This is a genomic window from Actinomycetospora sp. ABD4_176 (assembly GCF_056311855.1).
This window is the reverse complement of sequence record NZ_CM149974.1, coordinates 2544781-2656535: the sequence shown is the minus strand read 5'-3', so window position 1 is coordinate 2656535 and position 111755 is coordinate 2544781. Positions and strand designations below refer to the sequence as shown.

At 75.0% G+C, this 111755-nt stretch carries 106 protein-coding genes, 2 tRNA genes and 3 pseudogenes (2 of these 111 only partly in view); 60 read left to right on the top strand and 51 right to left on the bottom strand.

Annotated features, from left to right (window positions below; all coding sequences use genetic code 11):
- The 5 genes in view from ACYX4T_RS12850 to ACYX4T_RS12830 are tightly spaced (at most 47 nt apart) and all read right to left on the bottom strand, a layout consistent with a single transcriptional unit that may run on beyond the window.
- On the bottom strand, window positions 1-149 hold the beginning of the coding sequence (locus ACYX4T_RS12850) for a TetR/AcrR family transcriptional regulator (RefSeq protein WP_476014879.1). 502 nt of this gene lie to the left of the window's left edge; the window shows 149 of its 651 coding nt (coding positions 1-149); it begins with the start codon at window positions 147-149; its stop codon lies off the left edge, out of view.
- Window positions 150-158: 9 nt separating this feature from the next.
- On the bottom strand, window positions 159-407 hold the full coding sequence (locus ACYX4T_RS12845; protein WP_476014878.1) for a hypothetical protein: 249 nt from the start codon (window positions 405-407) through the stop codon (window positions 159-161).
- The gene (locus ACYX4T_RS12840; RefSeq protein ID WP_476014877.1) at window positions 407-913 is read right to left on the bottom strand and encodes an aromatic-ring-hydroxylating dioxygenase subunit beta; all 507 of its coding nucleotides are present in this window, start codon (window positions 911-913) and stop codon (window positions 407-409) included. The genes ACYX4T_RS12845 and ACYX4T_RS12840 overlap by 1 nt, the downstream gene beginning before the upstream one ends.
- On the bottom strand, window positions 910-2178 hold the full coding sequence (locus ACYX4T_RS12835; RefSeq protein WP_476014876.1) for an aromatic ring-hydroxylating oxygenase subunit alpha: 1269 nt from the start codon (window positions 2176-2178) through the stop codon (window positions 910-912). Before ACYX4T_RS12835 ends, ACYX4T_RS12840 begins: the two co-directional genes overlap by 4 nt.
- 47 nt (window positions 2179-2225) lie before the next feature.
- On the bottom strand, window positions 2226-2855 hold the full coding sequence (locus ACYX4T_RS12830) for a TetR/AcrR family transcriptional regulator (protein ID WP_476014875.1): 630 nt from the start codon (window positions 2853-2855) through the stop codon (window positions 2226-2228).
- 74 nt (window positions 2856-2929) lie between these two features.
- Here ACYX4T_RS12830 and ACYX4T_RS12825 point away from each other — a divergent pair, with 74 nt between their 5' ends.
- The 3 genes from ACYX4T_RS12825 to ACYX4T_RS12815 are packed head-to-tail and all read left to right on the top strand — an operon-like array spanning window position 2930 to window position 5563.
- The gene (locus ACYX4T_RS12825; protein WP_476014874.1) at window positions 2930-3439 is read left to right on the top strand and encodes an ester cyclase; all 510 of its coding nucleotides are present in this window, start codon (window positions 2930-2932) and stop codon (window positions 3437-3439) included.
- Complete coding sequence (locus ACYX4T_RS12820; protein WP_476014873.1) at window positions 3436-4998, top strand: AMP-binding protein; 1563 nt, start codon at window positions 3436-3438, stop codon at window positions 4996-4998. The genes ACYX4T_RS12825 and ACYX4T_RS12820 overlap by 4 nt, the downstream gene beginning before the upstream one ends.
- Complete coding sequence (locus ACYX4T_RS12815) at window positions 4979-5563, top strand: TetR/AcrR family transcriptional regulator (RefSeq protein ID WP_476014872.1); 585 nt, start codon at window positions 4979-4981, stop codon at window positions 5561-5563. The genes ACYX4T_RS12820 and ACYX4T_RS12815 overlap by 20 nt, the downstream gene beginning before the upstream one ends.
- Here ACYX4T_RS12815 and ACYX4T_RS12810 read toward each other — a convergent pair.
- Window positions 5560-6762 carry an enoyl-CoA hydratase-related protein gene (locus tag ACYX4T_RS12810; protein ID WP_476014871.1) on the bottom strand — a complete coding sequence of 401 codons (1203 nt, stop codon included), beginning with the start codon at window positions 6760-6762 and terminating at the stop codon, window positions 5560-5562. The two genes, ACYX4T_RS12815 and ACYX4T_RS12810, sit on opposite strands and share 4 nt — an antisense overlap.
- Window positions 6763-6819: 57 nt before the next feature.
- Here ACYX4T_RS12810 and ACYX4T_RS12805 point away from each other — a divergent pair, with 57 nt between their 5' ends.
- Together ACYX4T_RS12805 and ACYX4T_RS12800 are read left to right on the top strand one after the other, a co-directional pair.
- Complete coding sequence (locus ACYX4T_RS12805) at window positions 6820-7590, top strand: enoyl-CoA hydratase/isomerase family protein (RefSeq protein ID WP_476014870.1); 771 nt, start codon at window positions 6820-6822, stop codon at window positions 7588-7590.
- 125 nt (window positions 7591-7715) lie between these two features.
- Entirely contained in the window at window positions 7716-9479 is a 1764-nt protein-coding gene (locus ACYX4T_RS12800; protein WP_476015267.1) for a class I adenylate-forming enzyme family protein, read from the top strand.
- Here ACYX4T_RS12800 and ACYX4T_RS12795 read toward each other — a convergent pair.
- On the bottom strand, window positions 9476-10786 hold the full coding sequence (locus tag ACYX4T_RS12795; RefSeq protein WP_476014869.1) for a phytoene desaturase family protein: 1311 nt from the start codon (window positions 10784-10786) through the stop codon (window positions 9476-9478). The two genes, ACYX4T_RS12800 and ACYX4T_RS12795, sit on opposite strands and share 4 nt — an antisense overlap.
- A gap of 69 nt (window positions 10787-10855) precedes the next feature.
- On the opposite strand from ACYX4T_RS12795, the gene ACYX4T_RS12790 reads away from it, so the two are divergent.
- Window positions 10856-11980, top strand: coding sequence for an LLM class flavin-dependent oxidoreductase (locus tag ACYX4T_RS12790; RefSeq protein ID WP_476014868.1), 1125 nt, complete (start codon window positions 10856-10858; stop codon window positions 11978-11980).
- Here ACYX4T_RS12790 and ACYX4T_RS12785 read toward each other — a convergent pair.
- Window positions 11944-12696 carry an SDR family NAD(P)-dependent oxidoreductase gene (locus ACYX4T_RS12785; RefSeq protein ID WP_476014867.1) on the bottom strand — a complete coding sequence of 251 codons (753 nt, stop codon included), beginning with the start codon at window positions 12694-12696 and terminating at the stop codon, window positions 11944-11946. The genes ACYX4T_RS12790 and ACYX4T_RS12785 overlap by 37 nt on opposite strands.
- Before the next feature lie 9 nt (window positions 12697-12705).
- Window positions 12706-13080, bottom strand: a complete 375-nt coding sequence (locus tag ACYX4T_RS12780; RefSeq protein ID WP_476014866.1) for a hypothetical protein — start codon at window positions 13078-13080, stop codon at window positions 12706-12708.
- A 282-nt stretch (window positions 13081-13362) separates the two neighbouring features.
- On the opposite strand from ACYX4T_RS12780, the gene ACYX4T_RS12775 reads away from it, so the two are divergent.
- A complete protein-coding gene (locus tag ACYX4T_RS12775) occupies window positions 13363-14010 on the top strand; it encodes a TetR/AcrR family transcriptional regulator (RefSeq protein WP_476014865.1) in 648 nt (215 codons plus the stop codon).
- Window positions 14011-14077: 67 nt separating this feature from the next.
- A complete protein-coding gene (locus tag ACYX4T_RS12770; RefSeq protein WP_476014864.1) occupies window positions 14078-14323 on the top strand; it encodes a hypothetical protein in 246 nt (81 codons plus the stop codon).
- A gap of 35 nt (window positions 14324-14358) precedes the next feature.
- On the opposite strand, the gene ACYX4T_RS12765 is transcribed toward ACYX4T_RS12770, so the two are convergent.
- Entirely contained in the window at window positions 14359-16737 is a 2379-nt protein-coding gene (locus ACYX4T_RS12765; protein WP_476014863.1) for a xanthine dehydrogenase family protein molybdopterin-binding subunit, read from the bottom strand.
- Window positions 16738-16812: 75 nt separating this feature from the next.
- On the opposite strand from ACYX4T_RS12765, the gene ACYX4T_RS12760 reads away from it, so the two are divergent.
- The 11 genes from ACYX4T_RS12760 to ACYX4T_RS12710 all read left to right on the top strand — a co-directional run bounded on the left by ACYX4T_RS12760 (window position 16813) and on the right by ACYX4T_RS12710 (window position 30251).
- Complete coding sequence (locus ACYX4T_RS12760; RefSeq protein ID WP_476014862.1) at window positions 16813-17619, top strand: SDR family NAD(P)-dependent oxidoreductase; 807 nt, start codon at window positions 16813-16815, stop codon at window positions 17617-17619.
- Window positions 17620-17709: 90 nt separating this feature from the next.
- On the top strand, window positions 17710-18504 hold the full coding sequence (locus ACYX4T_RS12755; protein WP_476014861.1) for an alpha/beta fold hydrolase: 795 nt from the start codon (window positions 17710-17712) through the stop codon (window positions 18502-18504).
- Between the two features lie 283 nt (window positions 18505-18787).
- A complete protein-coding gene (locus tag ACYX4T_RS12750; protein ID WP_476014860.1) occupies window positions 18788-20887 on the top strand; it encodes a hydantoinase/oxoprolinase family protein in 2100 nt (699 codons plus the stop codon).
- A gap of 5 nt (window positions 20888-20892) precedes the next feature.
- On the top strand, window positions 20893-23214 hold the full coding sequence (locus ACYX4T_RS12745; RefSeq protein WP_476014859.1) for a hydantoinase B/oxoprolinase family protein: 2322 nt from the start codon (window positions 20893-20895) through the stop codon (window positions 23212-23214).
- Window positions 23211-24785, top strand: a complete 1575-nt coding sequence (locus ACYX4T_RS12740) for an FAD-dependent monooxygenase (RefSeq protein WP_476014858.1) — start codon at window positions 23211-23213, stop codon at window positions 24783-24785. The genes ACYX4T_RS12745 and ACYX4T_RS12740 overlap by 4 nt, the downstream gene beginning before the upstream one ends.
- Window positions 24782-26524: a (2,3-dihydroxybenzoyl)adenylate synthase gene (locus tag ACYX4T_RS12735; RefSeq protein ID WP_476014857.1), complete on the top strand. Its 1743-nt coding sequence runs from the start codon at window positions 24782-24784 to the stop codon at window positions 26522-26524. Before ACYX4T_RS12740 ends, ACYX4T_RS12735 begins: the two co-directional genes overlap by 4 nt.
- Entirely contained in the window at window positions 26521-27282 is a 762-nt protein-coding gene (locus ACYX4T_RS12730; RefSeq protein ID WP_476014856.1) for a maleate cis-trans isomerase family protein, read from the top strand. Before ACYX4T_RS12735 ends, ACYX4T_RS12730 begins: the two co-directional genes overlap by 4 nt.
- 28 nt (window positions 27283-27310) lie before the next feature.
- The gene (locus tag ACYX4T_RS12725; protein ID WP_476014855.1) at window positions 27311-28048 is read left to right on the top strand and encodes a TetR/AcrR family transcriptional regulator; all 738 of its coding nucleotides are present in this window, start codon (window positions 27311-27313) and stop codon (window positions 28046-28048) included.
- Window positions 28049-28081: 33 nt separating this feature from the next.
- Window positions 28082-28750, top strand: coding sequence for a VOC family protein (locus ACYX4T_RS12720; protein WP_476014854.1), 669 nt, complete (start codon window positions 28082-28084; stop codon window positions 28748-28750).
- Window positions 28747-28992 (top strand): hypothetical protein, encoded by a 246-nt coding sequence (locus ACYX4T_RS12715; protein ID WP_476014853.1) that lies wholly within the window; start codon window positions 28747-28749, stop codon window positions 28990-28992. The genes ACYX4T_RS12720 and ACYX4T_RS12715 overlap by 4 nt, the downstream gene beginning before the upstream one ends.
- The gene (locus ACYX4T_RS12710) at window positions 28989-30251 is read left to right on the top strand and encodes an alpha/beta hydrolase (protein WP_476014852.1); all 1263 of its coding nucleotides are present in this window, start codon (window positions 28989-28991) and stop codon (window positions 30249-30251) included. The genes ACYX4T_RS12715 and ACYX4T_RS12710 overlap by 4 nt, the downstream gene beginning before the upstream one ends.
- A 19-nt stretch (window positions 30252-30270) precedes the next feature.
- On the opposite strand, the gene ACYX4T_RS12705 is transcribed toward ACYX4T_RS12710, so the two are convergent.
- Window positions 30271-30648, bottom strand: coding sequence for a hypothetical protein (locus ACYX4T_RS12705; RefSeq protein WP_476014851.1), 378 nt, complete (start codon window positions 30646-30648; stop codon window positions 30271-30273).
- A 210-nt stretch (window positions 30649-30858) separates the two neighbouring features.
- Entirely contained in the window at window positions 30859-31851 is a 993-nt protein-coding gene (locus tag ACYX4T_RS12700; protein WP_476014850.1) for a mechanosensitive ion channel family protein, read from the bottom strand.
- Window positions 31852-32041: 190 nt separating this feature from the next.
- Here ACYX4T_RS12700 and ACYX4T_RS12695 point away from each other — a divergent pair, with 190 nt between their 5' ends.
- Together ACYX4T_RS12695 and ACYX4T_RS12690 are read left to right on the top strand one after the other, a co-directional pair.
- Window positions 32042-32203, top strand: coding sequence for a hypothetical protein (locus ACYX4T_RS12695; RefSeq protein WP_476014849.1), 162 nt, complete (start codon window positions 32042-32044; stop codon window positions 32201-32203).
- Window positions 32204-32230: 27 nt separating this feature from the next.
- Window positions 32231-33100: a YihY/virulence factor BrkB family protein gene (locus ACYX4T_RS12690; protein WP_476014848.1), complete on the top strand. Its 870-nt coding sequence runs from the start codon at window positions 32231-32233 to the stop codon at window positions 33098-33100.
- Between the two features lie 6 nt (window positions 33101-33106).
- On the opposite strand, the gene ACYX4T_RS12685 is transcribed toward ACYX4T_RS12690, so the two are convergent.
- The gene (locus ACYX4T_RS12685; protein WP_476014847.1) at window positions 33107-33271 is read right to left on the bottom strand and encodes a hypothetical protein; all 165 of its coding nucleotides are present in this window, start codon (window positions 33269-33271) and stop codon (window positions 33107-33109) included.
- Entirely contained in the window at window positions 33268-33639 is a 372-nt protein-coding gene (locus ACYX4T_RS12680) for a VOC family protein (protein WP_476014846.1), read from the bottom strand. The genes ACYX4T_RS12685 and ACYX4T_RS12680 overlap by 4 nt, the downstream gene beginning before the upstream one ends.
- A 174-nt stretch (window positions 33640-33813) precedes the next feature.
- On the opposite strand from ACYX4T_RS12680, the gene ACYX4T_RS12675 reads away from it, so the two are divergent.
- Complete coding sequence (locus tag ACYX4T_RS12675; protein ID WP_476014845.1) at window positions 33814-34575, top strand: DUF4190 domain-containing protein; 762 nt, start codon at window positions 33814-33816, stop codon at window positions 34573-34575.
- Window positions 34576-34581: 6 nt separating this feature from the next.
- Here ACYX4T_RS12675 and ACYX4T_RS12670 read toward each other — a convergent pair whose 3' ends face one another.
- The gene (locus ACYX4T_RS12670; protein ID WP_476014844.1) at window positions 34582-36081 is read right to left on the bottom strand and encodes a flavin-containing monooxygenase; all 1500 of its coding nucleotides are present in this window, start codon (window positions 36079-36081) and stop codon (window positions 34582-34584) included.
- A gap of 38 nt (window positions 36082-36119) precedes the next feature.
- Window positions 36120-36674 carry a P-loop nucleotide/nucleoside kinase family protein gene (locus tag ACYX4T_RS12665; RefSeq protein WP_476014843.1) on the bottom strand — a complete coding sequence of 185 codons (555 nt, stop codon included), beginning with the start codon at window positions 36672-36674 and terminating at the stop codon, window positions 36120-36122.
- Window positions 36675-36819: 145 nt separating this feature from the next.
- On the opposite strand from ACYX4T_RS12665, the pseudogene ACYX4T_RS12660 reads away from it, so the two are divergent.
- The 3 genes and pseudogenes from ACYX4T_RS12660 to ACYX4T_RS12650 all read left to right on the top strand — a co-directional run.
- Window positions 36820-37014: pseudogene (locus ACYX4T_RS12660) on the top strand (neutral zinc metallopeptidase); the annotation flags it as partial.
- A 257-nt stretch (window positions 37015-37271) separates the two neighbouring features.
- The gene (locus ACYX4T_RS12655) at window positions 37272-37508 is read left to right on the top strand and encodes a hypothetical protein (protein WP_476014842.1); all 237 of its coding nucleotides are present in this window, start codon (window positions 37272-37274) and stop codon (window positions 37506-37508) included.
- A 43-nt stretch (window positions 37509-37551) separates the two neighbouring features.
- Entirely contained in the window at window positions 37552-38100 is a 549-nt protein-coding gene (locus ACYX4T_RS12650; RefSeq protein WP_476014841.1) for a DUF6790 family protein, read from the top strand.
- Here ACYX4T_RS12650 and ACYX4T_RS12645 read toward each other — a convergent pair.
- The gene (locus ACYX4T_RS12645; protein WP_476014840.1) at window positions 38085-39038 is read right to left on the bottom strand and encodes a Dyp-type peroxidase; all 954 of its coding nucleotides are present in this window, start codon (window positions 39036-39038) and stop codon (window positions 38085-38087) included. The genes ACYX4T_RS12650 and ACYX4T_RS12645 overlap by 16 nt on opposite strands.
- 109 nt (window positions 39039-39147) lie before the next feature.
- On the opposite strand from ACYX4T_RS12645, the gene ACYX4T_RS12640 reads away from it, so the two are divergent.
- Window positions 39148-39492 carry a DUF6247 family protein gene (locus ACYX4T_RS12640; protein WP_476014839.1) on the top strand — a complete coding sequence of 115 codons (345 nt, stop codon included), beginning with the start codon at window positions 39148-39150 and terminating at the stop codon, window positions 39490-39492.
- Entirely contained in the window at window positions 39493-39747 is a 255-nt protein-coding gene (locus tag ACYX4T_RS12635) for a hypothetical protein (RefSeq protein WP_476014838.1), read from the top strand.
- Window positions 39748-40289: 542 nt separating this feature from the next.
- Here ACYX4T_RS12635 and ACYX4T_RS12630 read toward each other — a convergent pair.
- The 3 genes from ACYX4T_RS12630 to ACYX4T_RS12620 form a co-directional block, all read right to left on the bottom strand.
- Window positions 40290-41573, bottom strand: a complete 1284-nt coding sequence (locus tag ACYX4T_RS12630) for an aspartate aminotransferase family protein (RefSeq protein ID WP_476014837.1) — start codon at window positions 41571-41573, stop codon at window positions 40290-40292.
- A 31-nt stretch (window positions 41574-41604) separates the two neighbouring features.
- On the bottom strand, window positions 41605-42525 hold the full coding sequence (locus ACYX4T_RS12625; protein WP_476014836.1) for a GntR family transcriptional regulator: 921 nt from the start codon (window positions 42523-42525) through the stop codon (window positions 41605-41607).
- Between the two features lie 101 nt (window positions 42526-42626).
- Window positions 42627-44000, bottom strand: a complete 1374-nt coding sequence (locus ACYX4T_RS12620) for an HNH endonuclease signature motif containing protein (RefSeq protein WP_476014835.1) — start codon at window positions 43998-44000, stop codon at window positions 42627-42629.
- 144 nt (window positions 44001-44144) lie between these two features.
- Between ACYX4T_RS12620 and ACYX4T_RS12615 the strand changes: the two genes are divergently transcribed.
- Entirely contained in the window at window positions 44145-44786 is a 642-nt protein-coding gene (locus ACYX4T_RS12615) for a maleylpyruvate isomerase family mycothiol-dependent enzyme (protein WP_476014834.1), read from the top strand.
- 18 nt (window positions 44787-44804) lie between these two features.
- Here ACYX4T_RS12615 and ACYX4T_RS12610 read toward each other — a convergent pair whose 3' ends face one another.
- On the bottom strand, window positions 44805-45089 hold the full coding sequence (locus tag ACYX4T_RS12610) for a hypothetical protein (protein WP_476014833.1): 285 nt from the start codon (window positions 45087-45089) through the stop codon (window positions 44805-44807).
- Between the two features lie 27 nt (window positions 45090-45116).
- Window positions 45117-46271 (bottom strand): sodium:calcium antiporter, encoded by a 1155-nt coding sequence (locus tag ACYX4T_RS12605; protein WP_476014832.1) that lies wholly within the window; start codon window positions 46269-46271, stop codon window positions 45117-45119.
- A gap of 231 nt (window positions 46272-46502) precedes the next feature.
- On the opposite strand from ACYX4T_RS12605, the gene ACYX4T_RS12600 reads away from it, so the two are divergent.
- The 8 genes from ACYX4T_RS12600 (at window position 46503) to ACYX4T_RS12565 (ending at window position 57282) form a co-directional block, all read left to right on the top strand.
- On the top strand, window positions 46503-47921 hold the full coding sequence (locus ACYX4T_RS12600) for a dihydrolipoyl dehydrogenase family protein (protein ID WP_476014831.1): 1419 nt from the start codon (window positions 46503-46505) through the stop codon (window positions 47919-47921).
- A 5-nt stretch (window positions 47922-47926) separates the two neighbouring features.
- Entirely contained in the window at window positions 47927-48964 is a 1038-nt protein-coding gene (locus ACYX4T_RS12595) for a Kelch repeat-containing protein (protein WP_476014830.1), read from the top strand.
- A gap of 55 nt (window positions 48965-49019) precedes the next feature.
- Window positions 49020-50108 carry a glycosyltransferase gene (locus tag ACYX4T_RS12590; protein WP_476014829.1) on the top strand — a complete coding sequence of 363 codons (1089 nt, stop codon included), beginning with the start codon at window positions 49020-49022 and terminating at the stop codon, window positions 50106-50108.
- A gap of 18 nt (window positions 50109-50126) precedes the next feature.
- Window positions 50127-51218 (top strand): M28 family peptidase, encoded by a 1092-nt coding sequence (locus ACYX4T_RS12585; RefSeq protein ID WP_476014828.1) that lies wholly within the window; start codon window positions 50127-50129, stop codon window positions 51216-51218.
- A 129-nt stretch (window positions 51219-51347) separates the two neighbouring features.
- On the top strand, window positions 51348-52349 hold the full coding sequence (gene dhaK, locus ACYX4T_RS12580; RefSeq protein ID WP_476014827.1) for a dihydroxyacetone kinase subunit DhaK: 1002 nt from the start codon (window positions 51348-51350) through the stop codon (window positions 52347-52349).
- Window positions 52349-52996 (top strand): dihydroxyacetone kinase subunit DhaL, encoded by a 648-nt coding sequence (gene dhaL, locus ACYX4T_RS12575; RefSeq protein WP_476014826.1) that lies wholly within the window; start codon window positions 52349-52351, stop codon window positions 52994-52996. Before dhaK ends, dhaL begins: the two co-directional genes overlap by 1 nt.
- On the top strand, window positions 52993-55434 hold the full coding sequence (gene ptsP, locus ACYX4T_RS12570) for a phosphoenolpyruvate--protein phosphotransferase (RefSeq protein WP_476014825.1): 2442 nt from the start codon (window positions 52993-52995) through the stop codon (window positions 55432-55434). The genes dhaL and ptsP overlap by 4 nt, the downstream gene beginning before the upstream one ends.
- Before the next feature lie 564 nt (window positions 55435-55998).
- Window positions 55999-57282: a hypothetical protein gene (locus ACYX4T_RS12565; RefSeq protein WP_476014824.1), complete on the top strand. Its 1284-nt coding sequence runs from the start codon at window positions 55999-56001 to the stop codon at window positions 57280-57282.
- Window positions 57283-57339: 57 nt separating this feature from the next.
- Here ACYX4T_RS12565 and ACYX4T_RS12560 read toward each other — a convergent pair whose 3' ends face one another.
- From ACYX4T_RS12560 to ACYX4T_RS12550, 3 genes are all read right to left on the bottom strand, one after another.
- Entirely contained in the window at window positions 57340-59220 is a 1881-nt protein-coding gene (locus ACYX4T_RS12560) for a serine/threonine-protein kinase (RefSeq protein ID WP_476014823.1), read from the bottom strand.
- 49 nt (window positions 59221-59269) lie between these two features.
- A complete protein-coding gene (locus tag ACYX4T_RS12555) occupies window positions 59270-60934 on the bottom strand; it encodes a flavin-containing monooxygenase (RefSeq protein WP_476014822.1) in 1665 nt (554 codons plus the stop codon).
- Between the two features lie 172 nt (window positions 60935-61106).
- Entirely contained in the window at window positions 61107-61310 is a 204-nt protein-coding gene (locus ACYX4T_RS12550; protein WP_476014821.1) for a hypothetical protein, read from the bottom strand.
- Window positions 61311-61535: 225 nt separating this feature from the next.
- On the opposite strand from ACYX4T_RS12550, the gene ACYX4T_RS12545 reads away from it, so the two are divergent.
- Window positions 61536-62093 carry a dihydrofolate reductase family protein gene (locus tag ACYX4T_RS12545; RefSeq protein ID WP_476014820.1) on the top strand — a complete coding sequence of 186 codons (558 nt, stop codon included), beginning with the start codon at window positions 61536-61538 and terminating at the stop codon, window positions 62091-62093.
- A gap of 24 nt (window positions 62094-62117) precedes the next feature.
- Here ACYX4T_RS12545 and ACYX4T_RS12540 read toward each other — a convergent pair whose 3' ends face one another.
- From ACYX4T_RS12540 to ACYX4T_RS12530, 3 genes are all read right to left on the bottom strand, one after another.
- Window positions 62118-63137, bottom strand: coding sequence for an RNA polymerase subunit sigma-70 (locus tag ACYX4T_RS12540; protein ID WP_476014819.1), 1020 nt, complete (start codon window positions 63135-63137; stop codon window positions 62118-62120).
- Window positions 63138-63269: 132 nt separating this feature from the next.
- A tRNA-Arg gene (locus tag ACYX4T_RS12535) sits at window positions 63270-63342 on the bottom strand.
- A 174-nt stretch (window positions 63343-63516) separates the two neighbouring features.
- Window positions 63517-64008, bottom strand: a complete 492-nt coding sequence (locus ACYX4T_RS12530) for a hypothetical protein (RefSeq protein ID WP_476014818.1) — start codon at window positions 64006-64008, stop codon at window positions 63517-63519.
- Window positions 64009-64177: 169 nt separating this feature from the next.
- Between ACYX4T_RS12530 and ACYX4T_RS12525 the strand changes: the two genes are divergently transcribed.
- The 7 genes from ACYX4T_RS12525 (at window position 64178) to ACYX4T_RS12495 (ending at window position 69906) form a co-directional block, all read left to right on the top strand.
- On the top strand, window positions 64178-64981 hold the full coding sequence (locus ACYX4T_RS12525) for an SIR2 family NAD-dependent protein deacylase (protein WP_476014817.1): 804 nt from the start codon (window positions 64178-64180) through the stop codon (window positions 64979-64981).
- Window positions 64982-65062: 81 nt separating this feature from the next.
- The gene (locus tag ACYX4T_RS12520) at window positions 65063-65581 is read left to right on the top strand and encodes a hypothetical protein (protein WP_476014816.1); all 519 of its coding nucleotides are present in this window, start codon (window positions 65063-65065) and stop codon (window positions 65579-65581) included.
- A 46-nt stretch (window positions 65582-65627) separates the two neighbouring features.
- Window positions 65628-66452, top strand: coding sequence for an oxygenase MpaB family protein (locus tag ACYX4T_RS12515; RefSeq protein ID WP_476014815.1), 825 nt, complete (start codon window positions 65628-65630; stop codon window positions 66450-66452).
- Window positions 66453-66549: 97 nt separating this feature from the next.
- A complete protein-coding gene (locus ACYX4T_RS12510) occupies window positions 66550-67692 on the top strand; it encodes an acetyl-CoA C-acyltransferase (RefSeq protein ID WP_476015266.1) in 1143 nt (380 codons plus the stop codon).
- A gap of 12 nt (window positions 67693-67704) precedes the next feature.
- Window positions 67705-68490 carry an SDR family oxidoreductase gene (locus ACYX4T_RS12505; RefSeq protein WP_476014814.1) on the top strand — a complete coding sequence of 262 codons (786 nt, stop codon included), beginning with the start codon at window positions 67705-67707 and terminating at the stop codon, window positions 68488-68490.
- A gap of 45 nt (window positions 68491-68535) precedes the next feature.
- Window positions 68536-69162, top strand: coding sequence for a maleylpyruvate isomerase family mycothiol-dependent enzyme (locus ACYX4T_RS12500; protein WP_476014813.1), 627 nt, complete (start codon window positions 68536-68538; stop codon window positions 69160-69162).
- A 24-nt stretch (window positions 69163-69186) separates the two neighbouring features.
- A complete protein-coding gene (locus tag ACYX4T_RS12495) occupies window positions 69187-69906 on the top strand; it encodes a mycothiol-dependent nitroreductase Rv2466c family protein (RefSeq protein ID WP_476014812.1) in 720 nt (239 codons plus the stop codon).
- A 38-nt stretch (window positions 69907-69944) separates the two neighbouring features.
- On the opposite strand, the gene ACYX4T_RS12490 is transcribed toward ACYX4T_RS12495, so the two are convergent.
- A complete protein-coding gene (locus tag ACYX4T_RS12490; RefSeq protein WP_476014811.1) occupies window positions 69945-71042 on the bottom strand; it encodes an NYN domain-containing protein in 1098 nt (365 codons plus the stop codon).
- Window positions 71043-71153: 111 nt separating this feature from the next.
- On the opposite strand from ACYX4T_RS12490, the gene ACYX4T_RS12485 reads away from it, so the two are divergent.
- The gene (locus ACYX4T_RS12485; protein WP_476014810.1) at window positions 71154-72200 is read left to right on the top strand and encodes a 2,5-dihydroxypyridine 5,6-dioxygenase NicX family protein; all 1047 of its coding nucleotides are present in this window, start codon (window positions 71154-71156) and stop codon (window positions 72198-72200) included.
- Window positions 72197-72979, top strand: coding sequence for a maleate cis-trans isomerase family protein (locus ACYX4T_RS12480; RefSeq protein ID WP_476014809.1), 783 nt, complete (start codon window positions 72197-72199; stop codon window positions 72977-72979). The genes ACYX4T_RS12485 and ACYX4T_RS12480 overlap by 4 nt, the downstream gene beginning before the upstream one ends.
- Window positions 72980-73049: 70 nt before the next feature.
- Here the strand turns inward: ACYX4T_RS12480 and ACYX4T_RS12475 are convergent, their stop codons facing one another.
- The 10 genes from ACYX4T_RS12475 to ACYX4T_RS12430 all read right to left on the bottom strand — a co-directional run bounded on the left by ACYX4T_RS12475 (window position 73050) and on the right by ACYX4T_RS12430 (window position 83443).
- Window positions 73050-73910: an alpha/beta fold hydrolase gene (locus ACYX4T_RS12475; protein WP_476014808.1), complete on the bottom strand. Its 861-nt coding sequence runs from the start codon at window positions 73908-73910 to the stop codon at window positions 73050-73052.
- The gene (locus ACYX4T_RS12470; protein ID WP_476014807.1) at window positions 73907-74563 is read right to left on the bottom strand and encodes an isochorismatase family protein; all 657 of its coding nucleotides are present in this window, start codon (window positions 74561-74563) and stop codon (window positions 73907-73909) included. The genes ACYX4T_RS12475 and ACYX4T_RS12470 overlap by 4 nt, the downstream gene beginning before the upstream one ends.
- Window positions 74553-75248 (bottom strand): SRPBCC family protein, encoded by a 696-nt coding sequence (locus tag ACYX4T_RS12465; protein WP_476014806.1) that lies wholly within the window; start codon window positions 75246-75248, stop codon window positions 74553-74555. Before ACYX4T_RS12465 ends, ACYX4T_RS12470 begins: the two co-directional genes overlap by 11 nt.
- Window positions 75245-75730 carry a (2Fe-2S)-binding protein gene (locus ACYX4T_RS12460; protein ID WP_476015265.1) on the bottom strand — a complete coding sequence of 162 codons (486 nt, stop codon included), beginning with the start codon at window positions 75728-75730 and terminating at the stop codon, window positions 75245-75247. Before ACYX4T_RS12460 ends, ACYX4T_RS12465 begins: the two co-directional genes overlap by 4 nt.
- An 8-nt stretch (window positions 75731-75738) precedes the next feature.
- Entirely contained in the window at window positions 75739-78252 is a 2514-nt protein-coding gene (locus ACYX4T_RS12455; protein ID WP_476014805.1) for a xanthine dehydrogenase family protein molybdopterin-binding subunit, read from the bottom strand.
- A complete protein-coding gene (locus ACYX4T_RS12450; protein ID WP_476014804.1) occupies window positions 78249-79139 on the bottom strand; it encodes an FAD binding domain-containing protein in 891 nt (296 codons plus the stop codon). The genes ACYX4T_RS12455 and ACYX4T_RS12450 overlap by 4 nt, the downstream gene beginning before the upstream one ends.
- A 114-nt stretch (window positions 79140-79253) precedes the next feature.
- Window positions 79254-80666, bottom strand: a complete 1413-nt coding sequence (locus tag ACYX4T_RS12445) for an MFS transporter (protein WP_476014803.1) — start codon at window positions 80664-80666, stop codon at window positions 79254-79256.
- Window positions 80667-80713: 47 nt separating this feature from the next.
- Window positions 80714-81982, bottom strand: coding sequence for an FAD-dependent monooxygenase (locus ACYX4T_RS12440; RefSeq protein ID WP_476014802.1), 1269 nt, complete (start codon window positions 81980-81982; stop codon window positions 80714-80716).
- Window positions 81983-82132: 150 nt separating this feature from the next.
- Entirely contained in the window at window positions 82133-82687 is a 555-nt protein-coding gene (locus ACYX4T_RS12435; protein ID WP_476014801.1) for a MarR family winged helix-turn-helix transcriptional regulator, read from the bottom strand.
- Between the two features lie 129 nt (window positions 82688-82816).
- Window positions 82817-83443 carry a TIGR03086 family metal-binding protein gene (locus tag ACYX4T_RS12430; protein ID WP_476014800.1) on the bottom strand — a complete coding sequence of 209 codons (627 nt, stop codon included), beginning with the start codon at window positions 83441-83443 and terminating at the stop codon, window positions 82817-82819.
- Between the two features lie 89 nt (window positions 83444-83532).
- Between ACYX4T_RS12430 and ACYX4T_RS12425 the strand changes: the two genes are divergently transcribed.
- Together ACYX4T_RS12425 and ACYX4T_RS12420 are read left to right on the top strand one after the other, a co-directional pair.
- A complete protein-coding gene (locus tag ACYX4T_RS12425; RefSeq protein ID WP_476014799.1) occupies window positions 83533-84531 on the top strand; it encodes a helix-turn-helix transcriptional regulator in 999 nt (332 codons plus the stop codon).
- 11 nt (window positions 84532-84542) lie between these two features.
- A complete protein-coding gene (locus tag ACYX4T_RS12420; RefSeq protein ID WP_476014798.1) occupies window positions 84543-85121 on the top strand; it encodes a hypothetical protein in 579 nt (192 codons plus the stop codon).
- Between the two features lie 70 nt (window positions 85122-85191).
- On the opposite strand, the gene ACYX4T_RS12415 is transcribed toward ACYX4T_RS12420, so the two are convergent.
- Window positions 85192-86418, bottom strand: a complete 1227-nt coding sequence (locus ACYX4T_RS12415; RefSeq protein ID WP_476014797.1) for a L,D-transpeptidase — start codon at window positions 86416-86418, stop codon at window positions 85192-85194.
- Window positions 86419-86593: 175 nt separating this feature from the next.
- Between ACYX4T_RS12415 and ACYX4T_RS12410 the strand changes: the two genes are divergently transcribed.
- The gene (locus tag ACYX4T_RS12410) at window positions 86594-87280 is read left to right on the top strand and encodes a response regulator transcription factor (protein ID WP_476015264.1); all 687 of its coding nucleotides are present in this window, start codon (window positions 86594-86596) and stop codon (window positions 87278-87280) included.
- A gap of 51 nt (window positions 87281-87331) precedes the next feature.
- On the opposite strand, the gene ACYX4T_RS12405 is transcribed toward ACYX4T_RS12410, so the two are convergent.
- On the bottom strand, window positions 87332-88522 hold the full coding sequence (locus tag ACYX4T_RS12405) for an LLM class flavin-dependent oxidoreductase (RefSeq protein WP_476014796.1): 1191 nt from the start codon (window positions 88520-88522) through the stop codon (window positions 87332-87334).
- Window positions 88523-88622: 100 nt separating this feature from the next.
- Window positions 88623-90212, bottom strand: coding sequence for a HAMP domain-containing sensor histidine kinase (locus ACYX4T_RS12400; protein WP_476014795.1), 1590 nt, complete (start codon window positions 90210-90212; stop codon window positions 88623-88625).
- An 83-nt stretch (window positions 90213-90295) separates the two neighbouring features.
- Here ACYX4T_RS12400 and ACYX4T_RS12395 point away from each other — a divergent pair, with 83 nt between their 5' ends.
- Together ACYX4T_RS12395 and ACYX4T_RS12390 are read left to right on the top strand one after the other, a co-directional pair.
- Complete coding sequence (locus ACYX4T_RS12395; RefSeq protein ID WP_476014794.1) at window positions 90296-92107, top strand: S1C family serine protease; 1812 nt, start codon at window positions 90296-90298, stop codon at window positions 92105-92107.
- A 65-nt stretch (window positions 92108-92172) separates the two neighbouring features.
- Window positions 92173-92685, top strand: a complete 513-nt coding sequence (locus ACYX4T_RS12390) for a MogA/MoaB family molybdenum cofactor biosynthesis protein (RefSeq protein ID WP_476014793.1) — start codon at window positions 92173-92175, stop codon at window positions 92683-92685.
- A 224-nt stretch (window positions 92686-92909) separates the two neighbouring features.
- On the opposite strand, the gene ACYX4T_RS12385 is transcribed toward ACYX4T_RS12390, so the two are convergent.
- Window positions 92910-93641: an SAF domain-containing protein gene (locus ACYX4T_RS12385; protein ID WP_476014792.1), complete on the bottom strand. Its 732-nt coding sequence runs from the start codon at window positions 93639-93641 to the stop codon at window positions 92910-92912.
- Between the two features lie 222 nt (window positions 93642-93863).
- On the opposite strand from ACYX4T_RS12385, the gene ACYX4T_RS12380 reads away from it, so the two are divergent.
- Both ACYX4T_RS12380 and ACYX4T_RS12375 read left to right on the top strand, forming a co-directional pair.
- Complete coding sequence (locus tag ACYX4T_RS12380) at window positions 93864-94775, top strand: DMT family transporter (protein WP_476014791.1); 912 nt, start codon at window positions 93864-93866, stop codon at window positions 94773-94775.
- Between the two features lie 229 nt (window positions 94776-95004).
- Window positions 95005-95205 carry a hypothetical protein gene (locus ACYX4T_RS12375; RefSeq protein WP_476015392.1) on the top strand — a complete coding sequence of 67 codons (201 nt, stop codon included), beginning with the start codon at window positions 95005-95007 and terminating at the stop codon, window positions 95203-95205.
- 62 nt (window positions 95206-95267) lie between these two features.
- On the opposite strand, the pseudogene ACYX4T_RS12370 reads toward ACYX4T_RS12375, so the two are convergent.
- From ACYX4T_RS12370 to ACYX4T_RS12360, 3 genes and pseudogenes are all read right to left on the bottom strand, one after another.
- Window positions 95268-95510, bottom strand: a pseudogene (locus ACYX4T_RS12370) (FmdB family zinc ribbon protein); the annotation flags it as partial.
- Between the two features lie 52 nt (window positions 95511-95562).
- Window positions 95563-96165 (bottom strand): 5-formyltetrahydrofolate cyclo-ligase, encoded by a 603-nt coding sequence (locus ACYX4T_RS12365; RefSeq protein ID WP_476014790.1) that lies wholly within the window; start codon window positions 96163-96165, stop codon window positions 95563-95565.
- Window positions 96162-97535 carry a UTP--glucose-1-phosphate uridylyltransferase gene (locus tag ACYX4T_RS12360; protein ID WP_476014789.1) on the bottom strand — a complete coding sequence of 458 codons (1374 nt, stop codon included), beginning with the start codon at window positions 97533-97535 and terminating at the stop codon, window positions 96162-96164. The genes ACYX4T_RS12365 and ACYX4T_RS12360 overlap by 4 nt, the downstream gene beginning before the upstream one ends.
- A gap of 127 nt (window positions 97536-97662) precedes the next feature.
- On the opposite strand from ACYX4T_RS12360, the gene glp reads away from it, so the two are divergent.
- The 4 genes from glp (at window position 97663) to ACYX4T_RS12340 (ending at window position 101307) form a co-directional block, all read left to right on the top strand.
- Window positions 97663-98916, top strand: a complete 1254-nt coding sequence (gene glp, locus ACYX4T_RS12355; protein WP_476014788.1) for a molybdotransferase-like divisome protein Glp — start codon at window positions 97663-97665, stop codon at window positions 98914-98916.
- A 5-nt stretch (window positions 98917-98921) separates the two neighbouring features.
- Window positions 98922-99593, top strand: coding sequence for a GNAT family N-acetyltransferase (locus ACYX4T_RS12350; protein ID WP_476014787.1), 672 nt, complete (start codon window positions 98922-98924; stop codon window positions 99591-99593).
- 249 nt (window positions 99594-99842) lie between these two features.
- Window positions 99843-101174 carry a divisome protein SepX/GlpR gene (sepX, locus tag ACYX4T_RS12345; RefSeq protein ID WP_476014786.1) on the top strand — a complete coding sequence of 444 codons (1332 nt, stop codon included), beginning with the start codon at window positions 99843-99845 and terminating at the stop codon, window positions 101172-101174.
- Window positions 101175-101234: 60 nt separating this feature from the next.
- Window positions 101235-101307 (top strand) — tRNA-Ala (locus tag ACYX4T_RS12340).
- 242 nt (window positions 101308-101549) lie between these two features.
- Here ACYX4T_RS12340 and ACYX4T_RS12335 read toward each other — a convergent pair.
- On the bottom strand, window positions 101550-103019 hold the full coding sequence (locus ACYX4T_RS12335) for a dolichyl-phosphate-mannose--protein mannosyltransferase (protein ID WP_476015263.1): 1470 nt from the start codon (window positions 103017-103019) through the stop codon (window positions 101550-101552).
- A gap of 130 nt (window positions 103020-103149) precedes the next feature.
- Between ACYX4T_RS12335 and rsmI the strand changes: the two genes are divergently transcribed.
- Window positions 103150-103995 carry a 16S rRNA (cytidine(1402)-2'-O)-methyltransferase gene (gene rsmI / locus ACYX4T_RS12330; protein WP_476014785.1) on the top strand — a complete coding sequence of 282 codons (846 nt, stop codon included), beginning with the start codon at window positions 103150-103152 and terminating at the stop codon, window positions 103993-103995.
- 13 nt (window positions 103996-104008) lie between these two features.
- Here the strand turns inward: rsmI and ACYX4T_RS12325 are convergent, their stop codons facing one another.
- The 4 genes from ACYX4T_RS12325 to ACYX4T_RS12310 form a co-directional block, all read right to left on the bottom strand.
- Window positions 104009-104944 (bottom strand): NADP-dependent oxidoreductase, encoded by a 936-nt coding sequence (locus ACYX4T_RS12325; RefSeq protein ID WP_476014784.1) that lies wholly within the window; start codon window positions 104942-104944, stop codon window positions 104009-104011.
- A gap of 77 nt (window positions 104945-105021) precedes the next feature.
- Window positions 105022-105498, bottom strand: a complete 477-nt coding sequence (locus ACYX4T_RS12320) for a flavodoxin family protein (protein WP_476014783.1) — start codon at window positions 105496-105498, stop codon at window positions 105022-105024.
- Window positions 105495-106334 carry a purine-nucleoside phosphorylase gene (locus ACYX4T_RS12315; RefSeq protein WP_476014782.1) on the bottom strand — a complete coding sequence of 280 codons (840 nt, stop codon included), beginning with the start codon at window positions 106332-106334 and terminating at the stop codon, window positions 105495-105497. The genes ACYX4T_RS12320 and ACYX4T_RS12315 overlap by 4 nt, the downstream gene beginning before the upstream one ends.
- Window positions 106331-109543 carry a serine/threonine-protein kinase gene (locus ACYX4T_RS12310; protein WP_476014781.1) on the bottom strand — a complete coding sequence of 1071 codons (3213 nt, stop codon included), beginning with the start codon at window positions 109541-109543 and terminating at the stop codon, window positions 106331-106333. The genes ACYX4T_RS12315 and ACYX4T_RS12310 overlap by 4 nt, the downstream gene beginning before the upstream one ends.
- Before the next feature lie 288 nt (window positions 109544-109831).
- Between ACYX4T_RS12310 and ACYX4T_RS12305 the strand changes: the two genes are divergently transcribed.
- Window positions 109832-111052 carry an amidohydrolase gene (locus ACYX4T_RS12305; RefSeq protein WP_476014780.1) on the top strand — a complete coding sequence of 407 codons (1221 nt, stop codon included), beginning with the start codon at window positions 109832-109834 and terminating at the stop codon, window positions 111050-111052.
- 58 nt (window positions 111053-111110) lie between these two features.
- A pseudogene (locus ACYX4T_RS12300) lies at window positions 111111-111755 on the top strand (Tex family protein); its annotated part runs 1764 nt beyond the window's last position; the annotation flags it as partial.

The window sequence follows — 111755 nt, the reverse complement described above, 5'->3', positions numbered from 1 at the left end:
GCGACGTCGACCAGCCGCGTGCCCGCCCAGCCCTTCCGGGACAGCACCTGCGCGGCCGCGCCCAGGATGCGCTCGCGCGTGCGGGCGGACTTCCGTCCCGACGTGGGGCGGCCGTCGGCCGACGGCCGCGCGGTCCGCTCCCGGGGCACGGCGCGATCCTAGGACTCGTCGAGCGACTCCCGGACCGGTCCGCGCCCGGCGTCGCGCCACCGGTGCGCCGACGGGTCGAGCAGCGCGCGCATCCAGCTCTCCGGCGCCCACACGATCGACTCCAGCTCGAGCGCGTCGAGGTGGCGCACGGTGCCGGTGCGCAGGTCCTCCAGGCGCAGGCGGGTGCCGTTGCCGCGGTCGTCGATCGAGACCGCGACGGTCGCGAACTCGTTGGCGACGACGTCTCGCTCGTCCATCAGAGGAGGAACGACATCGTCGGGAGCGAGCGGTCGGAGTCGACCAGCACCACGGTCTTCGCGGCCATCCGCAGCTCGCCGTCGACGCGGCGCAGGCGGTGCGTCACGCGCCCGACCCACCACGTCGTCCCGCGGTCGCGCGACTCGAGGACCTGCACGACGGAGCCGACGACGGTGTCCGTGCCGTCGGGACCGCCCTCGTGACCGAGCACCTCGACGTTCGTCACCGACCGGCACAGCCGCGAGGGCGGGCGCTGCGAGTGCCGGCGCCCGGTCTGCAGCTGCTTGATGCGCGTCGCGATGCGCCCGCGGTTGTCGAAGACGATCGACATGTGGGTGCGCGGGTCGGCGTCGGGGTCGACGGGCACGTGGTAGACCGCGTCGTCGGTCCAGAGCGCCTCCCACTCCTCGAGCGCGAACGCGTCGGCCAGCCGCGCCTCGCGGTAGAGGAACTGCTCGGCCTCGCGGAGGGCGACGGTGGTGCCGGTGCCGGCCACGGTCGTCACGTCATCAGCTCCCGGTAGTGCCGCCACATCGCGCGCATCGACGTCTCGTCGGTGGCGGTGCCGATCGTGTGGCCGTCGTCGTCGACGCGCTCGCGGTGCAGCCCGCGGGTGAGGTCGAGCCACGCGGGCTGCCGCTGCGCGACGCCGCGCTGGTTGCGCTCGTACATCTCCGCGTCGTCGGCCAGCAGCATCCCGGCCGGTCCGACGGATCCGACGCACTGGGTGACCAGGCGGCGGTTGAGGTCCGGCGCGCCCTTGAATTGGATCGCGGTGACGTGCTGGACGGTGCGGTCGACGGCGAGCGGCTGGATCTGGAAGAGCTGGATCTCCGCGATGAACAGGTTCGGGAAGATCATGACGTGCGGCGAGCCGTTGATCATGATCTCGTCGGCGGCGGCCGCGCCGTGGGCGGCGCGCATGGCGGCGACGTAGTCCGGGATCTTCGCCTCCGGCGTGCCGGCCCAGCCCATCGGGACGCCGAGGCGCCGGAACTCGGGGCTGAGGTCGTTCTCGGTGTGCCCGCCGCCGAGCGCGCGCGTCACGGCCGTCGACTTGTCGCTGTAGAGCGCGCCGATGCCGCTGCCGGAGATCGAGAAGATCGAGGAGTGGACGAACTGCGGGTGGTAGCCGTCGGTCTCGTTCTCGACGAGCATCTTCCAGTTCGCGGTGACCTCGTGGCGGACCCAGCCGGCGGTCAGCTCGACCTCGCCCTCGGGGGAGAGCCGACACAGGCGGTCGAGCCGCTCGGCGGCGGCGCCGAGGTGCTCGCGCAGCGTCGGACCGTCGGGGGCCAGGCTCGCGAACACGAAGCCGCGGTACGACTCGACGCGCGGCACCACGCCCAAACCCGGCAGCTCGGCCCGGGCGCGGGAGCCGCCGTAACCCTGGTTGAACGGGAAGCCGAGCAGGTCGCCCGTGTTCGCGAACGTCCACCCGTGGTACGGGCAGCGGAACGACCCGGCGTTGCCGCGGTCGGCGTCGCAGACGAGGTTGCCGCGGTGCGAGCAGCGGTTGTGCAGGACGTGGATCGCGCCGGTCTTGTCGCGGGTCATGACGACCTGCTGCGGGCCGATCGTCTTGCGCACGTAGTCGTTCGGCTCGGGCACCTCGCTCGCGTGCCCGACGTAGACCCACGTCGCGTACCAGATGCGCTCGAGCTCGCGGGCGTAGACGTCCGGGTCGGTGTAGATCGAGCCGTGCACGCGGTCGTCGAGGACCAGCGCGCGAATGCGGTCGGCGGCGGGGTCGACGTCGACGGTGGTCATGGGCTCTCCGCGGATCGGGACACCGTGTCTGGACACAGTGTCCAGGTTCAGGGCGCGTCGCGGTAGAGGGTGTTCCAGACGATCGCGGTGAACGCCTCGACGGCGTCGTGCGCCGTGTCGTCGTCGGCGCCGCGCAGCATGCGGTCGAGGCCCCGCTCGGCCATCGCCGTCAGCATCTGCGCGGTCGGTCCGGGCGGGACGTCGCGGCGCACGGTGCCGGCGGCCTGTCCCGCGCGGATGTGCGCGGCGATCTCGCTGACGTAGCGCCCCGTGAGGTCGCGGAACACCTCGCGGACCGCGGGGTCGTGGCTCGACGAGTCGATCACCGCGCGCATGAGCTCCGCGCGCGGTCGGTAGGTGGCGACGATCGTCGCCGCCCGCGCGCGCATCTCCTCGCGGGTGGCGGGCGGGTCGCTCGCCCACCACGCGCGCCCGGCGGTGAGCAGCTGCTCGACGACGTCGGCGGTCAGCTCGCTGAGCAACTGGCCCTTGTCCGCGAAGTGCACGTAGAACGTCGACCGCGAGACGCCGGCGCGCGCGGCGAGGCGCTCGACGCTCACCTCGGTGAACGACTCGCCCTCGGCGAGCAGGTCCTCGAGCGCGACCAGGAGCTTGGTGAGGTTCTCCTGTCGCCGCTGGGCACGGGAGCCGTGCGCTCGACGGGTCACCGACGCCACGGCGCACAACGTACTTCTTGTCGTCGAATCTGGATGCCGTTAGATTCTAACCAGCGTTAGATCGAGGAGGCGGCATGACGGCTGTGGTGGTCCCGGCGTGCGACACCGGACCGGTCGCGGTGCCCGAGCGCGCGGTCGCGGAGCGCTGGTACGAGGGCTGGATCCGGGCGTGGAACGAGAACCGGCCCGAGCTCTGCCGCGAGCTGCTGACCGACGACTTCGTGCTCGACAGCCCGACCACCCGGCACACCGGCTGGCACGTGCAGGGGCCGGCGGCCGCGGAGGGCTACATCGCCTACGTCCTCGGCGCGTACCCCGACCTGCAGTGGGAGGTGACGGCGCCGCCGCTGTTCGCCGACGACCGCGCGCGCGTCGCGTTCCACTGGCGCGGCACCGGGCACTTCACCGGCCGCCTCGATCCGCCCGGCATCGACGGGACCGGGCGGCCCTTCGCGTTCGCGGGCCTGGAGGTCTTCGACTTCCGGGGCGGGCGTGCCTGCTACCTGAACGCCACCTACGACCTGCTCGGGCTGATGAAGCAGATCGGGGTCCACGGTCGTCCCGGCGGCGGTGGGTCGCGGTGACCACCCTGCGCGCCCTGCTCGACGACCGGTGCGCGGCGGCACCCGACGCGATCGCCGTCGAGGCCGCGGGCAGGCCGGGCACGGGGGCGACGTGGACGGTGCTGCGCGAGCAGGCGCGCGCCGTGGCCGCCGCGCTGGTCCGCGACGGTGTGGCGCCGGGTGAGCGAGTGGTGCTGGTCGCGCGCAACGACCCGGGCTACTTCCCGATCCTCTTCGGTGCCGCGCTCGCCGCGGCCGTGCTGACGCCGCTGAACTGGCGACTCGCCACCGACGAGATCGTGGCGATGGTCGACGACTCCGGGGCGACGGTCGTGCTCGTGGACGAGCCTGTCGCCGCGGTGCTCGCGGACGCGCTGGCGGCGCGACCGGGCGTGCAGCACGTGGTGGTCCTCGGGGACGGCGGCACGCGCTCCTTCGGCGACTGGGTCGGACCGCCCGAGGACCCGCAGCGCGCGGTGGCTCCTCAGGACGTCGCGTTCCAGCTCTACACGTCGGGCACCACCGGCCGCCCCAAGGGCGCGATGTTCGCCGGCACCAACCTCGCCGTGCTCGTCGACGACATCGCGCGGGCGTGGGACTTCCGGGACGGCGACGTCAGCCTCGTCGCCATGCCGTTGTTCCACATGGGCGGGCTGGCGTGGGCGCTCGCCGGGATGGCCCGCGGCGCGCGCGCCGTCGTGGTGCGCGACTTCGTCCCCGGCGACGTGCTCGACGCGATCGAGGCGCACGGCGTCACCACGGCGTTCTGCGTCCCCACGATGCTGGCCGCCCTGTGCGCGGTGCCGGGCATCGACTCTCGACCGCTCGGGCTGCGGCAGATGATCTACTCCGGCTCGCCGATCGGCGAGGACGCGCTGAAACGGGCGATGGTGGCGCTGCGCTGCGACTTCGTGCAGATCTACGGGTTGACCGAGGCGACGGGCGCCTTTGCGCAGCTCTCCGCCGAGGAGCACCGCGAGGGCGGGCCGGCGCTGGCGTCGGCGGGGCGTCCCTACCCGTGGACCGAGCTCCGCGTCGTCGACCCGGAGAGCGGCGACGACGTGGCACCGGGTGCGGTCGGCGAGATCCGGACGCGCTCGGCGCAGAACATGGTCGGCTACTGGCGGCGCCCCGAGGAGACGGCCGCGACGCTGACGCCAGCAGACGACCACGCCGATAGGGGGTGGCTGCGCACCGGCGACCTCGGCCGCCTCGACGACGCCGGGCGCATCCACCTCGTCGACCGCGCCAAGGACCGCATCGTCACCGGCGGCGAGAACGTCTACCCCGCCGAGGTCGAGCGGGTGCTCGCCCAGCACCCCGAGGTCGCCGAGGTCGCGGTCATCGGGGTGCCCGACGATCGCTGGGGCGAGGCCGTCAAGGCCGTCGTCGTGCCGCCGGCGGGTTCCACCCCCGACCCGGCCGGGATCATCGCGTTCGCCCGCGCGCGGCTCGCCGGGTTCCAGAGCCCGAAGTCGGTCGACCTCGTCGAGACCCTGCCGCGCACCGCGACCGGGAAGGTCATCAAGCCGACCCTGCGGGAGCCATACTGGCGCGGTCATGACAGGCGCATCCACTGAGCTGCCCGGCAAGGGCGATCTCACGCGCCGCCGGATCCTCGACGCGGCCGCGGCCGAGATCGCGCGGCACGGACCGGCGGGTGCCTCGCTGGGGGCGATCGCCGCGGCGGCTGACCTGCAGACGGGCAGCATCTACTTCCACTTCGCGTCCAAGCAGCGGCTCGTGGAGGCCGTGCTCGAGGAAGGGATCAGCGCGTCGCTGCGGCGCCTCGACCAGGCGATGGCGCTGCTGCGCGGTGACACGCCCGCCGACCGCCTGCGCGCCGGCGTCCACGCACACCTGCGCGCGCTCGCGGAGCTGTCGGACTACGCGGTGGTCGTGCTCGCCCCGCAGTTCGCCGCCCGCCAGCCCCCGGGGTTCCGCGCGCTGCGCCGCGAGTACCTGCGGCGCTGGTCGGAGCTGATCGCCGACGCCCAGGCCGACGGCACGCTCGCCCCCGGGCCGGAGCCGGGCGAGGTGCGCGATCTCCTGCTCGGCGCGCTCAACGCCGCCGGCCTGGCCGGGCAACCGCCGGCGCGGACCGCGGAGGCCGTGTTCGCCCTGTTGCGGCTGCCCGGGGACTAACGACCGCGGAAGTGCGGACGCCGGCGCTCCACGAACGCGGTGATCCCCTCGCGGGCGTCGTCGGTCGCGCCCGTGGCGGTGATGCGGCGGGTCTCCTCGGCGAGCTGGGCGGCGAGGTCGTTGTCCTGGCTCGCGAGCAGGAGACGCTTCATGTGCCCGAAGGCCTGGGTCGGCCCGGCGGCGAGGGTCGTGGCGATCTCGTGGGCCCGCGCGGCGAGCCCGTCGGCCGGCACGACCTCGGTGACGAGCCCGGCGTCGAGCGCCTCGGGGGCGGTCAGCGGGCGGTTGAGCAGGAACATCTCCTGGGCGCGCCGCATCCCGACCAGGCGCGGCAGGTACCAGGTGTTCGCCCCGTCCGACGCCAGCCCGATCGCGCCGTAGCCGACGGCGAAGCGGCTGTCGTCGGCGGCGACGACGATGTCGCTGACGTGCGCCAGGCCCAGCCCGCCGCCCGCGAGCGCGCCGTGGACCGCGCACACCACCGGCGCCTCGAGCGTGGCGAGCCGGTCGAGCGTCACGTGGTAGCGGTCGATGATCCACCGCAGCCGCTCGGGGATCGCGTCGGCGGCGTCGGCGAAGAATGCGAGGTCGCCGCCGACCGAGAGGGTCCGGCCGGTGCCGCGGAGCAGGACCGCGCGGACCTCCGGGTCGTGCACGACGCGGAAGGTGGCCTCGTCGAGGTCCTCGACCATCGTCGGGTCGATCGCCCCGCCGGCCTCGGGGCGGTCGAGCTCGATGGTCGCGAGGCCGTCGGTGACGTCGTAGCGGACGACGCGCAGCGCGCGCTGCCCGGCCGGCGTGCCGCGCGTGGCACCGGCCCAGCGCGCGCTGTCGGTGTACTGGCGCAGCGAGGCGATCCGCCCGTCGTCGGTGAACGTCAGGACGTGCGCGAACGCGGCGTCGAGCTCGCGGCCGCCGTCGCGCGCGGTGCCGACGTAGCGGCCGAGGACGACGAGCCCGCCGTCGGCGAGCGCCAGGAACTCGGCGGGCTCGGCGCGGGCGCGGTAGTGCCGGCCGATCGCCCACCAGAAGTCGCGGACCATCGCCTCGGCGCCGTCGTGCGACCCGCCCAGCCCGAACGGCAGGCCCTCGGTGGCCTCGCCCGTGAACGCCGGGTCCAGGATCGCGTCGAGCGCCCTGCGATCGCCCGTGGCCAGCGCGTCGTAGAGCAACCGGGCGTTCTTCACGTGCGACTCCATCCGGGCCTCCTCGTTCTTCTAATGTAGATTCAAACATGCGCCGACCGAGGAGTCACCGTGTCCGAGGACCCCGTGCTGGCCCGGGTGGACGGGCCCCCCGACCGCGCTGTCGGGCACGTCGTCCTGAACCGCCCGCACGCCCGCAACGCGATCACCGTCGCGCTCGCCGACGGGCTGCACGACGCGCTCGTCGACCTCGCCGACCGTGCCCGCGTCGTCGTCGTGCGCGGCGCCGGCGGGCACTTCTGCGCGGGCGGCGACGTCGACGAGGTGACGCGGCTGCGCGCCAGGGGGAGCGACGCGCTGCGCCGCCTGTTCGACGCGTTCCACCGCGCGTGCTCGGTCGTGGCGACGCTCCCGGTGCCCGTCGTCGCGGCCGTCGAGGGGTCGGCGACGGCGGGCGGGTTCGAGTTCGTGCAGGCCGCCGACGTGGTGGTCGTGCGCGACGACGCCGTGCTCGCGGACAACCACGCGCGCCTCGGCCAGGTGCCCGCGGGCGGCGGCTCGCAGCGACTGCCGCGGCTGCTCGGGTCGCAGCGCGCTCTGACCCACATCCTGCTCGGCGAGCGGCTCTCCGGCGCCGAGGCGGTGGCGCTCGGCCTGGCGTGGCGCAGCGCGCCGGCGGCGGGGTTCGAGGCGCTGGTGGACGAGGTCGTCGCGCGGCTGCGGCGCGCCGACCCCGGAGCGACCGCGCGGACGAAGCGGCTGGTGCACGAGGGGCTGCGGCTCCCGCTCGAGGACGGGCTGGCGCGCGAGACCGAGGTGGTGCTCGAGCACCTGGCCGACCCGGCGGTCAGCGAGCGCCTGGCCCGGTTCCGCGCCCGGTGAGCCGTTTCGTCGTGTACGCCCGGTAGCCGCTCGACCACGGAACTGGCGGTGGTCGGGGTCACGGCTGCTCCGTATTCTTCTCGCGACTAAAAAAACGGGGGATGCGGCCCGGGGAGTGGTGCGTGATGGGTGCGAGCCTCGAGGAACGGCGGGACGCGCTGCGGCAGCGGTTCGCGACGTGGACGCCGATGACGCTGCACGAGCGGCTCGAGCGGTGCGCCGAGGAGTTCGGCGACCGCCCGATGGTGATCACCGACGAGCGCACGGTGACCTACGCCGACGTCGCCGCGTGGACCGGGCGCCTGGCCGACGGCCTCGTCGCGCTGGGCGTGCGCCCGGGCGACCGGGTCGGGCTGGTGATGGCGAACTACGTCGAGTTCGTGCCGCTGAAGTTCGCGATCTCGCGCGCCGGGGCGGTCGCGATCCCGTTCAACTACCTCTACCGCACCGAGGAGCTGCACTACGTCCTCGAGCAGTCGCAGTGCAACCTGCTCATCACCATGACCGGGTTCGCCGGGCTCGACCACCTCGGCATGCTCGACGAGATCGCCCCCGGGTGGGACTCGGGTGGGATCGAGGGCGGCGAGCAGGACGCGCTGCCGGAGCTGCGCGGGGTGGTGACGCTGTCGACCGACGGCCGGGTCCGCGAGGGCGTCGGCTCGGTCGAGGACCTCGAGGCGCTGGGCCGCGAGCACCCCGGCGGCTGCGCCGACCGGGGTGCGGCACCGGACGACGTCGCCGACATCCTCTACACGTCGGGCACCACCGGCTCGCCCAAGGGCGTGCTCATCACCCACGACGCGAGCCAGCGCACCGGCTACGCGTCGGCGCTGACCCGGGCGTTCGAGGACGGCCGGCGCATCCTGTTCTCGCTGCCCTGCTACCACATGTTCGGCTACGTCGAGGGCCTCATGGCGGCGATGATGGTCGGCGGCGCGATCGTCCCGCAGACCGCGTTCGACCCCGGCCGCTACCTCGAGGGCATCGAGCGCCACCGCGCCACCGACATCCTCTGCGTGCCCACGATGACCGTCGCGATCCTCGAGCACCCCGACCTCGCCACCCGCGACCTCTCCAGCCTGCGCGCGATCCTCTCGGGGGCCGCGCCGGCGCCGGTGTGGCTGTGGGAGAAGGTCCGCGACACCCTCGGCGTCGACGAGATCGTCACCGGCTACGGCATGACCGAGCAGGGCGGCGCGATGACGCTCACGCTGCCCGAGGACCCGTTCGAGCGGCTCTCGGGGACCGTCGGGCGGGTCAAGCTCGCGGGTGCCGCCGGGCTCCCGGACAGTGGCGACCTCACCGAGTACCGGACGATCGACGTCCTGACCGGCGAGCCGCTGCCGCCGGGCGCCGAGGGCGAGCTCGCCGCACGCGGGCCGACGAACATGCTCGGCTTCTGGGGCAAGCCCGAGGAGACCGCGAAGGCCCTCGACGAGGAGGGCTGGGTGCGCTCGGGCGACCTCGGCTACCTCACCGAGGACCGCTACGTCGTGCTCACCGGGCGCAGCAAGGAGCTCTATAAGTCCGGCGGCGAGCTCGTCATGCCCAAGGAGGTCGAGGAGGTCCTCTCGCGCCACCCGGGCGTCAGCCAGGCCTTCGCGGTCGGCGTCGCCGACGACCGGTGGGGCGAGATCGGGGTCGCGTGCGTGGTGCCGAAGGCCGGCGCTGCCGTGACGGCCGACGACCTCGTCGCGCTGTGCCGCGAGCAGCTCGCGCGGTTCAAGGTGCCCCGGCGCGTGGTGTTCCTCGAGGCCGGAGACCTGCCGACCACGCCGACGGGCAAGGTGCAGAAGTTCCGGCTCGCGCGGATGGTGGCCGAGCAGCCCGAGACCGAGTCCGAGCCCGAGTCCGAGTCCGAGTCCGAGACCGCGCCCGCCCCGGCCTAACGCAGCGCCGCCACCGGGAACCGTGCCGCGATCTCGTCGACCACGAGCGCGGCGGTCTCGGCGCACGCCGTCGTGCCGCCGTTGGCGTACTGCTTCACCGCGTCGCCGACGTTCCAGAGGTTCGCGATCGGCGTGGTGTGCGGTAGGTCGTGGCCGGCCACGGCGCGCTGCGGCGGCCAGGCGTCGCGCCACACGGTCGTGGACAGGACGCGCGCGCCGTCGACGCCGGGGATCTGGTCACGCAGGTCGGCGTGCAGCAGGTCGAGCTCGCGGTCGGCGTCGAAGTCGCCGGTCGCGGGCTCGGGCACCGACGTGCCGTTGTAGAGGTGCCAGCCCTCGGGGGCCATCTCCGGGCAGGTCGCGGTGAAGTTGGCGACGTAGCACAGGCGCCGGGTGGTGGCGAAGCTCAGCAGCCCGGGGGCGTCCACGAGGGGCTCCCGGCTCGCGAAGTTCACGACGAGCATGGCGCACGGCGTGGTGTCGACGCTGGCGGTGTGGTCGGCGGGCAGGCGGTCGCGCCCGACGAGGTCCGCGGTCGCGGCGGGCCCGGCGTCGCTGACCGCGACCCGGCAGGACACCGACACGGGCCGGCCACCACGGACCACGGTCGCTGCGGCCACCGTCCCGTCGGGACCCAGGTCGAGCGAGGTCACCTCGCTGTCCAGCCACACCTCGCCCCGCCCGGTGCCCTCGACGGCGTCGGCGAGCGCGCGCCAGACGCCGATCGTGCCCTCGGGGCAGAAGCCGAACTTCTTGAACGCGCTGCGCCGGGTGAAGTAGGTCAGGAAGACCGCGGCCGGCAGGTCCTCCGACGACACGGCGAAGATCGACGCGCACATGTTGCGGAAGATCCCGTGGACCTTCTCGTTGCTCGTGTACCGCCGCACCCAGTCGGCCGTCGACAGCTCGCCGTCGGGCAGTCCGTCGTCGGTCCGGGCCGCGCCGAGACCGTCGAGCAGCTTCGCGCCCTGCCGCGTCAGCTTGCCCAGCAGGAACCCCCAGCCGCCGCCGGTGACGTCGACGTCCTTGCCGCCGAGGCGGTAGAGGATCGGCGGCCGGGCCGGCCGCACGTCGAAGCGCGCGCCGACCTCGGCGAACGTCTGCTCGGTGATCCCGCCGGTCTCGATGACGATCGCGCCGTTGTTCACCGTGAAGCCGTCGATGACCTCGCTCGACGCGCGGCCGCCGACGCGGTCGAGGCGTTCGACCACCAGCGTGCGGTAGCCGCGGTGGGCCAGGCGGGCCGCGGTGAACAGCCCGCCCGCACCCGCGCCGATCACCAGGACGTCGACCTCGTGGCGCTCCATGGGTCCGGATCGTTGCCCACGCGACCGAGTTTTTCTAGTCTGTATTCAGAAATCGTCGAGGGGGCAGCCGTGCACGTCGGGATGGGACTGTTCTTCCAGGGCCTGGAGGACGGGCGCGACGACCACGACGTCGTCCGCGGCGGGCTCGCGCTGGCCGACCAGGCCGAGCCACGCGGCTTCGGCTCGATCTGGACCGCCGAGCACCACTTCACGCGGTACCACATGATGCCGAACCCGGCGCAGCTGTTGACCTACCTCGCCGGCCGCACGACGACCGCGCGCCTGGGGACGATGGTCGTGGTGCTGCCGTGGCACGACCCGGTGCGGGTGGCCGAGGAGATCGCGTGGCTGGACTCGGTGTCCGGCGGGCGCGTGGTGCTCGGGCTGGGGCGCGGGCTCGGCTCGATCGAGTTCGACGGGTTCCGGCTCGAGATGGGGGAGTCGCGGCAGCGGTTCGTCGAGTACGCGAGCGCGATCTCGGGAGCGCTCGAGACCGGGGTGATCGAGGCCGACGGCCCGCTCTACCGCCAGCCGCGCGCCGAGCTGCACCCGCCGGCGTTCACCTCGTTCCGCGCGCGGACCTACGCCTCGGCGGTGTCACCGGAGTCCGCGAAGATCATGGCGACGCTGGGCTACGGGCTGATGCTCATCGCGCAGAAACCGTGGGCGGTCACCGTCCGCGAGACCACGGAGTACCGCGAGCTGTTCCGCGCGCTCCACGGCGTCGACCCGCCCGCGCCCGTGCTCGTCAACTTCACGACCGTCGACCCCGACCCTGTCCGCGCCCGCGAGCTGCACGACGAGTACGCCACGGCCTACGCGCGATCGACGATCGACCACTACGAGTTCACCGACGCCCGCCTCGAGCACGTCCCGGGCTACGAGTACTACGCGGGGCTGCGGCGCAACATCGACAGGCACGGGCTGCCGGCGTTCAGCCGCTTCCTCGCCGACCTGCAGATGGGCGGCACCCCCGACGAGCTCGTCGAGCAGACCGTCGAGCGGGTGCGCGCCCTCGACGCCGGCGGTGTGGTCAACCTCTTCGCCTTCGGCGGCATGCCCCAGCACGTCGCGCAGCGGTCGTTCGACGTCTACAGCGAGCAGGTGCTGCCGCGCCTGGCCGCGGTCGACACCCACCGCGACATCGGCTCACCGGCTCACAGCGCGTACCCGCCGTCGACGTCCACGGTCTGACCCGTGATCCAGCCGGCCCGCGACGAGACGAGGAACGCGACGAGCTCGGCCACGTCGTCGACCGAGCCGAACCGGCGCAGCGCGAGGTTGCGGCGCGCGGTGGCGAGCAGCTCGTCGGTGTAGTCGCCGCGCGCCACGAGCTCGCGCCACATCCCCTCGCCCTCGATCAGCCCGACGCCGACGCAGTTGGCGCGCACCCCGTAGCGGCCCTCCTCGGCCGCGATTCCGCGCACGGTCGCGGCGACGCCCGCCTTCGGCGCCGACGAGAGCGCGTCCTTCTTCGCGTAGCGCTCGACGGCGGGCGTGGTGAGGGCGACGATGCTGCCGCGGGTCTCGCGCAGGACGGCGAGCGACGGGTGGAACAGGTTGTAGGCGGCGACGGTGTCGCCGAGGATCTGCTCCCGGTAGCGCTCCGGGGTGATGTCCGAGAGGTAGCGCATCGGGATGTGGGGGCCGGACGCGTAGACCACCGCCGACGGCGGCTCGGGGGTGACGGTGCGCACGACCTCGGCCGTCGCGGCGGCATCGGTGAGGTCGAGGGCGACGGTGACCGCCCGGCGCCCGGCGTCCTCGACCTCGCGGGCGGCATCGGCCGCCGCGTCCGGGCGCGACCGGTAGGTCAGCGCCACGTCCCAGCCGTCGGCGGCGAGGCGGCGACCGATCGCCCGCCCGATGCCGCCGGACCCGCCCGCCACCAGCGCCCACGGTCCGCCCACCCCGTGAGGCTAGATCGCGGGTGCCCTCTCCGCGGGCAGCGTCGTCGCCCCGACCGGCCGGCGGGCGACGAAGTGCGGGGTGTCGTCACGGAGGTCGACGGGGTGGACCTGGTTCCACCCGCTGACGAACACGCCCTGCTCGGTGAGCACGCGCACGGCGACGGCCTGGGCCACGGCCGGGCGGACGCGCGGGGCGGCGCCCCGCGGGGCCAGGGGCATCGACCACGTGACGCGGCCGCCGCGGCGGCAGAGCAGTACCCAGCCGTCGCGGTAGGGGGCCGCCTCGCGCACGAGCTCGAACACCGCCGCGTCGTCGTCGCGCGGTGGTGCGGGCGCGGGCAGGGTCGGCAGGCCGATGACGTCCAGATCCCGATTGGTGATCATCTCGTGTCGTCCTCCCCGCCGCTGTCCCGTTGCTCGCGCCGCCCGGCGATACACAGCAGCCATGTATCGAATCGGGACAAACGTTATCTGTGCCACAGCGGTGAAGCAACACGTTCTGTGTCAGTGCGGAGGGTCCCGGGTCGGTTCGCGGCCACAGCTGCCACTCGAACGGTCCAATAAGCTGTTGCCGGGGGTGAGATCGCTTGGTCGTCGTCGGCATGGTGACCGAGCGCAGCGATACGACACGTTTGTGTATCGGTGCGCCGGGGCCACCTTCAGAGCATGCCTCGCGCCGAGCAGGACCTCGAGCGGCCGTCACCGATCCTCGGTGACGGTGCGGGCCACACGAGCGGGCGGCCCCGCAACGCCGAGATCGACCGCCTCGTCCTGCAGGTGGCCCTGCGCCACCTGCGCAGCGACGGTCTCGCCGGCCTGTCGGTCGCGGCGATCGCCGAGGAGGCCGGCACGACGCGCGCCGCGGTGTACCGCCGCTGGTCGGGCCGGGTCGAGCTCGCTCTCGCGGCGCTCGCCACGGTCGACGACGGCGGGCCCGTGCCCGCCTCCGGCGATCCGTTCGCCGACCTCGTGACCGAGCTCGCCCGCCTCCGACGCTTCGTGGTGGAGCACGACGCCACCGCACTCGTCGCGATCGCGCTCGTCGGGGACACCGACGCGCGGGTGCGCGCGCAGATCCGTCACCGCCTCGTCGACCCGTGGCGCGAGCGCCTGCGCGCGTGCCTGCGCGCCGGGACCGAGGCCGGTGCCCTGCGCGCCGCGGCCGACCACGCGACCGCCGAGGATCTGCTCACCGGCTCGTGGCTCGCGCACGCCGTGCGCGGCGAGGCGCTCGCCGAGGACTGGGCGCCCCGCACGGCCGCGATGGTGTGGGCCGGGTGCGGCGGCGTCCCGGGCGAGCAGCGGGAGCGGTGAGGTCGAGCCGGCACGCCGCCCCGATCGAGTGATCGAGTCGGGGTCGCGTCGTGCCGATGTCCGTTCCATGACCGTTTCCCACCATCTCGCCCCGCTCGACGCCGCCCGCGTCCGCGCCGGCGTGGAGCAGGTGCGCGCCGCGATCGCCGACGGCTCCCTGCACCACCACGCCCCCGAGGAGATCCCCGCCGGGCGCCGGTCGCGCGCGGTCGAGGTCGTGCGGGCGTGGGCGGCCGGCGAGGACGCCGAGGCGCAGCGCCGGCACTGCGGGGTGTGCGCGACCTGGCCGGTCGCGCCCCGCAGCGCCGGCTGAGCAGCCGCAGGCCGAGCAGCGCCGCCCGGCGCCGCTCACACGTCGACCGACGCCGCCTCCGGGTCCGCCGACGCGCCCCGCACGGGCAGGTCGGCGAAGAACGACGGCGGGTCGGTCCACGGGTCGGCGGGGGAGCCGGCCTCGGCGTCGCGGATCGCGCGCCACACCCGGCCGGGGGTGAGCGGCATGTCGACGTGGCGCACCCCGAGCGGGGCGAGGGCGTCGACGACGGCGTTCTGCACCGCCGGCGTGGACCCGATCGTCGCGGCCTCGCCGATGCCCTTGGCGCCCAGCGGGTTGTAGGGCGTCGGGGTCTCGGTCGACGACGCCTCGTAGCTCGGCACCTCGGCCGCGGTGGGCAGCAGGTAGGCCGCGAACGTGCCCGAGGTCGGGTTGCCGTCGGCGTCGTAGGAGAAGCCCTCCCACAGCGCCTGCGAGATGCCCTGCGCGAGCCCGCCGTGCTGCTGCCCGGCGACGAGGGTCGGGTTGAGGACGGTGCCGCAGTCGTCGACCGCGACGTGGCGCACGGGCGTGACCCGGCCCGTGTCGAGGTCGACCTCGACGACCGAGACGTGCGCGCCGAACGGGTAGGTCGCGCCGGGCTGCGCCTCGTCGCGGACCTCCGACAGCGACACCCCCTGCTCGCCGGCCGCGACGGCCACCTCGCGCCACGACAGCGCGCGGTCCGGGACGCCCGCGACGCCGAGGCCGCCCTGACCGTCGACCCCGTCGACCGCGGTGATGTCGTCGGCGTCGGCCTCCAGCGCGGCGGCGACCACCTCGCGCGCCCGCTCGAGCACGGTGTCCGCGGCGACGAGCACGCTCGACCCGGCGAGCTGCAGCGAGCGCGAGCCGCCCGTGCCGCCCCCGCGCGGGACCGCCGCGGTGTCCGACTGCACGAACCGCACCTGCTCCATCGGGATGCCGAGCCGGTCGGCGACGATCATCGCGAACGACGTCGCGTGCCCCTGGCCGTGCGCCGAGGTGCCCACCGACACCGTCGCGCCGCCGTCGTCGTCGACGCTGACCGACCCGTACTCGGACCCGCCGCCGCCCGCGGTGACCTCGACGTACACCGCGAGCCCGATGCCCAGAGCCACGCGGTCGCCGCGGTCGCGCCGCTGTGCCTGCTCGCGGCGCAGCGCCTCGTACCCGGACGCGCGCAGCGCCTCGTCGAGGGCGTGGGCGTAGTCGCCGGAGTCGTAGAGCGAGCCGGTCTGCGTGGTGAGCGGGAACTCGTCGGGCTGCAGGAAGTTCCTCCGCCGCAGCTCGGCGGGGTCCTGTCCGAGCTCGTGGGCGGCCATGTCCACCAGGCGCTCGAGCATCGCCGCGGCCTCCGGGCGGCCGGCCCCGCGGAACGCACCCATCGGCGTCGTCGTGGTCAGCACGGCGGCGCCGTCGTAGGCGACGGTCGGGATGCGGTAGACGCCCTGGGCCATGTTGCGCGTCGGCCCGAGGGTCAGCGCGCCGCCGAACCCGGCGTAGGCGCCGGCGTCGCCGACGACCCGCGCGCGCAGCCCGACGATCGTGCCGTCGCGGCGCAGGCCGAGCTCGCCGTACTGCACCTGGCCGCGGCCGTGCGGCATGGCGGTGAGGTTCTCCGAGCGCGTCTCGGTCCACGTGACGGGCCGGCCCAGCTGCCGCGCCGCCTCGACGACCACCGCGTGCTCCGGCGCGAGGCCCGCCTTCCCGCCGAACCCGCCGCCGACGTGCGGCGCGATCACCCGCACCCGCTCGGTCTCCCAGCCCCACTGCGCGGCGACCTGGTCGCGCAGGCCGTGGGGCATCTGGGTCGAGACGTGGACGGTCATGTCGTAGGCCTGGTCCGCGCCGCCGGGCGTCGCGGTGACCGCGTTGCCCTCCATCGGCGCGACGGCCAGGCGCTGGTTGACGATCCGCGCGCGCACCACGACGTCGGCGCCCTCGAACGGCCGGACGTCGTCGGGGTCGCGGAACCCGGCGGCGAGGTTGCTGCCGAGCTCCTCGAACTGGAGCGGGGCGCCGTCGGCGAGCGCGGCCTCCGGGTCGACGACGGGCTCGAGCGGGTCGTAGTCGATCTCGACGAGCTCGGCGGCGTCGACGGCCTCGGCGCGGGTCGTCGCGATCACCGCGGCCACCATGTCGCCGACGAAGCGCACCTTCCCGCGGGCCAGCAGCGGCCGCGCGCAGGCGTCGTTGAGCACCATGAACGGGCGGTGGTCGGGGATCGCGGTCATGTCCTCGCCCGTGAGGACCGCGACCACGCCGGACGCCTCCCGGGCCTTCGCGACCTCGACCGACCCGAGGCGCGCGTGCGCCAGCGGCGAGCGGACGAAGACGCAGTGCAGCGCCCCGGAGGGCACGATGTTGTCGACGTACGTGGCGCGGCCGCGGATCAGCTCCGGGTCCTCGACACGGCGGACGGCCGTTCCCATGATCGAACCAGGCACCCCTCGGACGTTAGGCCTTCGAGTGCGCTCGAACGCAAGCCCGGCGGGTACTCGGAGATCATGCCGCTGCCGCCGCCCGGTCCCGACACACGCGTCCTCGTCACCGGGGCGTCCTCCGGCATCGGCGCCGCCGTCGCGCGCGCCCTCGCCGCGCGCGGCTACCCGACCCTGCTCGTGGCCCGGCGCGAGGACGCGCTCACCGAGCTCGCGGGGGAGCTGGGACCCGAGCACGAGGTGCACGCCGCGGACCTGGGCACGGACGCGGGACTGGACGCCGCCCGCGGGCTGCTGGACGACGAGCGCGTCGTCGGCCTCGTCAACGCCGCGGGCTTCGGCGTCACCGGCCGCGTGGCCGAGCTCGCCGACGACGCCGAGCAGCGGGCCGCGCTCGACGGCCTCGTACGCCTCAACGTGCTCGCGCTGCACGACCTGACCGTCGCCGCGGTCGGGGCCCTGGTCCGCCGCGGGCGGCCGGGCGCCCTGCTCAACGTATCGTCGATCACCGCGTTCCAGCCGCTGCCCGGCGCCGCGTCCTACGCCGCGAGCAAAGCTTTCGTGCAGTCGTTCTCCGAGGCCGTGCACGCCGAGCTGTCCGGCAGCGGGGTCACCCTGACCACCGTGAGCCCCGGCCTCACGCGCACCGGCTTCGCCGACGCCGCCGGGACCGACGCCTTCGACCGCGTGCCCGACCTCCTCGTCGGCGAGGCCGCCGACGTCGCCGAGGTGGGCGTCGAGGCCATGGTGCGGGGGGACCGCAGCGTCACCCCGGGCCTGCTCAACCAGCTCGGCGCGCTCGGCGGCCGCCTCGCCCCCCGGTCCCTGCTGCTCCCGGCCCTCGACGCGGGGATGGATCTCTTCGACGCCTGACGGACGATTTCTCAGGGGGCGTGTCGAAGGCGTGCGGGGTCGTTCGACGCGGGGGCGAGACCCTCACCGACCGCGTGGACGGAGACCCCGATGAGCACCCCCACCAGCACTGGTCACGCCCCGCTCGGCGATCTGCGGATGTACTACGAGGTCCACGGCGACGAGCACGCCGAGGGCACCCCCCTGCTCCTGCTGCACGGCGGGCTGTTCGACATCGACCAGCAGTTCGGCGCGCTGCTCCCCGGGCTGGCGGCGGGCCGACGAGTGATCGCCGCCGACTTCCAGGGCCACGGGCGCACCAACGACCTCGACCGCCCGCTCTCGAGCGCCGCCCTGGCCCGTGACGTCGTCGCGCTCCTGGCGCACCTGGGCGTCCCGCGCGTGGACGTGTGCGGCTTCTCGATCGGCGGCGCGGTCACCCTGCAGCTCGCCGTGCACCACCCCGAGCTGGTGCGGCGGATCGTCGTGTCGTCGGCGTCCGTCACGTCCGACGGCATGCGCCCCGAGAACGCCGAGGCGGTCGGCGCGATGACCGTCGACATGATCGAGGGCACGCCGATGGCGGAGGCCTACCGCGCGAAGTCGCCGCACCCCGAGGGCCTGCAGGGCCTGCTCGACAAGCTCGGGGCGTTCGCCGACGACGGCTGGGACGACGAGCAGATCGCCGGCATCGCGGCCCCGACGCTGATCACCGTCGGGGACTGCGACGCGGTGCGTCTCGAGCACGCGGTGCGCTTCCTGCGCCTGCGCGGCGGTGACGTCAACGGCGACTTCGTCGGCGTTCCGGCGTCCCAGCTGGCGGTCCTGCCCGGGACCACGCACTTCTTCGGCCTCGCCCGCACCGCGCTCGTGCTGGAGGTCGTGACGTCGTTCCTGGACGCGTGAGGCGGGCGCGCGGGAGATCACGAGCACCTGGTGCACGTCCGGCGCGTCGGTGAGGTGCGTGAGGTGCGTGAGGTGCTCGTGATCTCCCCGAGCCGTCGACGGTGGCGCGGCTCGCCTGCACCCCGTTCCGACGAAGGGCGCCCCTCGCCGATCTAGTCGACCGAAGGTGCCCTTCGCTCAGAATCGGTCGCCCCTTGACGAGCCCACGCCAGTGTCAGATAGTCGACGACACCGTCAAACGCGTGGCTCGGGTCACGCCCCTGGCTCGATGAGGAGTGTGGCCATGACGTACGTGATCGGCGTCGACGTGGGGGGCACGTTCACCGACGCGGTGCTCGACGACGACTCCGGCTCGGTCATCGCGGCGAAGGCGCCGTCGACGCCGCCGGACTACTCGCAGGGCGTGCTCGACGTGCTCGAGCTGCTCGCCGAGCAGCTCGGGCGCCCCGTCGAGGAGATGCTCGCCGAGACCCACCACATCGCGCACGGCACCACGTCGAGCCTCAACGCCCTGGTCCAGCGCAAGGTCCCCGACGTCGGGTTCCTGACCACCAAGGGCCACCGCGACTCGATCTTCATCATGAACGTCGAGGGCCGCTACCTGGGCCGGAGCCCGCACGAGCTGCAGCACGTCCTCGCCCAGGACAAGGACCACCACCTGCTGGGAAAGCGGCACGCCCTCGAGGTCACCGAGCGGATCGACCGCGACGGCGACGTGATCGTCGCGCTCGACGAGGACGAGGTCCGGGCGCAGGTCCGCAAGCTCCGGGCCGACGGCGTCCGCGCCATCGCGGTCTCCCTGCTCTGGGCGTTCCGCAACCCGGCGCACGAGCGCCGCATCCGCGAGCTCGTCGCGGAGATCGACCCCGACGTCTACGTCGCGCTCTCCAGCGAGGTCAGCCCGCGCATCCGGGAGTTCGCCCGCAACTCCACGACGATCATGAGCACGCAGGTCGGGCCCGGGCTGCGCGACTACCTCGCCACCCTCGAGGCCGGGCTGAAGGAGCGCGGTCTCGCCGGCCCGCTGCTGGTCATGCAGTCCAACGGGGGCGCGGTCGCGGCGTCCGAGGCCCCCGCGCAGGCCATCTCCACGGTGGGCTCCGTGCTCACCGGCGGGGTCGTCGGGTCGAGCCAGCTCGGCCGGCGGCTCGGCCACCGCAACATCATCTCCACCGACGTCGGCGGCACGACGTTCCTCGTCGGGCTGATCGTCGACGGCGAACCCGAGCGCGACACCACCACCGTCATCAACCACCACCCGATCAACGTCCCGACGTTGCGGGTGCACGCCATCGGTTCCGGCGGCGGCGCGATCGCGTGGGTCGACCCCGGCGGCAACCTGCGCATCGGGCCGCACTCGGCACAGGCCGTGCCCGGCCCCGCCTGCTACGACCAGGGCGGCACCGAGCCCACCAACACCGACGCCAACCTCGTCCTCGGCATCCTCCCGGCCACCGGCCTGCTCGGCGGCCGCAAGGCGCTGGACGTCGACAAGGCCCGCGAGGCCATCCGCACCCGGGTCGCCGAGCCGCTGGGCCTCTCCGTCGAGGACGCCGCTGCGGCCATCCACGCCGCGCAGAACGCCCAGACCGGCGACCTGCTGCGCAAGAGCGTCGTCGAGGCCGGCCACGACCCGCGCGACTTCGTCCTCTACGCCTTCGGCGGCTCCGGCCCGGCGTTCTGCGCCAAGTACGCGACGCACCTCGGGGTCGCCGAGGTCGTCGTGCCGCTCGGCCCGGTCGCGTCGGCGTTCTCCGCCTACGGCCTCGCCGCGTCCGACATCGCGCTCGCCCAGGAGCTCTCCGATCCCGCCCAGCTCCCCGTCGACCCGGTGCGCGCGGAGAAGAACTTCGCCCAGCTCGAGGACCAGGTCCGCCACGGCCTCGACCGGCAGGGCCTGACGTTCGACCGCGTCGAGATCGTCCGCGAGGTCGACATGCGCTACGCCATGCAGCTCGCCGAGGTCACCGTGCCCGTCGGGGAGGGCCCGCTCGACGAGAACGCGATGCAGGCCGCGGCCGACCGGTTCGAGGCGAGGTACGCCGAGCTCTACGGCCAGGGCTCCGGCTTCAGCGCCGCCGGCATCCAGGCCATCACCTACCGCGTCCGCGGCCGCGGCGTCCTGCCGTTCAGCCCGGAGCTCCCGCCGCTCGAGCAGGCGTCGGGGGAGCCGGAGCCCTCGGGACGGCGCCCCGTCCACCTCGAGATCGGCCAGGGCTTCGTCGACACCCCGATCTACGACTACGCCGCCCTGCGCGCCGGTCACGTGATCACCGGACCGGCCGTCGTCGAGGTCCCGACGACCACCGTCGTCGTCCCCGACGGCCGCACCGGCACCGTCGACGAGCTCGGCAACCTCCACATCACGAAGACGGAGCACTGACCACCATGACGATGGCCGTCCCCGGCTCCGAGAGGTTCTCGAGCCGCCCGATCGACCCCGCCACCCTCGCCGCCGCGCTCCCGGCGAGCCTGCCGGTCCACACCGTCACCCAGGAGCAGATCGACGCGCTCGACCCGCTGACCTACGAGGTCGTGCGGCACCGCCTGTGGTCGGTCACCGACGAGATGGGCGAGGCGCTCAAGCGCATGTCCGGCTCACCGATCGTCACCGACGCCAACGACTTCGACTTCGCCGTCTCCGACGAGCTCGGCCAGGAGGTGCAGGTCGGGCTCTACAACACGATGCTCGTCGGCGCCGTCGACCTCGCCATCTACTGGACCCTGCAGCACCGCGCGACCAACCCCGGCATCGCCGAGGGCGACATGTTCCTCACCAACGACCCGTGGGTCGGCGGCGGGCTGCACCAGAACGACGCGATGGTCTACCAGCCGGTGTTCTGGGACGGGAAGCTCTTCGGCTGGACCTCCGCGATCGCCCACCAGCCCGACCTCGGCGGCGTCGGGCTCGGCTCGTTCTCGCCGGCCGCGCAGGACGTCTTCTCCGAGTCGCTGCCCACCCCGCCGATCAAGGTCGTGCGCGACGGCGTGCTGCAGGACGACGTCGCCGACGTCTGGGTACGCCGCTCGCGGGTGCCGATGATGATCGGGCTGGACCTGCGCGCGAAGGTCGGCGCCAACACCGTCGGGCGCGACCGCCTCCTCGCCGTCATCGAGCAGTACGGCGCCGACACGGTCAAGGCCGTGATGAAGCGGATGATGGCCGACGCCGAGTCGCGCCTGCGCGGCAAGCTCGCCGATCTGCCCGACGGCACCTGGCACGCCACCGGCTACCAGGACCAGTCGCACACCGGCGACCGCGGTCTGCACAGGATCACGGTGGCGATGACGAAGTCCGCCGACCACCTGACCTTCGACTTCACCGGCACCGACCCGCAGTCCGGCGTCGTCAACTGCACCTACGCGGGCATGCGCGGCGGCGTCATGCTCGCGCTGCTGCCGATCCTCGCGGGCGACATCCCGTGGTCGGCCGGCGGGCTGATGCGCTGCTTCGACCTCGTCGCCGAGGAAGGCACCATCAACAACGCCAGCTTCCCTGCGGCGGTCGGGCGCGGGCCGATCGGGCCGGCGTGGCTGACCGGCAACCTCGTCGCCGAGTGCCTCTCGCAGATGCTCGACCAGGCGCCGGACCTGGACGCGCACGTCCAGTCCGCCTGCTGCGGCACGTGGGACACCGCCGTCATCGCCGGACTCGACCAGCGCGGCGCCGTGCCGACGCCGTTCCTGTCGATCCTCATGGACCCCATGGCCGGCGGGTACGGCGCCCAGCCGCAGGCCGACGGCATGGACACCGGCGGGCTGTTCTGCATCCCGCTCGGGCGCGTCCCGGACGTCGAGATGACCGAGTTCCTCTACCCGGTGCTCGCCCTGTGGCGCCGCGAGGAACCGGACTCGGGCGGTCCGGGCCGCCGACGGGGCGGGGTCGGGGCGTCGCTGGCGATCACCCCGCACGGCACGAGCTTCCCGATCGGTCTCGTCCTCGCCTCCAACGGCAAGGCCGTGAGCCAGAACAACGGGCTCGCCGGCGGCTACCCCGGCAACACCGGGGTCGAGTACATCGCCCGCGGCAGCGACGTCTCCACCGCACTCGGTGCGGGCCGGCTGCCGGCCGACCTCGACGAGGTGGGCGGCACGCCCGAGCTCCAGCCCTGCTACGGCGAGACGTACGTCGCTCCCGGCGAGGTGTTCACCATGTTCTGGCAGGGCGGCGGGGGCTACGGCGACCCGCTGGTCCGCGACCCCGCCGACGTCGCCCGCGACGTCCGCGAGGAGAAGGTCACCGCCCCGACCGCGCGGGAGGCGTACGGCGTCGTCCTCGACGGCACCGGCGCCGTCGACACGGACGCCACCGAGGCCCGGCGCCGGGAACTGCGCGATGCCCGACGCGACCGCGTCGCCGCGGGCGGGCGGAGCCGGAGCACGGTGGACCTCACCGACGCCCGCCGTCTCGACGACAACCTCGTCGGCGTGACCCACGAGGGGGTCGAGCAGGTGGCGTGCCGCCACTGCGCGACGGTGCTGGGCACCGGCGCGGTCGGTGAGCTCGACCTCGTGCGCTACGAGGGCCCGGTCAGCGACGCGGGTCCGCAGGTCGTGGACGGTGCGGGGTCCTACGTCGACGGCGCGGTGCACTTCCGGCAGTACTGCTGCCCGGGGTGCGCCACGGCGATCTCGACGGCGGTGGTGCCCGTCGACCACGTCGACGACGTGACCCGCACCAGCCGCGTGCTCGCGGACGCTCGGGCATGACACTCCACCGCGTGGCCGTGCTCGGCGGGGGACCGGGCGGTCTCTACGCCGCACGGCTGCTGAAGCTCGCGCGGCCCGGGTGCGAGGTCGTGGTCCACGAGCAGGGCGTGCCGGACCAGACGTTCGGGTTCGGGGTCGGGCTCGCCGCGCGGACGCAAGCCCGGCTCGCCGAGGCCGACCCCGCCACGCTCGACGACATCCTCGCCACCGCCTGGTCGCACGACATGCGGATGCGCGTCGGCGACCACGAGGCCGGGATGAACGTGTCCAGCCTGGTGGCGGTGGGGCGGGCCGACCTGCTGCAGGTCCTGGCGCGCCACGCCGAGGACGCCGGGGTGAAGCTCGAGTTCGGGACGCGGCGCGCCGCCGACGAGCTCGACGCGGACCTGGTGATCGCCGCGGACGGGGTCGGTAGCGCCACGCGCGCCGCCGGCGACTTCGGCGAGGACGTCGAGGTCGGCACCGGCTGGTACCTCTGGGCCGGCGTCGACGTCGCGCTGCCGCACGCGCTGTTCGCGCCCGAGCGCACCGAGCACGGCGTGTACGTCACGCACGCCTACCCCTACGCGCCCGACCGCAGCACGTTCCTCGTCGAGACCGACGAGGCGACGTGGCGGGCGGCCGGGTTCGACCGGACGACCGCGGCGCTGCCGCCCGACGCGTCCGACGACGTCGCGCTCGACCACCTGTCCGACGTGTTCGCCCGCCACCTCGACGGCCACCGGCTGATCGGGAACCGCACCCGCTGGCTGCGGTTCCGGACGGTGCGGTGCGCGCGCTGGCACGACGGGCGGACCGTGCTGCTCGGCGACGCCGCGCACACCGCGCACTACTCCTTGGGTTCCGGGACGAAGCTCGCGATGGAGGACGCGATCGCGCTGGTGTCGTCCCTCTCCGCGGCCGACGAGCGGGGGAAGGCCCTGAGCGCCTACGAGGCGGCCCGCCGGCCCGCCGTCACGCGGCTGCAGGACATCGCCGAGCGGTCGCGGCGCTGGTGGGAGTCGTTCCCGGAGCGCCTCGACTCGCCGGTCGAGCAGCTGCTGGTCGCGTACATGACGCGGGCCGGCAACGTCGCGCTCGACCGCTTCGCCGCCGGCACGCCGGCGGTGGTGGCCGGGGCGCTCGCGCACTGGTCGGACGACCCCGCGCTCGCCGACGCCGTCGAGCACCCGGAGACCATCCCCGACGAGGTCCTCGCGCAGCCCCTGCAGGCCGCCGGGCGGACGTTCACCTCCCGGCTGGTCCCCGACGACCCCGCGGCCCTCGGCGCGGGCGTGTCCGTCGTCGACCTCGGCGCCGACGTCCGCCCCGCTGGACGGGAGTCCGACGTCGAGGCCGCGCTGGAGCGCGCGCTCACGGCGGCCGCGGCCGCCGACGTCGTGTGGTTCACCGGGGCCGACGACCGTTCCAGCGTGCTCACCCGGCTCGAGGTCGCCGAGCGGCTGCGGCGGCGCGCGCCCGCGCTCGTCGTCGTCGCCGCGCCCACGACGTGCCGCGGCGACGTCGTCGACGGGCTCGTCAGCGACCGCCTGCACCTGGCCGCCCTGCGTGACCCGGAGGGGGACACGTGAGCACCACCCACCCAGCACCCACCGACCCTGGACCCACCCACCGGGCCCGACCCACCGCGCGCTTCGACGACCGGCGGGTGCCGTTCCCGCCGGAGGCCGTCGCGGCCTACCGCGGGGCCGGCCTGTGGGGCACGCGGACGCTCGCCGACGAGTTCCGGGCGGCCGCGGAGCGCCACCCCGAGCGCGACGCCGTCGTGGCCGCCGAGGGCCGGCTGACCTACGCCGAGCTCGACGCCGCCACCGACCGGATCGGCACGGGCCTCGCCGACCTCGGGCTCGTGCCGGGCGACCCGGTGCTCGTGCAGGTCACCAACCGGCTCGAGACCGTCCTCGCCTGGTACGCGCTGCTCAAGGCCGGCCTGGTGCCGGTCGCGACGCTCGCCGCCCACCGCGGCCACGAGATCGCGCACATCAGTCGGGCGGTCGGGGCACGCGGGCACCTCGTCGAGCACGGCACGCGGGGGATCGACCTCGTCGCGTTCGCCGTCGAGCAGGCCGACGGGCACCCGACGCTCGACCACGTCCTCGTGCTGGGGGCGCCGGCGGACGCGGAGCTGCCGACCCACGCCGTGCGCCTCGAGGGCCTCGGCGCCGGCCTCGACGCGGCGACGGCCCGGGCGCGGGTGGCGGCCATCCAGGAGGGCATCGACGCCGACGACGTCGCGGTCTTCCAGCTCTCCGGCGGCACCACCGGGGTGCCGAAGCTGATCCCGCGGCAGCACGCCGAGTACTGGTACAACGCCCGCGCCTACGCCGAGGCGCTCGGCTGGACCGCCGAGGACCGCGTCGGTCACCTCATCCCGGTCGTCCACAACGCGGGCATCTCGTGCGGGGTGCACGCCGCGGCGACCGTCGGGGCGTGCCTGGTGCTGACGAGCCACGACCTCGACACCGCACTGCCCCTGCTCGCGGCCGAGCGCACGACGTCGGTGCTGTTCGGGCACGTGCACTACCGCGCACCCGAGCACCCCGCCTACCCGGCGCTCGCGGAGCACCTGCGCATCGTCGTGCTGTCGGGGGCCAAGGTGTCCGAGGAGCTCTTCGCCGCGGTCGCCGCCGACGGCGCGTGGGTGGGCCAGCTGTTCGGGATGGCCGAGGGGCTCTTTCTCGTCACCCCGCGGGGCGGGTCGGCCGAGCTGCGGCGCACCACCGTCGGCGTGCCGGTCTCGCCCGCCGACGAGGTGGTGGTGCTCGCGCCGGGCACCGAGGACGAGGTCCCCGACGGCGAGGTCGGCGAGCTCTGCGCCCGCGGCCCCTACACGCTGCCGGGCTACTACGCGGCCGAGGACCGCAACCCCGGTGGCGCGCAGTCGGCGTTCACCTCCGCCGGCGCGTACCGCACCGGCGACCTCGCCGCGATCCGCGTGATCGACGGGCACCGCGCGGTGTCGATCGAGGGCCGGATCAAGGACCTCATCAACCGGGGCGGCGAGAAGATCAACGCCGAGGAGGTCGAGCTGCTCCTGCTCGCGCACCCGCACGTCGTCGAGGCGGCGCTGGTCGCGATGCCGGACCCGCGGCTCGGAGAGCGGGGGTGCGCGTACCTCGTCACCGACGGCGTGCCGGTGACGCTCGAGGACGTCCGCGAGCACCTGCGCGGGCTCGGGGTGGCGACGTTCAAGTGGCCCGAGCGGGTCGAGTCCGTCGCCGCCCTGGCGCGCACGCGCGTCGGGAAGCTCGACAAGAAGGCGATGGCGGCGGAGATCGCCGAGAAGCTGCGAGGAGAGGGCGCCCAGTGAGCCACCACCGGATCGGGCTGGTCGTGCCCAGCTCCAACGTCACCGTCGAGACCGAGATCCCGGCGCTGCTCGCGCGGCACCGCGACGCGACGTTCTCGTTCCACGGCAGCCGGATGCGCATGCACACGGTCTCGCCCGAGGAGCTCGCCGCGATGAACGACCAGCGCGGCCGCTGCGTCGACGAGCTCGCCGACGCGCGGGTCGACGCGCTGCTCTACGCCTGCCTCGTCGCGATCATGGCGCAGGGCCCGGGGGAGCACCGGCGCGTCGAGTCCGCCGTCGCCGACCAGCTGCTCGGCCGCGACGTCGAGGCCGCGCTGATCTCCAGCGCCGGCGCCCTGGTCGACGCCCTCGCGGCCCTCGGGGCGCGCCGGATCGCGCTGGTCACGCCGTACGTGCGGCCGCTGGCCGAGCGGGTCGTGGGCTACCTCGAGGCCGAGGAGCTCGAGGTCGCCGACTGGGTCGCGCTCGAGGTCGCCGACAACGCCGAGGTGGGCGCCATCCCGGGCGACCGGGTCATGGCCGCCGCCCGGGGCCTCGACCTCACCGGCGTCGACGCGCTCGTCATCTCGGCCTGCGTGCAGATGCCGTCGCTACCGCTCGTCGAGCGCGCGGAGCAGGAGCTCGGGCTGCCCGTGCTCTCCGCCGCCACCGCCGGCGCCTTCTGCCTGCTGCGCGCCCTCGGCCTGCCGCCCGAGCTCCCCGACGCCGGGTCGCTTACGCGCGCCGGCGCCACCGCCGCGTCGCCGCTCGTGTGAACGCGCCGCCGCCGTATCGTCGCCGCTCATGAGCGCGACCGGACCCGCGGCCCAGGGCCGGGCGTCGACCCGCCGCGAGCTGGTGGAGTCGCAGATCTACGAGCAGGCCACGCGGCTGTTCGCCGAGCGGGGCTTCGCGGGCACGAGCCTGCAGGACATCGCGGACGCCATGGGCATGACCCGCCCGGCGCTCTACTACTACGTGCGGAACAAGGACGAGCTGCTCGCCCGGCTGGTCACCGAGATCACCGAGGGCCCGGCCGACATGGTCGAGGAGATCGCCGCGCAGGACCTCGACGCCACCGCGAAGATCCGGGGATTGGTGCGGCACCTCGCGGCGCGCCAGGCCGGACACGCGGCGCGGTTCCGGCTCGTCATCCGCTCGGAGTCCGAGCTGCCCGGCGACCTCGCGCACGCGCACGAGGTGGCGAAGCGCCGGGTGCTCGACGGCGTCGTGCGCGTCGTCGACCAGGGCGTGCGCAGCGGGGAGTTCCGGCCCGGCGACGTGCGGACCACCGCGCTCGCGCTGATCGGCATGTGCAACTGGATCGCGTGGTGGTTCCACCCCGGGGGTGCGCGCACGGTCGACGAGGTCGCCGAGCAGATGGCCGAGATGGCGGTGGCGCTCGTCGCGCAGACCGCGGACCGCCGTCCGGCGAGCCCGCGGCCCGACGACCCCGCCGCCGCGGTGGCCCTGCTGCGTCAGGACCTCGACTACCTCGAGCACGTCCTGGGCGGCACCTCGTCGCCACCGTCGAAAGATTGACACAGAAGTCGACGGCGTCGTACCGTCGACGCCATGACGGACGCACCGCTCGAGCACAAGGTGCGCGGCGTGGACCACGCGGCGTTCCCCACCTTCGATCCCGCCGCCACGGTGCGCTTCTACCGTGACGTCCTCGGCTTCCCGGTCGTGCACTCGATCTGTGCCGCCGGCTGGGGTCCGGAGGACCACCCGGACTTCATCCACTTCTTCTTCGACATCGGCAACGACGACCGGATCGCGTTCTTCTACTACTTCGGCCTCGAGCGTCAGCACGAGCAGGGCCGCGGCGACGTCTACGCCGGGTTCGGGCCCGAGGTGCCGGAGTTCTTCGTCCGGTCGCGCCACCTCGCCATCCACGTCGACGGCGAGGACGACCTGCTGGAGTACCGCCGCCGTCTCGACGCCTCGACGTGGCCGGTGGAGATGCAGATCCAGCACGAGACCATCGAGTCGATCTACACCCACGACCCGAACGGCTACATGGTCGAGTTCACCCGCGCGATGCGTCCGGTGACGCCGCAGGAGGACCTCGACGCCAACCTGACGATCGACGCGCTGCTCGACGTCGTCGGCGCGCCGGAGCCGTCGTTCGGCAAGCTGCTCGCGCGCAAGGCCGAGCTCATCGTCGAGCGGGCCGCCGACTGGGAGCTCGCCCAGGAGCGCACCCGCCGGCAGGAGCAGGCGCAGGGGGTGACGTCGTGACCGCCCTCTACGTCCTCGACGTCCCCGAGAACACCACGGTCGCCAAGGTCGCGGGACAGGACCCGGAGGTCACCGTCGGCCGGGTCGGGCCCTACTTCGAGATCACCGCGGACGGGGCGATCGTCGTCGACCGGCGCGCGACGGGCTGCCGGCACGCGGTCTGGTACTCCTGCGTCGCCGGTGTGGCCGGCGGGGAGATCGTCCAGCACGACAAGGACGCGCTGCGCGTCGAGCCCGCATGAGCGCGCCGACGGCGGCGACCGAGGGGCTCGGTGCCGGGCGCTACGTCGCGGCCGACGAGCGCCCGGCCGCCACGACCACGAGCGTCCACGAGCTGACGACCTCCGACGGCGCCACGGTGCGAGGGGTGCTCGCGACGGTGCCGGGCGCGCGCACCGTCGTGTGCCTCATGCACCCGCGCCAGGACCTCACCCACCACGCGCTCGTGCCGCACCTGCTGCGCGCCGGCGCGGCGGTGTGGACCCAGCACACGCGCTCGGTGAACAACGACCTCACGCTCGTGCACGAGCAGGCGCTGCTCGACGTCGCGGCGGGCATGGTGTTCCTGCGCGAGCGGGGGTTCGACGCGATCGTCCCGCTCGGGCACTCCGGGGGCGGCACGCTTTACGCGTTCTACCTCGAGCAGGCCGGCCTGGCGCCCGACGACCGGCTCGCCACCACCCCGGCGGGACGGCCCACGAAGCTCGCCGCCGCGACCATGCCGACCGCCGACGGCGTCGTGTTCCTCGCCCCGCACCCCGGCCAGGGCCGGCTGCTGCTGGGCTGCATCGACCCGTCGGTCGCCGACGAGCGGGACCCGCTGTCCGTCGTGCCCGAACTCGATCCGTTCCGGGGCGAGAACGGGTTCGTCGAGCCGCCGCGCAGCGCGTCGTACAGCCCGGCGTTCCTCGAGCGTTATCGCGCGGCCCAGCGCGACCGCGTCGCGCGCATCGACGCCGTGGCCCGCGAGCACGTCGCACGGACCGCGGAGGCCCGCGCCTCGCACCAGGCGTCGGGTGACCCCGCCGACCGGCGCCGCGCGCTCGCCCCGCACGTCATCACGGTGTTCCGCACCGACGCCGACCCCCGCACGGTCGACCTCTCGCTCGACCCCAGCGAGCGGCCGTATGGCTCGCTGTTCGGCGCGCGTCCGGACCTCATCAACTACGGGCAGGTCGGGTTCGGACGGCTCACGACGCCCGAGGCGTGGCTCTCGACGTGGTCGGGACTCTCGACGAACGCCGACTTCGTCCGCTGCGCCCCCGGCGTCACCGCGCCGACCCTGTTCGTCGAGCTCACGGGCGACCAGGCGGCGTTCCCGTCGGACACCCGCGCGATGGTCGGCGCGCTCGGCGCCGCGGACCGCACCCACGTCACCGTGCGCGGAACCCATTTCGGCGGTGCCATCGCCGCGGGCGAGCCGACGGGCAACGAGCTGGCCGCGGAGCGGATCGCGGCGTGGCTGCGGGAGCGCCACGAACTGGCGCCGCCGGTGTGCTGAGGCGCTCGGTCCGACGAGCTCAGTCTCCCCGGCAGGGGTCGTCGCGCAGCGACTGCAGCGCCTGGGTGAAGCGCACCGCGGCGCCCTCCACGTCGGCGCTGTAGCGGCCGATCGCGGCGTGGCCGGAGAGCGCGGCGAGCTGCACGAGGGCGGCGAGCTCGTCGACGACCTCGTGCGTCTCGGCGGGCGCCGGGAGGTCGCCGGTGAGCAGCGCCTTCAGCTCGACCGCCGCGGCTCGGACCCGCTCGACGGCCGAGCCGCCATCGGCGTCCGGCGGTCCGCCCGGCGATCGGCCTTCCGGTCGGCTTTCCGCAGGTAGGCGGACAGCAGCGGTCCCATCACGCCGGCCATCAGCCGTGTGGTGGGGCGCGAACCGGTGGTCTCCTGTCGCATCCATGACCCTCCCGCTCGACGGGCGATCGCGGGCTGGACAGGTCAACCGGCGTCGAGGTCGGTTACCCGGACCCCGGCGAAGTGACGCGCCGGACTGGATTGCGGTGACGGTCCGGGGCGCCCGAGGAGCCAGCAGAGCCGGCGGAGCCGGACACACGACAGCCCCGGCGCGTGTCGCGCGCCGGGGCTGTCGTGTGTTCTTCGGTGACGAGGGTCAGCGCCGGGGCGTGCCCCCGGGCGGCGTGCCGGGCGGCGTGCTGGGCGCGACGGGCTCGGTCGCGCCGGGCCCGTAGGCGTCACCGGGCCCGTAGGGGTCGCCAGGACGGGTGGCCGGGCCGGCGCCGGGGGTCCCGGGCTGGGTCGCGTAGGGGTCGTTGCCCGGGACCGGGGTGCCGTTGGGCGGGGTCGGGGCGCCGGCCGGGGCGCCCTGGCCGTCGTTCTGCAGCCCGCTCGGGGCGTGCGCCCGCGCGTCGGCCTCGGCCCGCTGGCGACCGACCGCCATGTCCTGACGGACCTGGTCGGACTGCTCCTGGGCGCGACGGTAGCCGGAGTTGATGAGGTCGGCGGCCGCGTCGCGACCACCGAGCCCGAAGGCCAGCGCAGAACCGAGTGCCACCGCCCCGATGAGCGCGATGTAGGTCGCGGTCACGATCGTCTCCGCGATGCCGAGCTGGTTGAGGATCATGAAGACGGCGATCGCCATGACGAGCGTCGGCGCGGCGCTGCGCGCCACCCGCCCGGTGGGGGTGTCGCCCATCGTGCGGTGCACCAGACCGCCGACGGCGGCGGCGATCGCGGCGGCGACCAGGAAGATCAGCACCGCGGCGAGCACGTTCGGCAGGTACGACAGGACCAGGTCCACGAACCCGGTGACCGCGGGGATGTTCAGCGTCCCGACGGCCGAGACGATCACGAAGACGAGCAGGACCCACTGCACGACCAGGCCGACGAGCTTCGAGGGGCTGCCGTCGGGGGCGAAGCGGGCGACGTACTCGCCGCCGCGCCCGTGGGTGAGGCGCTCGTCGAGGCGCACGCGGCGCAGGAGCTTGGTGATCCCGGCCCGGATGAGGCGGGCGATGATGTAGCCGATGAGCAGGACCAGCAGGGCCCCGATCACGTTCGGCACGTAGTTGAGCAGCGTGGTGAACGCGTTCTGCAGGCTCTGCAGCACGTTGAACCCACCCCCGCTCGGCGGCGCTGGCGTCATGACGGTTCCTCCCCCGGTCGGCGTCCGTCGCCGACTCACTCCGTGGCGCGGCCGTGGTGCCCGATCGGTGACGCAGGGAATCGCGCCGGCACCCGATCGGACCTCGCGTGCAGGGCGCCCACCGGACCGGTGGTTCCGGCGACGACGCTCCGGGTACCAGCGGCGCCTGTCGTCGACGAGGAGGTCCGCCGTGGGGTTCGTCGCCCGCTTGCTGTCCGCGGTGCTGGTCGCCCGCACCGTGCTGCAGGGTCCCGACGAGACCCGGCCGCGCAGCCGGCCCCGCCGCGCCGGCCCGTCGTCGACGCGGACGCCCCCCGGTGTCCCCGGCGGCCGGGCGTCCTCGCCGCAGTAGGTGCCTCCGCGCGGATGGTGGCAGATCGTGCGTCGCGCGTTCACCGAGAGCAGCGCCGACAACGTGAGCATGCTCGCGGGCGGCGTCGCGTTCTTCGGGTTCCTGGCGATCATCCCGGCCCTCATCGCCCTCGTGTCGCTCTACGGCCTCGTGGCCGACCCGGCGCAGGTCGCCGCCACCATCGAGAGCCTGTCGCAGGCGCTGCCGGCCAGCGCCCAGACCCTCGTCAGCGACCAGATCGGCGCGGTCGTCGGCGCCGGGACCGGCAGCCTGACCACCGGTCTCGTCGTCTCGATCCTCGCCGCGCTGTTCAGCGCCTCGAGCGGGACGCAGAACCTCATGGCCGCGATCAACATCGCCTACGACGAGACCGAGGGCCGCGGCGCGGTGAAGCTGCGCGCGATCGCCCTCGCCCTCACCCTCGGCGCGATCGTGTTCGTCGTCGTCGCGGTCGCCCTCGTGGCCGTGGCGCCGGTGCTGCTCGACGCCCTCGGCACGGCGGGGCGCGTCCTCGCGCAGGTCGTGCGCTGGGGCCTGCTGGTCGCGCTCGTCGTCGTGGGCCTCGCCGTGGCCTACCGGATCGCGCCCGACCGCGACGCGCCCCGCTTCCGCTGGGTGACGCCCGGCTCGCTCTTCGCGACCCTGCTGTGGGTCGTCGGTAGCGTCGCCTTCAGCTTCTACGTCGACAACTTCGGCAGCTACAACAAGACCTACGGCACCCTCGCCGGCATCGTCGTGTTCCTGCTGTGGCTCTACCTGACCGCGTACATCGTGCTGCTCGGCGCGGAGATCAACTCCGAGGCGGAGTACCAGACCGAGCGGGACACGACCACGGGCGCGCCGCGGCCGATGGGCACGCGGGGCGCGGCGAAGGCCGACGACGCGGTGGACGCCTGACGGCCGTCACCGCCGCTCACCCCCGGTGATCGTGGTGAGCACCGCGGTGCGCGCGGTCCACCAGCCCCGGCTGACCCACCACCCGGCGCCGACGGTGCGCCACAGCAGACCGGCGAGCAGGCGGGGCACGTGGCGTGCCGGAACGGGGCGGCGCGCGACGAGCCGGGTCACGACGCCCGCGCCGGCAGCACGCAGAACTCGTTGCCCTCGGGGTCGGCGAGCACGATCCAGGGGTGGTCCAGCGCCTCGTCGAGCACCCGCGCCCCGAGGCCCACGAGCCGCTCGACCTCGGCGCGCTGGTCGCCGGGCGCGGTGACGTCGAGGTGCAGCCGGTTCTTGCCCGGCGTCGGCGCCGCGACGGCCTGGAAGAGCAGCACGACGTCGTCGACGAGGCCGACCTCGACGTAGGCGGTGCCGTGGGCGTCGTGCCACCGGCGCACGACCGACGACCCGAGCACCCCGCACCAGAACCACGCGAGCACCTCGGGGTCACGGGCGTCGACGGCCACGGCGATCGGCTGGGCACGGCGAGGTGTCATGGCGCGGCCAGGCTAGCCGGGTCCGGTCGGGGCGCGGCGCCCGGCGGGCCCCGTCGACGGGCAGCGTCACGTGCGGCGCGCTGGCGCGGTCGTCGGCTCGGTGACGGTCCGTAATACCCCGTCCGTGGTCGACGAGACACCGGCGACCAGGTGATCCGTCGGGGGAGACCAGTGATGAGCCAGCCGTACCCGCCGCCGTACCGGCCCGAGCAGCCCTTCGGGCAGCAGCCGTACGGGCAACAGCCCTTCGCCCCACAGGGCCAGCCGGCCTACGGCCACTCCGGGTACCCGGCGCCGTCGCAGAGCGGGCCGTACGGGCCGTCCGGGTACTACGGGCCCCCGCCCTTCGTGCCGCAGCCGACGAACGGGCTCGCCACGGGCGGCTTCGTGGTCGCGCTCGTCGGCGCGGTGCTGGCGCTCGTGCCCTTCGTCGGGATCGTCGCGTGGGTGATCAGCCCGATCGGGCTGGTCCTGTCGATCGTCGGCCAGTCGGTCGCGATCCGCCGCGGCGGCGTCGGACGCGGGCTCGCGAACGCCGGGATCGTGCTCGGCGCGGTCGGCGTGCTCATCTGCGTGCTCTGGGTGTCCGCCCTCTCCTCCGCCAGCAGCACCTCGTCCACCGACGACACGACCACACCGACGTACTCGGCGCCCTCCTCGGCGAACGGCCAGGAGCCTGCCGCGGAGCCCGCCGTCCCGGCGGGCAGCTTCGGCCAGGGCACCTACACCGTCGGCGCCGAGATCGCCCCCGGCCGCTACCGCACCGCCGGCGCGCCCGCCGGCAGCCTCTTCCGTTACTGCTCGGCCTCGCGGCAAACCGCCGACGGCACCCCGATCGGCAGCGAGAGCACCGACGGGGGCCCCGCCTTCATCACCGTCCGTCCGGCCGACGGCCTCGTCGAGTTCAGCGGTGACTGCGTCTGGTCGCCCGCGTGATCCCCATCAGCGTCGACGGAACCACGGGTAGCCCGCCGCGGCCTCCGCCGCCAGCCGCGCCAGGTAGTCGCCGACCCCGTCGACCCCTGCCGGACCGGTCCCGACCGCCTCGAGCGTCGTGCACCCCGCCGCGTCGAGGTCGCGGACCGCGCGGGCGATCCACGCGGCCTGGTGCTCGCGGACCGTCGTCATCACCGCGTGCCGTGACGTGGGCGCGGGTGGGGCGGCGGTGGTGAGGAGGTTCGGGAACCCCGGCGTCGCGAGCCCCAGGAGCGAGGCCGACTCGCCGAGCGCGCGCCCGCCCCGGCCGCGCACGTCGATCCCGCCCAGCGCGGGCGGGCCGGCGTCGGGTTCCTCGGCCAGCACGAGGACGTCGAGCGCGTGGACGGTCCCGGAGGCGAGCACGACCCCCTCGGGGCGCACCGCCGCGACCGGGTCCCGGCGCAGGTCGACGACGTCGACGTCCGGGCGCGCGCACGCCTCGAGCCAGCCGTCGTCGAGGGCGACCGGGCCGGTCGCGACGCCGTGGTCGGCGGGCACGAGCGCGTCGACGAGCTCGGGGTCGACGATCTGGGGGTCGCCGAGGCGGGCGACCATCGCGGCGCGGACCACGGCGGTCACCTCCGCGTCCACCGCGGGGTCGGTGCCCAGCCCGGTGAGGCCGTCGAGCCACAGGCGCCGCGAGCCGTCGCGCAGCAGGTCCTCGAGCAGCGCTCGCCGCGCGGCCGGGTCGAGGTCGGCGAAGCGGTGCCGGGGCTCGTACCGGTCGCCGGTCGCGGTGGACGCCACGGCCGTGCGCAGCTCGGCGAACCGCGCGCGGTAGGCGTCCCGCTCGCTCCAGCCGTAGACCGGGTTCGACCGCGCCACCACCCACACCGGCGCGCTCGAGAACACGGTCAGGTGGGCGGTGTCGCGGGCGACCCACGGCACGAGCTGCACGCCCGCCGTGCCCGGACCGACGACGCCGACCCGCCGGCCGGCGAGGTCGTGGCGTCCCTCCGGCCAGTCCGAGGTGCGCAGGACGGCGCCGGCGAAGTCGTCGGTGACGAGGTCGGTGGTGAGGTCCGCGGCCGGACCCGGGAGCAGGCCGGTGCACGCGACGACGAACCGCGTATCGATGGTCTCGCCGCGGTCGGTGCGCACGCTCCAGCGCCCGCGCGCCTCGTCGAGGTGGGCGCTCACGATCCGGGTGCGCAGCGCCAGGTCGCGGCGCAGGTCGAGCCGGTCGGCGACGAAGCGCAGCCAGCGCTGCACCTCGTAGCCGGCCGGGTGGCGCTCGCTCCACCCCCAGTCGCGGTAGAGCTCCGCGGAGAAGGAGTACTGGTAGACGGGGCCCTCGGTATCGAGGTGCGAGCCGGGGTGGCCGTGCCACCACCAGACGCCCCCGACGTCCCCGGCCGCGTCGTAGGCCCGCACGCGCAGGCCCTGCGCGCGCAGCAGGTGCAGCGCGGCGAGCCCGCCGACGCCTGCCCCGATCACGAGGGCGTCGAGCTCCCGGTCGGCCATGCCTCTCCTCAGCGCCCTTCCTCGAGCGCGCGCGTCGATCAGGGATTCTGCGCGTGCGGGAGCTGGTCGTCGATCGACGCCGTCGTGTCCACCGGCAGGTGCGGCACGGGCGGCGGGGTGTCCGGGCGCATGCGGGCGACGAAGGCGTCGAACGCGGCGAGCTTCCCCGCGTCGTGCGCGCGGCCGCGGGCCTCGAGGCGCCGCCACAGCGTCGGCGGGTCGCACGACACCCAGATCAGGTGCACGGGCTCGCCGCCGAGCTCCTCGACCCAGGCCCGCCACCGCGCGGGGTCCCGGATCTGGCCGGTGAACGGCGCGCACAGCACCGCCGGGCACCCCCGTGCGCGGACCTCCCGGGCCACCGCGGTCATGCCCGCGTACTCGTGGGCCTTGACGTGCTCGTCGTACCAGGGACCCTCGCGCTCGTCGTCCGGGCGCCCCGCGGCCGCGAGCGTCGCCGCGACGAAGTCGCCGTACATCGTGTCCTTGTCGAGCAGGGCCGGGGGCGGCGTGAGCAGCGCGATCAGCCGGTCGGCGACCGTGCTCTTGCCCGCTCCCGGGGCGCCCGCGACGACGTACACCTCGGCCAGCACCGGCACACCGTCGCACGAGGCGACGCGCAGGGTCCGGCTGCGCCAGGATCGACCCCGACACGACGTCCCTCCACCCGCCCGGGGGGCGGTGGCCGGGACGTCGGAGCTCGCCGGCGAGTGCCGCACCGGGGCGGACGCCAACACCGACCCCGACGGCGCGATCGACGCCGCCCAGCGCATCGGCGACGACGACATCCAGGGGCGTCTCGGCGGCGGCACCGTCGACCCGGACTCGTTCACCCACGGCACGTCCGCGCAGCGCAAGAAGTGGCTGACCACCGGCTACACCACCGGCGACCCCACCCGCTACGACACCTTCCGCTCCAACGACCTGGGCTGATCCTCCCCGGCGCTCGCCCGAGCGCGAGCACGGTCGTTGCCCGGTGCGCCGTCGCTCGTTCTCCGGGGTGATGGCGGGCACGCTGCGCGCCGGCGCGGGGGGAGTGGTCGGCGATGGGGCACCACAGGAAGACCCGGACCGGCAGGCGCCGCGAGGCGGACCCCGCCCCCCACGGCTCGCGCGCGTCGCACCGCGCCGACGCTGGGCTCCGTCCCGACCCGGCTCTCGAGCCCACGCCGGCGCCCCGCGCAGGCGGGGTGAGCGGCCGCGACCTCGCCCAGCTCGCCGACGCCGCCCGCGCGGCGCGGCGCACTGGGTGGCCGTTCGGGGCGGAGGTGCTCGCGACCGTCGACACCCGGGGCGTACCGGCCTCTCCCACGCCTCTGCCCCCGCGCGACGGCCGTCCCCGCCGCTACGCGACGCACCAGCCGACCGCGCCGCTGGCGGTCCTCGATCCGGGCACCGCTCCCGGGACGGGTCGGACCACCACCTGAGCGGGTGGTGCCTCCGGGCCCCAGCCGCTGTGACGATGGTCGGGTGACCACCGAGGAGCCGCCGGTGCGGGCCGAGGCGGGCCCGACGGCGCCGGCGTCCGCACACGGCGGCCCGCCGCCATGGGTGCTGCGGCTGCTGAGCCTGACGACCTACGTCGGCATCGTCGGTTTCGTCGTTGCCGAGGTGGTGCAGCTCGCCCAGCACGGCACCGCGGGCCTGCTCCCGGCGACACTGGCCAACGCGCTGGCGTGGATTGTCGGCGTCAACGCGCTCATGATCGGCTCCGGGCACCTCCTCATGCCCGACCCGATCGCCGACGCCATCGGGTGGCCGCGCGGGAGCCCGTTCCAGTGGGAGGTCGGGCTCGCGGGCGTGCTGATCGGCGTGCTCGGCGTGCTGGCACCCGGCTTCGACCGGGGCTTCCAGCTCGCGACCGTCATCGCCTTCTCGATCTTCTACCTCGGCGCGGCCGTCGGGCACGTGGTGCAGCGGCTGCGTGCGGGCAACACGTCGCCGGGCAACACCGGGTTCATCTTCTGGTTCGACGTCGTCGCGCCGCTGGTCGTCATCGGCCTCTACGTCGCGACCTGATCCCCCGCGTCAGGAGCCGGCGGATCGTCGAGGAAGTCGGCGGTGGGGACGAACCAGAGGTTGCCGGTGATCGCGGTGGAGAAGTCGAGGATGCGGTCGTGGTGGCCCTCGGGGGTCCCGACGAACATGTTCTGCAGCATCTGCTCGATCACCGCGGGCTCGCGGGTGTAGCCGACGAAGTACGTCCCGAACTCACCGGTGCCGACGTGCCCGAACGGCATGTTGAACCGCAGGATCTGCGCCTCGGTGCCGTGCTCGTCGGTGATGACGTTGAGGGCGACGTGGGAGTTCGGGGGCTTGCGGTCGTCGGGGAGCTCGACGTCCTGGAGCTTCGTGCGCCCGATCGCGCGTTCCTGCTCCTCGGTCGACAGCGCGTCCCAGCCGTCGAGGTCGTGGAGGTACTTCTGCGTGACGGCGTAGCTCCCGCCCGCGAAGCGCGGGTCCTCGTCGCCGACGAGCACCGCGGCGCGGGCGGCGCCGCCCTCGGGGTTCTCGGTGCCGTCGACGAAGCCGAGCAGGTCGCGCTCGTCGAAGAACCGGAACCCGTGCACCTCGTCGACGACCCGCGCGTGCCCGCGCAGGCGCTGGGTGATCAGGTGCGCGAGCTCGAAGCACATGTCGAGCCGGTGCGCCCGCAGGTGCACGAGCAGGTCGCCGGGCGTCGCCGGGGCGTGGTGGGCGCCGTGCAGCTCGCGGAAAGGGTGCAGGCCCCGCGGCCGCGGCCCGCCGAACAGCCGCCCCCACACCGCGGCGCCGACGCCGACGACGCAGGTCAGCTCGCCCTCGGGCATACGGAACCCGACCGAGCGCCGCAGGCCGGCGACGTCGCCGAGCACGTCGCGCACGCCGTCCTCGCCGCCGGGCTCGACGACGAGCGTGAGGAAGATCGACGCCTCGGTGAGCGGCGTCAGGACGGCTTGGGGCTCGGGCGAGCTCATGGGTGAACCCATGGGCCTCACCCTGCCCGAGAGCCGGCGGCGAGCCCAGATCGTCGCGCGGCTTCGCGGGGAGGCCCCGTCCGTCGGGGTGGGTCGCTACCGTGCCGGTATGAGCGCCGCGTCCGAGCCCGTGGTGGCCTCGCCGATCCCGGCCCTGCCGTGTGACGCGACGCCCGCCGCCATCAGGGACGGGCTCGTCGAGAGGGAGCGGGTCCAGTTCGAGGACGCGTACCGCGCCGCCCTGGCCCGCGCAGCCGAGTCGCTCGACCTCGGCGAGGTGCTCGACGTGTTGCGGAACTACCACCGCATCGCGGGGATGACCGCGCAGCAGGGGCGCGACGCCCACGAGCGGATGCTCGAGAAGGCCGACGCGATCCTCGCGGCCGGTGGCGACCCCGAGGGCGTGCCGCTCGCGGAGGTTCGCGACCGGATCCGCAGCCGCCTCGGCGAGTAGATGTACCGGGTCGTCCTGGACACATCGGTCCCCGACCAGCTCGACGCGTTGCCGGACGAGGCCATCCGGGTCCTCGCCGACGTGTTCACCGTCCTCGAACAGGCGCCCGAGACCGGCCGCCCGTACAACGACGACAACCCCGGAGGTCCGATGCGGCAGGTCGTGTTCGGCACCGACGGGCGAGGCTCTGTGACCTACCTCGTGCTGGACCGCGACCGCGAGGTCCATGTCCTGGTGGTCCAGTGGGTGGCCTGACCCCGCGCCAGGTCGCCCAGCGGGCCGTCAGGTGCGCAAGGAAGGACCCTGGTCGCCGACGGTGACCCCCGGCGGGCTCCGCCGCCAGCAGCGCCAGGCAGTGCGGCACGTCGTGGGCCGGCCCGGCGAGGACGGGGAGGTCGCCGGGGTAGGAGGCGAGCGCGCGGTGCAGCTCGGCGAGGGGGGCCGGCGAGGTCGCGCTCGGTGACCTCGACGCCGGCGGCCCTCACGTGCCGCCAGAACGTGGTCGTCAGCCCGTCGCGCACCTGCGGGCCCGGCGGCAGCTCGTCGCTGAGCGGGACGACGGCCGCCCCCACCGACTGCAGGTGTCGGACGACCTCGACCTCTCGCCCCCGCCATGCCGTGCCCGGACGCAGTGCGCGGTAGAAGGTCGGCACGCGGGCCACCACCTGGCTCGGGCGCAGGTGGACCACGGCGCTGTAGCCGTCGGCGAGGACGACCGGGTCGTCGCACCGGACGCCGTGGCGCCCGCGATCGTGCGGTCGGTGAGGTCCACAACGGCGATCATGCCGTGGCCCGCGTCAGCTCCCGGCCGTGGCCTCGAGCGCGTCGCGCAGGATGTCGAGCCCGAGGTGCAGGTCGTCGTCGCTGATCGTCAGCGGCGGCGCCATGCGGATGACGCCGCCGAGCCCGGGCAGCTGGACGATGTTGACGTGCAGGCCGCGGCGCAGGCACTCGGCGGTGAGCTCGTGGTTGAGCGCGAGGTTCGGCGTCCGGCTGGCCTTGTCCGCGACGAGCTCGACGCCCTGGAGCAGCCCGCGCCCGCGGACGTCGCCGACCTGCTCGTGGCGGTCGCGCAGCTCCCCGAGCCGCGCGCTCATGACCTCGCCCAGCCCGCGGGCGCGCTCGGCGAGCCCGTCGCGCGTCACGACCCGCAGCACGGTGTGCGCGACCGACGCGGCGAGCGGGTCGGAGACGTGGGTCGTGTAGAAGAGGAAGCCGCGCTCGTGGCAGAGCTGCTCGATCTCCGGCGACGTGACGACGGCGGCCACGGGCAGCCCCGCTCCGAGCGTCTTCGACAGCGTCAGCAGGTCGGGGGCGACGCCGTCGCGCTCGAAGGCGTACATCGTGCCGGTCCGCCCGACGCCGGTCTGGGCCTCGTCGAGGACGAGCAGCATGCCGCGCTCGTCGCACTTCGCCCGCAGCCGCGCGAGGTAGCCGGGCGGGAGCTCGATGATGCCGCCCGACGACAGGATCGGTTCGACGAGGCAGGCGGCGAGGCTGCCCGCGGACTGCCGGTCGACGAGCTCGAAGCCGAAGTCCAGCTCGGCCTCCCAGTCGTGGCGGCCGTCGGCGTGGCGGAAGGGGGAGCGGTAGGCGTCGGGCGTCGGCAGCGCGAGGTTGCCGGGCACCGGCGGGCCGTAGCCGCGGCGCCCCGCCGAGAAGGTCGCGGCGCCGGCGCCGTGGGTCATGCCGTGCCACGAGCGGTCGAACGACACGACCTCGTACCGGCCCGTCGCGAGCTTGGCCATCTTCAGCGCGGCCTCGTTGGACTCCGCGCCGGTGCTGACGAGCAGCACCTTCGACAGCGGCTCCGGCAGCGTGTCGGCGAGGGCCGCGGCGAGGTCGAGCAGCGGCGGGCTGAGCATCCCGCTGTGCAGGTGGTCCAGCGTCGCGACCGCCTGCGTGACCGTCTCGACCACCTCGGGGTGGCTGTGCCCCAGCACGGAGCTCATCTGCCCGGAGGTGAAGTCGAGGAGCTCGGTGCCGTCGACGGTCACCACCCGCGAGCCGTGGGCCCGCGCGACGAGATCCGGCGCGAACGGGACGCCGTAGCGGACGAGGTGCTCGGTGCGGTCGGACACGCCCCGAGGGTGGGGCGCAGATTGTCCTAGGTCAAGAGGTGCGCGTCGGGAGGACCCGGTCCCGGACCTCGCCGACCATGCGGATCGAGCCCTCGTCGAGAACGTTGCCGAACTCGATGACCTCGGTGCCCGGCGAGGCGCCCGCGGCGAGCCCGGGGTCCTCGCTGGGGACGACGAGCACGGCGAGATCGGCCGGGACGTCCCCGTCGTGCGGCACGACGACGACGTCGGCGAGCCCCGCGGTGCGGAACCAGTCGCGGACCTGCTCGGCCTGGTGCGGCGTCGAGTAGCGCACGCCGATGCGCGCCCCGGCCGGCAGGTCGGCGACCCGCGCCAGCGTGCGGACGTGCGGCGCCACCACCACGGCGACGATCTCGACGTCGCGCCGCGCGTGGTGCGCCCACCGGCGGACCTCGGTGAGGTGGAAGAACGTCGTGACGACGAGGTCGCCGTCGGCGACCGTCGTGTCGACCTCGTCGATAAGGCTCGCGCGGACCTCGGTGTGTAGGCGGTCGCCGAGCTCCTTCGCGAAGGCCTGCGCGCGCTCGTGGTTGCACTCGACGAACACGGTCGAGATCTCGGTCGCGGCCCGCTGCGCGAGGACGAAGGCGAGGTCACGGACCTGGTCGGGAGACATCCCCGAGCGCAGCGCGTCGCGCACCCCCTCGACGAGGGTGCCGGGCGGGGCCAGGGCGGGCGCCGTGCGCGCGGCCGGGGCCGTCACCGCCGTCCCGCCGCCGGCCCGGGTCTCGACGACGCCGAGCTCGCGCAACGTCGCGTAGGCCCGGGACACGGTGTTGCGGTTGACCCCGAGGCTGTCGGCGAGCCGGCGCACGGTCGGCAGGCGCTCCCCGGCGGGCAGGCCGCCGTCCTCGACCAGCGCGCGGATCTGCTCCACGATCTGCCGGTACACGGGCGTGCCCGACGTCGTGTCGAGGTCCAGGTCGGGCACGACGTCAGCGTGCCATCGGCCGGGGGCGAGTTCGAGCGCGCGCCTGCTCAGCGGCGCGGGGGTCTCCTGCGGTCGCGCCCCCATCCCGGGCGTCCTCGATCTCAGGTGGGCACGCGGGGGCGTCCGCCGGGTCGGGGTCTTCGGTCGGTGTCGACGTACCAGGGTGGGGTGAACCAGGGTCGGCCGTCGATCATCTCGATCTGCCAGTGCCCGTGGTGGATGAGTTGGTGGTGGTAGCGGCAGAGCAGGCACATGTTGTGCAGGGCGGTGTCGCCGTGGTCGACCCACGAGCGGAGGTGGTGGGCGTGGCAGCGGCGGGGTCGGCGGGTGCAGCCGGGGAAGGCGCAGCCGCGGTCGCGCTGGTTCAGGGCGTCGGGGGCGGTGCGTTGGGTGCGGCCGACGTCGAGGGGTTCGGAGCGGGTGCCGAGGATCATGGGGATGATCTCGGCGTCGCAGGCCCAGCGGCGCACGGTGGCGGGGTCGACGTGGTGTCCGGAGTCGAGGGTGCCGTAGCCGCCGCGCTGGTCGAGGGCGGCACGGAGCCAGCGGTGGTCGATGGTGATCGTGAGCAGGGCCCGGCCGGGCCGCTCGGTCCAGCCACCCGACACCGGGGCGGGGTGGGGGCGGCGCGGCGCGGGGATCAGCGCGAGCGAAGGCTGGCTCTCGGCGTCCTCGGGCTCGGTGTCGGTGACCGGCTCGTCCTCGGGTGCGGGCGGGTTGGGGTCGGTCTCGTGGCGGGTGTCGGTGGCCAGGCCGCGGGGGCCGCGTGCGTCCTGGATGAGGTCCTTGAACGCGTCGGCGTTGCGCTTGACCAGGCCGCGCTCGTCGTCGGCGCCCGCGGGGGCGGCCAGCACCCCGAACACCTCGATGACCATCTCGGCGTCGAGGGGGTCACCGAGGCGGCCCTTGAACACCAGTGATCCGTCCGGGCGGCGGTGCAGCCGTAGTTCGTCGTACTCGTCGGCGCCGTCGCGGGGGGCGGCGCCGTCGGGGTCGTAGAGATCGACGAACTTCTTGGCCAGCACCCGCAGCATCCGCGGCGGCAGCTCGCGTGCCTTGTCGGCCAGCACCGCCTCCACCCCGGACCACTCCTCGGGTGGCGGCGGGGCCATCAGGGCGTCGAGCCGGCGCATCGTCTCGCGGATGATCTTCACGTGGGCCGGGTCGATCGCGCCGGCGGCCAGGGCGTCGGCGGTGGCGGGCAGGCGGGCGGGCAGCGGTTGGCCCTGCATCGTGGAGCGGGGGCACAGGTCGGCGGCCTCGGCCACGAGGCGTGTCGCGTCGGCGCGGTCGAGGTTGTCGCGGTCGGCGAGCAGCGCCTCGGTCGATCGGTAGCCGGTGGCCACCGCCGTCCCGAGCTCGGCGAGGGCCGCGATGGCCTGCAGGCGGCGGTGGTAGCCAGAGCGCTGGGCGACGACGTCCGCGCGGGCGCGCGCGAGCGCCTCCCGCTCGGCCGCACCCACTCCTTCGCTCATGTGTTCGAACCTAGCCGAGGCCCCCGACAACGACGCCGGAGATCCTGAGACCGCCCTCAGGAAGCCAGTGCCTCGTGCGATGAGTCCCTGCTCCGGGGCCCGTCCACCTCTCGACGCATCCGCGAGGAAGGGACCCTCATGACCGTGACCGACCCGGCCGACACCCCGACCCTGCTCGCCACCACCCGCACCGAGCGGGCCGCGCTGGCCGACGATCTCGCCGGCCTCACCGCCGCGCAGTGGGCGACGCCGTCGCTCTGCGACCGCTGGTCGGTGGAGGACACTGTCGCCCACCTCACCGCCGCGGCCAGCATCGGGCCGTGGCGGTGGCTGCGCAGCGTGCTGGGCGCGCGCTTCGACTTCGACCTCCACAACGACCGGCGCCTCGCCGAGCACCGCGGCGCGACGCCGGCCGAGACCCTCGCGCGGTTCCGGGCGGTCGTCGACAGCACGACGTCGACGTGGGGCCCGAAGGCGGCGTGGCTCGGCGAGGTCGTCGTGCACGGCGAGGACGTCCGCAGGCCCCTCGGGCTCGGGCGCACGCCGCCGGTCACGACGACGACACCGGTCGCGGACTTCTTCGCCTCCCGCGACTTCACGGTCAGCGGGGGGACGGTGTCCGCGGGCCTGCACCTGCGCGCCACCGACGGCCCGTTCGAGGCCGGGGAGGGACCGGACGTCACCGGCCCGACCCTCGCGCTCGTCATGGTCATGGCCGGGCGTGCGGCGCACCTCGACGACCTCGACGGCCCCGGGGTGACGACGCTGCGGGAGCGCCTCGGCTAGGGCGACGCCCCGAGACCGTCAGCCGTCGTCGTCATCGTCGTCGGCGTCGGTGTCGCCGGGCTCCTCCTGGCCGGGGGCGGGCTGCTCGACCTGGCCGCCCGGCGCGGGCTGCTGCACCTGGCCGGGCGGCGCCGGCGCGCCGGGAACCGGTGCGGGCTCTCCGGGCTCGACCTGGCTGGACTCGGCGGCACCCTCGCCGTCGTCGTCGCCCTCGGCCTCCTGCTGCGGGAACTGGAACACCAGCACCAGGCCGATGATCGCGGCGAGGACCGCGAGACCGGCTCCGACTCGATCCTTGGTCACGTCGTCACCTTTCCGGTGGGTCGCAGGTCAGTCGTCGACCGGGACCTCGCCGAAGACCAGCAGGCTCACGACGAAGTAGGCGACGTAGAGGACGAGCAGGACGATCCCGTGCCAGCGGCGCAGGCGTCCCGTGGCGAGGAAGATCGCTGCGAGCACGGTGAACACCAGCAGCACCGGCATGTGCCAGGCGAGCGTGTCGTCGTCGACGAGGATCGCGCCGCCGATGAGCAGGATGATCCCGAGCTTGCCGGTCACCGAGAACACGACGCTGCCGATGACGTTGGCGATGCCGATCTCCGGCGCGCCGCGGCGGGACGGCTCGACCGACAGCAGAATGTCCTCGAGCGTGAGGGCCAGCGTGGCGATGGTGACGCCGAAGACGGTGCCCTCGATCTCGAAGTTCTCGAGGATGCCCTCGGTGCCCTGGCCGGCGATGAGCGCGCCGACGACCAGCCCGATCAGCGCGATCAGCGCGAGCACGATGGTGCCCGCCGGCGAGGTCTGCCGGGCCTTGAGGAAGCCCTGGTCGACGTGCAGGTCGGGCGGGAGGTTGAAGCCGCCGCCGCCCTTGCCGTTCGGGCCGTCGGAGCCGTCGGGGCCGGCACCGGTGCCCGTCGTGCTGCCGGTGTCGCCGTCGCCCGGGCCCTCGCGGGTCAGGGTGGCCGTGCCGCCCCCACCGGAGCCGACGCCCGCCTTCTCGAGCTGCTCGTAGAGCTCGGCGTTGCGGAACACCGGACGGCGCGCGGTGTACTCGCGGTAGGCGATCCAACCGACGAACGCGACGAAGAGCAGCAGCAGGACGACCCCGATGCCCACCGACAGCGCCCCGGTCAGTGCCAGCGCGTACATGACGACGGGCGCGGCGACGAACAGCGCGAGGTAGCTCTTCGGCACGTCGACCGGGCACGGCGCCACGATCGCCATGAGCGCGAGCACGATGCCGGTCATCGCGATCGTCGTGCCGATGACCGTGCCGAGCGCGACCTCGCTGAGGTCCTCGAGGTTCAGCGCGATCCCGAACGCGAGGTCGTCGAACTCGATGCCGGTGAAGACGACGGCGATGAGGAACAGCGAGACCGTCCAGCGGCTGGCGACGCCGACCAGGTAGCCGATCAGTTTCTCGGCGCTGTACACGAGCACCGCGATGCCCAGGACGAACTCGATGATGGGTATCGCGGCCATGCGTCAGCTCCTCGAGTACGCCGATGTCGACAGAGATCGCGTCGGGGGAGATGGTGATCGGGATCATCCGTCGGTGCAACGGGTTGACGTGGACCGCCGAGAGGCGTAGTGGCGAACGGCGCAGCGGCGGCCCGACCGGGCGGGTGACACCGTCGGCACGGGTGGCGCCCACGGGCGCGGGGCCCGGAGGATGCCCCCGACGCGCCCAGCCCGCGAGGAGGAGTCGGACGGATGAGCGACCTCGAGGTCGACGTCGTGGTGATCGGCGCCGGTCCGGTCGGCGAGAACGTGGCCGACCGCGCGCACCAGCAGGGCCTGTCGGCCGCGATCGTCGAGTCGCGCCTGGTCGGAGGCGAGTGCTCGTACTACGCGTGCATCCCGTCGAAGGCGCTGCTGCGCCCGGTGGATTTGTACGCGGCGACGCAGCGCATGCCGGGGGTCGCCGAGGCGGTGTCGGGGGGAGTGGACGTCGCGGCGGTGCTCGCGCGGCGTGACGCGTTCGCCGCCGAGGACGACTCCTCCCAGGCCGAGTGGCTCTCCGGCGCCGGCGTCACCCTGCTGCGCGGTCACGGCCGGCTGACCGGGGAGCGCGTGGTGCAGGTGACCCACCACGACGGCACGACGACCTCGGTCGCGGCCCGCTACGTCGTGGTCGCCACGGGCTCGACGCCGGCGCGACCGCCGATCGACGGGCTGGACACGGTCAACGCCTGGACGAACCAGGAGGCGACGCAGGTCAAGGAGGTGCCGACGTCGCTGCTGATCCTCGGCGGGGGCGTGGTCGGGGTGGAGATGGCGACGGCGTTCCGGCGCCTCGGCGCGCAGGTCACGCTCGTCCAGCACGGGGAGCGCCTCATCCCGGGCACCGAGCCCGAGGCCGGCCGACGCCTGCACGCCGCGCTCGAGGCCGACGGCGTCGACGTCCGGCTCTCGACGTCCATCACAGCGGTCCGGCGCGACGGCGGCTCGACCCGGGACGAGGTCGTGGCGACGCTGGACGACGGGTCCGAAGTCCGCGCCGCCGAGCTGCTCGTGGCCGCGGGCCGGCGGCCCGCCACCGCCGACCTCGGCGTCGACACCGTCGGGCTGGAGCCGGGCCGCCCGCTCGAGGCCGACGAGCACACCACGGTGCTGGGTGGCTGGCTCTACGCGGTCGGCGACGCCAGCACCGGCGCGAAGCTGACGCACATGGGCAAGTACCAGGCGCGCATCTGTGGGGACGTGGTCGTCGCCCGCTCGCGGGGCCAGGAGCTGGGCGGGCGCTACTCCCACCACGCCGCGACCGCGGAGCACACCGCGGTCCCGCAGGTGATCTTCACCGACCCGCAGGTCGCGGCCGTCGGGTACACCGAGGCCGGGGCCCGCGAGGCCGGGCTGGCGGTGCGCGCGGTGTCCTACGAGATCGGCAGCGTGGCGGGCGGGTCGCTGCACCTCGACGGGTACGACGGGTTCGCCTCGATCGTGGTCGACACCGACCGGGGCGTGATCGTCGGGGCGACCTTCGTCGGGCAGGACGTCGCGGACATGGTCCACGCAGCCACGATTGCGATCGTCGGCGAGGTCCCGCTCGAGCGGCTCTGGCACGCCGTGCCGTCGTTCCCGACGATGAGCGAGGTCTGGCTGCGCCTGCTCGAGACCTACGGCCTGTAGCCCGCGTGGCCGGATTCCTCCCGACGGGCGCCCTGCGGACCCCGCGCTCGGCCTTCGCGGCGACGCGGCTCGACGACGGGCGGGTCCTCGTCGCGGGCGGCACCGCACCCGGCGGGGCGGGCGTGCGCGAGGCCGAGGTGTACGACCCGGACACCGGTGCCTGGAGCGCCGCCGGCACCCTGACCGGCGTCCACGTCGCGCCACAGCTCGTCGCCACCGACCGGGGCGCCGCGGTGGTGGGCGGCGACCCGGGCGGCGCCGACGTCCTGCTCGAGACGTGGGACGCGGCGACGAACGTGTGGAGCGCCCACGTCGTCGAGCCCTCGCTGGCCGCGGCGGACGGCGTGCGGCGGGCGTCGGACCACCTCGACGTGCTGTGCGGCACCCGCGGACAGCCGGACCCGTTCGGTGCCGCTCGCCTCGTCGAGGTCACCCTGGCCGACGGCAGGGTCCGGTCGCGCCCGACTCCCGGGTACAGCCGGTCCCACGCGTTCGTCACCACCCTGGCCGACGGCACGCTCCTCGCCTGCGCGGGCATCGGGCTCGCCGTGGGCGCCGGCGGGCGGCCGGTCGAGTACGTCGCGCGGACCTCGGAGAGCCAGGACCCGGTGACGGGGGCGTGGACCCCGACCGGGCGCCTCGCCGTGCCCCACCTCACCGTCGACCGCTCCGGCGCGTACCTCGTCGCGCTCGGTGCCGACGCCCTCCTCGTGGCGGGCGGCGACCCGGTCGACGGCCTCACCGACGTCGTCGAGCACTACTCCGCCGCGACCGGGCGGTGGATGCAGCGTGCGCCCCTGCCCGACGCCCGCGACGGCCACGCCGTGGTCGCGCTCGACGAGGGGGCGGTGCTCGTCATCGGCGGGGAGACCGCCGCGGGGGTGCGGGCGGAGGGCTACGCCTACGACGTCGCCACCGACGTCTGGAGCGTGACCGACGCCCTGACGCGCCCCCGCACCGGCCACGCGGCGGTGGTCCTCACCGACGGCTCGGTGCTCGTGGTCGGCGGCGCCGACGACGGGAGCTGCGAGCGCCTGGGCTGACGGAGCCTGAGCCCCCGGCAGGGATGACCGCGGCGGGTAACGGGAACCAGCCCCGGTGCAGTCGCTGCGGATCGTGCCGGACCTGCGGAGCTCGGTCGTCGAGGAGATGCCCGCGACGCAGGCGCTGCTGTTCACGTCGCGCCGCGCCGACGCCGACCCCGCCCTGCTCGCCGACCCGCGGGTGTCGCCGTTCACCCCGCGCCGGCTGGTCGCGGCTCTGCGCGACCCGGAGCTCGCGGTGCTCGAGGTCGCCGAGCCGCTCTGGACGGGGGAGTGGGTGCGGGCGGTGCGCTGGATCGCGCTCGCGAAGCTGCTCCGGCCGCGGATCACGGTCGCCACCTACGCCATCGAGAACCTCGACGCCCACGCGCGCCTGGCCCCCCGCGCGCTCGCGCACCGGCCCGTCCTCGGGGCCGTGGGGACGCGCCTGGCCGTCGCCGCCATGGGGGTCTCGCTGCTGCTGGGGCTCGACGCCGTGGTGTACGGGACGAGCGGCGCCGCCGAGAACTACCGGCGCGCGTTCGGGTGGGCGCTGCGCCGCACCCGCCAGACCGTGCTCACCCCGCGGCTGAGCGCGTGCAGCGTCTGCGGCCCGCAGGTCGGCCCCGGGGACGACCGCACCCGCGAGCCGACGGTGCTCTTCCTCGGCACGCCCAGCGAGCGCAAGGGGTTCGCGGTGCTGACCGCGGCCTGGGAGGAGACCGGCGCGGCCGAGCGCGGATGGCGGCTGGTGGTGGCCGACCCGAGCGGGGCGACCGACCGACCCGTGCCCGCCGGGGTGTCCGTCGTCGCCGACCCGCCGCGCGCCACCGTCCACGCCCTCCTGCGCACCGCCGCCGTCGTCGCCATGCCGTCGGTGCGGCGGCCGGGCTGGCGTGAGCAGATCGGGCTGCCGCTGGTCGAGGGCCTGACGCACGGCTGCCGCGTCGTCACCACCACCGAGACCGGCCTCGCCGACGACCTGCGCGACCACCCCCGCGTCGTGCTCACCGCCCCCGGCGACGTCGCGGGCCTCGCCGCCGGGCTGCGCCGCGCGATGGACACCGACGGCCGCCCGGTGGCGGCCGGCCCGCGGGGCGCCACCAAGACCGACGTCGTGGCGTGGTGGCTCGATCCCCTTGACACGACCCCGGATCGGCGCTGACCTCCTCGGTGAGGGGGGATGAGCGTGACCGGGTGGCGACGTCGTCTCGGCGCGGTGCTGGCGGGCGCCGCGCTGCTGGCGACGGGGTGCTCGGGCGGTCCCGGCCGGTCCGTGCCGCCGCCCGCCTCGTCCTCCGACCCGCCGACCGATACCCGCCTCGCCGAGCAGCTGGCCGCGACGACCGGCGGTGACGCGGCGTTCGTCCACCTCCGGGCCCTGCAGGACGTCGCCGACCGGAACGGCGGGCAGCGCGCCACGGGCTCGCCGGGCTACGACGCGAGCGTCGACTACGTCGCCGGGGTCCTGCGCGACGCCGGGTTCCGCGTGGAGACGCCGGTGGTGACCGTCGAGTCCGACGAGGCCGACGAGGGGAGCCCGCCGGTCACGACGCGCAACATCGTCGCGCAGACCACCACCGGGCGCACCGACGAGGTGGTGCTCGTCGGCGCCCACCTCGACAGCGTCCCCGAGGGCCCGGGCATCAACGACAACGCCAGCGGGTCGGCGGCGCACCTCGACGTCGCGCTGGCGCTCGGCCCCGCGCCGCCGGTGCGCAACGCCGTGCGGTTCGTGTGGTTCGGAGCCGAGGAGGACGGGCTGCTCGGCGCCCAGGCCTACGTCGACGGGCTCACCGAGGAGCAGCGCCGCGACATCGCCCTGATGCTCAACTCGGACATGATCGGCTCGCCCAACGCCGCCTACCTCACCTACGACGGCGACGACGCCGACGGCACGGCGGACGAGCCCCCGCCGCCGGGCTCCGCCGTGATCGAACGCCGCCTGAAGGCGCGGCTCGCGGCGATCGGCGTGCAAGCCGGGGACGTCGACCTCTCCGACGACTCCGACTACGGCCCGTTCGTCGACGCGGGCATCCCCGCCGGCGGGGTGAACACCGGCGACTCGGGGATCAAGACCCCGGAGCAGGCGGCGCTGTGGGGCGGCGAGCCCGGCGTGCCCTACGACCGCTGCTACCACCGGGCCTGCGACACCCTGGCCACCATCGACCGCGTCGCGTTCGACCGGATGGTCGACACCGTCGCCTACGGCGTCGGCCTGTTGGCGGTCGATCTCGGTGGCGTCCCGGAGCGCGAGGCCCGTGACCGGGAGTGACCGCGTCGACGCGCGCCGTACGGGGTGCCGCTACCTCTGGTCTCTCCCCGCCCCGACGGAGTGGAATCACGTCTCGCCGCGCTCGTCCGTGAGCCCACCGTCGGGCTCTTCAGTCCCAGGAGTCGAACCGTGAAGAAGCTTCTCAACGACCCGGCCGACCTCGTCGCGGAATCGCTGCGCGGGGTGGAGCGAGCGCACCCGGAGCTGCGCATCGACCACGAGAACCGGATCCTCTACCGCGCCGACGCGCCCGTGTCGGGCAAGGTCGGGCTGCTCTCCGGCGGGGGCAGCGGCCACGAGCCCGCGCACGCCGGGTTCATCGGGCCGGGCATGCTCGACGCGGTCTGCGCCGGCGAGGTCTTCACGTCGCCCGTGCCCGACCAGATGGCCGAGGCCACCAAGAACATCGACGGCGGGGCGGGCGTCCTGCACCTCGTCTGGAACTACACCGGCGACGTCATGAACTTCGACATGGCCGCCGAGCTCGCCGCCGCGGAGACCGACACCGAGGTGCAGGCGGTCGTCATGAACGACGACGTCGCCGTCGAGGACAGCCTGTTCACCGCCGGCCGCCGCGGGACCGGCGCCGCGATCGCCGTCGAGAAGATCGTCGGCGCCGCCGCGGAGCAGGGACGCAGCCTGTCCGAACTGGCCGACCTGGCCCGCCGCGTCAACGACGCCTCCCGCAGCATGGGCATGGCGCTGACGTCCTGCACCGTCCCCGCGAAGGGCAGCCCGACGTTCGACCTCCCCGAGGACGAGATCGAGATCGGGATCGGCATCCACGGCGAGCCCGGCCGTCGGCGCGTCCCGCTCACGTCCGCGCACGAGATCGCCCAGATGCTCGTCGACCCGATCCTCGCCGACCGCGACTTCACCGGCGGCGAGGGCGTCTTCGTGTTCGTCAACGGCATGGGCGCCACCCCGCAGCTCGAGCTGTACCTGATGTACAACGAGATCGCCGCCCTCCTCGACAAGGCCGGCATCGTCCCGGTCCGCTCGCTCGTGGGCCCCTACGTCACCAGCCTCGACATGGCGGGCTGCCTCGTGTCGATCACCCGCCTCGACGACGACATGCTCCGGCTCTGGGACGCCCCGGTCGCCACCGCCGGCCTGCGCTGGGGCATGTGATGGCGGGGGTCGACACCGACACCCTCCAGCGCTGGCTGCGGGCGTTCGCCGCATCGGTGGCCGAGCAGAAGGACGCGTTGACCGCCCTCGACGCCGCGATCGGCGACGCCGACCACGGCGCCAACATGGACCGGGGCATGGCCGCGGTGGTCGCCTTCCTGGACGCGACGCCGCCGGCGGACCCGGCGGCGCTGTTCAAGCAGACCGGGATGACGCTGGTCAAGTCGGTCGGCGGTGCGAGCGGCCCGCTCTACGGCACCCTGTTCCTGCGCATGGCGCCCGCCACCGGAGGCGCCACGGCGATGGAGCCCGACGTGTTCGCGAAGGCGCTGCGGGCCGGGCTCGACGGGGTCGTCGCCCGCGGGAAGGCCGAGCCCGGGGACAAGACGATGGTCGACGCCCTCGCCCCGGCCCTCGACGCGCTCGACGGCGCGCTGGCCGCGGGCGAGCCCCTCGCGGCGGCGCTGCGGGCGGCCGCGGACGCCGCCGAGCGGGGCCGCGACGAGACGACGCCGATGCTCGCGCGCAAGGGACGCGCGAGCTACCTCGGCGAGCGCAGCATCGGCCACCAGGACCCGGGCGCCACCTCCGCGGCGCTGCTCGTCGCCGCGGCGGCCTCGACCGTCGCCGACCAGGAGGCCGCGTGACGGTCGGGATCGTCGTGATCTCCCACAGCCGGGCCCTCGCCGACGCGGCGGTGGCCCTGGCCGGGGAGATGAACGCCGGCGGCGGCGTGCCGGTCGAGGTCGCCGCCGGCGCCGACGACGGGGGCTTCGGCACCGACGCCGTCGCCATCTCGGAGGCGCTCACGGACGCCGACCAGGGCGACGGCGTGGTCGTCCTCATGGACATGGGCAGCGCCGTCCTCTCCGCGGAGCTCGCGCTCGAGCTCGTCGACGACGAGGTCCGCGAGCGGGTGGTGCTGTGCCCGGCGCCACTGGTCGAGGGCCTGGTCGTCGCGGTGGTCAGCGCGGCCGGCGGGGCGTCGGCGGCCGAGGTCGCGGCCGAGGCGGGCGACGCGCTGGCGGCGAAGTCGGGTCACCTCGGCGACGCCGCACCCGCACCCGCTCCCGAGGTCGCGCCGGCCGGCGAGGGGGAGGAGACCGGCACCTTCACCGTCCGTATGCCGCACGGGCTGCACGCGCGCCCGGCGGCGGCGCTGGTGGCGGCGGTGCGAGGGCTCGACGCCGACGTGCGCCTGCGCAACGTCACCGTCGAGGGCCCCGAGGTGTCGGCGGCGAGCATGTCGAAGGTGGCGACCCTCGGCGCGCTGCAGGGCCACGAGGTCGCCGTCCGCGCGTCGGGGCCCGACGCCCGCCAAGCGGTGCGCCGGCTGCAGGAGCTCGCCGAGGACTCGTTCGGGGAGAGGGCGACCGCGGCGTCCGGGCCGGCTCCCGCGCCGGCTCCGGTGCCCCGGGGGACGGGGCGCCCGATCCCCGCCTCGCCCGGCGTCGGGATCGGCCCGGTCCGGGTGGCGGCGCCCGCCGGGATCACGCTCCCGGCGCCCGTGGCCGGCACCCCGACCGAGCAGCGCGCCCGTCTCGACGAGGCCCGGGCGAGCGGCCGCGAGCACCTCCGGGCCGTCCGCGACCGCGCGGCCCGCGAGATCGGCGAGGCCGAGGCGACGATCTTCGACGCCCAGCTGCTGCTGCTCGACGACCCCGACGTGCTCGCCGACGCCGACGCCCGCATCGAGGACGGGGCGGACGCCGCGCCCGCGTGGGCGGACGCCATGGACGCCGTCGAGGCGGCGCTCGCGGCGGGCACCGACGAGTACCTGCGGGGGAGGGCCCGCGACGTGCGCGACGTGCGCGACCAGGTGCTCGGCGCCCTGGGCGGTCACGCCGGGACCGCCGCGGCGTCCGACGGCGTCCTCGTCGCCGACGACCTCACCCCCGCCGACGCCGCGCTGATCGATCCGGGGCGCACGCCCGCGGTGGTCCTCGCCGGCAGCAGCCCCACCGCGCACGCGGCGATCCTGCTGCGCGCCCGGGGCGTGCCGGCGGTGGTCGGGGTGGGCGCCGCGCTGGCGGCCCGCGCGCGGCAGGCCGGCGTGCTCGCCGTCGACGGCACCACCGGCGAGCTGGCCGTCGACCCCGACGAGACGGTCCTCGCCGACTTCCGCGCCCGCTCCGCCGCGCACACCCGCCGCCGCGATGACGCGCTGCGGCGGGCCCACGAGCCGGCGGTCACCCGGGACGGCACCACCGTGCTCGTGGGCGCCAACGTCGGCTCCGTCGACGACGCCGCGGCGGCGGTCGGGGCGGACCTCGCGGGCCTCGTCCGCACCGAGTTCTCCTTCCTCGACCGGCACGACGCGCCCGACGTCGACGAGCAGGAGGCCGCCTACCGCGCGATCGCCGAGGCGATGGGGAGCCGGCGCCTCACCCTGCGCACCCTGGACGTCGGCGGCGACAAGCCGCTGGACTACCTGCCGATGCCGGCCGAGGCGAACCCCTTCCTCGGAGTCCGCGGGCTGCGGCTCGCGCTCGCCCGGCCGCAGCTGCTCGCCGACCAGCTCGAGGCGATCGTGCGGGTCGCCCACGACCACCCGGTCGACGTCATGTTCCCGATGGTCAGCACCGTCGACGAGCTCGACGCCGCCCGCCGGGCGCTCGACGGCGCGGTCGAGGCCGTCGGGCGAGGCCGTCCCGACCTGCGCGTCGGGATCATGGTCGAGGTGCCGGGGGCGGCCCTCAAGGCCGCGTCGTTCGCGTCGTCGGTCGACTTCCTCTCGATCGGCACCAACGACCTCACCCAGTACGCCCTGGCCGCCGAGCGCGGCAACGAGGACCTCGCCGCCCTCGCCGACGCCCTCGACCCCGGGGTGCTGGCGCTGATCGCGGCGACGGTCGCCGGGGCGGGCGACGACGTGCTCGTGGCGGTGTGCGGGGAGGCCGCCGCGGACGAGCAGGCCGTCCCGCTGCTGCTCGGGCTGGGGGTGCGCGAGCTGTCCGTCGCCCCCGCCGCCGTCGGCGTCGTCAAGCAGGCGGTGCGGGAGGTGGACCTGGGCGCGGCGCGGGAGCTGGCGCAGGCCGCCCTGCGGTGTCCGGACGCGCGAACGGTGCGGGGGCTGCTGGCGTGACGGCAGGTCGTATCGGATCCCATCCGTTCTTCGGCGCGTCATCGGGTGCTCTGTGGGCTGAACGGGTGCTTCTGGCACATGCCAGGTAGCGATACCTCGCTCTCGCGCGACTCGTGACGCAGGACGTCGGAGAGCGGTGGGATGAACCAAGAGATCGTCCGCGTGGTTGTCACGGCAGTGGTGGCACCTCTCGGCATTGCCCTATCCATTATGGTAGTACACATTCTCGCCTCGGTATGGCGGGCAACCGCATGGCGCCGTGCACTACCGATCGTGGTCCACTCGCTTCTCTTCGAACACGCAAAGACTGAGTTCGTCGCCGGACAACCAGAGACGCTCCTTGAGCTCCCTTCTCGGTTGCGTAGTTACCTTGGCGGAGACGTGGGCTCGCAAGTTGAGCTTGCGCCTGGACCTGCCGGTTCATTGACGAACCAATTCGTTGCCGCAGCGCCACAGCGGAATGACTCCACTTGGGCTGGCCACCTGACACGAGCTCTGCTCTCGCGGCACCGACCAACGCTCAACATCCGACTCGTCCCCGAAGTTCCGAAGAGGGGCTTGTCGGTGGGAGTTCAGATTGTCCGTGAGCCGCACGGGGAGATCGTCGCTGCTCGGAGCATCGCCGCACCCACACTGCTCGAGCTCTACCACGTCGTCGGCGGATTCTGCGCCGAGGCGGTCCTGGAGCAGCCGCGGCTCCTCGGACGAACGCCGCGATGGGGGCACTGGAAGAACAATGCGTACACACAATGGAGGATCGGGCTCTACCGCGAGCGTGAGGGTGACGCCGCGGCGAAACGGGGTAACGCCACCGAGGCAGCCAGGGCCTACGCCGAGGCCCACGACAAGTACTCCGAGGCGGCGAGAAGATGCCCCGGCAATTCACGCATCGCTTTGGCTCACGGAAATCTTCACGAGAAGCGCCGCGAGTTCGACGCAGCGGCGGTGGTCTACCACGCTGCAGCTTGCCTCTGGCCCCAGAACATCGACCTCAGCTACAGGCTTGCGGCAGCGTCAGTGAATCACGCCGTGACCGTTGAAACGAGCACCGCCGAGAAGCTCGAGCGCCTGCGGTCCGCAAACCGTAGCCTCAAGTACGCTCATGATCGCCTCGAAATCCCGAACGTGCTGATCGCATTTCTGCGTACATACGTGCCGTGGCGACGCGACAAGGGAGAACGAGCGTACTGGCGGTCCTGGTTCCGGCCCGACCGCTATCGCCGGTCGCTCCGCCTACTGCGCAAGAGTCGCCGATACGAATACCGGTGCGCCTTGAAGGTCGCCATCGAAGGGAACGACATCCTGCTCCGGCGTCTCGACCATGAAGCCGGCAACAATGAGCCTGGCTCAGCCGACGCGGTGCTGGAGTCCTGGCGCAATGTCGTCCACATCGCGTCCGGCAAACGGATCGGATGGCTTGCGCACTGGACGGCGGCTTGCTATTTCTCCCGCCTGACGATACTGCCCGCCGAGTGGCAACCGTCGGAGGCGGAGTGGCGTCGAGACCGTGTCAAGCTGACGTCGCCGGGGTCTTCGACCGGGCTGGGAATCACTGAAGACGGGCGGGAGGTGCACTGGAAGGACTACTGCGAGGAGCGTGCCGTCGGCGAGCTTGGCCGTGTCATCAGGAACCCCTGCTCGCAATTCGACGCTCGACTCCTGCAGACGGACCCGGACATGCAGCCACTGCACGAGGCTCTGAAAGGGCAAGCGGTAGCTGTCCTGGCCGGTGTCGTACCGAGCTCTGCAGGGGGCGATCTCCGCGTCCCCTTCCAACGGAGTGCGATCAACCGAGCCTCAGTCGTCGCGGGCCCCCTACCGAGGACGCCCGGTCGCCATGATGACTGACCTACCTATAATCGGATGCCCCACACCAGTCGGCGCGGCGCCTGCACCTCATGACCACTAGGCCGGTGGGCGGGAGACGTCGTCGATGGTCAGCGTCCCCAGGTCGGTGTTGGCGATCCAGACCTCGCTGCCGTCGGGCGACGCGGCGAGGGCGACGTCGTCGGCGTACTCCTCCACGAACCAACCGCTGGTGACCGCGAGCGTCGTGGTGTCGACGGCGGCGAGCACCGGCGGGTCGGTGGCCAGCGTGGCGAACACGCGGGCACCGTCCCGGGTCACCGCCAGCCCCGACACCGGCCCGGGCAGCGCCACCTCGTCGACCGGGCCGGCGCGACGGGGGTCGACGACGGTCAGGGCGTGGCGCGGGTCGGTGCTGCCGAGGTAGACCACGTCGCCGTCCGGTGCGGCGACGGCGAGGTGGGCGGGCGCGCCGAGGCTGATCGACGTCGCGGGGGCGCCCGTCCGGACGTCGACGACCTCCGCGGTGGACCGGCGGTCGTCGACGGTCAGGAGCCGGGTGCCGTCGGTGCCCGCCGCGAGGTCGGTGGCCCGGCGGTCGAGCCGGCCCGCCACCCGCCCGGTCGCCAGGTCGACGACCACGACACCGCTGCGCACCGGCACGAATACGGTCGTGCGGCGGGCGTCGACCACCGGCGCCCCGACCGTCGGCTCCGGCAGCGGGACGGTGGCCGCGACGGCGGACCGTCGCAGGTCGACCACCACGAGCTCGTCACCCGCCCGTCGGGTGGTGGCCACGAACAGGCGCTCCCCGGCCGCGTCGGCCACGGCGCCGACGGTGCGGCCCTCGCCGAGCAGGATCTCCGTGATGACCGTGCGCCCGCGGACGTCGAGCACCGTGACCGTCCGGCTGCCCGCGTTGGCGATGACCGCCTCGGCGCCACTCGCGGTGAAGGCGACGGCGACCGGACCGACGCCGATGGACATGCCGGTCCCGGTGTAGCGGCGGACGGCCGAGACGCCCGCGACGAGCAGGACGGCGACGACGGCGACGACCAGGGCGCGGCGGAACCACGGCGGCCAGGGCCAGGGCGTCCCGGACGACCACCATCGATGCGGCGCGACGACGCGGTCGGGCGGGTCCGGCTCCGGTGGGGGCAGCAGGGGCTCGGTCGGACGGCGTCGCAGGGCGGCCGCCGCGTCGGCCGCGAGGGCGCCGGCCCGCGCGTACCTGGCCCCGGGGTCCTTGGCCATGCCGCGCGCGACCACCTCGCCCAGCGCGGCGGGGACCTCGTCGGGCAGGACGGGCGGTGAGCGGTAGAGGTGCGCCCCGACCAGCGCCGGCGAGTCCCCGTCACCGAACGGCGCCGTCCCCGTGAGGCACTCGTGGAGGACGCACGCCAGCGCGTACACGTCGGACCGGGCGTCCGCGGGCTCAGCGCGCAGCCGCTCGGGCGCCATGTAGGCGAGCGTGCCGATCACCACGCCGTCCTCGGCGGCGAGGCTCACCGACCCCGCGGAGCGGGCGATGCCGAAGTCCGTGAGGTGGGCGAAGTCGTCGGGACCGACGAGGATGTTCGACGGCTTGACGTCCCGGTGCACGAGCCCGCCGTCGTGGGCGGCGTCGAGCGCGGCCGCGACCTGCGTGATCAGCGCGACCGCGCGCCGGGGCTCGATCGGCCCGGACCGGAGCAGCGTGCCGAGGTCGGTGCCGTCGATGAGGCGCATGTCGAGGTAGAGCTGGCCGTCGATCTCGCCGTAGTCGTGCACGGGCACGACGTGCGGCTCCCGCAGCTCGGCCGCCGCCTCGGCCTCACGGCGGAACCGCTGACGGTAGGCCTCGTCGGCGCCGAACCGGGGGTGCAGGAGCTTGAGGGCGACCCATCGCGAGCGGCGGGTGTCCCACGCGCGGAACACCTCGCCCATCCCGCCGCTGCCCAGCGGCCGGCCCAGTCGGTAGGGACCCAGCTCGGCGGCCACGCGGCCCAGCGTCCCCGAGCGGCGACGCGCTCACCAGCGTCCGTCGGCGTCAGACGGGCGCGCCCGCCCCGGCACGGCTGAGCTCGAAGCCCTCGTAGCCCTTCGCGGCGACGTCGTCACAGATGCCGCGGTAGACGCCGACCCCGCCGACGTAGGGGTAGAGGCTGCGGTGCTTGCCGGGGATGTTGGCCCCGACCCACCACGAGTTCGCGCGGGGCAGGAGCGTGCCCGCGGTGACCTCGTCGTGGTGGGCGACCCAGGCGTCCTCGGCCTCGACGGTCGGCTCGATCCGCTCCACGCCCTGCTCGCGCAGGTGGCGCAGGCAGTCGGCGACCCAGTCGACGTGCTGCTCGATCGAGACCGGCATGTTCGACAGCACCGACGGGCTCTGCGGGCCGGTGATCACGAAGAGGTTCGGGAAGTCGTGGGTGGCGATCCCGAGGTAGGTCCGCGGGCCCTGCGCCCACTTGTCGGCGAGGGAGAGCCCGCCGCGCCCGGTGATGCCGAGCTTGTAGAGCGTGCCGGTCATGGCGTCGAAGCCGGTCGCGTAGACGATGCTGTCGACCTGGTACTCGCCGTCCGTGGTGCGCACCCCTGTCGGCGTGATGGCCTCGATGGGGGAGCGCCGGACGTCGACCAGCGTCACGTTCTCGCGGTTGTAGGTCTCGTAGTAGCCGTTCTCCAGCGGCGGGCGCTTGGTGAAGAACGGGTGGTCCTGGGGCGCGAGCATCTCGGCGATCTCGGGGTCGTGCACCCGCTCCCGGATCTTGTTGCGGAGGAACTCGGCGGCGGTCTCGTTGGCGTCCTCGTCGAGGAGCAGGTCGTTGAACGTGGTGCCGAGCCGGAAGCCGCCCTGCGCCCATGCCTCCTCGAAGATCACCTGGCGCTCGTCGTCGGGGACGGACAGGGCCGTGCGCTCGGCGACGTCGTACGGGAAGCCGAAGGCCGTCTCGCGGGTCCGCGCCCAGATCCGCGGGTAGTCGTCCTTGATCTTCCGGTCGAAGTCCTCGGTGACCGGATGGTTGCCGCCGGCGATGTCGTAGTTCGGCGTGCGCTGGAAGACGGTGACGTGCGCGGCCTCCTCGGCGACCTCGGGAATGAGCTGTACGCCCGTGGCCCCGGTGCCGATGACCGCGACGCGGCGGCCGGTGAAGTCCACGCCCTCGTGGGGCCAGAGCCCGGTGTGGTACCAGTCGCCCTCGAAGCTGTCGCGGCCCGGGAAGTCGGGCAGGTTCGTCGTCGACAGGCAGCCGACCGCGGTGATGAGGAAGCGCGCCGTGAAGCGTTCGCCGCCGGCGGTCTCCACCGTCCAGTGCCCCGCGTCGTCGTCCCACGATGCGCCCGTCACGGTGGTGCCGAAGCGGATGTCGCGGCGCAGGTCGAAGCGCTCGGCGACGGTCTGCAGGTAGCGCAGGATCTCCGGCTGGCCCGCGAAGCGCTCGCTCCACGTCCACTCCTCGAGGAGGTCGGGGGAGAGCCGGTCGGAGAAGCTGTAGAAATAGCTCTCCGAGTCGCACCGCGCGCCCGGGTACCGGTTCCAGTACCAGGTGCCGCCCACGTCGTCGGCGGCCTCGAGCACCAGCGCCGACAGCCCGAGGGAGTCGCGCAGGCGGTGGAGCATGTAGAGGCCGGAGAACCCGGCCCCGACCACCAGGGCGTCGAGGTGGTTGCGGTCGGTGAGGTCGCTGCGGTCGGTGGACACGGCTTCCGACATGGGTCTCCTCCTCGTCCGGCGTCCCGCTGTGTGGCGAGCGTCACCAGATGGTGACGGAGAGGCGTCGGATCCTCGACCGCCGGACGGCCGAGCTGCATCGGTCCACCCGGGCCGATGCGTGTCGGTCCGCGCGCGGGTCGCTCCGTCCTGCGCGCCGAGGCCGGGCGCCCGATCAGGAGTCGGAGAACGCCTCGCGGCCGAGGACGCTCGCGGCGCCGTCGAGGTAGGCCTGGCGGTAGGCCGGCGGGATCCACTCGGCGGTCCGGAAGACGGTGAGCGCCGGGTCGTCGTACGTGGCCTCGAGGTGCAGCGCCGCCCGAGCGGCACCGGCATCGGGCTCGCCCGGGGCGTGGGTGTCGTCCGGGGTCGTGGTCATGACGTCACAGGATGCCCGCCGCGCGCACCGCGAACCACCTCACATCGGTCGAGATGCGCGACGCGGATGAGGGCGTAAGCGGTTCCGTCAGCGGGTCCTGCCTGCGCGAAGCGTGCGGAGGGTCGGGCGGACCTACCTTCCTCCGAGGTCGGCGAGCCGACCGATCAGCTCCTCGGGCCGGGCCCGTCTGTCCGTGTGGGATCGACCCACACAGGAGGCGGCACGATGCGGAACCTGATCTTCGGCATGAACGTGAGCGTGGACGGCTACGTCGCCGCGCCCGGCGACGACCTCGGCTGGAGCGCGCCGAGCGACGAGCTGTTCGGGTGGTGGCTCGAGCGGGAGCAGACGATCGGGACGTTCCTGTACGGGCGCCGACTGTGGGAGACCATGTCCTTCTGGTCGACCGCCGACCAGCAGCCGGGGGCCACCCCGGCGCACATCGCGTTCGCGCGGAACTGGCGGGAGACGCCGAAGGTGGTGTTCTCCTCGACGCTCGACGAGGTGGACGGGAACGCGCGCCTGGTCACCGGCGACGCGGTCGCGGAGGTCACCCGGCTCAAGGGCGAGGACGGCGCGCCGATGAGGGTCGGGGGCAGGACGCTCGCCGCCGCGGTGCTGCGGGCCGGCCTGGTCGACGAGTACGAGGTCGTCATCCACCCGGTCCTGCTCGGCGGCGGCACGCCGCTCTTCGGCCCACTGGACCAGTGGGTGGAGCTGGACCTGGTGGAGACGCGGACGTTCCCGGGTGGTGTGGTGCTCACCCGCTACGCGAGACGGTGAGCCCGGTCGGGCCACAGCGTCGCGTCACCGCGTCGCGGGGAGACTCAGCCAGGGCTTGCCGGCTGCGTCGAACCCGGTGAGCTCGGCGATCTGCCCGTCGACGACGTGCAGGACCGCGAGGGTGAACAGCCGGTACTCCGGGTCGCCGGGGGCGCGGCGGTACAGCGCGGCGGCGGGCATGCGGTTGAGCGTCGTGGCGGTGCAGCGCCAGTCGTCGTAGCCCTCCCCGAAGAGCCCCGCGGACACCCAGCCGTCCACCGCCTCCCGGGCCGTCCTGCTCACGGTGCCCGGGTCGGGCAGCATCGCGAAGCGCAGGTCCGCGCGCAGCAGGGAGGCCAGCCCGTCGAGGTCGTTGCGCTCGTGGGCGTCGATGTAGGCCGCCACCACGCCGCGCTCGTCGCTCGACAGCTCGTGGGTGGCGGGACTCCGCCAGTCGAGGCGACGGTCGGGCAGTTGCGCGCGCACCGTCACGCGCGCCCGCTGCAGGGCGTTGGTCACCGACCCGACGGTCACCTCGAGGGCCTCCGCCGTCGTCGACGCCGGCCAGCCGAGGACGTCGCGCAGGACGAACACCGCGCGCTGCCGCGGCGGCAGGTGCGCCACGGCGACGACGAACGCCAGCTCGATGGTCTCCCGCGCCACCACCGCCTCCTGCGGGTCCTCGGGCAGCATCCGGTCGGGGTACGGCTGCAGGTAGGGCACCTCGACCTCGACCTCGACCTCGAGGCCCGGCAGCCCGGACGGCACGGGTGTGCGGTCGGCGCGCTTCTCCAGGAAGTCGAGGCAGGCGTTCGTCGCGATCCGGTAGAGCCAGGTCCGTACCGTGGCGTGGCCCCGGAACGACTCCCGCTTGTTCCACGCCCGCAGGAACGTCTCCTGCGTCAGGTCCTGGGCGTCGTCGACGTTGGCGAGCATCCGGTAGCAGTGGACCTGCAGCTCACGGCGGTGGGGCTCCGTGACGAGGGCGAACCGCGCCGCGTCGCCCGCGCGGGCCGCGGCGATGAACGCGGCCTCGTCGGCGCCCGGCAGGCCGGTGTCGGTCATGGTCGGCGATCCTTCCAGCGTCGCGAGGGGACGCCAGGACCGACGACGGGGCGCGGGATTCCTGATCGGTGGCGCCGCCAGCTCGTGTCCCGCTCGGGCCGGCGGGGGCGGCGAGGGCCGGTGCGACCTGGGCGCCCCCGGCAGGATTCGAACCTGCGACACCGGCTTTAGGAGAGCCGTGCTCTATCCCCTGAGCTACGGGGGCCCGGGACCAGGGTAGCGGTCGCCCCGATCATCCCCTCCCGCCGTTTCGCACCGGCACCGATTCGGGAAACGCATCGTCACCGCTGGCTGAAGGCCGGCGGTCGGGACGGCTCCGCCGGCCGTTGAGCCAGCAGCACCGGCGGGGTCGTTACCGCTCGCACGCGGTGCGTGCGCGCTAGGACACCTCGGACGGCGCGGGCATCGCCTCGGCCGGCATCCGCGAGGACGGCACGTCGACCTGCCGCGAGCGCGCCGCGGCGTCGGCGAGGGCGCGGTGGAAGCGATCGGTCTCGGGGCCGCCGTCGGTGACGACCACCCGTGAGCCGCGCTCGGTGGCCCCGACGGGCGTGGACAGCAGGCCGATACCCGGCTCGGGCCCCTCGACGCGGGTGATCTCGAGCTGCGAGAGCCGGTGGAACGCGACCTGCGCGTCCGGGTCGGGCCCGTCGCGGTCGGGATCGCGGTCGGTGACCACGAGGACGTCGGGCGTGAGGAGCAGCTCGGTGGTCCGGCGGCGCGGACGACCGCGCCCGAACCACCCCGAGGTCCGGACGACCACGTCGGTGCGCACGGCGTGCGTCACCTCGGGCAGCGGGTCGCGGCCCAGCCCGCGGACCTCGGCCTGCTCCTGGATGAGCGAGATGGCGGCGGTCGGCAGGCTGTGCACGCCGATGACACGCGATGACGGCTGACGGTGGGTCCCCACGACACCCCTCCCCGGTGGGCGCCCGAGCCGGGGATCCGACACCCGGAGGTGCTCGCGACGCCGCACGGGTGAGTTCGGGGTGAATCAGGGGGGCGTTACACAGGACACCCGAGTGGGGGACGGTGGGGGCATGAGCGACCACGACGACGAGGCCGCCGACGACGTTGCCCGCGACCCGGACGTGGCGCGGGCCGCGGATCTCCTCGCGCGCGCCGAGCGGGTCACCGTGCTCACCGGCGCGGGGGTCTCCACCGACTCCGGCATCCCCGACTTTCGGGGGCCGCAGGGCGTCTGGACCCGCGACCCCTCGGCCGAGCGGCTCTCCACACTGCAGGCCTACGTCGCCGACCCCGAGGTGCGGCGCGAGTCGTGGCGCCAACGTGCCGTGCACCCGGTGTGGCGCGCGCGTCCCGGTCCCGCCCACACCGCGCTCGTCGACCTCGAGCGCTCCGGGCGGCTGCTCGCGCTGCTGACCCAGAACATCGACGAGCTGCACCAGGCGGCCGGGTCGTCGCCGGACCTCGTCGTCGAGCTGCACGGCACGGTGCACCACACGCAGTGCCTGTCGTGCGGCGCCCGGGCACCGATGCCCGAGACGCTCGCCCGCGTCGCGGCCGGCGAGGAGGACCCGCCGTGCGCGCTGTGCGGCGGCGTCCTCAAGTCCGCGACGATCTCGTTCGGCCAGGAGCTCGACGCGGGCGTGGTCATGCGCGCCCGCCGGGCCGCGGTGGAGGCCGACGTCCTGCTCGCCGCCGGGACGTCGCTGGGCGTCCACCCGGCGGCGGGCGTCGTCGACCTCGCGGCGGCGGCCGGTGCGGCGGTGGTCATCGTCAACGGCGAGCCGACGCCGTACGACGACCTCGCGACGGTCGTCCTCCGCGGCGGGACCGGCGAGCTCCTCCCGCGGCTCGTAACGGGCCTGCCCGCCGGTTAGCGCGGGCGGCGTCGTGGCTCGGCGACGTGCACCGGGAGACCGGGCTGTGCGGGCACACGGCGACGGGAGCACGATGCGCCCATGCCTTCCGTCGACCTCGCCCAGGTGCCGCAGCGTCTCGCGACCGGCGCCTTCATCCTCAACTCCGGCCTGCAGAAGTGGAGCGGCGACGAGGAGACCGCGTCCGGACTGCACGGCTTCGCGTCGGGCGCGTACCCGTTCCTCAAGGACATGGACCCGCCGACCTTCCTCAAGGCCCTCTCGGTGGGGGAGATGGCCGTCGGCGCCACGCTTCTCGCGCCGTTCGTCTCCGGCCGCGTCGCCGGCGCCGCGCTGACCGGCTTCTCGTCGGGCATGCTCGGCCTCTACCTGCGCGTGCCGGGGATGCACGACGGCAACCTCCGCCCGACCCAGCAGGGCACGCCCATCGCCAAGGACGTCTGGATGCTCGGCATCGGTGTGGCGCTCCTGCTCGGCACCGGGCGCCGGCGCGCGGAGAAGAAGGCCGAGAAGCGGGTGTGGAAGGCCGAGCGGCGGGCGGCACTGGCGGAGGCGAAGGTGTCGCAGACCGCGGCCCGGCTCGCAGAGGAGCGCGGTTGACACGCCCCGGATCGGTGACCCCGTCCCCATGACGGACGTGGCGGGCGTGACCGATGACGACCTCGGCGACCTCGGCCTCTTCGGTCCGACGTCGGTGACCTGGCGGGTGCAGCTGGAGCCGGTGCTGTGGGTGGCCGGGATGCGGGCGCTGCTGCTGCAGTCGCTGCACCCGCAGGTCATGCGGGCGACGTTCCAGAACTCGGCGCTGTTCGACCCGAAGAAGGCGTGGCCGCGCTTCCAGCGGACGGTCGGGTTCGTCGGCACCCGCACGTTCGGCTCGCGCGCCGACGTGGAGGAGGCGGGCTCGCGCGTCCGCCGCCTGCACTCCACCCTGCGCGGCCGCGACCCGGACGGCACCGAGATCGCCCTCGACGACCCGGAGAACCTGCTCTGGGTGCACAACGCCGAGATCGACTCGTACGTCGATGTGGCCCGTCGCGCCGGGGTCGTCGACGACGCCGAGGCCGACGCCTACGTCGCCGAGAGCGTGCGGGCCGCCGAGGTCGTGGGCCTCGACCCGGCCATCGTGCCGGCGTCGCGGACCGAGCTCGCCGCGTACTTCGAGCGCCTGCGCCCGCGGCTGGGGCTGACCGACGAGGCCCGCCGCGGCGTCGGGGGCCTGCTCACCCCGCAGCCCAGCGCGCCCACCGGGCTCGCGCTGACGCTGTCCTCGGTCGCCGCGATCTCGTTCTCGACGCTGCCGCGGTGGGCGCGGCGGATGTACGGGCTGCCGGGCCTGCCGACCACCGACCTGGGCGTCACCCTCGCCCTGCGCGCGCTCTACACGGCGACGACGCTGCTGCCCGACATCCCCGCGCCGCCGGATGTCGCCCGGGCCCGCCGGCTCGTCCGCGAGGCCCGCGCGGGCTGAGGTGACGGAGTCGCCCTGGTGTCGGCCCGGCGGCCATGCTGACATTCATGGTCAGGGGATCCCCCACGATCACCGCAGCGAGGAGGCACCCGTGGCCGTGACCGAGGCCTACATCGTCGACGCCGTCCGCACGCCGGTCGGCACCCGCAAGGGCGTGCTGGCCGACGTGCACCCCGCCGACCTGGGCGCGCACGCGCTGACGGCCCTGGTGGAGCGCACCGGCATCGACCCCGGCGCCGTCGAGGACGTCCTCATGGGCTGCGTCTCGCAGCTGGGCCCGCAGGCCGGCGTCATCGGGCGCACCGCGTGGCTCTCGGCCGGCTTCCCCGAGCACGTCCCCGGCACGACGATCAACCGCGCCTGCGGCTCCTCGCAGCAGGCCCTGCACTTCGCCGCGCAGGCGGTGCTGTCGGGCACCCAGGACATGGTGATCGCCGCGGGCGTGGAGAACATGGCGATCGTCCCCATCGACGCCAACGCCGCGGTGCTCGAGCGCATGGGCACCCGCCGCGAGGGCCCGGGCTGGATCGAGCGCTACGGCGAGCAGGAGATCAGCCAGTTCCGCGGTGCCCAGCTCATCGCCGAGAAGTGGGGCCTGCGCCGCCCGCAGCTCGAGGAGTTCGCGGTCGAGAGCCACCGCCGCGCCGCCCGCGCCACCGACGAGGGCCGCTTCACCGGCCAGATCGCGCCCCTGAACGGCCTCGACCGCGACGAGGGCATCCGCCCGGACGCGAACGTCGAGAAGATGTCGACGCTGCCGCCGTTGCGCGAGGGCTACGAGATCACCGCGGCGGTGTCCAGCCAGGTCTCGGTGGGCGCCGCGGCGCTGCTCGTCGTCTCCGAGGACGCGCTGCGCACCCACGGGCTGACGCCGATCGCCAAGGTCACGACGCTGTCGGTGGTCGGCGAGGACCCGGTGTTCATGCTGACGGGCCCGATCCCCGCCACGCGCGACGTCCTGCGGCGCGCGAAGCTCGCGATCGACGACATCGACCTGTTCGAGTGCAACGAGGCGTTCGCGCCCGTCGTGCTGGCGTGGGCGCAGGAGACCGGCGCGCCGCTGGAGCGCACCAACGTCAACGGCGGCGCCATCGCCATGGGCCACCCGCTCGGCGCCACCGGCGCGGTTCTCGCGACCAAGCTGATCCACGAGCTGCACCGCACCGGCGGCACCCGCGGCCTGCAGACGATGTGCGAGGGCGGCGGCCAGTCCAACGCGACGATCATCGAGCGGGTCTGACACCGTCGGCGCATGGAGCTGACTGATCGCGTCGCCGTCGTCACCGGGGCCGGCGGCGGTATCGGGCGGGCGCTGGTGGCCGCGCTGCGCGGGGCGGGCGCGCGGGTCGCGGCCACCGACCGGGACGGGGCGCTCGACGGCATGCGCGAGGGGGTCGACGCCGACCTCGTGCGTCCCCTCGACGTCACCGACGCGGACGCCACGGCGGCGATGCTCGCCGAGGTGGCGGGCGCGCTCGGGCCCGTCGACCTGTTCTTCGCCAACGCCGGCGTCGCCGCGGGTACCGACCCCGTCGAGACGCCCGACGACGTCTGGGACACGGTCCTCGACGTCAACGTCCGCGCGCACATCACCGCCGCGCGCCTGCTGCTGCCCGGCTGGCTCGAGCGCGGCGAGGGCTACTTCGTCGCGACCGCGTCGGCGGCGGGCCTGCTGACCCAGATCGGGTCGGCGCCCTACGCGGTGAGCAAGCACGCGGCGGTGGCGTTCGCCGAGTGGCTCTCGGTGACCTACGGCGCGCGCGGCGTCCGGGTCAGCACCGTCTGCCCCATGGGCGTGGCGACGCCGATGCTCGAGGTCGACCCGGGCGGCATGGGCTCGCGGGCCACCGGCGCGGTCCGGGCGGCCGGGGAGGTGCTGACCCCCGAGACGGTGGCCGACGCCGTCGTCGAGGGCGTGCGCCGCGAGGAGTTCCTCGTCCTGCCCCACCCGGAGGTCCTGACCTTCTTCCGACGCAAGGGCGACGACTACGAGCGGTGGCTCGCGGGGATGCGCCGGCTGCAGGACTCGCTGGGCTGACCGGCGACTCGTGCGCGGGCGCGCCCGGCTGCCAGGATGCCGCGCATGGCCGACGTGCTCGCCCTGGCTCGCGACGAGCGCGGCGACCTCGCCGACTTCCTCGCGACGCTCACCCCGGAGCAGTGGGACGCGCCGACGCTGTGCACGGGGTGGTCGGTGCGCGAGGTCGTCGCCCACGTCGTCAGCTACGACGTGCAGGGCATGTCGGGATTCCTGCGCATCCTGGCGCAGTCGGGCTTCTCCCCGGACCGCGCCAACCGCCGGGCCCTCGACGCCCTGCACGAGCTCGACCCCTGGAACCTCGTCGACCTGGTGCGCCGCTACCGCACGCCCGAGGGGCTCACGGCCCGGTTCGGCTACCGGATCGCGCTGACCGACGGCACCATCCACCACCAGGACATCCGCCGCCCGCTCGGCCTGCCGCGCACGATCCCGCCCGAGCGGCTGCGCGCGGTCCTCGCCTTCGCGGTCGTCGCCCCGCCCGTCCACGCGGCGCCCCGCATCCGCGGGCTGCGGCTGGTGGCCACCGACGTCGACTGGACCTGGGGGAAGGGCCCCGAGGTGACCGGTCCGGGCGAGGCGGTGCTGATGGCCGCGGCCGGCCGGGCCGACGCCCTCGACGAGCTCGACGGCCCGGGCGTGGGCACCCTGGCCGGCCGCGTGCGGACGTGATCGGCCCGACCTAGGGTCTCCGACGTGGACGTCCGCTTCTGGTTCGACCCGATCTGCCCCTTCTGCTGGATGACGAGCAAGTGGCTGCGCCTCGTCGCCGGCCAGCGCGACCTCGACATCGAGTGGCGCTTCATCTCGCTGCGCCTGGTCAACGCGGGGGTGGACTACGCCGCGCAGTTCCCAGCGGAGTACGAGGCGGGCCACACCGCCGGGCTGCGCGGGCTGCGGGTGGCGGCGCGGACGCGCAAGGAGCACGGCGCCGAGGCCCTCGACCGCCTGCAGGAGGCGTTCGGCCGCCACGTCTTCGAGCAGGAGCCGGTGCCCGACACCGCCGCTGCCCGCGAGGAGCAGGGCACCGACACCTTCCTCGCCGGCGTGCTCACCACCGCCGGCCTGCCCACGAGCCTCGCCGAGGCGGCCGACGACGACGCGTGGGACGAGGTCGTGCAGGCCGAGACCGACGAGGCGCTCGCCCTGACCGGCCGGGACGTCGGCACCCCGATCATCCAGGTCGACCCGCCGGACGGGCTCGCGTTCTTCGGCCCGGTGATCAGCCGCATGCCGACCGCGGAGCAGGCGGGCGAGCTGTGGGACCACGCCGTCGGGCTCGCCCGGTTCCCCGGCTTCGCCGAGCTCAAGCGCTCCCTGCGCGAGCAGCCGCAGCTGCCGTCGTTCGGCGTCTCGACCGACGAGGTGGGCGTGGTGGAGGACTGGCACGGCGGGAGCCGCCGCCAGCACCGGTGAGCGGGCTCAGTACACCGAGGGCTCAGTACACAGAGGGCTCAGTACACCGAGAGCTGGTAGTCCCCGCGCCCGTCGTCCCAGTCCATCGTGACGAGGTCACGGGCGCGGGCGGCGCGGGCGAAGGCCAGGAAGTTCGAGAACCCGTATCGCTTCTCCGAGAACCCCGGCTCCCGCTTGCGCATCTGGTCCTTGAGGCCCGAGAGCTGGGGCGGGGCGCCCGCGGCCTCCTCGAGGTCGCGCACCGTGGTGGCGAAGAGGGCGAAGGCCTCGTCCTCGGCCGAGGCGTCCTCGGGGAACGCGACCTCGGGGTCGCCGGCCGCCGTGCCCGGGGCGAGGGCGAGGACGCCGCGGTGCTCGAGGTGGCGCAGGAGCTCACCGAAGCCGCGGAAGCCGTGGTCGCCCTCGTCGAACGTGGGGTCCTTGCGCAGGATCGCGCGCTTGAGCGTCGACGCGCGCACCGGCCCGTCGGTGGCCCGCGCCAGCCCCGCGAGGGTGCTGGTGACGACGGCGGCGAGGTCGGGGTCGGACGTCGGGGGAGTGGCCTCCTCGACCGGCTCGGGGACCTCCGCTCCGGGGGCCTCCGGCTCGACGGGTTCCGGAGCGGCGGCCGGTGTGGTCGGGCGGCGCCGGGACGGGCGCGCCGGGACCGGGCGGGCCTCGACACCGGGCAGCCGGTCGTAGAAGAGGAACTCGTCGCACGCCGCGGGCAGCAGCTTCGAGGTGGACGACTGCACGCCGATGCCGATGACGCGCTTGTCCATCTCGCGCAGCTTGTGCATGAGCGGGGTGAAGTCGGAGTCGCCGGTGCCGATCGCGAAGGTGGTGACGAACCCGCGCTCGTAGGCGAGCTCGATCGCGTCGACGGCCATCTTGATGTCCGCGGCGTTCTTCCGTGACCCGCCGATCCGCTGCGGGATCTCGATCAGCTCGACCTGGGCGCGCGCGAGCAGGCGCCGGTCCTCGTCGAACGCCGACCAGTCGCCGTAGGCGCGGCGCGTGACGACCCGCCCGCGCTCGGCCAGCGCGTCGGCGACCGGGCCGAAGTCGAACGGGGACACCCCCAGCCCGTCCCGCGCCCCGATGGCGAGGTTCTCGTAGTCGAGGAACAGGGCGATGCGTTCGTCCTCGGGTGCCACCGGGGCAGCGTAGGCCCCTGGTCCGGACAGCGGTCCGGGCGTGACGATTGGGTTGCAAGCCTTGCGTGCTCGGATAGTACGTGCTCGGATTGACGCGGAGGTGGTCGACCGATGGACCAGAACCTGTTCAACGACATCTGCCTGCAGCAGCTGCGGCTCTCCGGGGTGCACGAGGGCGAGACCGTCGCCGTGCTGACCCGCGGCGCCGAGCGCGGGGAGTACGCCGACGCGTTCCTGTGGGCGGCGCAGCAGCTCGGCGCGGCGACCTTCCACCTGCGCCTGCCCCCGCCCGCCAGCGCGTCGGGCGCGTGGGCCGTCGGCGACTCCGGCCTCGGGGACATCCCGCTGGCCGTCGAGGCGCTGAAGTCGGTCGACATGCTCGTCGACTGCACGTTCCTGCTCTTCTCGCCCGAGCAGTTCGCGATCCAGGACGCCGGCACCCGCATCCTCACTGCCGTCGAGCCGCCCGAGCTGCTGGCCCGCCTCATGCCGACCACCGAGCTGCGCGAGCGCGTCGAGTACGGCGCCGACCTGCTGGCCAAGGCGCAGACGATGCGCATCACCAGCCCCGCGGGCACCGACGTCACCTACCGCCTCGGCGTCTACCCGACGATGAGCGAGTACGGCTACACCGACACCCCCGGGCGCTGGGACCACTGGCCCGCCGCGTTCGTGTTCACCGGCGGCGCCGACGACGGCGTCGACGGGCAGATCGTGCTCTCGCCGGGCGACGTGCTGCTGCCGTTCAACACCTACGTGCAGACGCCGGTGACGCTGACGATCGAGCAGGGGTTCATCCGGGACATCCGCGGCCAGGACGGTGGATTCAGCCTGGACGCCGAACTGCTCTCGTCCTACATCCAGAGCTTCGACGACCCGCGCGGCTACGGCATGTCGCACGTCGGCTGGGGTCTCGACGAGCGCGCCCACTGGCACGGCCTGACGCAGTTTCCCGGTGGCATGGGCATGGAACTGCGCAGCTTCTACGGCAACGTCATGTTCTCCATCGGACCGAACAACGAGCTCGGCGGCCCGAACGACACCCCGTGCCACTTCGACATCCCGATGCGCGGCAACTCGCTCTACCTGGACGACGAGCTCGTCGTCGACGCCGGCGAGCTGACGATCCCCGAGATGCGTCCTACCGTGAAGCGATGACGGACCACCACATCGGGATGATCGTCCCGAGCTCCAACCTGACGATGGAGACCGAGCTCCCGCGCATGCTCGCTGCGCGGGAGCGGGTGCTGCCCGACGACCGGTTCGTCTTCCACGCCGCCCGGGCGCGCATGCAGCACGTGACGCCCGAGCAGCTCAAGGCGATGAACACCCAGGCGGCCCGCGCGGCCACCGAGCTCGCCGACGCCCGCCCCGACGTCGTCGCCACCGCGTGCCTGGTCGCGATCATGGCTCAGGGACCCGGGTTCCACTGCACCGCCGAGGACGACATCACCGCGGCACTGCGGGCCGAGGGATCGTCGGCCCCGGTCGTCTCGAGCGCGGGGGCCCTGCTCTCGGGCATCGCGGCGCTCGGGGCGAAGCGCGTGGCGATCGTGACGCCCTACATGGAGCCGCTGACCCAGGCCGTCGTGGCGTACCTGGAGGACGCGGGAGTCGAGGTCGCCGACTCGCTGTCGCTGCAGGTGCCCGACAACCTCGCCGTCGCCCGGCTCGACCCGCAGGACCTGCGGGAGCACCACAAGAAGGTCGACCTCACCGGCGCCGACGCCCTGGTGCTCTCGGCATGCGTGCAGATGCCCTCGCTGCCGGTGATCGAGGCGGTGCAGGACGAGGTGGGCCTGCCGGTGCTCTCCGCGGCCACGGCGACGACCTTCCGCATCCTGTCCTCGCTGGGCCTCTCCACGCGCGTGCCGGACGCCGGCGCGCTGCTGAGCGGGTCGGTCACCGACCCGGGGGACGTGACGCGGGCGGCGTGACCCGTCGCGGTCGGTGGTGGTGATCGGAGGGCACCTCCGCTCGGGTGGATCGAGCGGAGGTGCCCTCCGATCAGATCAGGGCGCGCAGGGCGTCGCGCACGACCTGCAGCGCGGCGGCGGGGTCGTCCCAGAACACCATGTGCCCCGTGCCCGGGACCTCGACGACCGAGGCCTCCGGGTTGGCCTTCGCGGCCTCCTCGGCGCCGGCGGCGGTGACCACCGGGCTGTCCCCGCCGTACACGAGCACGGTCGGGGCGGGCACCGAGGGCCAGATCGCGAAGAAGTCCTCGGACTCGAAGCCCGCATGGGTGGCGACGATCGCGTCCCGCGAGATCGACCCCATCCACCGGGCGCGCAGCTCCTGCTCGCGGCGGGGCCAGCGGGGCCAGGACCGCGCGACCTCGTCGGCGTCGGTGCCACGGCGGGCCTGGTCGAGCTGGCCGAGGAACGCCTCGAGCGTCGTCGGGTAGGGGCCACGGCCGGGCCCGCTCATCGGGGGGTCGACGAGGACCGAGCCGTGCACGCCGACCCGGCCGGCAGCCGCGGTGGCCGCGACGATGCGGGCGCCCATCGAGTGCCCGAGCAGGATCGGGCGCTCCAGGCGCAGCCCGCGCACGACGGCCTCGACGTCACGGGCGTAGGTGTCGAGGTCGTACGCGTCCCCGTTGTCCGACAGGCCGCGGCCGCGGACGTCGAGGACGATCGGGCGCACGAGGTCGGTGAGCCCGCGCACGACGAAGTCCATGCTGATCGCCGGGCTCGTGATGCCCGGGACGACGACGAGCGGCGGGCGCCCCTCGGGGCCGTAGTCGAGCAGGTGCAGCAGCGGGCCGCGCGAGCGGATCCAGCGGCTGTCGGCCGGGAGCTCGCCGAGGTCGGCGAGCGCCGGCTGGGACAGGACGCGGCGGTCGGCGGGCTCGGGCTGGGTCACGTGTCGGCCTTCCGGAAGGGGTCGTCGAGGTACGACACGGCGTCGTCGAGGCCGACGACGTCGGCGTACTTCGCCTGCAGGTCGAACAGTGCCGCATCGTGCGGGGCCCGCGCGCGGTCGCCGCAGGCGTCGGCGACGACGAGGGTGTCGAAGCCGGACTGGACGGCGTCCACCGCGCTCGCGCGCACGCAGCCCGAGGTGGTGGCGCCGCAGATCACGGCCGTGTCGACGTGCAGGCCGGTGAGCAGGGACGCCAGCCCCGAGCCGTGGAAGGCCGAGGCGCCCTTCTTGACGATCAGCGGGTCGTGCTCCCGGCGGTCGAGGCGCGGGTCGAGGGCGACGGCCTCGCTGCCCTCGCGCAGGGTGCGCATGCCGGGAGCCTTGCGCAGCCAGGCGACGGCGTCGCCGTCGGCCTCGGCGGGCGTGTAGCTGATGACGGTCCAGACGACCGGCGCGCCGCCCCGGCGGGCGGCCTCGACGAGGCGGTCGGTGGCCTCCACCTCGGCGGTCAGGTCGGAGCCCGACGGGAACGCGGCCTCGGTGAAGCCGCGGGTGAGGTCGACGACGACCAGCGCCGGGCGCGGTCCCCGGAGCACGGCGGCGCCGAAGCCGGCGCGGGCGTAGACGGCGTCGACGGTGTGCTCAGCGGCCACGGCGCAGCTCCTCGATCAGGTCCTTCTGCCCGCGCAGGCGCCCGAGCAGGTAGCCCTGGACGACGCCGAACGCCGCGGCGCCGGCCAGCGCGGCCCAGCGGCCGGCGTTCGGGGGGAGGAGCATCGCCAGGCCGTCGAGGGCCTGACCGTCGTCGGTCGGCGGCGTCCCTCGGCTCGGCGTGTCGCCCGGCGAGGTTGTGGCGATCCTGGCTTCAGACGCCAGCGATGCCGCATCGCTCGTACTCCCGGACAGCTCGCCGGCGAGGTTGCGGGCGAACTGGTCGAGCAGGCGGCTGGAGACCGTGGTGATCGCGCCCTTGCCGAACTGCGCGATCTTGCCCCGGACGAGCAGGTCGGTGTGCAGGTCGAGGATCGAGCCGCCGGCGGCCTCGGCCACCGACAGCACGACGTCGGCCTCGGCGTCGCCGGCGCCGTGGGCGTCCGACGCCCGGGCCGACAGGCGCAGCGTGCGCTGCTCGGGCAGGATCTCGGTGAACCGCAGCGTGCCCGCGTAGGCGGCGCTGATCGGCCCGACCTTGACCTTCACCCGGCCCCGGTAGGCCTCGCCGTCGCGGCCCTCGAGCGTCGCGCCCGGCAGGCAGCCCGCGACCCGCTCCACGTCGTTCAGCAGCGCGAACACCGCGTCCGGCGCGGCCGGCACGTCGAGGTGGTTGTCCAGGATCACGCGCTCGTCTCCCGTCGGGAACAGGCCGTCGCGTGGACCGCGTCGACGATGGTCTGGTAGCCCGTGCAGCGGCACAGGTTCGCCGAGAGCGCCTCGCGGATGTCCTCCCGCGTGGCGTCCGGCTGCTCGGCCAGCACGCCCTCGGCGAGCATGAGGAAGCCGGGGGTGCAGAAGCCGCACTGCAGGGCGTGGTGGTCGCCGAAGGCCTGCTGCAGGTCGGAGAGCTCGCCGTCCCGGGCGAGCGACTCGACCGTGCGCACGTCGGCGCCCTCGGCCTGCACCGCGAACACCAGGCACGCCCGCGTGGGGGCGCCGTCGACGAGCACGGTGCACGCCCCGCACACCCCGTGCTCGCAGCCGACGTGGGTGCCGGTGAGGCGCAGGTCGTGGCGCAGGACGTCGGCGAGCGTGCGCCGCGGTTCGACGACGACCTCGTGCTCGGCGCCGTTGACCGCGAGCGTCAGCAGGTGCGGGTCGTTCACGGTGCGGCTCACGGCGTGCCCTCCAGCGCGTCCAGGACCGTTCCGGGGTGGATCGGGGTGGTGTCGAGCTCGACGCCGGTGTGGCGCAGGGCGTCGTTGACGGCGTTGAGCACCGCCGCGGGCGCGCCGATCGTGCCGCCCTCGCCGGCGCCCTTCGCCCCGTTGGCGGTGAACGCGCACGGCGTCTCCAGGTGCGCGATCGAGACGTCGGGGATCTCGGTGGCGGTGGGCACGAGGTAGTCGATGAACGACGCGGCCGACGGCTCGCCGTGGCTGTCGTAGGTGACCTCCTCGAACAGCGCGCCCGCGATGCCCTGCGCGATGCCGCCGCGGCACTGCCCCTCGACGACCTGCGGATGGACGACGACGCCGCAGTCCTCGACGCAGACGTAGCGCAGGATGCGCACCTGCCCGGTGCCCGGGTCGGCCTCGACCACCACGGCGTGCGTGGCGTTCGAGAACGTGCCGTCGCCGGGGACGTCGAAGCTCGCGGTGGCCGTCAGCGTCGGGTCGACGTCCTTGGGCAGCAGGTGCGCGCGCAGGTGGGCGACGTCGGCGATGTCGGCGAACGACAGCCGCCGCGAAGGGTCGTCGAGCGCGACCACGCCGCCGTCGCCGTCGAGCGCGACGTTCTCGGGTCGGGTCTCGAGCAGGTGCGCGGCGATGCGGCAGAGCAGCTCGCCGAGCCGCTCGGAGGCCAGCGCGACCGCCGAGCCGCCGATCGTCACCGACCGCGACGCGAACGTGCCCCACCCGTAGGAGATGCGCTCGGTGTCGCCCTGGCGCAGCTTGACGTGCTCGGGGTGCAGGCCCAGCCGGTCGGCGACGATCTGCGCGAACGTCGTCTCGTGCGACTGCCCGTGGTTCATCGTGCCGCTGGTGACGACCACCGAGCCGGTGGTGTCCATGCGGATCTCGGAGATGTCGAAGCCGGGCACCACGGTCATCTTGCGCTTGGCGAACGCCTCGGAGCCGTAGCCGGTGCGCTCGGAGAAGCAGCAGAAGCCGATGCCGAGGTGGCGGTCACCCCGCTCCCGCGCCTCGTACCAGCCCTCCTCGCGGATCGTGGCCTCGGCGAGGTCGAGCGACTCGCGGTAGGTGCCCGGGTCGTAGGTGACGCCGTTGATCCCCGTGTACGGGAACTCGGTGATGACGTTGCGGCGCCGCACCTCCACCGGGTCCAGGCCCAGCTCGCGGGCGGCGCGCTCCATGACCCGCTCGATGGCCGTCACGTACTGCGGACGGCTCACCCCGCGGTAGGGCGCAGTCGGGGCCTTGGTGCTGGTGATCGCCCGGCCGCGCACGCGGTAGGCGGGCACCCGGTAGACGCTGGGCATCTCTGCGGAGGCCATGAGCGGCTCGATACCGGCGGTGAAGGGGTAGCAGGAGTAGGCGCCCATGTCGCAGACGACGTCGACGTCGAGCGCGGTGATGTGCCCGTCGGCGTCGAACGCCGCGCGCGTGCGGTAGGTCTGCTCGCGGGCGAGGAAGCCCGCCGTCAGGGCCTCGCGCCGGTCCTCGACCCACTTCACGGGACGGTCCAGACGCCGCGCCGCCGCGGCCACCGCGATCTCCTCGCGGCCGACGACGCACTTCTGCCCGAAGCCGCCGCCCATGTCCGGGACCGTGACGCGCACGGTGCGCTCGGGGATCCCGAGCGAGCGGGCGAGCACGGTGCGGACCTGGTGGGGCACCTGGGTGCACGTCTGCACGAGCAGCTGGTCGTCGCGGGCGTCCCACGCCGCCACCGCGCCGCGGGTCTCCAGCGGCAGCGCGTTCTGCCGGCCGCTGCGCGTCGTCACCTCGACCGTGCAGCCTCGATGGGTCGAGCTCCGCTCCGCTTCGTCTCCCTCGGCGTCGGTGAACGCCTCGTCGACGCCCGGTGTGTCGAACATCGACACGTCGAGCAGGACGTTGTCCGGCGCCTCCTCGTGCACCACCGCCGCACCCGGGGCCAGCGCGCCCTCGGCGGACGTGACGGCGTCGAGGACGTCGTAGGACACCTGCGCGGCCTCGATCCCGTCCTCCACCGCGTAGGGGTCGGACGCGACGACCAGCGCCAGCGGCTCGCCGACGAATCGGACCTTGCCCTTCGCGAGCACCGGCATCGCGGTCGGCGTGAACTCCTCGGCCGGGCGGTCGAGGATCGCGACGATGTCGCCGAGCCCGAGGTCGGCGGCGTCGAACGCGGCGACGACGCCGGGCACCGCGCGGGTGGCGTCGAGGTCGAGGGCGGTGAGGTGGGCGTGCGCGACGGTCGCGCGCACGAAGCCCGCGTGCAGCATCCCGGGCAGCGCGATGTCGTCGACGAAGCGGCCGCGGCCGGTGAGCAGGCGCGGGTCCTCGCGCCGCGGCACCGACGCGCCCACCCAGCGGCCCCGCCGGCCGTCGAAGCGCGGCTCGTCGGGGACGTGCTCGTGACCGGCGGACAGGGGGTGGACCGGGCGGTCGGGGTCGGCGGCCTCGTGGGGGGCGAGGTGGTCGGGCACGCCGGGCAGGCCAGTGGTGGTCAGGTCCGTCATCGCTGCGCCTCCTGCGGTTCCCTCGCGGCCTGCCGGCAGGCGTCCGCGACGAGGGTGCGGGTGAGCCGGCGGCGGTAGGTGGCGGTGGTCTGCGGGTCGTCCGGCGGGTCGATCGCCGCGGCGGCGGCGTCGGCGACCGCCGCGACCAGCGCGTCGTCCCCGGCGTCGCCCCCGGCCGCGAGCACCGCCTCGGCCTCGGGCACGCGAACCGGGGCGGGCGCCACGCCGCCGAGGACGACGCGCCCGCCGGTGACGCGCTCGCCGTCGAGGTCCAGGGCGACGGCGGCGTCGACGATCGCGAAGTCGCCGTGGCGGCGGGCGAACTCCGTGAGCGCGGCGTGCGGGGCGGGGCGGGTGAAGCGGACCTCGACGACGACCTCGTCGGGCTCGACGGCCGTGGCGTAGAAGCCGTGGAAGAGCTCGTCGGCGGGGATCTCGCGGCGCCCGCCCGGGCCCTCGGCGACGACGACCGCGTCGAGCAGCAGCGCGAGCAGGCACCACTCGGCGGTGGCGTCGCCGTGCACGAGGCTCCCGGCGACGGTGCCGCGGCTGCGGATCGGCAGGTGACCGACCCAGCGCATGGCGCGGGCGAGCACGGCGAAGCCCGGGGGCAGCGCCGCGGTCTCGACGGCGTGGTGGGTGACCAGCGCGCCGAGGGTGAGCGCACCGGCCTCCTCGCGGATCGCGGTCATCGCCGGCACCCGGCGCAGCGGGCCGAGGTCGACCAGCGCCGAGGGCCGGGCGAGACGGAAGGTCATCATCGGCATGAGGCTCTGCCCGCCGGCGATGATCTTCGGGTCCTCGCCCGCGGCGGCGAGGCCGGTGAGCAGGCCGACGGCGTCCGCGACGTCGTGCGCGCGGTGGTAGCTGAACGCGGCGGGCTTCACGGCCGCGGGCCTCCTCGGGGCACTCGGGCGGGCTCTCGGGTGGTCTTCAGGGATTTGGCGAAGGGCGCCCCTCGCCCGTCTATGCGAGCGAGGGGGCCCTTCGCCCGGAACACCTCAGGCGCGGGTGCGCTCGGTGCCGGTCGGGGTGGTCGTGTCCTGCGGGGCGGCGGGCACGTCGGTGGTGATGCGGTCGAGCTCGCGGCCCGCGGTCTCCGGCGCGCCGACCCACATGAAGATCACGGCACCGACGACGAGCACCCCGAGCAGCGTGAACGTCAGCGGCAGCCCGAGCACCGGCCAGAGCACGCTGCCGAACAGCAGCGGGGCGAAGCCGGTGATCGCGCGGCTCGACGACGACGCCCAGCCGAAGCCCGAGGCGCGCAGCTCGGTGGGGTAGAGCTCGGAGACGTAGGCGTACATGACCGGGATGACCACGAGCGCGAACAGCCCGAACGCGCCGATGGCGATCACCGCGAGGGTGGGCGTGCCCAGCAGCAGCGAGAACGCGACGAGCGTGGCGGCCGCGATCGGCCCGGCGAGCGCGATGACCTTCTTGCGCCCCCAGCGGTCGACGACGAGCACCGAGAGCGCGACACCGACGATGCCGAGAGCGTTCATCAGGGTCGTGGAGGCGAACGCCGCGATCTGGCCGAAGCCCTCGGCGCGCAGGATCGAGGGCATCCAGCTCAGGGCGGCGTAGTAGACGAGCATGACGGCGATGAACAGCGACCACGCGACGCCGGTGATGCGCGGGTTGAACGCCCAGACGCGGCGCAGCTGGTCGACCGCGGCGGCCCAGGCGCCGCCGCGCTTGTCCTCGTCGACCGGCGCGGGGATCGCGTAGGGCTCGGGGGTGGCGCCGGTGCGGGTCACCATGTCGTCGATGACCGCGCGGGCCTCGTCCTCCCGGCCCATGCGGGACAGGTAGAGCGGCGACTCGGGCACCCCGCGGCGGATCCAGAACAGCAGCAGGGCCGGCAGGATCATGAGCACGAGCATCCAGCGCCAGTTGCCGTCGACGGGCACGAGCAGCGTCGCCGAGACGCCGGCGAGCGTGGCGCCGATCGGCCACCAGCCGTCCATCGCGGCGAGCACCCGGCCGCGCTGCTTCTTCGGGGAGAACTCGCTGACGATCGCGTAGTCGACCGGGATGCAGCCGCCGAGGCCGACGCCGGCGAGGAAGCGAAGGAGCAGGAAGACCTCGATGTTGGGCGAGAGGGCGCCGAGCACCGAGAAGATCGCGAAGATCAGCAGGGTGATGCTGAAGGCCTTCTTCCGGCCGATGCGGTCGGCCACCGTGCCCCAGGCGACGGCGCCGACGGCCATGCCGATGAGGTTGGCGGTGGCGACGAGGCCGCGCTGGGCGGGGGAGAGGCCGAACTCGGTGCCGATCAGCGGGGTGAGGAACCCGTTGAGCGCGACGTCCCAGGCGTCGAACATGTAGCCGAGGCCGCCGATGAGGAAGATCTTGCCTTGGACGCCCCAGCGCCAGGGCAGGTCCTGGACGATCTGGTCTCCGGTGCGCATGGGTTCGCTCCCGTCGCGGAGGGGTGGGGGTTCGGTCGGTCCGCGCGTCAGCGGGCGAACTGGTAGTGGATGGACTCGGTGTCGTGGTCGTGCAGCGGGCTGCCGTGCCACAACCAGTCGTAGGAGACGTCGGACTCCCCGTCGAAGCGGCGCAGCTTCTCGTCGCGCTCGCGCTGCTCGGGGCCGTCGGGCAGGTGGTAGAACGCCATGTTCTGCAGCGACGCGTCCTGCACCATCCCGGCGTGCTTGGCCCGGCGGTCGACGTAGCGCACGAGCGCGCCGTCGATGTCCGCGCGCGTCACCCGCCCGAGCTCCTCGGCGAGCACCGCGGCGTCCTCCATCGACTGCGAGGCGCCCTGGGCCTGGTAGGGGAGCATGGCGTGGCACGCGTCGCCGAGCAGGGCGACCCGGCCGTCGACCCACACCGGGTCGCGGCGGCGGCGGTACATCGCCCAGAGCGAGACGTCCTCGGGCTTGGCCTTCGACAGCATCGCGGGGACGCGGTCGTCCCAGTCGCCGAAGTCCGCGGCCAGCCGCTCGGGGGTCGCGGGCTCGCTCCAGTCGCGCTCGATCGTGTCCGAGCAGGGGACGATCGCGACGACGTTGAGGTACTGCCCGCCGCGGATGACGTAGTGCACGAGGTGCTTGTCGGGGCCGTACCAGATCGTCGAGTGGTAGCGGTCCAGGAGGAAGCGCGTCGCCGGGTCCGCGGCGATGAGCTCGCCGGGGATCAGCGCGCGGTAGGCCATCTCGCCGGAGAAGACGAGGGTGTCCTCGAAGCCGGCGAGGTCGCGCACCGCGGAGCGGATGCCGTCGGCACCGACGAGCACGTCGCCGGCGAAGCGACGGCCGTCCTCGGCGACGGCGACCGGGCGCAGCGGGTCGGTGCGGTCGAGCTCGACGACCTTGGCGCCGGTCGCGAGCGCCACGGCCGGCCCGGGCACGTCGGGGTCGACGCAGGCGTCCAGCAGGACGCGGTGCAGGTCGGCGCGGTGGTAGTGCCAGTACGGGGCGCCGTACTGGTCGATGACGCGCTGGCCCAGCGGCAGCTGCGCGATGATGCTGCCGTCGGCCCAGCGGCGGCGGACCTGGTCCTCGGGCTGGGTGCGGATCGCCTCGAGCTGCGCGCGCAGGCCGAGCCCGACGAGGATGCGGCTCGCGTTCGGGGCGGTCTGGATGCCGGCCCCGATCTCGCCCAGCTCCGGGGCGGCCTCGACGACGGTGACCCGCAGGCCGCGCTGGCGCAGCGACAGCGCCGCGCAGAGCCCGCCCAGACCCCCGCCGACGATGGTGACCTCGAACGACTGGCTCGCCATGGTGCCGTTCCTCCGATGTGGTGCTCGCGTCCGGCTGCGTTAAATCCGAGCACGTACTATCCGAGGACGCAATACCCAGGCGGGTCCCGAGACGTGGCCGTAACAGATCGGCGGGCCGTCGGAGATCCCGTCACGGGTGCGGCGAGCGGGTCAGAGCTGGTCGCGCTCCGCGACCTCTTCCCAGTGCGCGCCGAGGTCGTTGAACAGCGACGCGAGGTGCGGGCGCTGCTCCGGCGGGCAGCCCGCGAGCAGGGCGTCGTCGAGCGCGCGGGCCCGGCGGAACGTCTCGGTGAGCGCCGCGGCCCCGTCGTCGGTGAGCGTCAGGACCTTGGCCCGCGCGTCGTGCGGCGACGCCGTCCGCGTGATGAGACCCCGACGCTCCATGCGCCGGCAGACGTCGGCCATCGTCGAGGTGTCGAGCGCGACCGCCCCGGCCAGCGCGGTCTGGTCCGCGTCGGGGTAGGCGCGGACCGCGGACAGCACGGCGAACTGGGGACCGGTGAGCACGCCGTCGACGTGCCGGTTCCACGCGGCGAGGTAGGCCTGGTAGAGGCGGCGCGCGCCGTAGCCCGGCGCGGCCACGAGGTCCGCGGGCGGGGCGAGGCTGACGCGCTGCCGGGCCGCGCCGCGGGGCTCGCGGCCCGCCTGCCCGCCGTCGTGGGCGCCGTCGTGCCCGTTCCCTGCGGGTGCCGACCTCGCCGTCACCGGCCCACCTCGCCCTCGGTGCCGGCCCGGGCACGTGAGGACTGCCGGAGGCGACGGTCCCCCGGGCCCCGCCCGTCGCTCCCGCCCCAGACAGTACGTGCCCGGAACGGCGGGCGGGGATCGGCGGCGTCACCGCCCGGCGAGGCTCCCGCCCCCGGCGAACGCCGGGTCCCGGCCCAGCCAGCCGACCAGGCGTGCGTACGGGTCGGCGTCGGGCGCGGTGGGCACGGGCGGGCCGAAGGGGATCGGTCCGCCGCGGGGCTCGGCGGGCAGCAGCCGGCGGGAGGTCTCCTCGACGGCCTCGGCGAGGGCCGGGTCGAGGCGGGCGGTGCGGCGGGTCGCGACGGCGAGGTCCCACGCATGGACGGTGAGCTCCTGGACGTAGCCGAAGCCCACGAAGCGGCCCGGCATCGTGCCCCACGGAACGGTGAGCACCCGGTCGAGCACGGCCGCGTCGACACCGTCGGCGCCGTCGAGCCCCCACACGCGGTCGATGTCGGCACGCGCGGTGGTGAGCTCCGCGACGTGCGTGCCGGCCGCGACCTCGGGAACGGCGTCGACGTCGGCGAAGTGCCCGCCGGCGCCGACGTGGGCGATGCGGCGGTGCACGCCGACGAGGTGGCCGAGCAGCGCGCGGACGTCCCAGTCGGTGCACGGGGTCGCGCCGTCGAGGGCGCCGGCGGGGGTGTCGGCGACGAGCGCGCCGACCTGGTCGAGGGCGGTGCGCAGCAGGGGGCGGGGATCGGGAGCGGACATCGGGTGGCCTCCTGGGTTCGGGGTGTACGGAGGATCGTGCGCCCCGATACCGGACATCTGACGTCCTGTTTTCCTGCCATCCTCGACGTGTGCGCTCGGACCGCCTGCTCGCGACGCTGCTGCTCCTGCAGACCCACGGTCGGCTGCCCGCGCCGGAGATCGCGCGGCGCCTCGAGGTCTCGACGCGCACCGTGCGCCGCGACGTCGACGCCCTGTCCTCGGCCGGCGTGCCGGTGTACTGCGAGCGGGGGCGCCGCGGCGGGGTGGCGCTGCTCGAGGGCTACCGCACCGACGTCACCGGGATGACCGACGACGAGCTGCGCGCGCTCGTCGCGCTCGGGTCGTCGGACGGGGCGCTCGGCCCGGCGCTGGCCTCCGCGTCACGCAAGCTGCTGGCGGCGCTGCCCGCCGCGCGCCGCGAGGGCGTCGACCGGGCCCGGCGGCGCCTGCTCGTCGAGCACCAGGGCTGGCGGCGCGAGCCCGAGGACCTGCCGGCCCTGCCCGCGCTCGACGCCGCACTGGTCGCCGACGAGCGCGTCCGCCTGCGCTACGCGACGGGCGACGCGCCCGTCGCCACCTGGCGCACCGTCGACCCGTACGGCCTGGTCAGCAAGGGCGGCACCTGGTACCTCGTCGCCGCGCACCGCGGGCGGCCGAAGATGTACCGGGTCAGCCGGGTCCGTGACGTCGCGCGCACCGGCACCCCCGCCCGCCGTCCCGACGACCGCGACCTCGCCGAGGTGTGGACCGAGCTGCGCGACCGCCTGCAGGAGCCGACCGAGGAGGTCCGGGTCCGCGTGCTCGCCGACCCGGCTTGGGCGCCGACCCTGCGCCGCGTCGCCCTCGCCGTGCTCGCCGGCCCGTGGCGGCAGGAGGGCACCGCCCCCGACGGCCGGGAGGTGCTCGTGGCCCCGTTCCGGTCGCTCCTGGCCGCGCGGGCGGGCCTGCTGGGCTACGGCGACGCGGTCGAGGTGCTCGAGCCCGAGAGCCTGCGGGTGGACATGGCGGAGGCGGCGGCGCGTGTCGTCGACCTCTATGCCGGCCGGAGCCGGCGATCATCCCTGCCGTCGCCGCCCGTGCCCGATTAGGGTCACGCGCCATGACGACGGTGTTGGTGACCGGTGGTGGCGAGCGACTGGCGGAGGTGGCCGAGGCCATCCGTGCGACGGGGGCGGAGACGACGGTGGTCGACACCCTCGACCGGCTCGGCGAGGCGGTGCGCGGGACGACCTTCGACGCCTACGTGCAGCTGCCGGTGGCCATGACGCCGCGGAGCGGCAGCCTCGTGTCGCGCGTCGAGCAGTTCCTCTCCGAGGGCCTGCTGTCCCGCTTCCGGGCCGCGGAGACCGTGCTGCCGACGCTGGCGGACTCGGCGACGGTGATCCTCGTCGGCGGGCAGACCAACGTCGACACGGACGCCCCGGACGACCAGGAGGCGCGCACGGCGCTGATGCGGGTGCTCGCCCACGCCCTGCGGGCCGAGCGGGCGCCCGGGCACCTGCGGGTCCGCACCGCGGGCCCGGACTGGACCGGCGCCGACATCGCCGCGGGCCTGTCCGGCGGCGCTCCGGGCGGTGACGGCGGCGCCGGCGAGCAGGGCGGCGACCGCCAGGCGATCGGCAAGGCCTACGCCGACTGGCGCGCCGAGGTGCTGGGCCTCGCCCGCGTGGAGTTCTGACGCCCCTCGCGGTCCGGCGCCGCCGGCCCCGCCCGTGCCGTGCGCCGGCACGGGCGAGGGGCCGCTCGCGTCAGGCCGGCGCGAGCGCCGAGCCCCGCCGGTACTCGTCCCACGGGATCGTCCAGTCCGCGATGTCGCCGTCGCGGGTGGTCAGCGGGCGACCGGAGCCGACGATCTCCACCGGGTCGCCCATCTGCACCCAGTTGTAGAAGAACTCCCCGTTGGCGGGCGACAGGTTCACGCAGCCGTGCGAGACGTTGCGCCGACCCTGCGCGCTCACCGAGTCCGGGTTGACGTGCACGAACTCGCCGTTGTTGGAGATGCGCACGGCGAGCGGCAGGTTCTGGTCGTAGAACCCGGGCTCGCCCTCGGCGGGCCCGCCCCACGTGTCCGAGCGCATCCGCTTGACCTCGTGCTTCTCGAACGCGACGTGGATGCCGTACTGCGTGGGGTAGACGTCGCGGCCGTAGGAGGCCGGGAGGCTGCGCAGCTCCCGGCCGTCCTGGTAGAGCACGAGCGTGTGCTCGTTGACGTCCCCGCGGGCGCGCTGGTCGCGGCCGACGGTGAACGAGAACGACCGGTCCTCCTCGCCCCAGACGCCCTCGCCGCTGTCGACGCCGTGCAGCCGCGCGTCCACCGTGACCTGCGTGCCCGGCCGCCAGTACTCCTTCGGCCGCCAGTTGAGCTGCTCGTCGGACATCCACCGGAACGAGCCCTCGGTGGGCACCGAGGTCTGCACCGACACGCGGCGCTCGACCGCGGCCCGGTCGGTCACCGGGGTCTCGAAGGTGATCGAGATCGGCATCGCGATGCCGACGGTCTGCCCGTCGGTGGGCCGGATGCTCGCGATGTCGAGGGTCTCCTCGGGGGCGACCGTGCGGAAGGTCTGCTCGAGCGGGGCGCCCGGGCGGCCCTGCCCGTCGACGCCGGCGGCCGACACGCGGTACTCGGTCCCGTAGGCGAGCTGCGGGCTCGTCCAGCGGGTGCCCGCCGGGTCGAGGGTGCCCTGCAGCGGGGCGGCGCCGCCGGGCGTCACGGTGACCGAGGTCAGGCGGCCGTCGGCGGCGGACACGACGAGCGGCTCGGCGGGCGCGACGTCGACCGTGCCCGGGGCGACGGAGGCGGACAGGGCCAGCGGCGGCACGGGCGGCGGCGCGAGCGTGCCCGCGCAGCCGGCCAGCAGGGCCAGCACCGCGAGCAGCGCCGCGAGCAGCACCACGGGCGGGCCCGCCGTCCCCCGTCCGGGCCCGGCACCCCGCCCCGCACGGTCGCGCCGGCTGCCCTGCGTCCTCGCCACACCGTCCCCCTTGTCCCGATCCGGGGAGATCCTGCCCCGGCATCCTCCCCGACCGAGACGCCGGGGGAGTGCGCGCGGTTGCGTGTCGCGGGTGTCGATCTCGTCTCGGGCGTCCCGGACCTCTCCCGTCGTCTCAGGACGATCTCAGGACGCGGCCCCACACTGTCGCCATGCGATCCTCGTCGCGGACGACGACCGGGCGGTGCGCGACTCCCTGCGCCGTTCGCTGGCGTTCAACGGCTACCAGGTCGAGCTCGCCGCGGACGGGCAGCAGGCGCTCGACGCCATCGCGGGCCAGCGTCCCGACGCGCTCGTGCTCGACGTGATGATGCCGCGGGTCGACGGGCTCGAGGTGTGCCGGCGCCTGCGCAACGCGGGCGACGACATCCCCGTGCTCGTGCTCACCGCGCGCGAGGCGGTGTCCGACCGGGTCGCCGGGCTCGACGCGGGCGCCGACGACTACCTCGCCAAGCCCTTCGCGCTCGAGGAGCTGCTGGCCCGGCTGCGGGCGCTCCTGCGCCGCACCACGCCCGAGGAGGCGGGCACGCCCGATCCCGAGCCGCTGCGCTTCGCCGACCTCTCCCTCGACCCCGTGACGCGCGAGGTCCGCCGCGGCGAGCGCCCGATCAGCCTGACCCGCACCGAGTTCTCGCTGCTCGAGCTGTTCATGGCGAACCCGCGCCGCGTCCTGACCCGCAGCCGCATCCTCGAGGACGTCTGGGGCTACGACTTCCCGACCACCGGCAACGCCCTCGAGGTCTACGTCGGCTACCTGCGCCGCAAGACCGAGGCCGAGGGCGAGGCGCGCCTCATCCACACCGTCCGCGGCGTCGGCTACGTGCTGCGCGAGACGCCGCCGTGACCATGTGAGCACTTTCCGGGCCTATGGGCCCGGAAAGTGCTCACAAAGAGGTCAGCCCTTCGCGGCCACCTCGTCGGCGTACTTCTTCGTCATGTGGTCGACGGCCTCGAGCTGCGTGGCGGCGAACTCGTCGCGCCGCAGGCCCGCGCGCTCCTTGGCGGCCTGGGTGGACTCGGCGTGGGTGCGCCCGCCCCACGTCGCGCCCTGGAAGTGGGGCATGACCTCCTGGGCGAGCAGCTCCCACGAGCGCTTCGTCGCCGCCGGGTTGGCCCACTCGTGGCCGAGCAGCAGCATCGCGCCGAACCCGCCGGACTGGTCGGCGAGGCGTCGGACCTGCGCGCGGGCGTCCTCCGGCGTCCCGATCGCCCCGATGCCGGCCTCGTTGATGAAGTCGATCATCTCCTTGACGTCGCCGCCCTCGACCGCCATCTGCGGGAACGCCGCGGTCTTCTGGAAGTAGCGGAACCAGGACTCGATGCCGTACTCGACGTCGCGGTAGGCCTGCTCCTTGGTCTCCGCGATGTGCATGAGCCCGACCAGTCGCCACTTCTCGCGGTCCGGCGTCGGCTGCCCGTAGTGCTGGGCGCGCTCCTCGACGACGTTCCAGTGGTGGGCGAGCGCGTCGAACCCGTCCTGGGTCAGCGTCGCCCCGATCGAGAGCAGGCCCACCCCGTGCCGGCCGGCCATGCGCGGCCCGGTGGGCGACGCGACGGCCGCCACGGCGATGTCGAAGCACGGCTCGGTGTAGGGCCGCAGCTGCAGCTGGGCCTCGATCAGGTTGTGGGTCCTGGTCTGCTCGGTGACGACCTCGCCGCGCAGCAGCCGCATGATGATGTCGAGGTTGACGTCGAGCAGCTCGCGGGTGTCGGTGGGGTTGAGGCCGATCATCGACGAGTCGCTGGGCAGCGAGCCGGGGCCGACGCCGAGCATCGAGCGGCCGCGGGTGAGGTGGTCGAGCATGACCATGCGGTCGGCCACCCAGAGCGGGTTGTGGTAGCTCGCCGAGGTCACCCCCGTGCCGAGCTTGATCCGCCGGGTCCGCTCGGCCGCCGCGGCGATGAAGATCTCCGGCGAGGCGATGATCTCGCTGCCCGCCGAGTGGTGCTCACCGATCCAGGCCTCGTCGACGCCCAGCGCGTCGAGGTGCTCGACCAGCTCGAGGTCGCGCTGCAGGGCGAGGGTCGGGTTCTCCCCGGCGCGGTGGAACGGGGCCAGGAACGTGCCGAAGCGCAGTCTGCTCACGGGTCTCCCTCTCGGCGTGCTCGTCTCCGAGCCCGACCGTAAGCCGGGTCACAGGGATACGTACAGACCGGATGACGTTCCGTGAGGATCCTGTGGAACGTCAGCTGCGCGGCACCCAGAAGCGCAGCAGCGCGCCGCCCTCGGGGGCCCGGTGGGCCGAGACGCCGCCGTGGTGGCGGTCGGCGACCTGGGCGACGATCGACAGGCCGAGCCCCGACCCGCTCATCGTCCGCGCGTCGAGCGAGCGGTAGAAGCGCTCGAAGACGAGGTCGAGCTCCTCGTCGGCGATCCCCGGCCCGCTGTCGGCCACCTCGAGCACCGCGGTGCCCGGCCGCTCCGGCGCCACCCCGGGCCGCAGGGTCACCCGCACCGTGCCGCCCGGCGGGCTCCACTTCGCGGCGTTGTCGAGGAGGTTCAGCGCGGCCCGCTCGAGGGCGTTGGCGTCCCCGGTGACCTCGCAGGAGGCCAGGTCTACGTCGAACGTCACGTTCTCGGCGGTGGCGCGGCGCCGGGCCCGGTCGAGGGCGCGTTCGACGACGTCGGCGAGGTCGAGGGGCTCGGCGGCGACCTCGGGCGGGTCGTCGCGCGCGAGCTCGACGACGTCGCCGATGAGGTTCGCCAGCTCGTCGACCTGCGCGCGCAGGTCGGCCTGGAGCTCCTCGCGGTCCTGCGCGGAGAGGGTCGGCGCGCCGGGGCGGTCGGAGGCCCGGTCGGAGGCCATGAGCAGCTCGAGGTTGGTGCGCAGCGAGGTCAGCGGCGTGCGCAGCTCGTGCCCGGCGTCGGCGACGAGCCGTCGTTGGCGCTCGATCGACGATGCCAGCGCGGCGAGCATCGCGTTGAAACTGCTGGTCAGGCGGGCGAGCTCGTCGCCGCCGGTGACCGGGATCGGGCGCAGGTCCCCGGTGCGCGCCACCCGCTCGGTGGCCGAGATCAGGCGCTCGACCGGGCGCAGGCCGGCACGGGCGATGGCGACCCCGGTGAGGGCGGCGAGCAGCACGCCCGAGGCGCCCGCGACGAGCAGGACGACGGCGAGCTTCGAGAGCGTGCGCCGGGTCGGCTCGAGCTCCTGGGCGAGCACGAGGGCCCGGCTCTCGCCCGCGTAGACCGCGACCACGCGGTAGACCTCGCCGTCGACGACCCCCGTGCGCACCGACGTCGGCGGGTCCTGCCGCGCCGCGGACACCTCGGCGGCGCCGAGCGGCGGGCTGCTGCCGCGCAGGGTGACGAACTCGCCGCCGGCGGTCACGATCGCGACCCGCACCTCGCCGGCGGCCAGGGCGTCGGAGGAGACGCGCAGCAGGATCGCGGGGTCGGCGAGGTCGCCGGCCGCGGCGACCGTGGCGCGCTGGACGAGGCTCTCGTCGAGCTGGTCGTAGAGCGCTCGCTGGGCGGTGAAGAACACCGCGATGGCGATGAGCGCGACGAGCAGCCCGCCGCCGACCGAGACCAGGATGCCGACCCGCCGGCGCAGCGGGATGCCCTGGAGGATGTGGCGCACCAGCCCGGGTGGCGGGTCGTCGCCGCCGTCGTCGTCCCGGTCGGGGGCGGTGCCTCCTGCCGGCGCGCCGGTGGGCGGGGCGCCGGCCGGGGTGCCGGTCGGGATCTCCGCCCGGTCGTGCGGGTCCGCCGGGTGGCGGTCGTCGACGACCGGCGGACCGGCGCTCGACGGGCCGGTGACGGGACGTTCCACCCCTCCAGCTTCCCCCGTCCGCGCCCCGGCGGGCACGGGCGCCGGGCGACGCACCGCCCGGAGCGATGCGAGAGGGTTGGGACATGAGCGAGAACGACGCCGCGTCCTCCGTCCCGGGCGGCACCGGCCGGGCGGGATCCGACACGCCTGCGGACCCGGCGTCGGGCTCGGCGGGCTCGGCCGGATCGGCGGGCGCGTCGGGATCGGCGGCCGCGTCGGGATCGGCGGCGCCGGCCGGGCCCGGCGGTGTCCGCTGGGCCGAGGGCACGGGGCGCGAGTACGGCGGCGAGTACGGCCGCGAGTACGGCGCGGCGTCGACCGGCTCCACCGGCGCGACCGAGGGCGCGACGCCCTACAGCGCACCCACCCCCGCCGCCGGCGTGCCGGCAGGTGCGGGCTCCGGGCAGGGTGCCGGTCCGGCGTCGGGTTACGGGGCGTCGGGGTACGGGTCGGCGTCGGGCTACGGGGGGTCGGGCTACGGGCAGGGCTCGGGTCCCGGGCTCGGAGGCGGGCCGACGTCGCCGGGAGCGGGTGCCGGCTCCCCGGGCGGGTCGGCACCGTCCGCGGGCCCGACGGCGGGGTCCGGCGCGGTGCCGTCCTCCCCGGCGACGGTGCCCCGGACCCGCGAGGCGCCGGCGGTCGGGCCGGACGGGGCGCCGCAGGGTCCGTCGGGCGGCTACGGCTGGGGGAGCAGCGGGGCGGGCCCGGCGACGCCGCCCGGCGGCTGGCCCCGCGACGCCGGCGGGGGCTGGGGAGGATCACCCACCCCGGGGCCCGGCGGATACGGCGGCAACGGCGGCAACGGCGCGGGCGGCGGGTCGCGGCGTCCCGGCACGGCCGCGCTGGTGGCCCTGGCGCTGGTTGCGGGCCTGATCGGCGGGGCGCTCGCGGCGGTGGTCGTCGGCGGGAGCGGCGGCGGGTCGTCGATCTCCTCGCAGGGCACCGCGCTCGACGAGCCCGCCCCCGAGGGCGGGGCGCGGGCGCCCGCGCCCGGGTCGATCGAGGAGATCGCCGCCAACGTGCTGCCCAGCGCGGTGCAGATCCGCGGTGCGGCGGGGGAGGGCTCGGGCATCGTGCTCTCCGCCGACGGGCTGATCATGACCAACAACCACGTGCTGCAGGCGGGCCAGGGCGGCGGGCTCGAGGCGGTCTTCTCCGACGGCCGCGCCGCGCCCGTCCAGATCGTCGGCACGGCTCCGGCGGCCGACATCGCCGTCGTGCGCGCCACCGGGGTCAGCGGGCTGCGCGCGGCGTCGCTGGGCAACTCCGACGACCTCGTGCAGGGCCAGACCGTCGTCGCCGTCGGCTCGCCGCTCGGGCTCTCCGGCACCGTGACCACCGGCATCGTCAGCGCGCTCCAGCGCCCGGTCGAGGCCGGCGGCTCCGGCGCCGGGCAGAGCAGCGTCCTCGACGCCATCCAGACCGACGCCGCGATCAACCCCGGCAACTCCGGCGGGCCGCTGGTGGACGGCCAGGGGCGCGTGATCGGCGTCAACACCGCCATCGCCAGCGTCACCGGCAGCGCGGGCCAGGAGGCCGGCTCCATCGGCCTCGGCTTCGCGATCCCGATCAACCAGGCCCGCCGCCTCGCCACCGAGCTCGTCGACACCGGCCAGGCGACCCAGGCCGTCATCGGCGTCGGGGTGGCCGATGCGGCCCCGCGCGGCGCGGTGATGGCCGACGTGGCGCCGGGCGGCCCCGCCGCGACGGCGGGCATCGCGGCCGGCGACGTCGTGGTCGGCGTCGACAACCGGGCCATCGAGGACGCGAACGCGTTCGTCGCGGCCATCCAGTCGCGGGCGCCGGGGGAGACGGTGTCGCTCGCGCTGCAGGCCCCGAGCGGCACGCGCCAGGTGACGGTGACGCTGGGCAGCCGCGTCATCGGCGGGCGGTGAGCCGGGTGCCGGGCGGCGCTCCTCCGCTGCGTGGCGTCCCGGGGCTCCCGACTAAATTGGTGACCATGGAGAACCAGCCGCTGGTCAGCGGCGAGATGCTGGGACGGGCCCTCGTCGTCGTGGTCGACGACCGGGTCAGCCGCGGCGAGTCCTCGGACACCATCGGGCCGCTGGTGACCGAGCTGCTCGGCGAGGCGAACCTCGTGGTGGACGGCACGATCGTCGTGCCCGGCGAGTCGGTCGCGATCCGCAATGCGCTCAACACGGCCGTCATCGGCGGCGTCGACCTCGTCGTCACCGTCGGCGGCACCGGCGTGTCCCCCCGCGCGGTCACCGCCGACGCCACCGCGGGGGTGCTCGACCGGCCGATCCCCGGCATCGCCGAGGCGATCCGCGCCTCGGGCCTCGCCGCCGGCGCGGTCGACGCCGGCCTGTCCCGCGGGCTCGTCGGCGTCTCGGGCAGCACCCTGGTGGTCAACCTCGCGTCGTCGCGGGCGGCCGTCCGTGACGGCATGGCGACCCTGACCCCGATGATCTCCCACGTGATCGCCGAGCTCTCGGGGCTGGAGGAGCACTGAGCCCCGCGCCGGGCCCGTCGGACGACGCCGCGGCGCGGGACGAGGCGCGGCGCCGGGCCGCCCGGCGCGCCCGGATCTTCTCCGACGACCCGGTCGCCTCGTCGGACGAGCGGGAACCGGGCACGAGCAGCTCGGGCGGGCGCGACGACGAGGACCGTCGCCGGTACGAGGACGAGCGGCCCCCGCACCACGACCGCCCCTGACGCGACCGGCGATCGGCGCGCTCACCGCAGCGTCACCGTGACCTCCTCGCGCAGGGACACCGTGGCCACCCGCGCGGCGAGCTCTCCCGGCAGCGCCACGACCACCACCGGCGCCGCGCCCGCCGTGCGCTCCGGCGCGGGCAGCACCGCGAGCACCACCGAGCCCGGCGCGAGCACGGCCGGCTCGGCCGGCTCGGCCGGGTCCGGACCGTCCGCCACCCCCACCGGCTCGGACACCGTCCCCTCCGCCGCACCCGCCCCCGCCGCCACGAGATCGACGCGCGTCCCCGGCGTGAGCAGGGCGGCCACGCCCGCGTCGGCGAGCCGGACCGGCACGCACGCGGCGTCCGGCACCCCCGCGGCGGCGACGGCCGCGACCGTGCCCAGCAGCCGCACGTCGGTCAGCGCCTCACCGGCCCGCACCCCGCCGACGACCTGGCGGCCCGCCACCGCCGCGGGCTCCGCCAGCGCCCCGACCGGCACGAGCTCGGCCGGCAGCGTCCGCACCGCCACGTCCGCGGGCCCGAGGGCCACGCCCGGCGCCAGGTCGCGCGCCGCCACCAGCACGGGCGTCCCCGCCGGCGCCACCCCGGGTGCGGCGAGCAGGCCCAGGGCGAGCAGCGCGAGCAGCCCCGCCGCCGCCCGCCGCAGCGCCACCGCCCGCCGCCACCCGGGCGGCGGCAGCCGCCACCGCCGGCCCGGTCGGCCCCGTCGGCGCCGCTCCCCGGTCGGCGACTCGTCGCGTTCTCGCACGTCGCCGACGCTAGGTCGGTGCGCTCGTCGGGACCGAGCGGTCACCCGGCCGGCCGTGGACGCGAACGGCCGATGGGGACGGCGTCCGGCGCAACGCGGACGGTGCGTGCGCCCGGCCCGGCGCGGCGACGCCGCCGGGCGGCCCGGTAGTTTGCCGCCGAAGGGGTCACCGCAAGGTCACCGCGAGACGTCACCGAGAGCGGGAAGAGGGCGGGCGCAGGCATGGCCGTCGTGCTCGTGCTGCTCGCCACCATCGCGAACGCGACGGCCCTGGTCCTGCAGCGCAAGGCCGCGCAGGACAGCGCCCGCGCCCGGGGCATCAGCGCCGGCACCCTGCGCGACATGGTCCAGCGCCCGGCGTGGCTGGTCGGCACCGCGGTCTTCGCGGTCGCCGTCGCGCTGCAGGCCACGGCGCTCAGCATCGGGTCGATCGCGCTGGTGCAGCCGGTGCTGGTCATGGAGCTGCCGTTCACCCTGCTGCTCGGCTGGCTCGTGCTCGGCGGGGCCCTGCGGCGCCGCGAGTGGATCGCCGTCGCGATCATGTCGGTCGGGCTCGTCGTCCTGCTCGTCACGCTCCAGCCCAGCGGCGGCGACGCCCTCGGCGCGGGCACGCTCGTCTGGGTCCTGGGCACGATCGTGACGCTCGGCCTGCTCGGGCTGACCAGCTCGATCGCCAGGCGCTCGCGCCAGGTGGGACGGGCCGCCTGGTACGGGATCGCCGCGGGCATCGGCTCCGGCTTCGTCGCCGTGATCGTCAAGGCGATGTCCGAGGCGCTCATCCGCGACGGCGTCGCCGGCGTGCTGACGACCTGGCAGAGCTACCTGCTCGTCCCCGTCGCGCCGGCGGCGTTCCTGGTCCTCCAGCACGCGCTGCGGGCCGGGCGGCTGCTGGCGTCGCAGCCGGGCCTGATCCTCGGCAACCCGCTGCTCTCGTCGATCTGGGGCATCGGCCTGCTGGGCGAGGAGATCAACGGCGGCGCGGCGCTGGTGGGCGGGCTGGCGGGCGCCACGCTCATGGTCGTCGGGGTGTTCCTGCTGTCGCGCTCGCCGTTGCTCGCGGCGCAGGAGGGCGGCCCGCGGGACACCTCGGGCTCCGCACGCAACGGCACCGCCGCCCGGCGCCGGCCCCTCTGACGGGTCCCGAAACCTGCCACGTGTCACCCGTGCGGGTGATCTGGGCCGGACGTCGCAACCTTCAGGGCCACTGAGCCGTCATCCACGGTGCGAGGCACTCGACGCCGGCCGCTGGGGAGCGGGTGGGTGTCGGGCAGGGTCCGGGACGCCGACTCGGGGTCGGTGTCCCGGGCCACCCCTCCACCTCCGTGGCGAGCCTCAGGCGGACCTGGCCGAGCTCGACGACGTCGTGGACGTGCTCGAGGAGCTGCTCGAGGACCCCGAACCGGACGAGCTCTTCTCGCCCGAGCCCGTCGACCCGCCCGACGTCGAGCCCGAGGACGCGTCGGCCGTCGGCTTCTCCGTCGACTTCTCCGAGGACTTCTCCGACGACTCCGAGGACGACTTCTCCGGCGAGGAGCCGGACCCCGCGCGGGCGTCGTTGCGGTAGAACCCGCTGCCCTTGAACACGATCCCGACCGACGAGAACACCTTGCGCAGCCGGCCGCCGCACACCGGGCACTCGGTCAGCGAGGGGTCGGAGAACGCCTGCACCTGCTCGAAGCGGTGGTCGCAGGCGGTGCAGGCGTAGGGATAGGTCGGCACGTGCACTCCTGGGTGTCGTCCGCCCCCCGCGACGAGGGGCGTGAGGTCCGCGCGCAGTGTAGATGGCACTCGCGCGATGAGAGTGCCAACGCGGACTGCGTCACGGCTGTTCCGTGGCGGGCGCCCGCGCGCGCCGTCGGCGTGTCGCATCGCGAGGATGTGGCGATCCTGGCGTCTGTCGCCGGCGATGCCGCATCGCTGGTCAACCGCCGAGCCACGTCACCCCGGACGACGGGCGCCAGACGGCGTGGACGGGCACGTCGTGGGGCTCGGCGGGCAGGTCCTCGGCGAAGAGACCGTCGTCGGCCACGAGGGCCACGAGCCGCGTCTCCGGGCCTGCGTGGGGGAGGGTGCGGTCGTAGTGCCCGCCGCCGCGGCCCAGGCGCACGCCGCGCGGGTCGACGGCCAGGGCCGGGACGACGACGAGCCCGGCGTCGGCGACGGCGCCGGGGCCCAGCCGCGGGCCCGTGGGCTCGAGCAGGCCGTGCGGGCCGGGGCCGAGCGACTCGGGGCCGGTGAACTCCGCCCAGTCCAACGGCGCGGCGCCGACCGTCACGGGCAGCAGGACGCGGCGTCCGAGCGCGCGGGCCGCGTCGAGCACCGGCAGGCCGCCCTCGGGGGTCGCGCCCGGTTCCCCGCCGACGGCGACGAAGAGGCAGACGGGGTCGCTGACGTCCTCGAGCACCGCCGGCAGCCCGGCGGCGAGCCGTGCGGCGTCGGCACGGCGCTGCTCGTCCGGGCGCGCCCGCCGGGCCGCCAGCAGCGCGCGGCGCAGCTCGTCCTTGGTGCCGGGGGTGCGCGTCACCCGCGCAGCGTCTCGCCGTCGTCGACGTGGCGCGGGCCCCGGACCGTCACGTCCCCCTCGACGGTCACGTCCGCCCCGAACGTGACGTCGCCCTCGACCCTCAGCGCGGTGGCGCGGGCCAGGGACGGCGCGCCGCCGGCGAAGCGGCGCTCGAAGTCGCCGAGCAGCTTGAACTCCCTGCCCAGCTCGACCACCGGCGCGTCACCCGACCACGTCGGCACCATGCGCCCGTCGTCGGTGAGGTCGTAGAGGTCGGAGCGGGTGACGAGCAGGTCGTCGGTGGTCTTCACCGGCGCGAACCGGGTCCGCGGCACCTCCAGCGCCCGCGCGCCCTCGATCGACCCGATCGCCGCGCCCATCGCCGTCTCCAGCTGCAGGACCGGCGTGGAGGAGGTGTCGGTGGGGTCGACGGTCTTCCTGTTGACGATCAGCGGCAGGTACGGCGCCGCCGGGTCGGCCTCCTGCAGGGCGCGCAGGTGCTCGAGGTCGAACCACAGGTTGTTGGTGTTGAAGTAGCTGAAGCGCTCGATGTCCTGGAAGGAGTCGTCGCCCTCGGGGACCTGCGCGGTCTCGCGCAGGACGAGCGTCCCCTGGTACGAGGCGAGGTGCCCGCCCTTGCGGTCCATCGGCGTGCGGCGCGCCACCTCGAGCGCGAACGGCACCTCCTCGGCGGCCATCCACGCCGCGATCCGCACGTCCGGGATCGCGCCGAGGTTGTCCGAGTTCGACACGAAGCACCAGCGCACGCCGGCCGCGAGCAGCGCCTCGAGCGCCCCGGACGCGGCGAGCGCCGTGTAGAGGTCGCCGTGCCCCGGCGGGCACCACTCGAGGCGCGGGTCGGCGGGCCACGACACGGGGCGCCGGTCGTCGGCGCGCAGCTTCGGCTCGACGCCCTGCAGGAAGTCCAGGGGCAGTTCGTCGTCCTCGAGCCCGGGGTGGCGGCGCAGCGCCTCGAGCGACGGCGCGCGGGTGCCCTCGGAGTCCATGAGCAGCAGCGGCAGCCGCGCGCCGTGGGTCTCGCGCAGCGCCAGCGTCTGGCGCGCGGCCACGTCGAGGAAGCTCGTTCCGGGCTTGATCTCCAGCAGCGACTTCGGCCCGTCGAGCCCCATGCTCGTGCCCAGCCCGCCGTTGAGCTTGATCACCGCGAGGCGGTCGAGCGCGTCCCGGGCGGAGGCGTCGTCGGGCTCGGGCAGGCCGTCGAGGGTCGGCAGGTCGTCCACGGGCGCGAGCTCCTCGCCCGGCATCACCGCGCTCTCCGGCTCGGCGAGCTGCTCGAGGCGGCGGCGGAAGGCCTCGACCTCGGCGGGGTGGGCGCCGCGCGCGGTGAGGGCGGCCAGGGCCTCGTCGAGAGAGGGGTCGGCGTGGGGCATGCCCGACATCTTCCCGGTGACCCCTCGCGCCCGAACGCCGGTGTCGGGCGCGTCGGAACCCCCTGCGGCACGCCCGGCGTAGGACGATGGCCTCCATGCGGAGGCAGCCGGGGGAAAGGCCGCAGCGGTGAGGACGGTCGAGGCCCAGCTGCGCCGCGTGCTCGACGCCGCGGTGCGGCCGGCCCCGATCCGGGTGGACATCGCGTCGGCCCAGGGACTGCTCTGCGCCGAGGAGGTCGTCGCCGACCGGGCCCTGCCCGGCTTCGACCAGGCCGCCGTCGACGGGTTCGCCGTGCGCAGCGTCGACGTGCGCGCCGCGGCCGAGGAGCCCGTCGAGCTGCCGGTCGTCGGCGAGGTCGCGGTCGGCTCCCGACAGGCGCACCGGCTGCAGCCCGGTCAGGCCGTGCGCGTGGCCACCGGCGCGCCGCTGCCGACCCTCGCCGACGCCGTCGCCCCCTACGACCACACCGACGCCGCCGACGACCCCGGCCACCGCGGCACCGGTCACCGCGCCCGCCTCACCGTCAAGGCGCCCGTGCCGTCGGCCGGGTGGGTGCGCCGGGTCGGCGAGGACGTGGCGCCGGGCGACGTGGCCGTCCGGCGCGGGGCCGCGGTGGGCCCGGCCCAGGTGGGGCTGCTGGCCGCGGTCGGGCGCACGACGGTGCTCGTCCACCCGCGCCCCCGGGTGTCGGTGCTCGCCGTCGGCGACGAGCTCGTCGACCTCGACCGCACGCCCGGCACGGGCCAGGTGGTCGACGTGAACTCCTACGCGCTGGCCGCCGCGGCCGCCGACGCCGGGGCCGAGGTCACGCGCCTGGGCATCGCGTCGACCGAGCCGGCGGCGCTGCGCGAGGCCGTGGAGTCGGCGCTGTCGCGCTCGGAGGTCGTCGTCGTCGCGGGCGGCGTCGGCGGCCGTCTCGGCGAGGACGTCCAGGACACGCTGTCCGAGCTCGGGCCCGTCGACGTCTCGCGCGTCGCCATGCACCCCGGCTCGGTGCAGGGCTTCGGGCGCCTCGGCGGCGAGGAGGTCCCGACGTTCCTGCTGCCCGCGAACCCGGTGTCGGCGCTCGTCGTGTTCGAGGTGCTCGTGCGCCCGCTCATCCGCCTCGCCCTCGGCAAGCAGGAGCTGCACCGCCGCGAGGTCACCGCCGCCCTGCTCTCCCCGGTCGCCTCGCCCCCCGGGCGGCGCAGCTACGTCCGCGGACGCCTGCTGCGCGACCGCGCGAGCGGGGAGTACCTCGCCCAGCCGCTGGGCAGCTCCGGCTCGCACCTGCTCTCGTCGCTCGCCGAGGCCAACGCGCTGGTCGTGGTCGACGAGGACACCACCGAGCTCGGCATGGACGCCCCGGTGCGGGTGTCGTTCCTCGCGCCGCGCAGCTGACGCGCGTGTCCCGATCCCCCTGGGGCGGTGCCCGGCCGACCGGCCGCCACCCGGGCTGGCCCGCGCGCACCCGGGCGCTGCGCGTGCCGGCCGGGGTCGTCGAGCTGCGCCCGGTGCGGCTGCGCGACGGGGCCGCGTGGTCGCGCACACGGCTGCGCGACGAGGAGCACCTCGCGCCCTGGGAGCCGACGCTGCCCGGGCCGTGGTCCGACCGGAACGCGCTCGCCGAGTGGCCCGCGCGCTGGGCCGCCCTGCGCTCGATGGGCCGCGCGGGGCAGGCGCTGCCGTTCACGCTGCTCGTCGACGGGGCGTTCGCCGGGCAGGTGGTCGTCGGCAACGTCGTGCGCGAGCCGCTGCTCTCGGCCTACGTCGGCTACTGGGTCGGCGCGCACGTCGCGGGCGGCGGAGCGGCGACCGCGGCGGTGGCCCTCGCCGTCGACCACTGCTTCAGCCGCGTCGGCCTGCACCGCGTGGAGGCGACCGTGCGCCCCGAGAACGCGCGCAGCCTGCGGGTGCTCGCCAAGCTCGGGTTCCGCGAGGAGGGGCTGCTGCGCCGCTACCTCGAGGTCGACGGCGACTGGCGTGACCACCTCGTCCTCGCCGTCACCGAGGAGGACGTGCTGCCCGACGGCCTGGTCGCGCGCCTGCTGCGAGCCGGGCTGGCCGAGCGCGCGTGACGCCGACACCCGCAGCGACACCCACAGCGACACCCACACGGCCCAGAGCTCGACCCTGGCGCACCATCCGGTCGAGTGGTAAAGCGCGCCAACCCTCGAGGCGTTGGTTCCCCTACTGGAGGGATCTCGTCACCGCCCGCGCACGACACGCCGTGCCAACTCCGTGGCGCGCGGGGCTCGTGTGACTAGCGTGGCGCGTGCGACGGCCCGGATCCGGGCGTCGCGGTCGGTCGGGGTGGGAGGTCTGCGGTGCCGAGCTCGGTCGTGTTCGCGGCCCTGGTCCTCGCGTGGCTGGTCGTGCTCGTGCCGGTCGTCGCGCGCCGCCGCCAGATGGTCCCGCGTCCCGCCGAGGCCGACCTGAGTGCCCGGGTGCTGCCGAGGACGGCCGGCGCGCCCCCGATCGAGGAGGTCGCCGTGACCACAGCGCAGACGGACGGACGTTCCGGCGGCGAGCGTGCGACGGCAGCCGGATCGGGGTCCGGCGCCGTCGGCGGACGTGGCGCCGCCACGGCCGTCGCCGAGCGCGGCGACGAGACCCCCGAGGCCCTCGACGCCGAGCTCGACGCCGAGCTCGACCTCGACGCGGAGCGCGACGACCTCGAGGACCTCGACGACCTCGACGACCTCGACGAGGACCCCCGCCCCGCGGGCCGCGAGCGCGTACTGCCGCGCCGGGCGGTCGCGATGGACGAGGTGGACGCGGTGGACGCCGTGGACGAGGTGGACGCCGTGGACGAGGTGGACGCCGAGATGGACGACGACGCCGAGGTCGAGCTCGACGAGCGCTACGAGGACGACCTCGACGACGACCTCGACGACGGCCTCGATGACGGCCTCGATGACGAGGACCTCGAGGACCGCTACGACGACGAGGACCTGCGCGACGACCTGGACGACCGCGACGACCGCGACGACCGCGACGACCTGGACGACCTGGACGACCCCGAGCCCGGCCGCGCGCTGCGGCCCTACCGCCCGGGTCGGGGCGGGTTCGACGCGGAGGCCGCCGAGGCCGCGGCGCACGCGCGCTACGCGTTCCGGCAGCGGGTCGCCCTCGGCCTCATCGCCGTCGCGGTGCTCTCCGCGCTGGCGGCGCTGGTCGTGTCCAGCGCGATGTGGTGGCTCCACGTCGCCGCGGACGTCGTCCTCGTCGGCTACCTGGTCTTCCTGCGCCGCCAGACGCGCATCGAGGAGGAGGTGCGCGCCCGCCGGGCCGCGCGCCAGTCCGGGGAGCGCCGGGCCCTGGAGGCCCGCCGCGCCCGTCAGGCCGAGCACGACGCCCGCATGGCCTCCTACCGCGACGCCGACTGGATCGACGCGGAGTACGACGCGCACGACGACGACGTCGAGGACGACGGACGCCCGGAGCGCCGTCGCGACGACCACCGTGACGACCACCGTGACGACGACCGTGACGACCACCGTGACCGCGACGACGCCCCCCGCTGGGCGGCCCCGCGCACGCCTCCGCCGCCGGTGCCCGCCGACATGGAGCTGGTCGGCGACACCGACGACGACCCGGCCTTCCACGACCTCGACGGCGAGCGCACCTACGGCTACCGCCGGGCGGCGGGTGCGTGAGGCGGCCCGACCCGCTGTCCGGGACTGATCCGCGACGTTGCTAGAGTTGGCGTCGCACCAGGGGCTGTGGCGCAGTTGGTAGCGCGACTCGTTCGCATCGAGTAGGTCAGGGGTTCGATTCCCCTCAGCTCCACCCCTCACCGCAACGCCCGGGCCCTCGGCCCGGGCGTTCGTCGTCTCCGGGCACGTGCGGCGACCCGCCGACCCGTGTCCTCGGGAGACGGATCGACCGCGCCTCCTCGGCGGCGCGAGCCGGCCCCGCCCCGCCCGCCCGCCACGACCCGTGTCCCGGGGACACGGGTCTCCGCGGTGGTCCGGCCCGCCGACCCGTTTCCCGGGGAAACGCCTCCTCCACCCCGAGCCGGGGGGAGGGCGTCAGCGCCAGGAGGGCAGCCAGAGCTCCGCGTTCCACCGGTCGGCGGTGATCCACGTCCCGACCAGGATCGGCCACAGCCACGCGAAGTTCGCGACGACGAGGCCGGTGTACATACCGACGACGAGGGTGCCGGTGCGCCGGCGTTCCAGCCCCTGCTCCCGGCGGCCGAGGAACTCCCCGAGCGCCAGCACCACCGCCAGCACCAGGAACGGCGCGACCGGCGTCATGTAGAAGAAGTACATCTGCCGGTCGAGGTTGGTGAACCACGGCAGGAACCCCGCGCCGTAGCCCACGAGCACGGCGGCGTGGCGCCAGTCGAAGGCCGTCGCGACCCGCCAGAGCGACCAGCCGAGCACCGGCAGGGAGATCCACCACAGCGCCGGCGTGCCGATGAGCATCACCGCGGACACGCACGACGGCGACCCGCAGCCGAGCTCGCCGGTGCCCGACTCGTAGTAGTAGAGCATCGGGCGCAGGCCCATCGGCCAGCTCCACGGCTTGGACTCCCACGGGTGCGGCGAGCCGCGCGGGGTGTCGAGCGTGGCGTGGAACTCGAGGACCTTGGTGCTGTAGTACGCCAGCCCCTGCAGCCAGTCGGGCAGGAAGCCCAGCGGCCCCCCGACGGGGATCTGCTGGCCGACGACGTGGCGGTCGGTGCCCGTCTCGCTCGCGATCCACGGCAGCCAGCTCGCGAGGTAGCAGAGCACCGGCACCGCGAGGAACGCCCAGGCCGCCGGCGCGACGTCGCGCACGAGCGTCCCGAGGAACGGCCGCGCCACGCCCGCCGCGCGCCGGGCGGCGGCGTCGAGACCGAGCAGCAGGGCGCCGAAGAAGACGATGTAGTAGAGCCCCGACCACTTCGCGGCGAGCGAGAGCCCGAGGCAGACGCCGGCCGCCAGCCGCCACCAGCGCACGCCCAGCCGCGGCCCGTACAGGGTGTCCGCGATCCGCCCCTCGGCGACGACGACCGCCAGGCGCGCGCGGACCTCGTCGCGGTCGACCAGCAGCGCGCCGAACGCGAGCAGCACGAACAGGGCCGGGAAGACGTCGATCATCCCGACGCGCGCGGAGACGTGGCTGACGCCGTCGGCGACGAGCAGCACGCCCGCGAGCCCGCCGAGCAGCGTGGAGCGGGTCATCCGCCGCGCGATCCTGATGATCGCGAGGATGCACAGCGTGCCCGCGAGCGCGGACGCCGCCCGCCAGCCCACCGGGTCGTAGCCGAAGATCCACTGACCGACGGCCATGAGCTGCTTCGACAGGGGCGGGTGGACGACGAGCTCGTAGCCGGGGTTGTCCTCGTACCCGCCGTTGCGCAGCACCTGCCAGGCCTGGGGCACGTAGTGCTTCTCGTCGAAGATCGGGGTGCCCTGGTCGGTGGGCCACCCCAGGTCCCAGAACCGGACGACGCCGCCGATCACCGTGAGGACCAGCGCGACGACCCAGCCGCGCAGGCGGTCGGTGGGCATCGGCCGCCCGAGGAGCTGCGCGACGGCCGGGGCGTCCTGCGGCGCCGGGCGCGGCGCCGCCGGACGCCCCGCCGCCGGGCGCGCAATGGTGCTCGGGGCCGTCACGGGGACCGATCGTAGGGTTGCGGGGATGGCGACGGGGTCGGACGGGGTGCTCCTGCTGGGTGGTGTCCCGCTCGGTGACTCGCGCGACGCCTCCGCCCGCCTGCGCGACGCGCTGGGCACCGCCGACGTCGTGGCCGCCGAGGACACGCGGCGGCTGGCGCGCCTCGCGGCCGACCTGGGCGTCGAGGTCGGCGGGCGCGTCGTGACGTTCCGCGAGGACAACGAGGTGGCGCGCACCCCGGGGCTGGTCGACGCCGTCCGCCGAGGGGAGACCGTGCTGCTCGTCACCGACGGCGGCATGCCGAGCGTGTCCGACCCCGGCTACCGGGCCGTCGCCGCGTGCCTCGCCGAGGACCTCCCGGTGAGGTGCCTGCCCGGCCCGTCCGCGGTGCTCGCGGCGCTGGCCCTGTCCGGCCTGCCGACCGACCGCTTCTGCTTCGAGGGGTTCGCCCCCCGCAAGGACGGCGAGCGCCGGACGTGGCTCCGCGCGCTCGCGACCGAGCCGCGCACCGCCGTCTTCTTCGAGTCGCCGCGGCGGCTGGCCGGCCTGCTCACCGTGGCGGTGGCCGAGCTCGGCGGGGAGCGCCGCGGGGCGGTCTGCCGCGAGCTGACCAAGACCCACGAGGAGGTCGTGCGCGGCACCCTCGCCGAGCTCGCGGCGTGGGCGGGCGAGCGCGACGTCCTCGGCGAGATCACCGTGGTGCTGGGCCCCGCGACACCCGTGACGCCGGCGCCCGAGGACCTCGCGGCCGAGGTCCTCGGGCTCGCCGCCGCCGGGCGCCGTCTCAAGGACGCCGCGCGCGAGGTCGCCGCGGCGCACGGCGTGTCGGCGAACGCGCTCTACGACGCCGCGCTGCGCTCCCGCGGGTAGCGGCCCACGGGCGTCACGGCAGCAGGACGAGCTTCCCCGACACGCGCCCGTACTGGTTGTCGTCCTGCGCCTTCCCGGCCTCGTCGAGGGGGTAGGTGACGACGGCCGTGGTGCGCAGCCGGCCGTCGGCGACGCGGGCGAGCGCGTCGGCGAGGACCTCGCGCTCGGTGTCGGCGTCGCCGCCGGAGGTGAAGGTCACGCCGAGCTCCTGGGCGCCCGGGTAGTCGGCGATCGTGACGGCCCGGTCCGGCGAGCCGGTGAGGGCGACGAGGTCGCGCAGCGCGCCCTTGCCCGACGTGTCGAAGGCGCGGTCGACGCCCTGCGGTGCGACCGCGCGGATGCGGTCGGCGACGCCCTCGCCGTAGACGACCGGGGTCGCGCCGAGCGCGCGGACGTCGTCCTGGTGGGCCTCGCCCGCGGTGCCGATCACGGTCGCCCCGCGCGCCACGGCGTACTGGACGGCGTACACGCCGACGCCGCCCGACGCGCCGTCGACGACCAGCGTCGTGCCGGTGTGGTCGCCCTCGCCCAGCCCGAGCAGGGCGAGCGCGCGGGCCGCCGTCGTGGTGCCGGTCGGGACCGACGCCGCGACCTCCCACGCCACCTCGGCGGGCTTGCGGACCAGCGCCGTCGCCGCGGCCAGCGCCGTCTCGGCGTAGGCCCCGCCGGTGGCCTTGCCGACCACCTCGTCGCCCACCGCCAGGTCGACGACGCCGTCCCCGACCGCGTCCACGTCCCCGGCCACGTCGAACCCGGGCACCTTCGGCTCGGCGGGCGCGTCCCCGCGCGCCATCGCGCCCGACCGCAGCTTCCAGTCCAGCGGGTTCACGGCCGCCGCGCGGACGCGCAGGCGGACCTGGCCCTCGCCGGGCTCCGGGTCCTCGCGATCGACGACCTCGAGGACGTCCGACCCGCCGAAGCGCCGGTACTGCACCACTCGCGATGTCATGCCCCGCGCAACGCGCCGGGGGCCGCCGGCATGCCCGTCGGCCGGCCAGGTCGCAGCGAACGTGCTGTTCGCTGCCTCTACGCGCGCGAACTCCCCGCTCGCTCCACCGCCTGCAGCGCGACCGTGGCCCCGAGCTCCCACGCGGCCTCGCGCTCGGCGGTGCCGATCTCGCCGGTCGAGGTCACGACCTCCGCCGCCTGCTGCCACCCCAGCGCGCCCGTGATCCTCAGGACGTCGCGCACCGCCCCGGCGGTGTCCGAGCCGCCGTGCACGTAGAGGCCGAACGGGCGCCCGGCGGTCTGGTCGAGGCAGGGGTAGTAGACCTGGTCGAAGAAGTGCTTGAGCGCGCCCGACATCGTCCCGATGTTCGCCGGGGTGCCGAGCACGATGCCGTCGCAGGCCAGCGCGTCGGCCGCCCCGGCGGTGAGCGCCGGCCGGCCGAGGACCTCGACGTCGTCCTCGATCTCGTCGGTGCCCGCGCCGTCGAGCACGGCCGTCAGCAGCTCGTGCAGGGCCGGCGACGGGGTGTGGTGCACCACCAGCAGGCGCGTCACGGCCCCGGCGTCTCCTGGGTCTCCAGCGCGGCCTCGACGAGGCGGCGCAGCAGCTCGCCGGTGCGCGCCGCCGACGCGTGCACGGCCTCGATGACCGACAGGTGGTCGATCGGCGCGTCGGTGGTGCCCGCGGCGGGATTGCTGACCAGCGCCACCCCCGCCACCCGCGCCCCCAGCGCCCGCGCGGCGATGGTCTCGAGCACCGTCGACATGCCCACCAGGTCCGCGCCCATCGCGCGCAGCATCCGGATCTCCGCGGGCGTCTCGAACTGCGGGCCGCGCAGCCCGGCGTAGACGCCCTCGGGCAGGTCGGGGTCGATCTCGCGGGCGAGGGCGCGCAGTCCGGGGTCGTAGGCGTCGGTGAGGTCGACGAAGTCGGGACCGGCGAGCGGGGAGGTGGCGGTGAGGTTGAGGTGGTCGCTGACCAGCACCGCCTGGCCGACCTCGTACGACGGGTCGATCCCGCCGGCCGCGTTGGTCAGCACGATCGTGCGGGCGCCGGCCGCCCGGGCGGCGCGCACGGGGTGCACGACCTGCGCCGGCCCGTACCCCTCGTAGAGGTGGACACGTCCGAGGACGACGAGGACGCGGTGGCCCGCGACCTCCACCGATCGCGCCACCCCGGCGTGGTCCGGGGCGCCGGGCGGGGTGAAGCCGGGCAGGTCGGCGACGGGCACCTCGGCCACCGGCTCCCCGAAGGCGTCGGCCGCGGGACGCCAGCCCGAGCCGAGCACGACGGCGACGTCGTGGGTGAGTGCGCCGGTGCGCTTGGCGAGCTCCGCGGCCGCGTCCTCGGGACTGGGCGGCGGGACGGAGGGCGGCTCCACGACGCTCATCGCGGCACCGTCCCGGGAGGCGGGACGGCGAAGCTGTCGGCGACGGCGCGGAACTGCTCGGGGGCGCCGACGGGGTCGGCGCTGGGGGCGGTCAGGCGCACCACCCACAGGTCGGTGCCCGACGGCACCAGCCGCGTCCAGGTCGTGCGGTCGTCGGCGCCCGAGGTGGTGCGGTAGACGGTCTGCTGCGGCGGCTCCGCGCCGGGCGCGCCCCCGCCCACCGTCTCCACCGGGCCCACCGAGCTGCCGTCGACGCCGAGGCTCGCCGGGCGGGCGAGCAGCGCGAGGTAGTCCGCCGAGCGCTGCGCCGGGTAGAAGCCCGCGACCCGGTCGATCCGCAGCTCCCGGCTCGCGTCCGGCGAGACGAAGCGCACGGCGATGTCGCCGCCCGCCTGCTCGAGCCGGAACTGCTGCCAGCCGGCCGGGACGAGGGCGCTGAAGCCCAGGCCGGTGTCGCTGTAGCGCTCGTCGGTGTCGGCGTGGGCGATGAGCACCGTGCCCGCGACCTCCGGGCCCGCCGGGGTCAGCGACGTCGTCATGGCGCCCTGACCGGCGAGCGAGCGGGTGAGCGCGTAGGCCCCGACCGCACCGAGCGCCGCCATCAGCACCAGCAGCGCCACCACCCCGGCGAGCGTCCACGGCGATCGCCGCGGCGGCGCGGGGCGCTGGCTCGGCGCGAACGGCAGGGGACCGGGGTCCGACGCGAGCGGCTGCGCGGCCTGTCCCGACGTGCTCATGCCGGGCGCGGACGGGCGCGGCGGCGCAGGTCGCCAGCCCGGCGCCGGGGCGCCGCCCGGGGGCGTCCAGCGCCCGCCGGGCGGTCCGGCGGTCCGTGGCGGCGGGGCCGGGCGGCGGACAGTGCGCGTGACGTCGTCGGACGCCGAGACCCGCGGCCCGACCATCGTCGTCTCCGCGTCCGACGGCGGCGACGGCACGCGCCCCGTCGACGGCCGTGGGCCGCGCCCGTTGCCGCTGCCGTCGGTGCCCGGGGCCGGCGAGTCGGGGGTCGGGGTGCCGGTGCCGTCGCTGCCGGCGGCCGCGGTGCCGGACGACCCGGTGTCGGGGGAGTCCCCGTCCGGGGTGCCCGGGCCGGTGGCGCCCTCCTCGGGGGTGCTCGTGCCCGGCGACGCGGTGTCGGAGCCGTCCGTGCCGGTCCCGTCGGCCTCGTCGGGCTCCGCGGTGTCCGGCCCTGGGGTGCCGGGCTCCTCGCTGCCGCCGGACGCCTCGGGCTCGGTGTCCGGGGTCGTCGCGAAGCCGTCGGCCGCGGCAGCTCCGACGGCTCCGGCCGCCGCCGGCGTCGCGTCCGACCCGGCGTCGGGCGACGCCATGAGCTCGGCGGCGGGCTCGGCGGCGGGCTCGGCGGTGGGCTCGGCGGTGGGCTCGGCGGTGGGCCCCTCGTCGGACCCGGCGGCGGGCCCCTCGTCGGACGGCGCGGTGGACTCCGCGGCCGGCGTCGCGGCCGGCTCCGCGGCCGACGTCGCGTCGGGCGTCGCGGCCGGGGCGGGGTCGGCGGCGCCCTGGTCGGCGTCCCGGTCGGCGACCGCCGCGGGCTCCTCGGCATCGTCGGCGGTCTTCCCGGTGCCCGCGGCAGCGGCCGCACCGGCAGCGACGGCGCCACCGACCGCCGCGGCCGAGGCGGCCGACGCCGCCGACGCGCCCTCCGCCGGCTCCTCGCTCCGGGGCTCGGCGGCGTCGTCGGCGGGCGCCGTCGCGTCGGGCTCCGCGTCGGCGGTGGGGGTGCCATGTCCCGCGTCCGGCGTACCGGACGCGAGCGCCGCCGGCTCGCCGGTGACCGGCGTGGCGGGCGTCGCGGTGCCGGGCTCCTCGGCGGCGTCGGTCGACGGTGCGGTGGTGCCGCTCGCGGCGGACGCGTCGGCGTCCTGGGCGTCGGCGTCCTGGGGGTCGGCGGCCTCCTCGTCGGCTCCCGCCGCCGCGGCACCGGTCGTCACACCCGCGGCGACCGCAGCGCCCTCGACCGCGGCGCCCTCGATGGCGGCGCCCTCGACCGGGGCGGCCGGAGCGTCCTCGGCCGCGGGCTGCCCGGCCGCCTCGACGGCGGGCTCGGCGGGAGCCTCCGCGACCTTCGCCTCGTCCTCCGCGCCGGCCGGCGGCGGCGCGGGCGTCGCGGGTGCGGCCCTGGCGGCGGGGGTCTCGCCGCCGGCGGGCGCCGGGGTCTCGGGTCCCGTGCGGGGGCTGGGCGAGGGGCGCGGGCGGGGCGGCTCGGGCGCGTCGGGGGAGCCCTCGACCAGGGTCCCGGCCGGCCCGCGGCCGTGGGAGACGGGGATGAGGCCCGCCTGGTCGCTCGCGGAGCCGGGCCGGGGCACGCGGATCGCCGCGGTGCGCGGGGCGGAGGACGTCGCGAGCACCGGGCCCTCGGGGTCGGACAGCAGCGGGCGCAGCCGCCGGCGCACGGCGGCGAGCGGCATCCGCAGCGCCGGGTCCTTGACCATGAGCCCGCGGATCACGTCGATCACCGGACCCCGCCCGGCCGGCACCGGGACCTCGCCGTGCACGACCTCGGTGACCGTGCCGACCGGGTCGCCCGCGTCGTACGGCGGGCGTCCCTCGAGGCAGGCGAAGAGCGTGGCGCCGAGGCCCCAGAGGTCGGCGGCGGGCCCGACGGCGCGGCCCATGGCCACCTCGGGCGCGATGTAGGGCGGGGAGCCGAGGACCGTGCCGGTCTGCGTCATCGACTGCTCGGCGGCGTTGCGGGCGATGCCGAAGTCGGTGAGCTTGATCTGCCCGTTCTCGCCGATGAGGACGTTTCCCGGCTTGACGTCGCGGTGGGTGATGCCCGCGCGGTGGGCGGTGATGAGGGCCGACGCGACCGCCGAGCCGATCTCGGCGGCCTCGGGCTGGGTGAGCCGCCCGCGGTCGCCGATGTAGCTCGCGAGGCTGCGCGAGGGCAGCAGCTCCATGACGACGTAGGGCTCGGAGGCGACCTCGACGACGTCGTAGAGAGTCACGACGTTGGGGTGGCTGAGCATCGCCGTCGCCCGCGCCTCGCGCAGGGTGCGCTCGCGCACGATCGCCCGCTCGTTGACCGGCACCGAGGACAGGCGCACCTCCTTCACCGCGACGGGACGGTGCAGGACCTCGTCGTACGCCGACCACACCGTGCCCATGGCGCCGCGGCCGAGCTCGTGCTCGAGGCGGTAGCGCCCGACGATCCGGCGGGGGCCGGGCGCGTCGGTGGGTGCGGGGCTCACCCGACCATCATGGCAACGTCGACCGGTGGGCGGGCCGCCCCCGGGGTACCCGTGTCCCCAGGGCGTGCGACGGACGGGGGGCGACGGCCGAGTAGCGGCACGGCACGCCGGTGACCTGCGCGTACCGGCCGCTCGTCGGTTCGGGCCGTGACCTGGGTCGCCGCACACAGCGCGATCGCGACCCCTCGGCGCGGGGGCGGCTCGATCGCCCACAACCGCCGTCCGGCGCAGGCATGCTGGGCCGGACAGTCGGACCCGCGACGGGTCCGCCACCAGGAGGTGTGTTCGATGACTCTGGCGGAGCCGAGCGCCACGTCGGCCCCTGTGGCCGACCTCGGCGCCGGCAACGGCCCGGAGTGGATCGACCGGTGGCTCGCCGCGCACGCCGACGACGTCGTCGGCTGGCGCCGTTCCCTCCACGCCCGGCCCGAGCTGGCCCGGCGCGAGTTCGAGACCACCCGGCTCTGCGCCGAGACGCTGGCGGCGGCCGGCCTGCGCCCGCGGCTGCTACCCGGCACCGGGCTGGTCTGCGACATCGGCGAGGGCCCGCGCACCGTCGCGCTGCGCGCGGACCTCGACGCCCTCCCGCTCACCGAGCAGACCGACGCGCCCTACTCGTCGCGCGTCCCCGGCGTGGCGCACATGTGCGGGCACGACGCCCACACCGCGATGCTGCTCGGCGCGGGGCTCGCGCTCGCGTCGGCGCCCTCGCTGCCCGGCCGCGTGCGGCTGATCTTCCAGCCGGCCGAGGAGGTCCAGCCCGGCGGCGCGCTCGACGTCATCGCCGCCGACGGCCTCGACGGCGTCGACCGCGTCTTCGCCCTGCACTGCGACCCGCGGCTCGAGGTCGGCAAGGTGGGCACGCGCACCGGGGCCATCACCTCGGCGTGCGACATGCTCGAGCTGCGCCTGACCTCCCCGGGCGGGCACACCTCGCGCCCGCACCTGACCGCCGACCTGGTCCACGCGCTCGGCACCGTCATCACCGGCCTGCCCGACCTGCTCTCCCGCCGCGTCGACCCGCGCTCGGGCACGGTGCTGGTGTGGGGCGCGGTGCAGGCCGGGCACGCCGCGAACGCGGTGCCCCAGCAGGGAATGCTGGCCGGCACGCTGCGCACCGCCGAGCACGCGACGTGGAACGAGCTCGAGCCGCTGGTGCGCTCGCTGATCACCGCCCTGCTGGCGCCGACCGGCGTCGGCTACGTGCTCGAGCACCGCCGCGGGGTGCCGCCGGTGGTCAACGACGCGGTCTCGGCCGACCTGCTCGCCCGCGCCGCCCAGCGTGCCAACGGGTTCGACGCCGCGGTGGGCACCGAGCAGTCCAGCGGCGGCGAGGACTTCGGCTGGTACCTCGAGCACGTGCCCGGGGCGATGGGCCGGCTCGGGGTGTGGTCGGGCGTCGGGGAGAAGTCCGACATCCACCAGCCCACGTTCGACCTCGACGAGCGTGCCCTGCCCGTCGGTGTGCGGACGCTCGTGCACGCGGCGCTCGAGTCGCTCGGCGGCTGAACCGGATCGCACGTCGTCGGACCCGTCGGGCACGATGGCGGCTGTGAGCGATGCGACGGTGACCGCCACGGACGTCCCGACCCCGGCCGACGGCGGTGGTCCCGGAACGGCCGCCCCTGTCCTGCCCCCGGTCACGCGCCGCATCGCTGACGAGCTCGCGGTCGGCGAGGGGCGGGTCGCGGCGGCGGTGGAGCTGCTCGACGGCGGGGCGACGGTCCCGTTCGTCGCGCGCTACCGCAAGGAGGCGACGGGCGGTCTCGACGACGCCCAGCTGCGCACGCTCGAGGAGCGCCTGACCTACCTGCGGGAGCTCGAGGAGCGCCGGGCGGCGGTCCTCGAGTCGGTGCGCGCCCAGGGCAAGCTCGACGGCGAGCTCGAGGCGCGCATCCTGGGCGCGGAGACCAAGAGCCGCCTCGAGGACGTCTACCTGCCCTACAAGCCCAAGCGGCGCACCAAGGCGGCCATCGCCCGCGAGGCGGGCCTCGAGCCGCTGGCCGACGCCCTGGTCGGCGACCCGACGCACATCCCGCGCACCGCGGCCGGCGCGTACGTCGACCCGGACCGCGGCGTGCCCGACCGGGACGCCGCGCTGGAGGGCGCCCGCGCGATCCTCGTCGAGCGCTGGGCCGAGGACGCGGACCTCGTCGGGGAGCTGCGCGAGCAGATGTGGCGCCGCGGCCGGCTCACCGCGGTCTACCGGGAG

Excerpts from the sequence above, each read along its gene's own strand:
- ACYX4T_RS12305 (WP_476014780.1), top strand. The coding sequence starts at position 109,832 with ATGACTCTGGCGGAGCCGAGCGCCACGTCGGCCCCTGTGGCCGACCTC.
- dhaL (WP_476014826.1), top strand. The coding sequence starts at position 52,349 with ATGGCGGGGGTCGACACCGACACCCTCCAGCGCTGGCTGCGGGCGTTC.
- ACYX4T_RS12380 (WP_476014791.1), top strand. The coding sequence starts at position 93,864 with ATGGCCGTCGTGCTCGTGCTGCTCGCCACCATCGCGAACGCGACGGCC.
- ACYX4T_RS12780 (WP_476014866.1), bottom strand. The coding sequence starts at position 13,080 with ATGATCACCAATCGGGATCTGGACGTCATCGGCCTGCCGACCCTGCCC.
- ACYX4T_RS12440 (WP_476014802.1), bottom strand. The coding sequence starts at position 81,982 with ATGGCGAGCCAGTCGTTCGAGGTCACCATCGTCGGCGGGGGTCTGGGC.
- ACYX4T_RS12675 (WP_476014845.1), top strand. The coding sequence starts at position 33,814 with ATGAGCCAGCCGTACCCGCCGCCGTACCGGCCCGAGCAGCCCTTCGGG.
- ACYX4T_RS12750 (WP_476014860.1), top strand. The coding sequence starts at position 18,788 with ATGACGTACGTGATCGGCGTCGACGTGGGGGGCACGTTCACCGACGCG.
- ACYX4T_RS12390 (WP_476014793.1), top strand. The coding sequence starts at position 92,173 with ATGGAGAACCAGCCGCTGGTCAGCGGCGAGATGCTGGGACGGGCCCTC.
- ACYX4T_RS12810 (WP_476014871.1), bottom strand. The coding sequence starts at position 6,762 with ATGGAGTCGCACGTGAAGAACGCCCGGTTGCTCTACGACGCGCTGGCC.
- ACYX4T_RS12710 (WP_476014852.1), top strand. The coding sequence starts at position 28,989 with ATGAGCGCGCCGACGGCGGCGACCGAGGGGCTCGGTGCCGGGCGCTAC.
- ACYX4T_RS12455 (WP_476014805.1), bottom strand. The coding sequence starts at position 78,252 with ATGACGGACCTGACCACCACTGGCCTGCCCGGCGTGCCCGACCACCTC.
- ACYX4T_RS12700 (WP_476014850.1), bottom strand. The coding sequence starts at position 31,851 with ATGACGCCAGCGCCGCCGAGCGGGGGTGGGTTCAACGTGCTGCAGAGC.
- ACYX4T_RS12605 (WP_476014832.1), bottom strand. The coding sequence starts at position 46,271 with ATGGCCGCGATACCCATCATCGAGTTCGTCCTGGGCATCGCGGTGCTC.
- ACYX4T_RS12520 (WP_476014816.1), top strand. The coding sequence starts at position 65,063 with ATGCCTTCCGTCGACCTCGCCCAGGTGCCGCAGCGTCTCGCGACCGGC.
- ACYX4T_RS12705 (WP_476014851.1), bottom strand. The coding sequence starts at position 30,648 with ATGGATGCGACAGGAGACCACCGGTTCGCGCCCCACCACACGGCTGAT.
- ACYX4T_RS12765 (WP_476014863.1), bottom strand. The coding sequence starts at position 16,737 with ATGGGAACGGCCGTCCGCCGTGTCGAGGACCCGGAGCTGATCCGCGGC.
- ACYX4T_RS12620 (WP_476014835.1), bottom strand. The coding sequence starts at position 44,000 with ATGAGCGAAGGAGTGGGTGCGGCCGAGCGGGAGGCGCTCGCGCGCGCC.
- ACYX4T_RS12480 (WP_476014809.1), top strand. The coding sequence starts at position 72,197 with ATGACGGACCACCACATCGGGATGATCGTCCCGAGCTCCAACCTGACG.
- ACYX4T_RS12545 (WP_476014820.1), top strand. The coding sequence starts at position 61,536 with ATGCGGAACCTGATCTTCGGCATGAACGTGAGCGTGGACGGCTACGTC.
- ACYX4T_RS12770 (WP_476014864.1), top strand. The coding sequence starts at position 14,078 with ATGACCGTTTCCCACCATCTCGCCCCGCTCGACGCCGCCCGCGTCCGC.
- ACYX4T_RS12420 (WP_476014798.1), top strand. The coding sequence starts at position 84,543 with ATGACGACGGTGTTGGTGACCGGTGGTGGCGAGCGACTGGCGGAGGTG.
- ACYX4T_RS12540 (WP_476014819.1), bottom strand. The coding sequence starts at position 63,137 with ATGACCGACACCGGCCTGCCGGGCGCCGACGAGGCCGCGTTCATCGCC.
- ACYX4T_RS12500 (WP_476014813.1), top strand. The coding sequence starts at position 68,536 with ATGGCCGACGTGCTCGCCCTGGCTCGCGACGAGCGCGGCGACCTCGCC.
- ACYX4T_RS12395 (WP_476014794.1), top strand. The coding sequence starts at position 90,296 with ATGAGCGAGAACGACGCCGCGTCCTCCGTCCCGGGCGGCACCGGCCGG.
- ACYX4T_RS12635 (WP_476014838.1), top strand. The coding sequence starts at position 39,493 with ATGTACCGGGTCGTCCTGGACACATCGGTCCCCGACCAGCTCGACGCG.
- ACYX4T_RS12360 (WP_476014789.1), bottom strand. The coding sequence starts at position 97,535 with ATGCCCCACGCCGACCCCTCTCTCGACGAGGCCCTGGCCGCCCTCACC.
- ACYX4T_RS12335 (WP_476015263.1), bottom strand. The coding sequence starts at position 103,019 with ATGCCCACCGACCGCCTGCGCGGCTGGGTCGTCGCGCTGGTCCTCACG.
- ACYX4T_RS12645 (WP_476014840.1), bottom strand. The coding sequence starts at position 39,038 with ATGAGCTCGCCCGAGCCCCAAGCCGTCCTGACGCCGCTCACCGAGGCG.
- ACYX4T_RS12680 (WP_476014846.1), bottom strand. The coding sequence starts at position 33,639 with ATGACACCTCGCCGTGCCCAGCCGATCGCCGTGGCCGTCGACGCCCGT.
- rsmI (WP_476014785.1), top strand. The coding sequence starts at position 103,150 with ATGGCGACGGGGTCGGACGGGGTGCTCCTGCTGGGTGGTGTCCCGCTC.
- ACYX4T_RS12445 (WP_476014803.1), bottom strand. The coding sequence starts at position 80,666 with ATGCGCACCGGAGACCAGATCGTCCAGGACCTGCCCTGGCGCTGGGGC.
- ACYX4T_RS12835 (WP_476014876.1), bottom strand. The coding sequence starts at position 2,178 with ATGACCACCGTCGACGTCGACCCCGCCGCCGACCGCATTCGCGCGCTG.
- ACYX4T_RS12815 (WP_476014872.1), top strand. The coding sequence starts at position 4,979 with ATGACAGGCGCATCCACTGAGCTGCCCGGCAAGGGCGATCTCACGCGC.
- ACYX4T_RS12825 (WP_476014874.1), top strand. The coding sequence starts at position 2,930 with ATGACGGCTGTGGTGGTCCCGGCGTGCGACACCGGACCGGTCGCGGTG.
- ACYX4T_RS12755 (WP_476014861.1), top strand. The coding sequence starts at position 17,710 with ATGAGCACCCCCACCAGCACTGGTCACGCCCCGCTCGGCGATCTGCGG.
- ACYX4T_RS12640 (WP_476014839.1), top strand. The coding sequence starts at position 39,148 with ATGAGCGCCGCGTCCGAGCCCGTGGTGGCCTCGCCGATCCCGGCCCTG.
- ACYX4T_RS12555 (WP_476014822.1), bottom strand. The coding sequence starts at position 60,934 with ATGTCGGAAGCCGTGTCCACCGACCGCAGCGACCTCACCGACCGCAAC.
- ACYX4T_RS12585 (WP_476014828.1), top strand. The coding sequence starts at position 50,127 with ATGAGCGTGACCGGGTGGCGACGTCGTCTCGGCGCGGTGCTGGCGGGC.
- ACYX4T_RS12670 (WP_476014844.1), bottom strand. The coding sequence starts at position 36,081 with ATGGCCGACCGGGAGCTCGACGCCCTCGTGATCGGGGCAGGCGTCGGC.
- ACYX4T_RS12485 (WP_476014810.1), top strand. The coding sequence starts at position 71,154 with ATGGACCAGAACCTGTTCAACGACATCTGCCTGCAGCAGCTGCGGCTC.
- ACYX4T_RS12325 (WP_476014784.1), bottom strand. The coding sequence starts at position 104,944 with ATGACATCGCGAGTGGTGCAGTACCGGCGCTTCGGCGGGTCGGACGTC.
- ACYX4T_RS12800 (WP_476015267.1), top strand. The coding sequence starts at position 7,716 with ATGGGTGCGAGCCTCGAGGAACGGCGGGACGCGCTGCGGCAGCGGTTC.
- ACYX4T_RS12430 (WP_476014800.1), bottom strand. The coding sequence starts at position 83,443 with ATGTCCGCTCCCGATCCCCGCCCCCTGCTGCGCACCGCCCTCGACCAG.
- ACYX4T_RS12505 (WP_476014814.1), top strand. The coding sequence starts at position 67,705 with ATGGAGCTGACTGATCGCGTCGCCGTCGTCACCGGGGCCGGCGGCGGT.
- ACYX4T_RS12725 (WP_476014855.1), top strand. The coding sequence starts at position 27,311 with ATGAGCGCGACCGGACCCGCGGCCCAGGGCCGGGCGTCGACCCGCCGC.
- ACYX4T_RS12795 (WP_476014869.1), bottom strand. The coding sequence starts at position 10,786 with ATGGAGCGCCACGAGGTCGACGTCCTGGTGATCGGCGCGGGTGCGGGC.
- ACYX4T_RS12720 (WP_476014854.1), top strand. The coding sequence starts at position 28,082 with ATGACGGACGCACCGCTCGAGCACAAGGTGCGCGGCGTGGACCACGCG.
- ACYX4T_RS12745 (WP_476014859.1), top strand. The coding sequence starts at position 20,893 with ATGACGATGGCCGTCCCCGGCTCCGAGAGGTTCTCGAGCCGCCCGATC.
- ACYX4T_RS12315 (WP_476014782.1), bottom strand. The coding sequence starts at position 106,334 with ATGAGCGTCGTGGAGCCGCCCTCCGTCCCGCCGCCCAGTCCCGAGGAC.
- ACYX4T_RS12600 (WP_476014831.1), top strand. The coding sequence starts at position 46,503 with ATGAGCGACCTCGAGGTCGACGTCGTGGTGATCGGCGCCGGTCCGGTC.
- ACYX4T_RS12760 (WP_476014862.1), top strand. The coding sequence starts at position 16,813 with ATGCCGCTGCCGCCGCCCGGTCCCGACACACGCGTCCTCGTCACCGGG.
- ACYX4T_RS12550 (WP_476014821.1), bottom strand. The coding sequence starts at position 61,310 with ATGACCACGACCCCGGACGACACCCACGCCCCGGGCGAGCCCGATGCC.
- ACYX4T_RS12775 (WP_476014865.1), top strand. The coding sequence starts at position 13,363 with ATGCCTCGCGCCGAGCAGGACCTCGAGCGGCCGTCACCGATCCTCGGT.
- ACYX4T_RS12845 (WP_476014878.1), bottom strand. The coding sequence starts at position 407 with ATGGACGAGCGAGACGTCGTCGCCAACGAGTTCGCGACCGTCGCGGTC.
- ACYX4T_RS12740 (WP_476014858.1), top strand. The coding sequence starts at position 23,211 with ATGACACTCCACCGCGTGGCCGTGCTCGGCGGGGGACCGGGCGGTCTC.
- ACYX4T_RS12525 (WP_476014817.1), top strand. The coding sequence starts at position 64,178 with ATGAGCGACCACGACGACGAGGCCGCCGACGACGTTGCCCGCGACCCG.